Source organism: Pelosinus baikalensis (assembly GCF_020819555.1).
GTDB classification, from domain to species: Bacteria; Bacillota; Negativicutes; order DSM-13327; family DSM-13327; genus Pelosinus; species Pelosinus baikalensis.
On record NZ_JAJHJB010000009.1, the window covers coordinates 1 to 115,343 of the forward strand.

Here is a 115,343-nt window from a genome sequence, read left to right on the forward strand (position 1 = left end):
ATAATTATATGATAAATTCCGCTTTTACTTTTCTTTCTTGCTGTTCTTGGCATTATTTTCACCCCCAGCTTTATCTTATTGCGTAGTTATATGGTTGTCAATAACCCCGTCCCCCTGACATCTTCACTAACAGTCAACCTTAGTCAGTGAATTGGCTAAGGCTGGCTTAAGTTTTTTCTATATCATTAAACACATTCAAGTAATCAAGAACCGAAAATCAAATAAACAAACGTGATTTCAGAATCACCTTAAACCTTAGAAGCATCTAAAACAGCTAATTAGTACAAAACTATTGACATATTAAGCCTCTTTAAAAACTTTTTTCTTTTCAAAAACGCGTAGTTCGCTAATTAAGATACCAGCTATAATTAACATGCAGCCAACCATTTGTTTTTGTGTTAATATCTCTCCTAACATAAAATATGCTCCAATCCAAGCAAAGACCGGTTCTAATAAAAATATAATAGCAGTACGAGTTGTTGTAACATAACGCTGCATAGTATTTTGTATAAGGAAGCCGAGTGCAGTTCCTGGAATTGAGGTAATGGCCATTGCAACATACATATCATGTTCAAAACTAGTAGGCATAACTTCAAATACTAATCCACAAATCACTCCGAGAGCAGCTACTATACCAATTTGAAAAGTAGCTAATGCTACCGGATCTATGTTTGATACATAGTAGCCTATTAAAACAATATGAAATGAAAGTGCAATAGCACATAATAAAGTATAAATATCTCCAAAATTAAGTCTTAATTCAGCATTTAGAGCCAGCAAGGCTAACCCTACCATAGAACTAATAATCCCAAGCATAGTAGTAATATTCGGACGTTTTTGCCCCCACCACTGCCCTACTATAGGTACTAAAACTACTGATAGTCCAGTAATGAAACCCGAGTTAGAGGCTGTAGTATATTGCAATCCTATTGTTTGAAAGGCATAGCTAGCAAACAGTACGGTACCTATCAATGATGCTATCTTAAGTCCTGAAGTTGAATTTTTGCTAAACGTTTATTGTAGATTATTCCCCAAAAAACAAAAGCTATTGAAAATCGTATACCAATGAACCAAAATGGCCCAACACTAGCTAGCGCATTCTTTGTCAAAACAAACGAAATGCCCCAAATCACGGTTACGGCCACTAATAACACATTGGCAAGTATAGAATAATCTGGCACGATATTCGTTTTTTTCAACACTCTTCCTCCTCAACTAGAAATATTAGCAGTAGTTTGATTTTCAATAATACAATCAAATATATTTTAAAACTCTTTTTTATTAGCTTCAAATTCTAGATTAATCATATCTATTAATGATTGTGTACCATATAGATGAAAAAAGCGCCAATTTTTTATAACCTAAAGACTATTATAATACTTTTGATTGCCCATTCATTAAAGAGTGGGCAACTTTACATAGAATGGAATCTGTTGATCTAATTTATCGGATACTGTAATACCTAACTTATCTATAGCTCTGAAGGCAAGTTTTGGATTAACTCACTAATAATCTTACTTTTTTTTAAACTTTCAACAGTTCTCTTATTGGGATTCGCATAAATTATCAATCCGTCAGTTTCGCCCAATTCCTCTCTAATAGGAAAGGCCAATTTTTCACCTTCAATGCAAAATTGAGCATTAACACAGGGGTTATTTCCACGTGCGTCTATTCTTATCCACTTTTTTATATCCTTAAGATATACTGCACATAAGGCATGTAAGACAAGCCGCCTTGGAGTTTCAGCGTCATTCAGGATAAGTTTTTGATAACAGAAACCAGCAGGAATCTCTAAGTATCTTAAAATTGCCACCAGCAAATGGGATTTTGCATAACATATCCCTTGCCTTTGTATTAGAACTTCTGATGCTTTAGAAGTAACGATTTGCCCACTAATATCGAATGAATGAGGTATTTCATCACGTACATATTCATATACCCTTTTAACTATTTCCACTTCATCAAGAATTCCTGCTGACAGACTGTCTCCAATATGCATTATAAATTCATTTTCATAGTCGAGTATATCAGAGTTCTTAAGATATTCACTAATATTATCCATTTCCAATATTAATTCAATCTCGTGTTTTGCAATATTCAAGGATATTCCTCCCCGCAATAATTCCTTTCAACCAATGGGTGAATTGTACAGTCATTAGAAGGATTGCTATATAGGTATTAGACATTTCTCATTGTGTCCATATGGTTTTCAGGATTTTCATATTCACGTATTTTATAAGACTCTCTTCAATACAGTAGAGATTATTTGCAACATATCATCTATTTCTGTTGCTGAGACAATTAATGGTGGCATTAAACGTATAGTAGAAGGTTGAGGCGAATTAATGATCAAACCTTCTTTAAAACACTCAAAAGCAATTTCGCTTCCTTTAGCTGTTGGTAAATCAAAGGCGATTAGCAATCCTTTTCCACGAATATCTTTTAGATTAAATTCGGTTTTCAGTTTATTTAACTTTTTAAGAATATAATTACCTTGTACTTGAGCATTCGTCGCAAGGTCTTTTGCAATTACTTCCTTCACAACTGCCATCCCCACAGCCATGGCAAGGGGTTGACCCGAATAGGTTCCTCCTTGGTCCCCAGCTTCAAATATATTAAACTTCTCCTTGGTTAACAAAGCTGATAGAGGAAACCCTCCTCCAATTCCTTTTGCTAGCGTCATTATATCAGGCTTAATTCCGTAATGTTCATAGGCAAATAGTGTTCCAGTCCTGCCAATCCCCGTTTGAACTTCATCAAATATGAGTAGAATACTCTGCTCCTCGCATATTTTGCGAACTGCTTTAATGTAATTTTCTTCGACTTCAAAAACTCCACCTTCACCCTGAATTGGTTCCAGCATAATTGCACATGTATTAGGGTTTATGGCTTTAGATAGTGCAGCAATATCATTTAAAGGAACATGTTTAAATCCTGAAACTTTTGGCTCAAACAGACTTTCCCACTTTTTTTTGCCAGTAGCTGACATAGTTGCAAGGGTGCGTCCATGGAAACTATTGATTGTTGTAATAATCTCATAAGCGCCATTACGATATAAAGAACCATATTTTCGTGCCAGCTTAATAGCACCTTCATTCGCCTCAGCGCCGCTACTGCCAAAGAAAACTCTATCAAAACAGGAAGACTCTGTAAGTAGTTTTGCAAATTGAATCATGGGTTTGTTGTAAAATGAGGGACTTGCATTTACTAATTCACGACTTTGTTGTTCTAGTGCCTTTGTAATAACAAGGGGACAGTGACCTAAACATGTGACCGCCCAACCTCCAATAAAATCTAAGTACTGTTTACCATTTGTGTCCCATAAGAACATCCCATCCCCTCGTTCCATTATGACATCAGGTCTGGCAGTAGTAAATAAAATAGATTGTTCCCCTTCATTGAGAAACTCTTTTGTACTTGTAATTAAATCATTATCCATAAAAATCCCTCCTGGTAAAAAATTCTATTGCATAATTATACAATATTTCAGGATATAAATACAACAATGTTCTAGTTTTTTTTACTAATCCCAAGGAAGCGACTTTTTATTGACGTTGGTTTGCTATTTTTGATATCTCACTTGAACTAATTCTTTACCTCTTGTAATTAACTTCGAGTTAGGAAATCGATATGGTACAAATAATGAACAATCTTAAACCTGAAATAAGTGAGTTCTTAATGATGAAAGTAAAAATATAACTGCTTTATATTTCCTTAAATTAGTACTAGTTAAAAGCTCTTATATCTTTTTACACGGAAGTAAACATTCTGTTCATTTGTCTGTCCTATATTTTTCAAAGGTTTCGTCACTGATAGGCAAGAAGAATACAGGTACATCCACCTTTAATACGTCTGCGATAGCGAGAAGAAAGTCCAAATCCTTGACTGACCAAATACCAGTTGCTAAGTCTTTGTCCGCTACTGCGGTGTTGCCGGACAATTTTAGTCCATTGATTTAATCGGTTTAGTATGTACAAAAAAAGTATCAGTAATATCCTGATACTTTGGTTATTTTCTCTATTTATTTATGCCATTAATTCTTGTAATTTATCAAAAGCAAATCTAGCGTTCGGATAAGTAATAGAACCTCCAGCAATTACACCAATTTTGATAGCTTCAACAATTTCGCTGAAATTTGCTTTTGCATTTAAACAACCTTCCAAATGGTATAAAATACATTCATTACATCTAGTTGCAAGTGAGATGGCCAAACCCATAAGTTCTTTATGCTTCTTACTAATTGCTCCATCTGCATACACTTTATCATCCAGCTTACCAAATTCAGCAAAGAAAGAATCTGCTTCAACCATCACTTTATTATATTGCAGTCGATATTCTTTCATTTCTTCTACCGTCAACATAATCCCCCCCCAAAAAACCAATAATTCATTTATTATATTACTTAATTATTCAACATACGTAACTATATCCCTTTTTTAATGGCTTTATGGGGAAACCCAGAATTTTTTGTACAATTTGCCCATCTGTATATATAAAATCTTTCTTCAATATACCTCCACAATTTATAATAGTTTTTCTCGAAGCCTCATTGTCTTTATAGCAAACAAGCATGACTTTTTCTAAGCCCAGCTGTTTGCAATACTTCAACGCTAACTTGAGAATCTCTGTAGCATATCCTTTCTTTCTTTCAGAAGGTCACACACCATAACCTATATTTCCGCCATAGAGGTTCAGATACTCATTTAGTGTATGTCTGATATCAAGCATACCTACAATCTTACTATCGCGTTTGCGAAGAGCAAAAAACGTGGTTGAAACTACCCAATCGGGATTTACTGTCTGTTTGAATTATTTTTTACTCGCTCTAACCAATCATCATATGAATCTGTGTTGTCAAAAAGAGAGCTTCCATGCAGCTCATACTCTTGATTATCGAAATGTCTCTTTTATATTCAAGTGCTGCAAATTCAAGTTCTTTACTAGGCAGCAATAATTCAAGTTCATTCATAAAATCACCTTCTCATTGGATAGTTCCTAAATGGCATATCTGCCTATAAGTTCCCCATAACCATGCCAATCTTCATGCCATCAAAGAAGCCCTTGTTATAGTGCATATAGGTAGCCGATACGATTAACTCAGTAACGGCTTCACTTACTTTTTCCGACTGCCCTTCTAATAGTTGATCTACTTGCTCCATAAGCCTTGTGTATTCACTTAAGTCACCATCTTGCAACTTCTTTTCGATTTTCTCTTGGCGCATAAAAATGAATTCCTGCCAATCCCGTAACGCATCGCCTTTATCCATCCATTGCCCAGTGATCATACTTCTAATGGGTACATTGATCTCCATGCTCCCCTTTTGATTTTGAGGCAGAAGTTCTTCCCGTTGATCTGTCAAACTCCTTTGACAGCGCCGGCTTTTCCTCTTTCTCTGCACTTTTATTGCTACCATTTATATCCCCCCATATTCCTACTGCATGGGGCTTCCTCTATTCCTCTAGTTACATATAGGAATAGGGGAAGCCAGCACACAGCGAGTGTAATGGGAGAAATTAAAAAGCCCATGCGAGGTTTTTTAAACCTACACATGCGCTTTGCTTCGTCTTGATTGCATGCAGACGCTCAGCTTCTGCCAGAACTACAATCCTACTATCCCGAACATACCATCCCTTGTTTTCAGGGAAAGTTCACGGTATAATAAATTGTCGTCGTAGACAGGTAACTGTTACGTGTAGGTGCTTGTACCACCTGCTCGTGCCTGAGAGTGTTACAGCACTCTTAGGACACGGCGACTTTTTAATTTCCACCTATTTCTAATTATATTACTTTTCTTTGGGATTGCAAGCAAAAAGTACTGTGAAAAATCAGCTCTTACAGTAAGACTTATGCCTGCTACACCATGGAAGGGACACAGGGACAGGTTCCTTGTCCCAATTAAAAACGATCGTTCTAAATTGTCTTATTTTATCGGTATGTCAACTAAAAGAGAAGCTGCCCATAAATTTACTAACTAAGTTATTATGGGTAGCTTCTCTTTATAAATGCTAAATCCTTCTATATCTTCACATTATAAGTATTATTTTACCAGCAAGTTTCTTTTCTAGGTTTCTTGTCAATCTGCAGTTGCTTTTATCCCAATAAGAATTATAGTTTAGGACTCTTAATTCTTCCATCTCTCGGGGTAAACAACTGTCCCTTTTCCCATACATAAGTTACCTGCCTTAACACCTCTTAACTTTCCTTCATGACATGCCACGGTGTGTGCAAATAGATAATATAGATAATGATGTAAATAACCTTAACTAATGGTTATTTACATCATTATCTAACTTCGAAGCAAAATTCACTGGAATGCGCTAATTTTATAATCTTCCATGAATTTTTTTTAACAACCACCCCATATTTTCTCCAATATTTTTCATATTGGCCATTCCTTCTTGGTCTTGCTCCACTTCACCAATCGAATTGCCATAAACCATGTTCCAGTAAGTTGAGCCTACAAGAAACATTTCTTTACTATGCAAAAAATGATTTAAGGTATCAAAAGCGCTAATCGCGCCACCACGACGAGCAGTAATGACTGCAGCTCCAACCTTATATTTCAATAGCCCTTTATTAGCAGCTAGCACCATACTAGCCCGATCAATTAATGCCTTTATCTGTGAAGTTACTCCTGCAGAGTATACTGGAGAGCCAAGAATAATCCCATCTGCTGCGACCATTTTTCCCAAACAAACATTAAAAAAGTCATCCGTAAAAATACATTGCTTATTCTTTTGTTTCATACAAGCTCCACAAGCGGTACAGCCTCTTATATTTTGACCGGACAATGAAATCATTTCCGTATCAATTCCTTGCCGGTTCAGTTCATTAAACATGGTTTGAATTAATATTGCCGTATTGCCACCTTTACGAGGACTTCCGTTAATGCCAATCACTTTCATAACTTATTATCTCCCATTGTTTATCATTCTATCATTAAATCCATCATAAATCGCATTAAAACCTAACAAACTTATATTCTAATTAATCACTTACAGTTTTTGTTAACGTTTTGCATACTCATTCCAATAGACCAACATTGAGTAATAGGTTCTCCGAGCTTTCTAATTCTATATTCTTTATTACTTTTTTATTCCCTGATTAGAATAATGCCCTTTCCCTAAACTTATAGAAAGCGTAGTATAGTTAATTATTCCTACATTTGCAATCGTAATATATTTTGGTTTCCCATCTACTTCAGTGCCAATTATTACAATCGGATAAAAATATTCGTGTCATATACCAATAAGGAATTTATAATTTGTAGTAAGTATAAGGAAAAAGATATTGCTGCCTTTTTTAGTTGATGAACAATATGAAGCTAGCGAAGTAACTGTTCTTCACAATATTGTTCATTATCCCACTATAAACTTGACCGCATCTTCATAACATTTAACTTTCTTCACCGTAAAATACTTCATGAATTCTTTCGTCCACATGTCCATCTCTTCTTCTATTTCATTTACTTCATTCATGATAAATACAACATTTTTACAATCTGTATTTGACATAGCTGGAAGCAATACAGAAAATCCCCATTCTATATCTTCTTTTTCATCTTCAAATCCATTTTTTGCATCTACAACAAAATTACTATTCGGGTGTTTCTTAAGCAATTCCAAAGCAAATGTTGTTGGATCTCTATAGTCATCATAGCAGCAGAATTTTTTCCATGTAAGAAATACTATATTGTCTTCTGCCATATATTTTACATTACTAAATTCTGAATCATATTCATTCTTCTCTATATTCATGTATTTTCCCCTTTCTGTCTTGGATTAAGTTAATAACTTTTCATCACTAGCAATAAACATAGATAAGCTCATTGCCCTCCAATTAGAAAACTGCCTTAACTTTTTTACGATTCCGATGTAACTTTTAAATAAATTATACCACTATATTCCATATAATTACTACTTTTTGTAATAATTTTCAGTGCTGCTATTATTACTGCTCAGAAGAAGATATAGTGTAATATTCATCAATAGCAGTATTAAAATACTTTGTTTAACTGAGAGTAAATCCCTTGATATCGCAATGCTCTTTGTCACATATCGTTTAGAAGTAAACTTCCCAAATCATGTCGTAGCTGATTCCATCATAGTCATGAGTTACTATATTTAATTTAATCTGGTAAAAATCCAGTCTTGATTAGCATTTTTTCTACTTGATTATATTGATTATTAGCATTTATCTGGTAATCATTTTTCTCATCAACCTTGAAACATCCGCACCATTTTTCATAAAAACATTCCAGATAATGATTGTATCCTTTTTCTCTCCAATCATCAATTAATGATAGAAAGTGTTTATCTTGACTATCATATTCTAAAACTATATTTTCCACTCCTTGATCATTCAATCTCTCGTATTTATTAAAGTGTATTATCCCTGGTCCACTTAATCGTCCTTTCTTTGTTAATTTTGATTTTTTCTCATCTGAATAACCAAGTATTAATGCAATCAGGGGAAAACAATATTTTTCAGGCAAATTTAATAAATTATACATTCTATTAATATTTCCTCTGTGCACGCAATTACTAAAAAAAGAATCAATTCCAAGGGATCTCGCAGTGATAGCAGCAGTTTGTGCTGCAAGAATTGTATCAGTACTACCAGTGATAAAATCTACAATAGGTATCCCATGTTTATATTGAAATCCTAAATATTCAGCCATATCAATTACTCTATTAAAATCAACACAGAATACAAGCATTATGCCGCCAACATATCCGATTTCTTTCATGACCTCTTTGTCATCTACAACTATAATTGAATATGTTTGTCTGGCTGATGCTGTAGCTGCATTTACGCATGATTTTAATATAACTGATAAATATTCCTTTGGTATATTTCTATCAGAAAAATGTCTAACGGTTTTAAGATTTTCTATTATTCTTATAGTCTCATTCATTTTTAACATCTCCCTACTTTAATCTTTAGTTAGTTCGTCACCGAACTATTAGTATAAAAATTAAAGGGTAAAATTATGTATTACCCGATCTAATAATAAAAGTAATATTTCAATTTCTGCTTCAGTAAAATCTTTAAAGAACTCTTTAATTACATTTTGTGAAATCTCTTTAAAGTCTTTTTTTACGCTTAACCCCTTTTCAGTTAATACTATATATGAGTATCTCTTATCTTCTAAGTTTGATTCTTTAGTAACATATCCAGCTTTTAATAATCTATCCACTAACTGAGTAACTGTAGACTTAGAACGGTCAATTCCTTCACTTATTTCTTTCATAGTTAATTTTCCATTGTTCTCATAGAGTATATCTAAAATATTACCATGTGATACTACAAGCCCCTCAATACCACGTTTTCTTAGTTCACACTCAATGTAATCGGAAACTTCATTTCTAATTTTTGAGATTTTAGATATGGCTAAATATTTATTCATCATAAAGAATACTCTCACTTTTGTAATTTAATTGTTAATACAATTATAGTTCGTCACCGAACTAATATCAAGATTCTTTTTTTTATTTTTTAAAAAACCTTCAGAACAAAGGCAAACAGGGGAATAGTGGTTTTATTTTATTCGTTAACAAAGTATCTATCCTCGTTAGAGTGAGCGATCGAACTACAACCAATAACTTGTAAAGATTGCTGCGCAATATTTTGCAATTTGTGTACTTCATTTGGCTGAACTGAAAAACAATCTCCTTCATGAACATTTCTTTCCTCTTGCCAAATTAACTTTCCCTCAATAATATTTCCAATACTTATTTTGCCTTGTCCAGTCAAAATCTGGTAAGTTTCAATTCCCTGCTTATGATAATGTGCTGGTATTGATTGAGAATGATTAAGTTCAATAGCAAAAACAGTTAAATCTTTATTACCTGTCATAGCACGAAGTTTTATGCCAATACCTGAATCTGGCATTGCATTATTTAATAAGTCGTAAATGTTATTTATTATCATAAAGAAGATCCCCTTTTAATAGATGTTTAGGTTCTTGTATTTCACCAAAACCAAAAGACCAATTTTCTTTTCCAGAGTTCTCAATTAAGATAATTATAATATCACTCATAAGAATTTCCGTGGTTAATGATATATTTTTAGCGATTTGTGCATATAGTCTTCTTTTTTGTTCAAACGTCCTACCTTCTCCTGCGAAAATTTGGACAAAAATAATGTTTTCGGTATGAGTAATACCTAGGTAACTTTTAGGAAAAAATATTTGCGTTTTATCTAATTCTTCAACAATATGAAAATAATCATCTTCAGGAATATTAAATTCCTTTATTAAGGATTTGTGTACAGCTTCAGAAGTTGCTTTTTTAGTCCCCTGAGATAAGTGCTTGGGTAGGCTAATTCTGACGAAAGGCATAATCCCTTCCTCCTCTTTAATATGATATTTTTATTTTACAGCAAGAATTTTAATTTGTATAATTGAATATATTAATATTCTTTATCAATTTTACAGATATAGTTGGAGGGTTCTATGGATTTAAAAGAATTAATTACTTTTCGTACAATTATCCAAGAAGGTACATTTTCCAAAAGTGCTATGAAATTAAATTATGCTCAGTCTACTATAACCAATCAGATTCAACGTTTAGAAAGAGAATTAGGTATTTTACTTTTTAAAAGAGGATGGGATGCAGAATTAACTCCTGCTGGAAAAATATTTGCAGAGGAAGTAGATAAGCTAATTGCGCACTGGAATTTTGTATCCGATCAAGCAAAATCATTACAAAAAGAAGAAATAGGTCAATTAAATATTGGAATTATGTGCAGCTAACCTTAAATTTTATTATCTCCAATATAGTGACGTGGAAATGATAGCCACGCCAGTTTGTTAATGGAAATTTAATATTATTAACTATGTCAGCAGAACCGTCCCCTTCGACATTTAGAACCGTCCCCTTCGACATTTATTTTATCATATTTGTAGATTTATGTAATTCAATTTGGTTACTTTTCACACATTCTGCCGTCCCTTTCGACATTAAAACATTGAAAAATCGATAGTCATTAAGCTCATCAGTCACTGTGAAGACCGCAAATGGTCCCCGCAAAATTTAATAATTCAACCTCATTAAACAAAAATATATCTACACAATTGCTTATCTATTATTCCCCCAAATTCAAGCCTAATTATGCAGTTACATAGATATATCGACTATTTCGTATTCATACAATTGCATTGCTATTATGTAATATCTACCATAAATGTAGAACTCCTGCCAATTCCATACAGACTTTGACAGGAGCTTTTTGCAGTTGCTTTACCAAGACTATTGTTAATGAAAAATGTTACTTTTATGGACATGGCACCATTGTCACTTAAAACACTGTTTACAAGTTTTAAAAGTCCAGTAAAACCAAGCCCTGTAGGGCTCTATTGTCTGTTCCATGACATGCCATTTAGCATTCCATTACATGCCACTGAGAAAGCAAGCTCTTCGCGTACACTGAGCCCTTAATTTATCTACCTTTGCGCTGTTTCAATTCACTTCTATAACATATCACTAAAAAAGCAACTCTTAACCCTACCAAAATCTAGTCCATATTTTATCTGGCTTTACACCTCTTTACTTCCCTTTCATGACATTCCACGCTGTATAATCGAATCTCAAAGTAGCGTTAGTCAATAACTTGACCAATGTCAATTTAAACGTAAATCAGAATCACCTAGAACCCCTAGAAGCACTTGAAACAGTATGGTTAAATCATCACAAGTAAAGCCTAGTTCAAGGTAGTAGTACGCTGATGACATTCACGTCCGTAAAATCAATCCTAAACGCCTCCAACGTCTAGTACAAAAAGAAATTGAAAATGCTGGAATTAGCACGAAAGCCCAACAAGCTCTTAAACAAGATCAAGAAGCTCGTAAATTGCAACGTAAGTCATTATCTAAATTTAAAAAAGATGAAATCGCTGAAGCTAAGTTCCAGTTACGCCAAAAAAAGAAGAAAGAAAAGCAAAAAGGGCATTAGCCAAAGAAGCCAGAAATACTTCTCAGTTCGAGAATATTTCTGGCTTTCTTCATTTTTCGCCGTACCAATGATACTGTTCTCCCTAATTAATCTTAAATAAAAAACGTTACTTTTACGGACGTGCCACCAATGGCATGTAAATTAAAGTAACATCCTATCATTTATTTTAAGCACAGCTAAGAATAGCCTACGGACAAAAATACAGGCCGATTCTCACGCTGTTCTTTCTGAAACGCTTCTGCTCTCCATGGATACCAGTCTACTAGATTATTGGCATGTTGAAGTAAGTATGGGGATTTCTCATAGGTTATTATATCTTAGTTAAATAGACTTCACAATTTTATCCATATTCTGTCTGGTCTTGGATCTAGGATCTTCTTTCCGATAGCCAAAAGCTACCATACAAGCCACACCAAATTGATTTCTATCTAATGCCCCCTCCTGTTCTAGGAGGATTTCTACTTTTTCTTTATCGAACCCTTCCATGGGACAAGAGTCGATCTTAATCAAAGCTGCTGCTGTCATCATATTACCCAGAGCTATATAGGTTTGCTTGCAAGCCCAATCAAATAATGCCCGTTCACTGTCCAATAGTCTAAAGTCGTTTTCTTGAAATTTTTGATAATATTCTTGTTTTATTTTTACTACATCCGCAGGAAGCTCCTGAACCTCCTTCATAAAAGTTGATATATATTGTGAGTTAAAAATCATATCCTTTGGGGTGCGAGAAAGAATAATCACAAAATGGCTTGCTGTTGGAAGTTGCCCCTGCGCTCCCCAGCACAGCATTTTTAGTTTTTCCTTCAGTTCACTACTTTTGACAACCAAGAAATTCCAAGGCTCAAACCCAAAGGAACTTGGGGATAACCTTCCCGTCTCCAAAATAAAGTTAAAATCTTCCTCAGATATCTTTTTACTAGGATCAAACTCCTTACATGCATGTCGATAATTATAGGCCTCTAAAATCTGCTTTTTTAAATCCACGTTATAACAACTACCTTTCCTCGTTATTTTTTGATATGCTCTTATTATACATAGCCATTTATCTCGGCCCCATGTCAACGACAGTTAAATTTCGATCAAACACCGCTTCATAGAATGTCTTGCCTCTTTCCATGTCTACTACAGGAATCTCGAACCAAATGACCGGATTAATTTGGTTATCCATATTTTTTCCACACTCCTACTCAATTGCTTTTTTTCAGCAAGTTTCACTAGCCAGAAGCGATGTTCTTCTTTCTGCTGACACACCTAGTATAACCAACATTCCAGTGACTACACGATACTGCAAACAGATAGCATAAATAACCTTAGACGACAAATTGACTAAGGTTATTATCTACCTTCGAAGCAAAATTTATGGAAACATGTAACTAAATTATTAATTCCATCTGCGGCGATCATTTTTCCCCAAACAAAACGGCCCCACACTAGCTCCAACAAATGTGATGACCGCTGAACTAATGATTTGTCCAATAATCCCAGCCGCAAGAAATTCGGTTGTTATCCAAGTTGTTGCAACCATTCTCTTCTCACTAGAAAAAAATTCAAAAATATAAGCAATGCGGCTGGAGACTAGGTTTCCTTTCATGGTTGATGATCATAAAGCATCATACAAATACCAAACTGCTTTAAGTTGTTAAAAACTAAGCAGGAAAAATCCTTTTACCCTAGTATAAATATCACTAATAAGTTACTGCTGTAAGGAGGAAATTATAATGCCACAAATGATAATATACGACTTACATGAGAAGTCCGAAGCAAACCATAGTAAAATAACTCACGAGATTGAAATACTTCCTAAAGCTTGTAAATTAGCAGACTCATGTTGTATAGTCTCATCATCAGACACTTGCGAAACTCTGATTAGATGAACACATTATCTATATGTGTTTTTTAAAAGGCATTATTTTATAAATTTTACAAAACGCTTTTTCCCGATTTTCATGACATCATCGCAAATAATGACTCTATCTATATTATCTGGTGCTAACTTTGCACTGTTCATATAAACGCCCCCCTGATTTACCAATCGAATAAATTCGCTTTTGCTTTTTACAAAATGCATTTCCATTAACTGCGGAATAATATCCGTAATAGTTTCTTTTCCGATTTTAATTAAAAGTTCTGGAATATCATCGGGAATGGCTTTTTTTCTGAATGCTATGTCATAATATGCAACTGCTTTTTCTACATCCTCTAGCGTATGATAGAGCGACGTTATGATTTTAGCTAAACGATATTTAATATCTCTAGGGTTTGCATTACCATCCAATTCTGCTCTGATCTTGTCAATTTCATTGGGATGCTCGTCTGTAGCAAGCTCAAAATATTTGATTATAAGATCATCAGGAACCTCCATTACTTTTTTGAACATCACCTCGGCATGTTCACTGACACCGATATAGTTGCCGAGACTTTTGCTCATCTTTTCTACACCATCCAAACCTTCGAGGATAGGCATAAAGATGGCAATTTGCTGCTCCTGTTCCAGTGTTTTTTGAAGAGTTCTGCCCATCAGGATGTTAAATGTTTGGTCGGTTCCACCCAACTCAATATCCGCTTTAATTGCAATAGAATCATATGCTTGCATCAGTGGATAAAAAAATTCATGAGCTCCAATTGGAATTTGATTTTGATATCTATTTTGAAAATCATCTCGTTCCAAAATCCTGGCAATGTGGTGGTAGCAGCAAGTTTGATAACATCTTCAAAAGTAAGTTTAGAAAGCCATTCGCTATTAAACCGCACTTCGGTTTTTCTTATATCAAGTACCTTAAAGATCTGCTGGCAATAGGTTTTGGCGTTTTCTTTCACTTGTTCATCGGTCAGGGCAATTCTGCCCTTAGATTTTCCTGTGGGGTCACCGATTTTTCCAGTGAAATCACCAATTATAATCACCGCACGATGACCTAAATCCTGCATTTGTTTGATTTTACGCAGTACAACTGCATGACCAAGATGAATGTCTGGTGCTGAAGGGTCAAGCCCCAGTTTGATGGTCAACGGTTTATTCTGGTCGAAGGATTTTTTGAGCTTTGCAAACAACTCTTTCTCGTTTACAAGGTTGTGTACCCCTTTGCAGATAATTCGCAGCTGCTCCTTTGGTGTTAACATATTTAACATCTCCCTGAAATATTTTTTTCAATATTTGCAAGGTCTATAAGAAGGCAAAAGCAGACAATAAAAAACTCGTCCTCTTGTTTTCAAAAGGACGAGTTTATATCTCGTGTTACCACCTTAGTTTCATAAGCAACTCACATTGCTCACCTTTTCAAGTACATCACCATAAAATGAGATACTCTAGTACGATAACGGGTACGGGTTCCCGTCGCAGCCTACTGAATAAATTCGTTCGGTGCGAAGCTCCAAGATGTATTCACAATCACTATCCATGCACCTCTCATCACCCGGTAACTTTCTGTTTGGCATCCTGATTGCTACTAATTCTTATCACAGCTTTTATTTCTTATACTCCAAAATGCGGAATACCGCAAATCTTCGTTATGCAGATATTAAATTAATAAAATCATACCCTATAGATTATAACAAGTCAATAGGTTCTAAATCTAGTTTCTATATAAATCAATCGGTGCAAATGGTTTAGTTAATCACCCTATGCACACGGAAGATATTATTGCAGTCACTGATGAAGAAATATTGATATTATCCAGCTTGGCCTTTCCTAAGTTCTGCCACTCATATCCCAATATTGCGAACAAAATAATGCAAAACAAGAGAAATGTACTGACAACAACGCTAGATATAAATACCCATTAAAAAAATTAATTACCTATCACTTACCTTTAGCCAATGACAAATAAAATTGCCGCTACGCTTGATACGAATAATTGTACAAGTTGTAGCGGCAATTTATTTGATCCATGGTGCCAAATGTCAGCCCAATGAAATGTTAACATCTAAACTTTTTAGAGTAAAAAATCATTCTTGAATAATCGCCATAGTTACCATAATATGAGCGACATTTAAACTTGCAATTTTCAACATAGTTTAGTGGCAGAAATACAAAGGGACAAGGACAGGTTCACTGTCCCATCAAATTTTTATGCAACTAACTCCGCACTAACTGTTGCTTGATGACAGCAATTTTTCGCATAACCACTCGGTTGTCACTGTCAGCATTTCCGGTGTAACGTCATGTCCCAGATTAGGATAACTAACCATGTTTATCGTCTGCGGCGATTTTTTCGCTATAATATTATAGAATTTTTTTACTTCAGCTATGCTGACGTGCTTATCCTGCTCCCCATTTTGTATCATCAGATTTCTGCCATAAAATTTTTCCGGATAATAATTAGGGCTGTATTTCTGTGATAACTGTGTAAGATGATTCATAACTTCTTCATTTTGATCAATGGAAGTGGAATGCGGTACTTCCTGGGGAATATCTTGCCAAACAGGACTGCCGATCATGGGAGCTGCCGCCTTAATCCTGGGATCGATCATCATAGCCCTAAATGTCGTAAATCCCCCCATCGAAATTCCAGTCATCCCAATCTGATCCTTATCAATCAGGAAATTAGTTTCATAATAATCGATTAACGTGCTCACATCATCCGCACTTTCCTTGATTATCTTTCTGATTTCATAAATGTTTATTTTTGATTTGCTAATGACAATACTTGAAAATGTAGGTCCCTTTCTCTCTCCGTGACATCGATTATCCATAGCAACAATAAAGAATCCTTTATCCGCCAATCCTCTGACAAATTTCATGTCGTTAAAATAGTCGTTTTTACTGCCCGAAAATCCGTGGGAAAGTATTAACAGCGGCATTTTTTCTTGACCTTTTTTGCAATATTCAATAACCGGAATATCTTGTACGATTTTCGTATTCTTTACGTATTCATCGATATGTAGAGCCTCATCTGCTCCCACTGCACTTATTCCCGCAAACCAAAATATCCCATATAATCCAACCAGTAAACTTTTCTTCACCTTGAATAGCACCTCCAAAATAACTTTATAGTTATTATGATAAACTATAAAGTTATAGTCGAGTCAATCCTTTCCAGGATTCTTTATAATGGACCCAAATGTCAAGGGGACATGTACATTGACACTGAAGTAATCAAATGGCAAACTCTGTATATGAGGGTGGGAGCGGTATGCCAAGAGTGCTCGAATAACAATATCTAAATTTTGTTGTTTTCGAATATTTACAACACTAAACATAATGAATCGGCGGTAATTCCTATTATTTTAGTTTCAATGTTCTTTCCGTTTGCATATCTTTCTAAAAGTTCTTTAGCATATTGTAAGTATTCTTTTACATCAGTTCTACCGCTAAAAGAAAAAATGCACATTACTATTTCATTTACATCAGTTGTTATCATAGCTCTTTCTGAATCACTTGTAGGGCTTCCAAAACTGCCCATTGAATCCGTTAAAACCGGGAGATTTTCTATATTTATAAGTTCTTTGCCAATGCCTTTGTATTCTTGTCCCTCCTTACCTATCACTAAAGAAATAGGAGAATAAAGGTTTGCAATATTATATGAACCAATAGGAAACTTGGATTTTAACGATATTAAATTATTAATCTCTACAATATTGTTTATTTTATAAACTCCTTTTCCTTGCAATACTCTTCTTATTAATGCTTCCGAAGACAGCCTATATTTGCTAGGCACTTTACCTAGTTTTTTATATACTTCTCTTCCGTCTTTTATCCTAAGCAAGGACGCTAAATCTTCTATACGTATTTCACTTTTCAGGCCATCGCAACAACTGTTAATTTCTTGCCACAAATCATTACTACTGCTTTCTACCTTTACACGTGCTTGTATACATCCTAGTGCCATTCCAGGGCAAACTTTCTGAATTTCTTCGCCAATTATAATTTCTATCATAATATAAACACACCTCTAATAATCTATGATTCATTACAGCAATCGAGTTGGATTCGTGCGGGAGCAAGGCATATTGACCAAACATTTTCCACATACATCTCCCAACCCAAGTTCATTGTACATTTTTGCATTTTCCAAGCATTTAGTATAACATCTGTGCCGATCGAATGCTTCTATTGTAAGTGCCTCATTTACACAACTGTTGACACATTTCTTACATCCACCGCCATGTTTATATAAACAATTTTCTTTTTCTAAAGGTTTGCTAGGCTCAATGGGCACATTCATGACAATACTGCCCAATCTACCGCAACAGCCTTTTTTCGGTAATTAACATGTTATTTATACCAAAACTTCCCAGTCCTGCAATATAAGCAATGTGCCGATGAGACCAATCACTAATAAGCGTTTGGGTGTTAAAATTATGTGTCGCTGGAATAACAGTACCATTATACCCCATGGTGCATAGTTGATTCCGCAAGTAAGTGTTTAGATCGAAAATAAGCTTATTTGTCTCAATATAAGCGATAACCCATTCCTTGGAAGCCTCAGTACCTGCACTATTACTTTTTATTATATCTTCTGCAAAGGGAATAAAGTAAGAAATAACAGTACGAGCATCATTTAAAAAATCTTTGGGCATTGCGTGACTAGGACTGACCTTATCGCACAAACTCAGAAATCTTTCATCAGCGGCATCAGCAAAACCAATGAGCGGTTCTTGCCATCGACTTAAGGTATTAAGCATCTGCGGATAGGCACTTACATAGTCTTTAATCCATTTGCATATCAATTCTTGCATTACAATTCTCCTCTTTTAAACATGTACAGTATAAAAGCAACTTCTTTATGCTTTTCTATATACTATTATAGTGTTTTTATTAGATAAGTCTTTTCCTAAATCCAGTTAATTTTTAGCTTATTTTTGGCTTTTTCCTAAACTCTACAGGCGTTATTTTTTCTAAATCCTTAAATACTCTAGTAAATGATGAATTATGATTATATCCTACCATTTGAGCAATTTGCAAAATTGTAAAATTTGTATTTAAAAGGAGCTCTTTTGCTTTTTTCACTCTTAGATTTTGTATATATTCAATAGGTGACACCTTCATATTATTTTTAAACCATTCACTATAATAACTAATATTATAATGCTCAATATCCGCCAATTTTTTTAAATTTATATCTTCTGTATAATGTTCATTTATATAGTTTATAGAACGAGGTATATATTCATCAGCAATAAGATGATAGGCATAGAAAAACAAGTTATTGATAGAGCTAGAACTTGTTTGGTTGTCAGCTTCTTCTAGTAGTAAATATCTGATAGCTTTCCACCTATCATCAAACGAAAATTCCCTTCCACCTACCATTTTTCCCATATCATGCTTACTAAGCATATTATCAGCTATATCTAAAACCAAAAATTCATTACTTTTATCAGCATTAAAAGTATGGTAACAATCTGAACGGAAGAAAGAATAAACGTTCATCTTCTAGTATAAGTTTTTTACAAGTAGTTTCTATATATAGACTTCCATGAAGTGGTAAAATTAATTGGGCATATGCATGAGCATGTGTATTAAGTTTATAATCATATATCCTGCGTTCACACGTAATACTATTCAAAATGATTCACCTTTTTTCATATTATTCTACAACGCTAACATAGCTTTGAAGTTAATTATACTATTATGTTCTATAAACTACTATTCATTAGTGGGAAGTAAATTATAGAATATATATTCATTTATATCTTTGTGTATTGAGAGGGAAAGCATTGGCAACTTTGCAACAAGAAAAAGATTACTTTGTAATAAAAATGCATTTTTTATTGGATTCACATGGTTTTCTAGGCAAATAGAAAAACCCGTGAAACCTTATTATATAATGATTCACGGGCTGTATGTCGGTTTGAAGAGGTGGCACCAATAGCATGTGCATAATTGTAAGCTATACCCAATAGATAAGAAGACAGGCTTAGAGGCATATTAAATTTTTTATTCATTTTGTGACTTTTTAAATTCTACGCCTTCTTTAAATACCTGGCCTACTATCTGTCCCAAATTAAAGTAAGTTGGCCCCATCATAGTTATAGGGTTGACTTTTTGTCACACATATAGCGAGTTAAGCATCGTTCTTATCTTTGAACACAACTCCCCTGTTGAACAGCACCCTGTCAAGTACGCGGTGCTGTTTTTTATCTTTGTCGGTGCGTTTTGCCGCAGGATGGCTAAGAGTTCTAGGGAGTATCAAGAATTGTTTCAATTCCCTGCTTATATTGACTGTGGATGTCGTGATTATGGTTCAAGAAGACAATTAAAGCCCTTCAATTCATACAACTAGTCCTCTACATACGAATCGGTAATTTTTTTGCATAACTGTATAAAACAATCTAGCTCTTTTTCTGTCAACGTATGCTCAATTAAATTCATGATTTTATTTCTGAACTTCTCTGATCTTACAAGAAAATCTTTACCATCGGGAGTAATGAGGATGTCATAAGCTCTCCGGTCAGTCTCCTGCTGTTTTTGAATGATGTAGTTTTTCTCTAAAAGCCTTTTTATTAATTTAGACATTCCAGCTTGAGAAATCCCACGAATCTCTGCTAACTTCTTAGTGGTTTTAGAGCCTTGCTTATCTAAAATGTCTAATACATTATACTGTGCTGTTGTCACTCCCTGAATATTAAAGCGATTAATATTACTGATAATCATACATTGAAAAGGGATATAGTAATCTTCTAATTCCTTTTTTGCCAAAATATTCTCCTTACTTAATATATGTTTTTAAACATTGTCCTGTAATGGAGTAATTACAATTTATTAAATCCTTTGGTGACCCTTCAAAAATTACGTTACCGCCATTTTGTCCTGCAAAAGGTCCTAAATCAATAACCCAATCTGCTTGGCTGATAACATTTAAATTATGTTCTATCACAATTACTGTACTGCCTTTTTCAACAAGGTGGTCTAAAATCTTAAGAAGCTTTGATATGTCTGACATATGAAGTCCAGTTGTCGGCTCGTCCAGTACATAGATATTCCCTTTGCTTTCCAGTTCAACAGCAAGCTTCACTCTTTGTAATTCACCGCCAGATAAAGTATTTAATGGTTGTCCGAGTGTAATATAATTTATTCCTACATCTGCCAGCCTTTTTAAGGTTGCTGCTATTTCTTTTTCATAGAAAAAGTCTAAGCCTTCTTCAACTGTCATGTTTAAAACTTCGCTTATGCTTTTACCACGTAATTTGTAACTTAATACTTCATCTATAAATCTATTGCCTTGGCAAACCTCACATATATTTACCACCGTATCCATGAATGCCAAATCTGTATATATTACTCCCAACCCCTTACAGTTTGGGCATGCTCCTTGTGAATTAAAGCTGAATAAAGCAGGCTTTACACCATTTTCTTTTGAAAATAGTTCTCTTATTATATCAAATATTTCTGTAAAAGTAGCGATATTAGAACGCTTTGAGGTTTTGATTGGCTTCTGATCGATAAAAATTGTATCAGGGTAAAATTGGGGTAACACCTGATTGATTAATGTACTTTTTCCTGAGCCCGCAACCCCAGTTACTACCGTCATAACACCTTTAGGAATATTCACATCAATATTTTTAAGGTTATGCAAATGCGCATTTTTTAGTGATAACCATTCAACTGCGTTTCTTATTTTCTTTTTCAAATTTGTTTGATTGCATAAATATTTTCCTGTAAGTGTGTCTATTTGCGCCAAGCCATTTAAAGCACCTTGATATATAATTTTGCCACCATTTGTACCAGCTCTAGGCCCCATATCAATAATATAGTCTGCAATTTTAATAATGTCCGGATCATGCTCGACTATCAATACGGTATTCCCTTTATCACATAAGAGTTTTAATAGAGCATTAATTTTATTTACATCGTGAGGATGTAACCCAATGCTTGGTTCATCAAAAATATAAGTAATATCTGTTAAACTGCTTCCTAACTGTCGAACCATTTTTATTCGTTGTGATTCGCCGCCTGAAAGAGTTGAGGTTTCGCGATTTAAACTCAAATAGCCTAAGCCAATCGAAACTAGATGTTCTAGCCGATTAGCTATAGCCGTGACCATGGTTACTGCTTTTGGGATATTAATTGTACGAATGAAATCTACCAAATCAGTAATTTGCATTTCAACGCAATCCGCTATATTTTTATTGTTTATTTTGCACTGAAATACGGTTTGATTTAATCGAGCACCGCCGCACATAGGACACTTTTCTTTACCAACAATCCTAGCTATTTCTTTTTTATATTTGGTCGATTCTCCCTCCTCTTTTTTCAAAAAGCTTCTTGTAATTCTCGGTATAAGGCCTTCATAAAGTGAAGTCTTCGGCCATTCCGGATCAGAGGTAGTTACTTTAATATCTGATTTGTATAAAAGCAACTCTAATTCTTCCTCAGTAAAGTCTTGTATTTTCTTATCATTGTCAAAAAATCCTGAATGGATATATCTTTTTAATCTCCATCCGCCTGGCTCAAAGGTTGGAAATAAAATTGCTCCCTCATTGAGAGACTTATTTCCATCCAGCAACCGTTCAATACTTATCGTATCAATTTTACCTAATCCTTCACATTTCGGGCACATTCCTGAAATGTTATTAAATGAGAAAACATCAGAATATCCAACAAAGGGGTTCCCTATACGCGAAAACAATAATCTTAGCAACGAATATATATCTGTAATCGTTCCAACGGTTGACCTTGCATTTCCTCCAATTCGTTTTTGATCGATGATAATTGCAACAGATAAGTTTTCAATAGCGTCCACATTAGGCTGTCCATAGTGCGGCAAGCGATGACGAATAAAACTTGAATACGTTTCATTTAGCTGTCGTTGTGATTCTGCTGCTATTGTATCGAATACTAACGATGATTTTCCTGAGCCTGAAACACCGGTAAAGACAGTTATTTTTTTCTTTGGGATTTTCACATCAATATTTTTAAGATTTTTTTCTCTAGCTCCAATTACATGTATATATTCTTCATCATTTTTCTTATCCATAAAATCACCTTTCAAAGCTGCTATCTTAAAATAGATTACATTACCGCGTAAATGCATAACCGGGTTAAGTATATTTTACTACTTTTCTTTTTTGATTGCAAATTTATAGCACTCGCAATTTACAATAATTACAATAAATTAAAATGGCAACTATATCTTATTATCCACTTATAAAACTGAGTATCTATATATCATAACGTGGGTCATTTTCCAAAAAAGTCTTTAAAAACAGTAGCAGCCTACTACCCCATTAAGGTAGTAGGCTGCATTTTTTTATCTCGTTCGCGAATTGTTATGTTTTAATGACATGGCGTTTTTAACCCGAGGAAGCTATGAGTCTATAAGGTTAGCAGGCACGCTACAATTACCACACACCAGGGCGGCACACGCCAGAATTGAAGCAGTCCAAAACATATAATTGCAATTGTAAAGTCTGCTGTGCTACGGATTGCTGATGTCCATACCGGGTCATATAGGGCTGCAAGCAATATACCAACTACTGCCGCATTGATTGCCCACAATGCAGATTGTAGACAAGACTTTGTTCTTAGGGTATCCCAAAAAGGTATTACACCGATAACGAGCAGGAAAGAAGGCAAAAATATCGCAATGGTTGTGATTATGGCACCAGGCCACCCGCCCATGACTGCCCCAAGATATGAAGCGAAAGTGAATAACGGACCAGGCACCGCTTGCGTTAATCCATAACCTGTTAAAAATTGGCTCCGTTCTACCCATCCAACAGGAACAACCTCTTTTTCAAGCATTGGCAAAACAACATGCCCCCCACCGAATACCAGGGAGCCAATTCTATAGAAGCTATCGAATACACCTACCCATTCGTTAGTCGTTATTTGACGCAGTAACGGTAACCCAATAAGCAGCCCTATAAATAAGAAAAGCGCAATAGCACCGGTACGTTTCCTAAGGGGAAAGACCATATTGGGGTGTTGACTAGTTACTCTATGTCTCCCGAAAACCGTACCTGCCAAACCCGCTACCATGATGGTCAATATTTGCATATATGCGTTAGGCCATAGCAAAGTAATCGCTGCTCCCAAGAGAGCAATAGTAGCTCGCTCTTTATCAGGCGTTAATTTAGTACTCATACTCCATACAGCTTGGGCAACAACAGCGACCGCAACAATTTTTAGACCATGTATCCAGACCAATCTAGCTGGGTCGATCTCTCGTAAACCATAGAACGCAAACACCAGGATGAGGACGGACGGTACGGTAAAACCGAGCCAAGCTAAAAATCCGCCTAATATACCGCCCTGGTAAGTTCCAATAGCTATACCTACCTGGCTACTGGCAGGACCAGGCAAGAACTGGCATAAGGCGACTAAATCACTATATATTTCTTCCGTAATCCATTTTCTGTTCTTGACGTACTCAGTATGGAAATATCCAAGGTGTGCGATTGGTCCCCCGAAAGAGGTAAGACCCAAATAAAGTGAAACTAAGAAGATCTCTTGTAGCCGCCAGATATAGTTTTGTTTATTCTTTGGCATAATGTACCTCATATTTTTCTTTAAACATGTCTAATACTTTAAAAGAACTATTCCTGAGGTGATTAGAAAAGCCGCAACAACTTTATAAAATGTCACCTTTTCTCCCAAAAAAACGATACCTAAAAGCAGGGCAACTAGCGGAAACGCTGCAACAATCGGTGATACACGACCAACTTCACCGAATTTTAGTGCATAATAATAAGCCAGTTGCCCTAATAAAGCGGCGCAAATGCCTTCAAGCACAATGTATGTAGTATCTTTTGCTGTTACTTCGGCGATATTACCCCACTGCCCAGACACAGTCATCGTTATAAGAAGAATGACGCTAATAACCAGACTACGAATAGTGAGTGCGACTAACGGTTGCATTTCACCTAGCCCCAATTTCCCAAAGATCGGAGCAATACCCCAAAATACCATCGCTAGACCAGCCATTAGATAGGCATTGAACATTTTATCTCAACTCCCTGTCTCATTTATATTCAAACACTAGATGACTCTAAAAACCATTAGCTCCCGGACCAGTATTCTCAGCATCGTATTTTTCACCGTTAATGAAATTCACCAGTCTTCCTGATCTCCCATCCTCTTTCTCCGGGGAAGTGATTTATATACCAGCTCATAAGAATGATCAATTAAGCCTCTTATTTCTTTTTCTGGAATACTACCGTCGAGCAGTAACGTATTCCAGTGCCGTTTATTCAAATGGTATCCGGGTGTTATGCTTGGGCATTGTTGTCTTAATAGCTCAGAATAGTCAGGATCACATTTCAGCGAAAGAATATCCTGACCGTGCCTACGTGATAGTAGTGCAAATATCTTGGATGCTACTTTAATAACAATCACATCGGCGCCGAAAGGATAATCCTCAATTGATCCGGGTTTAGTTAGACAGTATAAATATAGGTCTCTTGAATTCAATTTAAGTCTCTCTTCTTCCATATATTCCTCACATCCAAAAAATTTCGTACATTACTTTACAAATATATTCTTTCATATCCACTTTTCTCCTGTTCTTAAATACAATAAAAATCCTGCATATCAAAAAGAGAGTCATGATTCGAACCGCAGTTCTTCCCACAACCTACTTAAAGCGGCCCACTGTTCAGCCGTGACATTGTACTGACTAATATTACGATTTAGTTCATTTTTCCAGCAACAACATTTATCCAAAAGCCGAGTGAATCATCTAATTTAAAATGCATATTTTCCTCCATATTATTGTCATGACAACAGTTATCATGACAATAATATATCTTAGACAAAACCACTGTCGAGATAATTGCTAAAAATTAAATAATAATATCATACTCCATACGCTTTGCAGTCATTCTCGCAACATTTTCACCCAATAGTCGCTTAATGATGTGAAATGACATATTTATTCCAGCAGAAATTCCGCCAGAAGTAAAATACAAACTCCTGCAAAGCTGAACTTTGCAGGAGTTTTCACTATTATAGATGATACAGCTCCCTGATTCATTAATTAGTTTTAAATTTTACACTAACAATGCGATAAATAAATATAGCAATCATCGCAATAAATACGAGTAAGCCGAGCCAATCGGCTGTGGGGCCAAAATCCTTACCTACGATTGCCAGCGGCGAATCACTGCCACCGCCTGTTACTGAAAGTACAATAATAATGGCAATGATGACTCCCATTATACTTTCGCCAACTATCAGCCCAGACGCAAACAATACACCATGGCGGTTGCACTTCTCCACATCTTCTTCTATGTTTTTCGGACTCCGCTCAATCGCCCGATTACGTAGATAACGATTCACAAAATAACCCATGACAGCACCTATGATAAGGGGCACTTCCAAAGTAGGCGGCAAATAAATACCCATTCCTACAGCTAACGGCGGCAGACAGTATTTTGCCGAGTTCTTTTTCAATAGTACATCTACAATAATGATTGAAATCCCAACTCCCACGCCGAAAAGAATATAATTCCAATCCAAATTATGACTGAAAATCCCTTGGGCGATCGTAGTCATCAAAGTCGCCTGCGGTGCAGATAGGACTTGGCTTTCGTCCATTCCAGTGCGCGGCATAGCCCCGACAAAACCATACGCCTCATATAATAAATTCAATACCGGTGCAATGGCAAATGCTCCGACGACGCAGCCCACCAACAGAGCTACTTGCTGTTTCCATGGCGTAGCGCCAACAAGATAACCAGTTTTTAAATCTTGCAGATTATCGTTCGAAATAGCAGCAATACTGACAATCACGCTCGTCATGAATATAGCTAAAGCAATGGCGAATTTACTTCCTATTTCTGTGTCAAAAAGATTGACTGCAGTACCTATTCCAAGTACCACAAGAGAAGATACAATAATTCCTAAGATGCCGATCCCCGAAATCGGGCTGGCTGATGTTCCAATTAGTCCGGCCATGTAACCACATGCAGCAGCTACAAAAAATCCCATGCAAATAGAGATAGCAACACCTGTAACAACAAAAATCCCTGTGGTACCTGCTGACAGGTTCGCATCTGCAATAAAGGAATAAAATGTTCCCAGCAACCCAATAACAATAATACTCAAAACCATGGCTGTCGTTTTCGGAGACAAATCCGTATCCATGCGGTGCAAACTTTTTCCGGTTTCTGAACGACTCATAGCTTGTATCGAAATGCGCATACCATCTATGATTGGTTTTATAAGCGTAATCAGTGTCCATATTGCAGCAATCCCTATGGTACCAGCACCGATAAGGCGCACCTTTTGTGCCCATATAGCAGATGCAAACGCACTGGCACTCTGCCCAGCTGCCGGAGACATGACAGATGTAAGATAGGGCACAAATACGCCCCATGACAAAATAGTCCCTGCTAACATTGCCATACCACTGGCAATACCTATTAAATAGCCAGCTCCCAATAAAGCAGAAGAAAATCCGAGAGGCAGCTGCGAAGTAACCTTGCCGAAACTGAACCAATAGTGCACTCCCGACGAAATAGCGTGAAAACCCTCTGCACATAAACTGACAATAGCCGAGAAAATACCACCAAACATAATATCTTTTATACCATTATCTTTGGATCCCGCAGCATTACCACTGCCTACTTTCAAAATTTCTGCAGCTGCGAGCCCCTCAGGATAAGGCAAATCACTATTGACAATCATAGCACGGCGCAGTGGGATTGTGAACAACACGCCAAGGCCGCCGCCGCAAGCACAAATCATCAAAGTTTGCCAGAAAGCAAATCCTTGCCAATACCCGAGCATCAGTAAGCCGGGAATAATAAATATAACTGCTGAAAGAGTGCCTGCTGCCGATGCCTGGGTCTGAACCATATTATTTTCCAAGACATTGGAATCTTTAAACATTTTCAAAATTGCCATAGAAATAACAGCTGCAGGAATAGACGACGAAAACGTGAGTCCTACTTTTAAGCCCAAATAAACATTAGATGCCGTAAAAATGACCGTAATTATCATTCCCAGCAATATTCCCCGAAGCGTAAGCTCAGGAACATTTAGTTCATGACTCATAAAATCTACTTGTTTCATACCTATACTCCTCATCTAATAAGTTTTTATCCATCTGGTTTGGTCACACTTTCCTATAAAAAATTCAAGGGCAATTCCCCCAATCTATTACTGCGTTATCATACAAGTTCCTTGTTGAGGGTCGCAGTAAATTACATTATATTCTCACAAGGCTTATTTTACTCATTTTCTATATTTTTCCACAAAATCCTTCATTATTTTTATGTAACCGCGGCAATTTGATATAAAAATATGTTTAAAATTCTTCAAATCTAAGCCGAGGGAACCTAAAACGCACCTAGTCATTACTATTTTCAACTTCTATCTATATATATTCGAAATCGAAAAAACTAGTATTACATATTAAAGACGAATCTAGAAAAAAAATTTCTTCCTTTGTTCGCGCACAAAAAAAGTATCAGCATTACACTAATACCTCAAAAGACTCAAATCACTGTGCATAATCACGAGACCGACAATGGCGCCAATAATAGCTAGCGGCAGTGATAACATGATAGAAAAGGGATAATATTTTTAACATAGTGTAGAAGATAGCCCCTGTCAAAATGGGGCATGGAACCATCACCTAACTCATTCTATTCCAGAACATTGTATACTCTCTAAATGTAGAATCTTCATTGACCTGCACTGTTTGAAATTCAAAGCCACACCGCTTATAAAAGTCAACTGCACCAATATTGTCTACATAAACGGCTAATTCTAATTTGGGATATAAAGATTTACAGTGATTGATTAGCTTTAAGCCTATCCCTTGGCCCTGATATTCTTTCGCAACAAATAACGCCCCAATAAAAGAGTCGTTAATGATACTGATAAATCCCTTAATGACACTATCCTCTTTATAAACAAAGGTTTCCGATATCGGCAGGTATTGCTCTTTAACAACCTTATAGTTATCTATCCAGTATTTCTCTGGCAAAAAATTGTGAGCATTAATATTAGTCACAAGCCAAATATTCATAACTTCATCTATTTCAGATTTCTCAAATTCTTTAATCATACTTTCTCCTTATATATCTTTACATGTCATGTTCGTATTTAGTATGTATAAAAATCAGTATCAGCATTACGCTGATACTGATTTAACAAATAATAAAATCTCTTTACTGGCTATAAGAAGTGACTTATTGTTATAGTTTTTCGAAAATTGGTCCGCAAAACCATGTTTACCAGATAACTTTTTGACGCTAATATTATTTATTTCACTTAGTTGCATAATCAAATCATCTACGTCAAAAGATTTTTCTTCAGTAGGGAAAAACAATAAAGTGGGACATTGGGGTACTATTGCAATATTCTCTCGTATTCTTGAACCGTAAAACCCAACAACCAAATCACATAATCCTGTCTGACTACACAACCAAGCAAGAGTAGCCCCTATGCTATACCCGAGGACGTATATTTTTTTATAATTTGATCTCACGCTATAAAGAATTTCCTCTATCTGTTTCATAGCAATTTCAAAGCCGATTTTATTAATAAAATAACTATATGCAATTTGTTCTTGGTCATAGCGAAACATAATCCTGTCATTCAACAAATTAGGAACAATAATATCATACTTACGTTTTGATAATTCTTTACATACCTGTTTGATATGTTTATTAATCCCATAAATCTCATGAAGAACAATGATAAGTGTATTTGAATTATTCTTATGAATCAACATCATCCTTTATTAAGTTCTGTTAATCTTTGCTGGATCTCTATTAGCTGTTCGGCTGGAACTCCGCCATCTAAGGCTGAGAGCAAACTTAAATAAAAGTCATCAGCTTGTTCCGTCATGTGCGAGATTAATTGTTCAAACTCATCTTCCATGACATGTCCATATAGAACCTGTATCCTTTTTTGTTCATTCTGCAAATACTCATCTGCTGCAGAGCTCAGCACACGATACATCTCATCACTCATTAATTTGCTTTCATTTTTTTCAAAAAATGATTTTGGATTTTTAAAATAAGCCATTGCTTTCGAAAACAGCCCATACTGAATATCTTTGAAAGCGACTTCAAAATCAATTTGTGCTTTATTCTCAAATTCAAAAAGGGAAAAGGATAAATCCTGATTCATCTCAAGAATCCTTTCGACAAGCACTATCTGATACTCTGCTGTTATTTTTTCAGCAAAGCGATCCAGTCTTACAGTCGTTGCTCTCATTTCTTGTGCAAAGTCAAATCCAATTTGTTCGAGTAATTCGTCCAGTGCACTGCGCAAAACTTTTTTCAGGTTACGGCCATCATCGCGTAATACAGTAGGATTGAATGCTTCTTTAAAGAAATCAGTAAAACGTAAAAATACCCGCTGCTTGATATAATAAATTAATTCTTCTGTTTCCTGATACAGGCGGTTTTTTAAATCTTGTGCCGTCTGCTTAACAAGAATTGCGTGTATACCCGCTTTCTCGGCTTCGATATTTGCCCGCTTTTGCTTTTTAACTGCAGCATCTTCTCTGGTACTATCAATGAGCTTTGCTACTAAACGAGAAACGCGGTTTAGTTCATTGTTGGATGCTCGAGCCGCCAAGTTAGCCAAATCATTGGTAATAAAATGATAAAAAGCCTCCTCAAAAGCTGACATTCCTGAGACGGGAAGGGTTGTCCTTTCCTCTTTTTCTTTCAGTGCCTGTAAGCTTGATAATGGATATAAGTGAGGATTTCTGACTCCATATTTTATTAGCTGCTCGTGGACATATAGAGTAACGGTTTCCTTTTCTTCCTCGTTATCGGCCAAATCAATGGCATTTATAATAAAAAACATTTTATCTAATTGAAATGAATCCTTTACACGCCCCAGCTGAATTAAAAACTCCCGATCTGCTTTTGAAAATGCATGATTATAGTAGGTTACAAACAAAATAGCATCCGAATTTTTTATAAAGTCAAAGGCCACTCCTGTGTGACGGGCGTTAATGGAATCCGCCCCCGGGGTATCGACTAGAGTAATTCCACTCCGGGTTAACGGACAATCATAATACAGATCAATCCATTCGACAAAGCAGGATTTTTCTTCTATTGCAACATAATCACTAAATTCAGTTATCGTTTTTTGGAGTACTGTACCTAGCTGTTCGCTAAAAGCAGCATACCCACGTGTAAATGCCTGCAAAAAAGCATAATTTGTCTTCTCGGCTGCACCCTGCTGGCCCAAATGCCCATTGAGCTTTTCTATTTTAGTCCTTGCATCGGCTAAGCTCTCCCCATGAAGATCAAATAGTTTCAAGGCATGATTGACCTCTTCGAGCATCGCACCTTCCTCTTTAAGCTTAATGAGAACAGTCCCATGTGAATATGACTCATTGATCGGCTTAATTTTGTTTATTGCCGCTGTCATTGGATTTGGTGAAACAGGTAATACTCTTTCTCCGATTAACGCGTTAGCAAAAGAAGATTTACCAGCACTAAATGCCCCGAATAAGGCAACCGTAAAACCTTTATGATCTAATCTTTCCGCTTTTTCCTTCAGTTCACCTGCAAGCTTCTTAAAGCCAGGCAAACCCTGAACAAGCTGTACCGTCTTCTTCAATTTTTCAGCTGTCTGTTTCATCCGGTCTGAGGCGTTAGCGGGTAATGGAGTTTTTTCTTTTGGGATTGGCTTGTTCATCAGGAGACTCGATTTTTTCTGCACCTGCGGAGCCTGCCCAGTTTGCCCATAAACTACCTCAAATTCCTCTTCTTTTAGATCAAACAAATGAAAACGGTCATCCGTTGCCTCATTTGTCTCGATAAGCAGCATTTCGAGCGACCTTTGCTCAATACTCTCAGCTAACTCATATTTTTTCACCTGCTCAAGTGCGGCGATATATCGTTCCAAGCTTGCTGATTTTTGGCTTAATCGTAATTGGATGGCAGTATTTTTATCATGCAGGGCATTGAGTATTTCGATCTTAAGCTCAGCTAAAACGCTTTTAGCCAAAAGTTTAATTTCGGTTGCAACATTATCCGTGTAATTTATAACATAAGTGTCGGATAAACGGGCCCCCGTTTTTACAGCGGCAGCTAATAATTCACTTGAAAAATGAACAGTAAAGCTCTGGATTTTGGCAAGCAATTCTTTATTGTCGACCCGTTTCTCCTTTAAAAATCGTAACAGAAAATCACGAAGATGCCACTCTACCTGTGATTTTGTTTTTTCGAGTATACCCTGGTAAAAGAGATCCAGTCTTTCCTGTCTTTCAGCTAACGTTTTTTGTTTTGTAAACAGCCATCCAACCTTAAACTCGCTCTGACATGATTCAAGATAGCCCTCCGCAAGCGCCCTGGTTTCAAACGGCATCAAATAGGCATTTGCCATGATTTTATTGACCTCGGAATCAAATTCCCTTTCAGCCTTTTCGGGCCCCTCGCCTAAAGCGTTTTTCTCTTCACTCAGCCTGTTGTAATTATCTGCTAAGTCTTCCTGCTCCTTAACGGATAATTCATTTAAGATATCCTTGAATGGCTCTAGCTCAAGTTCATTCTTCTTCTTTGTTATATCCAAATGGTCTTTGATGATTTTTTGCAGGGAATGAGAAATAGATTGAAGGAGTAAGCTATCTTTCTCCTTTAACCGCTCCGCTAAAAAAGCCTGTAACTCAGAAAATTGATTATATTCATGGTCATCTTTTTTTAAAGAAGTATAAAAAATATCAGCCGGTTTTACTCCCCATGATGAGAATGATTCAACCACACTTGTTTTAAATTCCGAAAAAGAAAGTTCCTGATTGGAATGCTTATCAACTTGGTTAATAACAAGATAAACCTCTTTGCCGGCTTCTGTTAACTCTTTTGTAAACATAAAATTCAACTCTGATTGAACATGATTATAATCCATTACATAAAAAATCAGATCAGCAAGGTGAATGGCGGATTCCGTGGCAATACGATGGGCGTCATCTGCAGAATCAATACCGGGCGTATCCATAATAACGGTTTGACTTGGCAGCTGGGAATCTGAATGGCTAATTTCAATTGCCTGGATTTGGTCCCCATCCTTGCAATAGTTTTTTACCATTTCATAATCATAGGGAGCGAGATATAAACGAGGTTTGTCCTTTTTAAAAAATACCTTTACATACTCTTCTCCCGCTTTGACTTTTACAAGATTAGCACTGGTTGGAATAGGGCTTGACGGCAGTAAATTTTCCCCCACCAAGCGATTAATTATCGTTGATTTTCCTGCAGAAAAATGTCCGCAAAATGCAATGGCAAATTCCTCATTTACTAATTTACCTGCTAATTGCTTAACTTTGACCGCATTTTCTTGATCATTGTGTTCTGCTAAATATTCATAAGCAGCTAAAAGCTTCCCCTTTAATGATCGAATTGTCACTTGAAGATTCGCAGTTTGAATCATAACTAATTCCCCTTACAACAAACTTTATAATACGTTCTATTTTATACGATACAGCTACTAATAGGCAACGTTATGTTCTCTACTACGCGCAGTGTCCTACATTAATTATAAAAATCAAGATCAAGAAACCCGCGAAATTCGTGGGTTTCTTAATGATATATAATGTAAAACTTTATTGACTTACTATAGAGTTTACTAGATCTACTGTGATATCCAAATCCTCTGTCGCTTCAAAATTGTCATTAACAATTACACTTGTATATTGAAGTGCAGTACAAATGCTTCATGTTTTGCCTGTTCTGACGGAGTTGCCCAATTTACATTTATATTTCCTTTTCGATGTCTGGGACAGATAACCTGTCCCATTATAATGCCTCAATATCCTTTATCAGCATTTCAACATTTTTCTTATTCGTAGCCCAGCTGGTACAAAATCTCACAGCACTGTGTGCAGCATCGACTTTTTCCCAGAAAGAATAAGAATACTTTTCGCTTAATTCCATTAAAACTTCATCCGGCAAAATTGGAAACTGCTGATTTGTTGTAGAGTCATATCGAAAAGAAAATCCTTTTTTAGCAAATGCCTCCCGAATCATAATCGCCATATCCACGGCGTGCTTAGAAATTTCATCGTATAAGCCATCTTCAAATAAGGTTTCAAACTGAATTCCCAATAACCTCCCCTTAGCCAGCATTCCTCCATTTTGCTTGATAAAATACCGAAAATCTTTTTTCAAAGCATCATTTATAATTACTACTGCCTCACCAAACAATGCTCCAACTTTCGTTCCCCCTATATAAAATACATCACATAGCTTTGCAATATCTGCCAAAGATAAATCACTGCCTTTAGAAGCCAGACCATATCCTAATCTGGCGCCATCCATAACCAGCGGCAAACTACATTCCCGGCAAACTTTACTTAAAGCTTCCAATTCGGATCTACTATAAGTGGTTCCATTCTCGGTAGGGTGAGAAATGTAAACCAAGCCGGGCTGTACCATATGCTCATGATTGACATCATTCCAGTGAGCATCATATAATTCTTTTACCTGTTCTGCCTGAATTTTCCCATCATCACTCGGCAAAGTAAGTACTTTATGACCAGTAGCTTCAATCGCCCCAGTTTCATGTACTGTGATATGTCCAGTAATTGCAGCAACTGCGCCTTGATGCGGGCGCAAAATGGAAGCGATAATAGTAGTATTCGTCTGTGTTCCTCCAACTAAAAAGTGTACATCTGCATTCTCTGCATGACACGCTTTTCTAATACAAGCTCTAGCTTTTTCACAGTGTTCATCCATACCATAACCGGGTGTCTGCTCTTCATTGGTTTCCAATAATCGTTTCATAATTCGCTCATGAGCGCCTTCTGTATAATCACTTTCAAATCGTATCATCTTATATCTTCTCCAATCTATCCAATTTCTTCTGAATTAACAACATAGAAGCATGTATTTCTTTAATTTCTTTTTGTGATAATCCTTGTACTAATCTCACTATTTGTTCATCAGATTTTTCATTCAGCTGTTTATATAGCGCAGTCCCTTTTGAGGTCAAACTAATCAGACTGGTTCTGTGATCCAACGTGATTTTTTTCTTTATAAGCAGTCCATCTTTGTAAAGCTTGGCAATTATTCTACTCATGTAGCTGCGATCAATTTCCAGATTATCGACCAAATTGTTTGCTATACACTGCTCCATAATACCGATTTCTATAATTACCCGTGCCTCTGTTAAAGAATATCCAGTATCCAATACATGCCTATCTAATACCCCAAGTCTATTCGTATAAAATCTATTGAATCGCCTTATATCCGCTATAATATTATCATTTACATTCATTATACCCCTTCTTTTTAGTGGACTTAGTCAACTATCACAATAACGGATTTAATGGATTTTGTCAACATATGTTTTGATCTATGGGGACACGGGGATAAGTTGATAATCCCTACTAGCGATTAAATTGCTCCTATTCACTACTAAATTAAAGAGAAGCTATCGATAATCTGTTAATAAGGTAGATTATCGATAGCTTCCCTTTAATATTTGCTAGATCTTTATATTATGAACTATTTTACCAAGATACACTTCTGCTTCCGCATTCCTGTCCAATATAGCATTCTCTTAATCCTATGATACGCATCCTATCCCCAAATTCTGGAATGGGATAAAATCTTTATACTAACTGGAAGGTGTTAAGCACCTGTATTTTCTAAAGTCCCGCATTCATCGTTTTGTTCCCGATAGATTTTAAGGTTCTCTATATCATGTTGATATTGGGGATGTGGTTCTTGTAATTTTCCTATCACTCGTCATCGGTTGCTATGATTCTTCAATAAATTAATCGCTTTACTAAAATTTATATGCTTTTGTACTAATAAAAAAATTCTATAAGTCTAATTTCATACAAATACTTGTTGCTGGACACAAGTTACTTAATGCAGAACTTAACATGAGATCCCCCGGTATTTCCAAACGCTGTATCTTATAGAATCCCCAACGAGAGGCAAACCTGACAGCCGTATTTGTCATAATATATACTTCTTTTACCCCTAATTGACGTGATATTTCTAAAGACCGCTCAATTAAGGCGGTTGCAATACCGCGTTTGCGTAATTCTTTAGAAATTGCCATGGACCTTAACATTGCTCCATTTCCAGCAAATTCAATCCCAATGACTCCTATAACACCTTGGTAATCAGCTACTAAGAAATTCGCTAAATTTTCCCGTACACCAGAAGTTGTTAAGCCATTTTCCATTAAAAGGGTATGGATTATAGGTAAATCAGCTTCTAATGCAGTACGAATAACATATTCTTTGCCCTCTACAAACACATCAATTGGCTTCTTAGCTCGGACAAAAGCACTTATTAAAGACCCATTTAAATCTTGTCTTTCAGCTTCTGTTAGATCAGGAAAAAATACTGCTGCCTGCTCATCGTCAAAATCATAGTTTCGTGTGTTTAAGATTTCTATATCCGTAAAGCCTGCTGCCATAAGTTTTTCTTGATATTCTCGTTCCAGCAATGCTCCAGCGATACATCCCGCCCAAGCAGTTATATTTTTTTGTATAGTTACTGGCAATTCCCGGGTTAATACAATATCTGAGATAGCAAATCTTCCACCAGGCTTTAGCACACGATATGCTTCCTGTAAAACCTTATCTTTATCAGCGGAAAGATTAATGACGCAGTTAGAGATAATTACGTCTATTATATTATCTGATAATGGTATGGATTCTATGTGACCTTTTAAAAACTCAACATTTAAAATTCCAGAACGTTCTTGGTTTTCTTTGGCTACTGCTAACATTTCATCTGTCATATCCAATCCATAAGCTTTACCATAGGGACCAACTCTCTTTGCCGAGAGAAGTACATCAAGTCCAGCACCACTACCTAGATCAAGAACTACTTCTCCTGCGTATAATTGTGCAAGAGCAGTTGGATTACCACATCCAAAAGATGCCTTAATGATGTCCTCTGGTAATCCTTCGATATCATTGGTTTCATATAAGTTTCCTGTTACCGGGTTGTTATATGTAGAACTGCCGCAGCAACTCCGCTTATTAATAATAGCCTGCGCATATTTCTTTCTTACACTTTCCCTAATATCTTGTGTCATATATAAACCTCCAATTGATTTATTTAATAAGAGAATATGACTAAAGAATTTAACAACGATTCTCTCTTTATGGGTAAAACATTAGATACATTTTATGTTTTTTAGCATCTCTGAGAAGATTTCTAACCCCTCTATTACCTGTTTTCTTTTCTCTTCGGGTATGGATTCCAGAGTCTCAGTAAAATATATATCCATTCGCTGCTCAATGTTTTTAAATAACTCTTCACCTTTTAAATCTAATCTTAACATGACGTAACGACGATCATCTGGGTCTGCTTCCCGAATCAAACTACCATTGTTAACTAATTGATCCACGGTTCTACTTACTGTACTTTTATCTAGATTCAGTAATTCAGCCAATTCATTAACAGATATTTTTTGCTTCCTACCCGTTTCAACAATTACATGACATTGAGTTAATGTTACACCACAACATACTGCCTCGTCTCTTTCTAAGAATCCAAGTTTCCGGGTTAATAGCCTCGTACTTTCTTTGAGACGTTGGCTAGGATTAGTAAAGCTCATATAATGCACCTCCTATAAAGATCTTATCATATATAAGTTGCAATTCGCAACTGTTTCTTTTTCAAACTAATATTTTGAAAAAATAGACATTAGTCAATAATTTGACTAATGTCTATTTCCTTTACCACGATAAGAAATATGTCTATAACCACCCAAAAGTGCTTTTAATGGAATTATCCATAAAAATATATTGTTCGATATTTTACATCAGTCACTTCTTTCACTGGGTAGCCTCACCCTTCCCTTTCTGCCTAGAAGTAATATAACCGAACTATATATTGGCCATGCAAATTATCTCTTTGACTTAATGCCTTCAAAAGCATAGTTTATTAATACCTCTATAAAAGGTTCATCTAATTTTTCACCTGTTACTAATAATCGATAAAAAAGCGGACCATAAATTAGGTCAATGCTCAATTCAATATCCAAGTCTTTCTTCAATTCTCCTCGATGTACCCCACGCTCTAAGATACGCCTTGAATCAAGTCGTCGAGGGTTAAAATATCTTGATCGATATTCCTCTGCCAATTTTAAATCAAATTGTCCTTCTGCAATTAGCTCATTGATTACTTTTCCTTCTCTGCTAGTTAAAAACCTAGCTAAATTGGTAACTTGAATTACTACATCATTGATAACTGAACCTGTATCCGGCACCGGAAGCCTAGACGTAGCAGCAGATAGAAAGCTGTCCATAACAACCGCAGCTTTGTTTGGCCACCATTTATAAATTGTCGCTTTACTAACCTTTGCTCGTTCAGCAATTTTTTCTACAGTTACAGCTCCAAAGCCATTCTCCAACAACAAATCATATGAGGCAGCAAGAATGGCTTTTTCTGTTTCGACGTTACGGGGACGCCCTTTTTTCTTTTCCAAGGAAATACCTCCCTGTGTATTTTGTGTCCATTAAAACTATACGTACATTATACTAAATATCTTCTCGTAAGAAAAGAAAATATATCTTTACAATACTAAACGTTCAGTTTATAATATATTTATAGAAACCGAACGTTTAGTATTGTATTTAATTACATAATACCATATAGACGTAAAAGAAAAAAATGAACTAAGGAAGGGATTGTCATATGAATAACGTACGAACAGAAACTAAGAAAGTTCCAAACTGGATCACATTCCTGCTAGCAATTGCATGTGGGGTTATTGTTGCAAATCTTTATTATGCACAACCTTTAGTTGGACCTATCAGTGCAGATACCCATCTTCCTCTGGCGTCAGCAGGATTAATCGTAACACTGACCCAAATTGGCTATGTTTTTGGGTTATTATTTATTGTTCCACTTAGCGATCTTATTGAAAATCGGCGATTAGTTGTGTCAGCATTAGCAGTCGTTATTTGTGCATTAGTTGCAGCACCCCTGGCAAATAACGCGCTGTTCTTTCTTGCGGCAGCAATGTTTATCGGGCTAGGTTCAGTGGCAGCTCAAATATTGGTACCATATGCAGCCCATATAGCAACAGAAGAGCGGCGAGGTCAAGTAGTAGGTAATGTAATGAGTGGACTACTGCTTGGAATAATGCTTGCCCGGCCTATCGCCAGCTTTATTACTGATCTTTGGGGATGGCGGGCAGTCTTTACTCTATCTGCTGCCATTACTGCAATATTGGCTGTACTGTTAGCTTTAGTTCTTCCTGAGCGTAAACCTTCACCTACCATGAATTATGGCGAATTGCTTAGCTCCTTGTGGTCACTTTTTAAAACAAAGCCTGTTTTACGCCGCCGTTCCTTATATCAAGCTTGTTTATTCGGCGCTTTTAGTCTGTTTTGGACAGTAATACCGTTATGGTTAGTTAGTGATTTCCATTTGTCACAGCAAGGAATTGCTTTATTCGCCCTTGCTGGTGTGGCCGGCGCCATAGCAGCTCCTATCTCGGGAAGATTGGCCGATAAGGGATGGACAAAAATATTGACGGGTGTGGCAATTGTAATTGCGGCTTTATCTTTTTTACTTACTCATATATTTGAAGATCATTCAACAATATCTTTAGCTATGCTAGTCGTTGCAGCTATTACGTTAGATATGGCTGTATCCGGCAATCTAGTTCTCAGTCAGCGTGCTATTTATTCACTAGGAAGTGAAATACGTGGGCGCGTAAACGGAATATTCATGGCTGTTTTCTTTATTGGTGGAGCGATCGGATCGGCATTAGGCGGCTGGGCCTATGCTTATGGCGGCTGGATGTTTGCATCAATTTTAGGACTAAGTATGCCAGTTGCGGCATTATTATACTATTTCACAGAAAAAAATATTTAATGTATATTGGCAGACATTCTTTTCAAATCCGATTTTTAAGTGAAAAGCCACAACCCCTCAATTTTCAAGGGTTGTGGCTTTTCACTATTTTCAACAATACGCTTCTCTCTCACAATCTTAAAAAGAATGACCGTATGAGTCCTTTATTTATCTATCTTTAACCGGTTTTTAATTCACTTCTATGACTAGCTTTGTGCCTCATGAATTTCCTTCCATGACATGACAAACTTCATAATCAATCTCCAAATAGACATTAGCCGATAATTTTTGACTAACGTCTATTTTTCACACCATTCTAGAATCGACTGCTACCTCTGACCTCGTTATATGCGAAATCTAGATATCAGTATATTAAGCAAGATCGCCCTCTGTATCATCCTTATAATGGCTCATATAACCAAACAACCTTCCTAAAAACAAACCTGTACACAAAGCACCCAAAATATAATACCTCTTTGATACAAAAGCTCTCTGTCAAAACCTCACTATCACTTACCAATGCTTCTCTAATTAAAAATCTCCACTATATTCATCCTCAATTATCTTTACTACTTGATCAGTGCAGACAACTTTGCAATACTCATTCTCTAAATTTGCCAGAGACATAGTATGAACTTCATCAGCGGTTCTGATTTTCCCTGTATAATCAGGCTTAGCAAAAGTAAATGTTGCATCTTCCACCAAATGAGTATTAAATCCTAGGTTGCCTGCCATTCTTACGGTAGTCTCCACTGAATTATTTGTAATGACTCCAAACACAACTAGATGTGAAATATTTGACTCGCGGAGAATCGCCTCTAGATCCGTTCCTATAAAAGCACTATTAACATGTTTAATAATAATTAATTCACCCTCTATGGGAGAAACACACTCCTTGAACTCGCATCCAATATCACCAGAACGATACGTTGAATTAGGTTCCTTTGATTCATGCTTTACGTGAATAATTTTACGCCCTGATTGTCGCCATTTACTTAGTAGTAATGACATATTTTCTTCAGCTTTAAGATTATTTCTACTTCCATACTTAGACCATTCTGGGTGATCTATAGCATTTTGCACGTCAATTATGATCAATGCAGTTTTTTTAGGTAGCATAATATTCATGAATCATCCTCCGGTTACGGTTTAAAGTTAGTTTTCACTATTTTCATATCAATTCGCCATTTTCCATATTTATCCTCCAAATAATTGCAGTAAAGACTCTGTTCAGTCCGATATAAGTACATCGGTAGTTAGTTCCTTCTATAGGATTCTTCACAAACCCCTATTCATCACACCAAGTATCTTTAAGTGTCAATCTTAAACTGTTTCCTCATAAGAAAATTAATTAGCATTTGACCTTTACGCTCAACAGTTTGTTGCTTATTACTCTGTAGCCATGTTTTATAAAAAAGGGCTTTGCAGTAATTGAAACTTCTGTTGTAATAATCAATAAAAGTACCCGCCCTAAACAGTGGGATAGGGGTATTTGGAGTGTAGATGATTGGTCATGATACTTTACAAAAAAGTAAAATTACCATTTTCATATAAGTAATATATTCCCATAAAATCAATAGAACTCCTGCAAATTGATACAAAATTGAGCAAGTTTTTTGTGGGTTCCCTTATTTATATGCTATTGAATTTTCTCCTATAGCCTTTGAATTTTTCTGTAATTTTTATACTACTGTATTATCGGCAAGTGTCCTATGTATGTTTTGGCTGCCGTTTTTTGTATTTTTTACTTGCCAAAAACACTATGTCAAATTTAAAGAGAGGCTACCCATAATCTACTTTATTTTTTTTAGCATTCGTAAAGATTATGATCTAAAAAATCCCGATTAATCAAATAATGATTTTAGTTCCAACAGGCTTGTGATTCTCAATTTTTCACCTGAAAAAATTACTTTATCATCTCTATTAATAAGCACTGAGTAAATACCCGCATTGTTAGCACCGATAATATCTTTCTCTTCGTTTCCGACATATATCATTTCATAAGGTTCGACCTTTAAAAATTTTGCCAACTCCAGATACCCCTTGGAACAAGGCTTTCTGCGCCCTACTTCTACTGACGTAAGGGCTACTTCAATATATTCAGAAATTAACTCAATATCACGATTAACATATTGTTTATTCATGCCATAAGGAACATCTGTTAGTATTCCAATTTTTAAATTCCTATTTTTTAGATAAGCTAAAATAGGAATAGTATCATCATAAAGACCGACTTTTTTTTGAAAGAATTCGAAAAATACTTCTTGAGACAATACTAAATTTTTTTCAACATTAAAATTCCATTTTAAAAGAATTTCTGTAAAAATTTTATTTGCATCAATTTCTTCTATTCTCGGATTCAACCTTGTGTTGTATTTTGCTAGTATGTGTTCTGCATCGAAAAGCATTTTTTCATTTATTACAAGGTTGCAACAATCTACAACCTTCAATAGTGCCTCTCTATATAATTTTTCCCAATTCAAAGGAACGTTTTTGTAATAGATTAATGTATCACCCAAGTCAAAACCTATCGCTTTCATCATATCCTCCAAACTAATGATAATTTACTAAAGTAATCAACATCTAGTCGTTTTAAAAACGACAATTTACCCTCAGGAGTGCGTCGACGTATCCACTCACCTCTCATCAAAACTCCGAATGGCTGAAATTATAGTAGCTATACTTTCAATATCTTTTTCCGAAATGCTGGAAATACATAACCTTAGATAATTTAAATCCCTTGAGCTGCTGCATTCTTGGACTAATTCTTTCATTAAAAAGAATTCCCTCGCGGATTTTATTATAATTCCTTGCTTCTCAAGCTTTATCTCCAATGCAGTCATATTTATATACTCTGGTAGTTGCATCCAAATGAATATCCCATGCTCAGGGACATGCCAGATAAGTTCTTCCGGACTCAGCGAACTAAGAATTTCTTTTGCTTTTCTCAGCTTAGCTTCATATGACTTTCGTACTTTTTTGATTTGTTTTTCATACATACCCGATTTTATGAAAATATCTAATGCTGCCTGTGGAAGCCTGGATGTATTAAGATCGCTAAGTTTTTTCAACTTTGTAACCGATTCAATCATAGATTCAGGAAGTACAGCTGCTCCCATTCTTATTCCAGGCATGAAGGTTTTGGAAAAGCTTCGAATATAAACCGTGCTTTTTCTTATATCATAATAATGAATAGGCATAGATCCCCTTTTATCTCCCACATCCGCCAGATAGTCATCTTCGATAACAAGCACATTATATCTACTGGAGAGATTAGCTATTTTCTCCTTATGATTCTCAGAAAGCGTATAGCCAGTCGGATTATGATGTCTCGGAATTACATAGAATGCACGGATATCACCTCTCCTAAATAATAGTTCCAATTCATTATAGTCAAATCCATTCCGTTTTCTTTCAATCCCTATAATATCGATCCCCAGATAATTCGCAAATTCTAGAGCAAGTCCATATGTAGGCACTTCAAGAAGCAATTTACCTTTATTCTTGGGAAAGACAGCCTGAAATACGAGACTTATGGCTTGCTGGGCTCCATGAGTAATAACTATCCTGTCAGCAGTTGTATAAATACCGTCTTTCTGGAGTATATTGTTGAAAGTTTCCCTTAAAGTTACCAATCCAGCTGTTGGCTCATACTCGAACAAACTATCTTTGTATAGGTCTACAGCTTTATTAATGACATGAGTAAACTCCCGATAAGGAATCAGTTTCTCCTCAGGTTTAATGGCCATATAATCAATTTTTTTATGGATAATTAGTCGCTTTGCTCCAGAATCGACCAGGTAAAATCCTCCACGGGGAATACTGAATACTTTATGTTCACTTTCAAGCTCACGATATGCTTTGTTAACCGTAATTTTATTTATGGACAGTTTTAAAGCTACTTCCCTACAACTGGGAAGATGATTCCCCTCCTTTATCTTTCCAGCTTCAACTTCACTAAAAATGTACTCTTTTACCATTTGAGTTTTGCTCATAATATACCTCAAAAATTTCTTTGTACTAGTACAGATTAAATATTCCACAATTGAACTACCACATTTCCTATTATATACTACTAATAATAAATTTGATAATGAGGTGAACAAAATGGAACTATTACAACAAGATAACTATGGAAAGATACTAGAGCAGCTATATGAAATTCCATACAACACTTTATTCGCAAGGGCGGTTTTGGAATTAAAAGCTAATGGCAATGTATGGGTTGATAACCAGGATAACCCTAATACTGTGTTTATTGCCCATTCATATGGTATGTCGCTACTTTTTGGCAATACTGACAATGAAACTTTTAACACCAGCCTCGTTGATTATATGTCAAATACAAATAGAAATCGTTCTAAATATGAGTGGCTACAGGTTTATCCCGAGGAATGGAATGATAAATTAAGAGAAATAACAAAAGCGAAGATAATAAACTATACAGCATTAGCAGTTGAATATTCACCGAAAGAACTTGAAATACTGATTGAAAACTATCGAAAAAATCATGTGATTCAATGGCGACGTGTGAACTTTAAATATAATTATAATAATAAAACTGTAACTATTTCTCCTAAATATAATATAAAATTAATAGATGCAGATACATGGGAGAAAATAGAAGGATCTGTAATACCCAATTATTTTTGGAAATCAAAAGAAGATTTTATGGCAGATGGGATAGGTTATGCCTTAATGAGCGGAAACGTTATCGTATCAATAGCATTTTCCTCATGCAAATTTGAAAACGTTTTAGAAATTGGTGTGGAAACATCAGAAAACTATCGGGGAATGGGATTCGCAAAACTGGTCTGTGAAAAATTGCTAGCTTATTGTCAAGAAAACAACTATATCCCCATTTGGGCTTGCAAAAAAGAAAATATTGGATCGTACAGATTAGCAAAGAGTCTCGGCTTTGAAGAATCACTTATCCTTCCATACTATGAATTAGTCATGCCGCCTACAAATACATGAAGGATGTACCCCATTTGCGAGGTACACCCTTCGTATATTTTTTTCTATTTTATTTGAGCTCCGGCCAGTAGTCTTTGTTGGCTTCAATGAGATCATCAAGAATAAGCTTTGCAACCTTGGCACTTGGTACTGTCTTGGACATTGTCAGTGCCTGCCAGAGTTTTAGGTATGAGCCTTCTGCCCACGCTTCAACAACAAGCTTTTCTACTGATACCTGCTGCTCCATAAGACCTTTCTGGAACTGCGGAATCTTGCCGACTGTCAGAGGTTCCGGTCCTTTGCAGCCTACGATACAAGGGATTTCCACCATAGCTGTCGGGTCAAAGTTAGAAATAGCACCGTTGTTTTCAACAATCAGGAGCATTCTTTCCTTTGTGTTATAGGCAATAGCTCTTGCAAGGTCTACGATGTAAGAAGCATGTTCATCCACTTCAAAACCACATTCCTTGGCTGTGCCTGCTGCTGCAATGCGGCGACATTCGCCGAATACGGTCTTTTCACGGCCATCCATGACTTCGTTGGCTCTTGTATATTCGCGGTTGGAATGTTCCACAACTTCGTCCTGGCAGAGATAATATTTGAGGTATGTGTTAGGCAATGTACTAGGATCAAGCTGATAAAATTCTTTGACCGTGTCGTAAGTAACCGTCCAGCTTGTATCTGCCTTGAATTCTGGTATATCAAGATTGTAGCCTTTTTTGCCAACATATTCACGGATTTTCGGCATAAGATCGTTGCCATGGTGATCCATAATACTAGTCCACCAGCCGAAATGATTCAGCCCATAATATCTGATTTCCATTTCCTTGCGGGATTTGAGCCCAGCAATGGCTGCCATGCGGCGTTCAATGCCAATCGGCATATCACAGATATTCAGAATCTTAGCATTTGGTCTGAGTTTACGGGTTGCTTCGGCTACAATCGCTGCTGGGTTGGAGTAGTTAAGCATCCATGCATTCGGCGAATACTTTTCCATATAATCAATAATTTCAATGATACCGCCGATAGAACGCATGCCATAGGAAATTCCACCAGGACCGCAGGTTTCCTGACCAAGTACATTGTACTTAAGCGGAATCTTTTCATCGAGTTCACGCATTGCATATTTGCCGACACGGATATGTGCCATGATGAAATCGATATCTGTGAACGCTTCCTGCGGATCTGTGGTTGCTTCAAATTCAATATCCGGTGCTTTTTCGCGCAGAATTATTTGGCAAGCCTTTGCTACAACTTCCTGACGTTTTGCATCATTATCATAGAATTTCAATTTACGAATTGGAAATCTATCCAAATTAGCTAAAAGCATCATTACAATTCCCGGCGTAAATGTGCTTCCCCCGCCTGCTACTACTACTGAAAATTTCTTGCTCATAATAAATTCCTCCCCCGAACCTTTTTAAATCTATATTCTTATTTATAGATCATCATTCTTGCCTTGCACTTTTCTAAATTTATCGTCAACTTGCCATTTTGTACAGAAGCCGTATAACTCTCGTCTAATGCATCTGTAAATACCGTGTCATCAACAAACTGCGGTACATCCAGTGTTATTTCCATCGCATCGCCTCTGTTCATGGCAACTACAGCGTCTTCATCGCCCCAAGAACGTCCGTATACATAGATATCGCCTTCTGCCTTAAGTGTAAATACATCGCCGTAGGCAAAGAGTTTCTTGTTATCGTTTCTTACCTTGATGACCTTTTTGTAATAAGCAAGCAACTCCTGGTCTTCATTGCCCCACGGATAGGTTTTGCGGCAGTCAGGATCCGCACTGCCGTACACGCCGGCTTCGTCGCCATAGTAGATAGTCGGTGCGCCTGGATAGCCCATGAGGAAGGCAGTCGCAAGTTTCAATCTTTCCTTGCCCTGTTCATAGTTAAAGTCCTTCAATGTAGCCTGTGCCACGCTTTCCTTGCCGCCCCCAAGCTTGTAAATTGCCCTTACAGTATCATGGGAGTCTACGATATTCATCAAGGCATACAGAGCTTCCTTCGGATAGTTCTGCATCAATACCTTCAGTTCAACATCAGCGGCTGCTGCATCGCCCTTGTTCAGGAAGAGATCGCTGACAGCAAAGCTGAGCTTGTAATTCATCACAGAGTCAAACTGATCACCCGTGAGAAACTGGGAACCATCCTGCCAGATTTCGCCTAAAAGAAGCGGTTCTTGCCCCTGCAATGTCTTGAAGGATTTCACCTGCTTTCTTACAGCTTCCCAAAATTCCGGAGAAACTTCTTTCGCTACATCAATTCTCCAGCCGGCCAGGCCTTTCTTGAGCCATTTTGTGAGAATTGCATTATCATCATAGATTAAATAGTTATCCAAATCTATGTTGTTGAGCTGGTTCGGGACGTTCTTGAACGGAACCAAGCTCGTGTAGCCCTGCCAGTCATGATAAGCATATTTTGTCCCCATATCATCCTTGGTAATTTCATTTCTGATATCAAACCAATTTTGCCAATTATACGCGCTGAATTTCTGTCCTTCTGCAATCAAAGAGGCTTTTACTGCAGCTTCAGCCTTGGCCATGCTCATATGCTTCTTGTTCATCAAATCATAAACTCTGGACCAGTATTCATAAGCGCCAACCCATTCATATTTGCCATAACGGTCAACATAGATAGAGTCATCACCTACATGATTAAATACACCATCCATGATAAGCTGCATGCCACGTTTGTTCATTTCCTGGATAAGCTTGTCAAAGTCTGCCTGCGTACCAAGGAACGGATCAATGCGTTCATAGTTCACAGTATCATAACGATGATTGGAAGCTGCCTCCATGATTGGATTTACATAGATCGCCGTAACACCGAGATCTTTCAGATAGTCTAGCTTCTGCGTAATCCCGGCCAAATCGCCGCCGAAAAAGTCGTTGCATTCGTACGCATCGCCGTCGGCTGCTGGCGTCTTGCTTGCATTAGCAGGGAGCTGGTTCCAACTTCTATGCTGTACAGGCTGCTTGCCTCTAGCCAGAGATTTTGCATTGTCATTGCTCTTGTCACCATTGAAAAAGCGATCGGGCAAAATCTGATAAATTACAGCTTCCTTTGTCCAGTCCGGCGTCTTGTAGTCCGCACTGTAAACCGTAAGCTGGAAAGGCTTGCCGCCGTGAAGCGTTACCATTCCCGTTTGACCAGGCTTAGCATCTTCGCCGTATTCCTTTATGCCATTAAGGAGGAACTTATAACCATAGACACCATTTTCATTAATTTTAATGGTCTTTGTCCAGACATCCTCGTCGCCTTTTGTACCAGAAAAGCTCATGTCATAAACCGTCTTTATGCCAGCGTTGTAATCAATATTATATTCATCACCGCCACCAGTTGTAATCTTTGACTTCAAAAGAATGAGCTGAGCCTTCTTGATGTCGTCCTTCTGCCCGCGAATCGAAAGTGTAACTTCGCTGCCGGTCTTTATAGCCTCGAAAGGCTTGCGGCAGTCAATATCCCAGGTATTGTGATAGATCTTGTCTTCATGGATGCTGCCATCATCCACAATGAGTTTCTTTTCATTCGGGTCAAGATAAAAATTTACCTTACCGTCTTTCGTGAATATAACCTCCTGCGTAACAGGATTTTTGCCCTTCTGGTCAATGATTATTTTATAAGTACCTGCTCTCACATCAAGACTTGTCGTATAGAATTCATCAAGCATCGTATCACGCATGATAAACTCACCGTTTGCCGTTTTTGTCAGATTGCCCGTAATTTTTGGCAATTCGTTGTTATTCAGCATCTTGTAGCTGCTACTATCCGTAATTTTATGAGTTGCATCATTATAGTAAAAGGTAATCTGCTGCGGCTTCAGTAAGTTCAGCTGTACATTGGCACCATCGAAATTGCCGTTCAATCCGTAGTTCTCGGTCCAGCTGCCATTTATAGCAATCTTATAGAAATAAGCGCCTGCCGGCAAATTTGCCGTGTAGCTGTAAAAGCCATTACCGAGGTCGGTCATTTGCGTCTTCATATCGGACGGGTCCCAGTCCTTAGCCGCGCCAAGCTGATGCTGTAGATTGCCAACTAGCACAATATTTCTCTGTTGCAGCTCTTTTTCAGCCACAGCCTGTACCGCCTGCACCTCAGTCATTGCCAGCACAGCAAACACCATGAGCACGGCAAATATTCTAGTGAAAATACTCTTTCTTAGCATCTTTCTCCCTCCCCTTAAAATTCTTGTAAAATCTCCAAGGCATTCCTTATACATTATTTTCAGAAATGAAAATCAAGCTGTGTACGGAACAGGGTTCTATCATCGTTTGTACTGTTAACATTTACTTTCTGTTTAGAATAGAGTGTTTCCCATTCTACATTTTCCCAAGGCACATATTTAGCACCTAAAATCCAGCCCTTCATATTGCTTGGTAAAGATCCCCATTCATCATCATGCCCGATATCGCCGACTGCACCATAATTTACATAGCGTGTATAAGCGCCAAATGAGCCTACATTTTTAAGATTAGTTCCTTTATAATCAAGACGAACTGCTTTATCTGTATTGTATTCATCTGCACCCGTCCAAGCATAAGTACCTGTCAACTTCACTGTCGGTGTAAGTTGTGTACGTAAATCAACAGAACCGTATTTGTCACCAAACCATTTTTCTTTATTTGATTCACCATAGGCAACATTTAGTTCCAGATTGTTGGCAATCTTGCCGAAGACATTAGCACCATAAAGCGTATAATCCGCCCCGTCCCATGTAGGAGCAAAGCACCAGCCGCTGACCATCAAATCTTTAGAAATTGGATGCCAGAACTGAATACCATCTGTTTCGCCGCCCTGAAGCATATTCTGATACCCGATACCGCTCCACTTTCTACCGATATTGACATACCAATTATTTGCTATTGTCCCATCAACCCAAATACGTGAAATCGTGCCGGAATGATCTTTATCGATTTCATTGGTATCCCTGCCACTGTGATTATGTTTATTCCCTTGAGCATCCGTAGTAAATGCCGACGTATAATGCGCGTTCTTTTCAAGCTGGAACTTCGCTTTCCAATTATTAGAAATTTTCATTTCACCTTCTAAATCCAGATAAAAACGCTTGTTGTCGTTGTTATATCCTTTGCCATCTGTTTTATCGCTGTCCCACTGTGTACGGACGAATCCAGTGATTTTTACATTGTCGATACGGGCATTGACTGCCTCGATTTTCTTATCAAGTGCATCTAGTTCACTGCCGTATTCTTTTTCGAGCTTTTCTACCAGTGCCTGATCGCCGAGCGAACCGGATTTTACTTTGTCCATTGCTTTGGCAACAATGGTCGCCATTTCATAGCGGCTCATCATGCGATTCCCCTGGAATTTACCATCTTCATACCCTTCAATGATGCCGTCCTTAGCCAATTCGTCAAGTGCTGCATAGCTCCAATGATCCTTCGGTACATCGTTAAAGCTGTCTGCAGCTGCCGCAAACGCCGTCGTCGATGCTCCCAATGCCAAAGTGATTGCCAATGCAGATAAACTTTTTTTCACTTTCATTCTATGTCAACTTCCTTTACTTTTTATTTTTTTGTTAAGAATCACAATTTTAATATTTTTAATTTTCTATAAATACTCTCGCAACATACTTCCAACTGAGACAAAACTTTTCTTTGCTTCCCTTCGGATAATTGCTCTTGCTGACTCTATAGCATAGCCGTCAAACCTGTGTATCATCGGCAAATCATTGATTTCATCGCCAATGACATGCACCTCTGAATTTTGCCATGATTTCAACACCAACAGTTTCTCAATACCTTTGCTCTTGTCGATGCCAAGCGGTGTAATATCCACGCTGCCGCGATTCTGGCAGGCATACACCGTATCGCCAAACAGCAGGTTGACTTGCCGGGCAGCTTCCGCCGCCCCGTCCAAGCTCGCAAACCCTAGTGCAATCTGATGCACTCGGCTAAGTTCATTAATCTCCGCCATTTCTATCATCTCAAGCAGAAAATCCCATTGCTTTGCCTCGCGGGCAATCCAGGAACCTTCCCTTTCTCGGTACACACAGCTCCGCTGTGCCTGCGAAAACGCCACATGCAAGCTCTCTACAACACATGGATGTGTTGCTACTACATAAAGCATCTGCTCAGGTATCTCCGCCTGATAGAGTACCCTGCCGTCCTCATCAAAGATGATCGCGCCGTTGTTGCATATTGCAAAATCATAGCCTATGTCGAAATGCTCCAGCTGCGGAACCAGCATGCCGTAGTCACGTCCTGTGACTACGCCAAACTTGTTGCCAGCCCCACGCCACAGTTGAACCCCCTCCGCATTTTCCGGACAAATTCCATTATCGACAAACAGCGTTCCGTCAAAATCACTTGCTGCAACCTTCAATCGTCGTCCTCCCTTCACAGAGATAGACCCTTGCTTCATAGGCACGCAGAATCTGATCTGGCGCATCTGCATAATTGCCGAGCAATAGTTTCCCATTGCCTGAAAGCTTTGGCAGGCTGTATTCTTTCTCTTTTCCAGAAAAATTACAAAGAACTATCACTTTTTTTTCTTTCATTACACGCATATAAGCATATATCTGTTCATCTGCCTCCAGTAGCTCTTCATAGCTGCCCTTGAGCAATATATCATATTCCTGACGAAGCTTTGCCAAACGATGATAATACCGCAGTACGGAATCTTCATCCTGCATCTGCCATCCTGCATTTACTTCGTTATAATTTTCATTCAGTGACAACCACGGCTTGCCGCTCGTAAAACCGGCGTTTTTCGCACTCGTCCACTGCATCGGTGTCCGCGCATTATCACGACTGTATTTCCAGACAAATTCCAGCGCCTGCTGCTTTGAGAATCCCTCCTGCAATGCAATTGCATATTGCCCCTTGGAGGCGATATCATCATAACATTCAATGGAAGGCCACTTTGTATTTGTCATGCCAAGCTCCTGGCCTTCATAGATAAACGGTGTTCCCTTCAAGGTAAACAATACTGTTGCCATTACCTTTGCCGCTAGCTTTTTATCCACATTCTTCGGGAAAAATTGATTCACCGAACGCGGCTGATCATGATTTTCAAAAAACGCCGGATACCAGCCGTTTTCTGTCGTTGCCTTCTGGCTGTCGCTAAGTGCCTTTTTGAGCTGTGTTAACTTCCAGGGAACCGGTCGGCACCATAGGCTTGACTTTTCCATATCTAGGTTCATATGGTTAAACTCAAGTAACATATCAAATGCACCATTCTTGCCTACCCACCGTGGCAACTCCTCAGCTGATACACCGTTGGCCTCTGCCACTGTGAAAATATCCTTCCCCGCAAAGACTTCCCGCTTAAACTCATGCAGGTATTTCAGTATGCCCGGCTGATTCGCTGTTGCCATATGCACATTGCTCATACCATCCGGACCATCAATTGGCAGGTCCTTTAACACTACGGGCTTCTTTATATATGTAATTGCATCAATGCGAAACCCACCTACACCCTTATCCAGCCAGAAATTTGCTATATCATACAGGACTCTGCGCACCTCAGGATTTTCCCAATTTAAATCCGGCTGCTCCTTAGCAAATGTATGTAGATAATACTGGCCTGTAGCTTCATCAAACGTCCAGGCAGAGCCACCGAATATACCGCGCCAGTTTGTTGGCGCAGCTCCGTTCGGTTTGGCATCACGCCATATATACCAGTCACGCTTGCTGTTTTTATAGTCAGAGCGCGACTCCTTGAACCAGCTGTGCTGATCTGAGGTATGGTTGAACACCAGATCCATTACAATGCGGATGCCGCGCTTCTTTGCCTCGACAATAAGATTCTCCATATCCGCCATTGTGCCGTACTCCGGTGCAATATTCTTGTAGTCGGCAATATCATAGCCGTTATCTACCATTGGTGATACATACACCGGCGTCAGCCAGACAGCGCCTACTCCTAGATTACGAATATAGTCCAGTTTTTCCGTTATACCGTTTAAATCCCCGATACCATCGCCGCTACTATCACAGAAGCTCTTCGGATAAATCTGATACACCAGCGTCTTTTGCCACCATTTCAAACTGTCCATCTTGATTTCCCCTTTTTAGAAAGTTGCAATTACCGTTTCATTAGCCTTTGCTGTCATACCAGAATGTAGCTTCATAAACGGGTATTCTGAAAAGTTTGTAATAGCTAATATAATAATAGAAGAATATCCTTCCTTTTCAATAAGTTTCTTATCAAAACTCACAAGCCCTTGGCCTGCTTTTACCTTCTGTCCCTGTTTTACAAGTACATGGAAACCACGGCCTTCCATTTTCACCGTATCAATGCCAATATGGATGAGGATTTCCACGCCGCTTGCCAAACGCATACCTACAGCATGACCGGATTCTTCCATGACCATAGTGATTTCACCGTCTGCCGGAGCTGTCATCGTTTCATTCTGCGGATAGATAGCTATACCGTCACCCATCATCTTCTGCGCAAACATTTCATCTTTAACTTCCGTTATAGGGATGACCTTACCGTTGACAAATGCCTTGAGTGTTGTTGATTTTTCCGTGCCGGATGCAGTTTCTACACCTGATATATCCTGCAGCAATGCTTCAAAACGTTCTCTTACCTGCGGTACAGATAAGCCGACAATAACCTGAACTGCATGACCGTTCTTTACAAGACCATGAGCACCTGCTTTTGTAAACGTACTTACGCCTTTGACAAGCGTATCATCTACGACCGTTACTCGGAGACGTGTTGCACAATTTGTTACATCCTTGATATTCTTTTTACCGCCGAGAGCTTCAAGGAATACGGCTGCTTTAAGATCGCGTTCATCTATCTTTATGTTTACGCCTACCTTGCTTTCCATGGCTTTCTTTGCTTTATATTCAGCTTTGGAATAAAGTTTATCTTCTTCAACATCATCCGTACGACCCGGGGTCTTATAGTCATTCTTCAGAATGAGATAACGGAACACGAAGAAATAAATAGCCGTAAAACAAAGACCGATGATAATCTGCGTAATATAAATTGCAGAATGATATTTAAATAGAGGAATCCAATTCTGCACAATAGCGTCTATAAGTCCACCGCCGAAAGAACCGACTACACCAAATAGAAATGATGTTGCAGCAAGCGTTGCAGCAAGGAATGCATGTACTGCAAAAAGCACAGGAGCTATAAACAGGAATGTAAATTCAAGCGGTTCTGTAATCCCGCATATAACTGCCGTAATCGTTGCTGGAATCAAAAGACCGGCAACAGCTTTCTTTTTAGCTGGTTTTGCCGTAGCATAAATAGCAAGCGCAATCCCCGGAATACCGAACAGTTTTGAAGAACCGTGCAGTGAGAAACCAGCACCTGGGAACACTTCTTTCAAAGAATGAGATGAAGTTGCAAAATCTTGCAAATGCTGTAACCAGTACTGCTGAATACCACCTTCAACAATAGCTGGACCGAAAATAAACGGTGTGTAAATGAAGTGATGAAGACCTGTAGGAATCAAAATTCTTTCACAGAAGGTATAGAGCCATACGCCAAGCGCATCACTGGCCTTTAAGAAATCCTGAAAAGCTCCGATTGTGTGCTGTATACTAGGCCATACAAGGCAGAAAAAGTACGCCACCGGCAACATTAGAAAAAATCCGGCTGCTACAACGAGAGACGACCCTTTGAAGATACCAAGGTAATCCGGAAGATCTACATCAAAGAGACGATTATGCAGCCATACTGTAATTGCCGAAATCAAGATAGCACCCAGCATACCGAGGTCAAGCGTCTTGATATTGCTAATCATTGCAAGACCTGTGCCGCCGCCTGCTTTCAAGCTGTAGTCCACGCCGAACGACGGACCTGCCAGTGTGAGTATTCCCGAAATAAAATAGTTAAACACAACATAGATCACAAACGATTCCATGCAGGCTCTTGCCTGATTTTTCTTTGCCAGACCAATTGGTAGAGAGATTGCAAATAAAAGCGGCATTTGCGCAAAGACTGTCCATGATCCCTGTTCAATTACATACCAAAGGTTATACCAGAATGTACCCTTTATCGCTATACTGCCAACAATATCCGGGTTCTTAAAGATAATGGATAATGACACCATGATACCAAAGAAGGAAAACAGTATAACTGGCGTAAACATTGCTCCGCCGAAACGCTGTACATTTTGCATGACAATGTCCTTGTTGATCGACATAACCCCACCCCCATCAAATAGTTCCTTTAGCCGCAACTTTTCACTTACAATTTTGAATTTTGAGAATTTTCTTTGCAGATACATAAAACTGATTCTCCTTATTGCAGGAATCTTGTCGTACCTAGTTTTTTGTCATGACAAATAGTTTTTAGCTCAATTTGAAATCTTCTATTTCAAATTGCTTTATAAGATATCTTGTGTTTTATCATAGCCCCTTATCACCACACATTCAATAGATTCAAAGCATTACGGCCTTATGACACAAATGCGTACCAAAGTACATTTTATGTACTTTGGTACATGTATATAAAAATATAAAAACTGCCCCAAACTTTCGTCGAAGACAGTCTCATTTTTCCTACTTTATTTTATTCTTGCGGTACAACTTATACTTTACATACCATATCTCTATCAGCAGGAAATATGGCAGCATTGACTGATACGGCGTCTTGTCCTCATCTGCCTCATAGAGCTGAAACGTCGCCGGTGTAACATATAGATTCTCTGTACTCAGGCCCGCCAGTGTATTATCATGTAATCGGGTAATCGATATAAGCGGTACATCCTTGAGCTGCAGCTTCTGCGCAAACTCCACCGCCATCGGCGTCTCACCGCTCAATGAAACAATAATAACCAGATCATCCGTCTTCATCATCTTGGCCAACGAATGGAACTCCTCCTGCCCTCGCACCTCGTAGATCAATACATCATCAAAAAAGAAAAGTCTCTTTATCTCCTGTACAACATTACTCTGTACGTACCCCGAGGCATAAGCAAATACCCGCTTGGCACCATACATGAGCCTGCTGGCACCATCATAATTGCGCTTAACGATTTCCTTCCAGCTATGCTGATAAAAGCTTGTTATAGCTCCAAGCACATCCTGCTCATCACCAATGTTTCGTTCCTCTTCCATCTTCAATACAGCCTTCAGTTCGCCGAATCCGTCAAGCGAAAGTTTCTTGGCAAACCGTACCACGGTTGTACTTGATACGCAGCATTCCTTTGCTAAATCATGGATCGACATATGCCGGCATTTTTGTTTATGATTAAAAATATACTTCCATATCCCCATATCAGTCTGGTTCAAAGACGCTTTACGCTTATTAATTATTTCTTCTAATTTCATCTTCAAGCTCCTAATTTTTGAACAAATCGCAAGGACGATTCTTTTGAGTCACTCCCATCTTCTTGTCCCATGTCATCAATATCTATTCATAAACCTGAAAAACAGTATTCTATATTTCTATTCTATTTACCATTAATATACAAAACTCCTGCAAGGCTAGGTTGCTTTGCAGGAGTTTGTCGTATATATTGTTTTTTGATCAGATCCTCTTCTAAAGGAGTCTACAATGACTCCTTTAGAAGAAAAAGAAGTTTTAAGGCTGAGTCTGCTATCGGCTTTTGTTGCAAAGCATCCATTAGCTTTGATACCTGTCAAAGACCAAGATCATAAATCCTATTGGCGTTGTCAAAAAACACTTTGTCATGATGCTTTGCTGGAATAATATGGGCAACAAACTCAATATAATTGGAGATGTTAGCCAGCGGCCAATCTGTCCCATACAGCAGGCGGTCATAGTTGTCCAGGTATTCCAGCCATACTTTTAAAAAATTAATATAGCCTTTCTTTCTTTCAAAAAAATCCGGCATACTATCGATCCGGCCTTCCAAAATTCCTGAAAGGTCGGCAGCTACATTTTCATTTTTCTCAATAACCGCAATAGCATCTACTAACCATGGATTACCAATATGGCACATAACAAACTGGACCTGGGGATATCGCACCGCTACTTCATCCAAGGTCAAAGGATGACTGTATTTCAACAGGGCATTGCTGGAAGCAGTCAATCCGGTATGAATAGCCACTGGTTTTTTATACTGCATTGCCAGCTGATAAAACGGGTCAACCACCGAATCGTAAATATAAAAGTGATTGTAGCCTGGATATAGCTTAATGCCCACACAGTTCTTTCTTTGCAAATGTTTTTCTACTAAATAAGCTTGCTGCACCACCTCATCCACGTTAAAGCAGGTGCTATCCAGCCCGATGCAATAGCTAAGATAGTCAGGGTAATCGTGTTCGCGGAGCTCCAGGCTCCGGTTGCCCATGACCACACCATGAACAATGTTATGCGCAGCATATTGATCTTTCAGATGCGCACTAGTATTTTTATGGCCCGCCACTTCTGCAATCTGGTCAAAGTAAGGCTCCTGACAAAAATGGATGTGGGCATCAATAATCTTCATTGGGCATTAGTCCTTCCTCAAATGTTTTCTTTTGCGTATATTCCTATCCTACATTATCTGCAGCCTATCTTTTAAAGAGTAACCCATATATATTCTTATCATACCATCGTATGCTGCTAATGAGAAGTAGTATCATACAGCATTTTTTACAGGTACATTGCTTTTTCCTGCCCCTTGTCTTATCCTGCACTTATATACTGGAGGCAATTGGATTTTATTATCAGTCCCTGTTGCCAAATAAATATTCTCGCGTCGTTCCTAAGAAAGATTGAAGGATTGGTGATATCCATTTATCTTTGTGATACAACATCTGTACTTTGTAATTGGGAATAGGCCCATCCCAGCAGATAGCATGAATTCGACCTTCAGCTAATTCTTTTTCAACTGTAAACCTAGGCAGCATGGAAATTCCTAGACCAAGCATGATCAATTGTTTTATTGTTTCAATACTGCTCGCTTCTAAGAAGGACTGCGGTGACACCCTACAGTCCTTTAGGATTCTTTCTACGGAAGAGCGATAGCTGCAGCCTGGTTCGGTAAGAATGACGCATGTTTCAGCTAGGTTATGGGGTGTAATTATCTTCTTCAGAGCCAAAGGGTGATCTGGGGCTGTTAGGAATAACATTTGTTCATCAGATATATTCTCCACAATAAGATCATCCCCTATAATCTTATCATTAATGATAATCCCAACATCGATTTCGTTGTTACGAATACGATCGCAAATGGTAGTACAACTTGCAAACTTTAAAATCATTTCTACTTTGGGATAAGCTCTTCGGTAAGTCTGGAACACCCCTGGCAAACGATAGGTTCCCAATGACTCGCCAGTGCCAATTGTCAACTTACCTTGGAGATCATCAGTATTTGCTGTAATCGTTAACGCCTCAGAAGTAAGCTTAATGACTTGTTCAGCATAGGGCAGCAAGGATTTACCCTGATTCGTTAACATGACTCGATGCCCAAGCCGTTCAAATAACCTAACTCCCATCTCATTTTCTAAGATTTGAATATGGTTTGTTATTGTTGACTGAGCATATCCTAACCGATCTGCCGCCTGCACAAAGCTACCCAGTTTTGCAATGAGCGCAAAGGTTTTGAGTTGACGAAGTTCCATAAGCCACCTTCTTTAATTCAGTAATATCGAATCTTAGATTCTAAACATTCAATTTTATATTTACTTACGTCTATGATACGATAAAGCATAAGAAAATACAATTAAGGCGGCGATCTTAATGAAAGCAAAAAAAGTATTACTCTTACTATCCAACGGTTTTGAATCTTATGAAGCCAGTGTTTTTACTGATGTGCTGGGCTGGAATAAGCTAGAAGGAGATGGTTCTACTGAAGTAATAACCTGTGGCCTACGAAAAGAGTTGAAGTGTACCTGGAATTTTACCATAATTCCCGAAATACAGCTATCCGAGGTTGATGTAACGATGTTTGATTCCTTGGCTATCCCAGGTGGCTTTGAAGAGGCAGGTTTTTACGTCGATGCTTTTAGCGAGGAATTTCTTTCTGTCATCCGGAAATTTGATCAGGAGAAAAAAATCATCGCCTCCGTATGCGTTGGAGCTTTACCATTAGGCAAAAGCGGCGTATTGAAAGGTCGCAAAGGTACAACCTATCATTTAAATAATGGCTTGCGTCAACAACAATTAGCTAATTTCGGAGTACAAGTAATGAATCAACCTATCGTCGTTGATAGAAATATAATAACATCATCGTGTCCATCTACTGCCTTGGGGGTGGCCTTTACTTTACTTGAAATGCTAACATCTGCGGATAACTGCCGTAGTGTCAAAAATCTAATGGGCTTTTACCCACCGTATAGTAATACAAATTAGCATAAGTTGAATTGCGGATAAAAATAGGCATTAGTCAATATTTTGACCAATGCCTATTATGACTTATTTAAATACAGGCTTTAAAAAACTGCGTTCATAACTCAAAATACAGCGAGTTGTTTCTGCATAATCAAAAGCAATCTTGCATGCATCATCAGTTTTAATGATTTCTCTATATCGCTCATATTCAGCAAGACTTGGGAAGCTAAATAAAGCATAAGCAACATTGTTTGCTCCTTCATGGGGCAAAAAGTATCCATGATGAACACCACCTAGTTTATTTACAAGTGGTATCCACATCTTTCCGTATTCTTCAAACTCTGCGACTTTATAAGGATCAATAATATATCGCAAATAACAAGTAACCATTAATTAATCCTCCTTTTTAATTTGAGAATGCCTGGGATTCATTATAAAACAGTATCAATAACAAAGGTTGTTGATGTTTCTATTATCCCATCAAATTTCCAAACACGATCTAATATCTTTGTCGTATCTTCCGGTGATGAAATTCTCGTTTTTATTAGCACACACCATTCTCCTGCCAGACGGTGACACTCCTCTATGACTACTCCGTCCATGTCCATGCCAGCTATTTCATCCGCAATTTTGGCAAAATAGCTTCCGTTGATTTTTAGAAATATTAAGCATCGGATACATGGTGTAACTTTTCGCCAATCAATTAATGCCTTATACCCAGTTATTATCCCCTCCTGTTCTAAATTTTCAATCCGTTTATGTATAGCTGGTCTAGACAGGTGTAATCTTTTAGCAATTTCTTCGTGACTAACTCTACCATTTTGTTCTAGAATTTTAATAATCTCGTTATCAATTTGATCCATAAGTATCCTCCTCGTATTAATTGTATCACATTTCATCTTATTGCAAACTATAAGTAATTATTTATAGAAAATATTCTACTAATAGTAATCAAATCCCTCTAATAATCTATTTTCATTTCATTAAAGTAGTAAAATGGCAATAAAATAGTTAATCTTCATTACGATTCGTAAAAAAACCTCAGAAATTATTACGTTCTTTAAACCAAAATCCAGGATTTCGCAAAAATGCTTGAAATCCTGGATTTTTTAGTCATATTATACTCATACATGCGGGTTGAGTTTTAATGACAGCCTACCTTTGAATGATATCGTCTAACGTCTTTAAATCCATTACCTTAATAATGCAGCTTAGTTTCATCGTTCAACCGTTAAAATTTTTACCCCCAAAAGCAAATAAATTCCCCCGCATACTTTGTTCATCATATGAGTCGCTCGACTTCTTTGCCGAAGGAAATTTGTCATACCAGATGAGAAAAAAACGAGTAGTAAGCACCAAAGAGTACCGGTTGTTACGAAAGTTACTCCAAGGAGTATAAAAGGTAAAATACCATAGCTATTCTCTAAGACAATAAACTGGGGAAGAAAGGACAGAAAAAACAGGGCAACCTTGGGATTGAGTACACTGGTTAGAAGCCCCTGCAAATATAGATCTTGATTAGACATGACTTCTCCATTAGGTGAAACCAGCGTACTATTTTTTGCAAGTAAAGTAGTGATACCTAAATAAGCAAGATAGAAAGCACCGGCTATTTTGACAATGGTAAATACAAAATAAGATTGAGCTAGGATGACAGATAATCCCAATGCTGCAAGTAAGGTATGAACTAAACCTCCTGAACTAATACCTAATGCAGAATAAATACCCGCCCTACGACCTTGTGATATACTGCGACTTAAAACATATATAGTATCCGGTCCAGGAGTTAGATTCAGTATGATACCCGCAAGTAAGAACATCTCATAGTGAACGATTCCAAACATGGTCATTCCTCCTTTATCACTTCTTTATTCGTTAGGACATTCGAATTATTACATTAACAACAGTATGCTATCACAAATAATTCTTCCAATGCCACTGCTAATAGTTGCAAACCTTTAGCTGAAAACCCTTTTTGGTAAATTTCAGTCTTTACCGTTGCATCTGAAGCAAACAACATGATGTCCAATATATCCCACTAATTCATTTTAAAACTTCTGATTCGTATGGACATTGTAGCCAAGTCTTTTCTGGTTATAACACCCAGGGAAATTAGGACAGATTATTGGAATAATATTATCAAACAATCTTGGCGGGGTGATATATTTGTTGCTTGATCAATTTCTTAGTCATCAAAAGTTACCAAGAATCCTAATCCTTCGTTTAAGTTCTATTGGTGATGTCCTGCAGGCTTCACCCGTCGCTCGTGAACTCCGAAAGGCTTTCCCTTCTGCATATATATCTTGGCTGGTAGAGTCGAAATCACAAGAAGTCATTCAAGATAATAGTAATCTTGACAGCATTTTTGTGTGGCCTCGCAAGGAGTGGAACGACGAGGCAAAAAAAACAGGCGACTATCATGCTTTAGTCAGAAAAAATCTGGCCTTCGTTAAGCAAATACGAAAGGAGAAGTTTCAGGTCAGTATTGATCTGCACGGAATGCTTAGAAGTGGGTTACTAGGCTATCTCAGCGGTGCTAAATACCGACTATGTTTACCCAACCCTCCGGAGCATGCCGAATACTTTGCTAATGTTAAAGTGAAGACTGAAAATTTTCCTACCGTGTTCTCACGGTATTTGAGTGTTCTAAAAGAATTCGGCATTCATAGGACTGAGCCCGAAATGGAAATGCAGATTTCATTATGCGACGAACGATTTGCTATGGAATTTATGGCGAATCACGGTCTTAAGGAGAGAGGTTTCTTTATACTTAATCCTGCGACAAGTCAACCAGATAAATGCTGGCCTACAGATAAATTCGCAAGGTTAGGAGATATGCTGGTAGACACATACCAGTTGCCAATACTAATCTTTGGTGCTAAAAGCGATCGCCCTCTTACTAAAAAGATAATAGCTGGAATGAGACACAAACCCATCGATGTTACCGGATTAGTCAATCTAAAGCAACTAGGAGCCATAACAAAACAAGCACGTACATTTATCTCCGGTGATACAGGCCCCCTCTATATTGCTCAAGCAGTGGGAACGCCTACTGTTGCTATATTTGGGCCGACTAATGCCAACTACTATAGCTTAGGAAAGAAAAATCATATTTTCATTCAGGGAAGGGATGCACGCACGAATAACGTAACTACTATTGAACTTTATCGTGCCGTAAGACAGTTAACGCTTTAAAAGTATTTACTAACTCACTTTCGCTGAGAAAAAGGAGACGACATTTCATCGATGCTTAAGGACCTGTTTGACAAAACCCTGCAAAAAATGGTGGAAGCCGAGATGGATACAAATTACTCACCGTCACCGCCAAGGAAACTGCCCAGACCACCAAGTATGGTGCCTCCTAGAACAGCCTTGCCAAGCACACTTCCTTCCTCTCTACTTCCGCCTCTCTGCGGCGCTGCTGCCAACATCCGCCCAGCCAATCGAGAAAAGGGCAGTGATTGCAGCCAAATTTTCCCTGGGCCTTGTAAAACGGCAAAGAACAATCCTTCGCCACCAAATAAAGCACTCTTGATATTTCCCGCTTGTTGAATATCGAACTGAACACTAGGCTCAAAAGCTACAATACATCCAGTATCAACGTGTAATACTTCACCCGACTGAAGTTGACGCTCGACAATAGTACCACCAGCATGCATAAACGCGAGACCATCGCCCTCAAGTTTCTGCATGATAAACCCTTCACCGCCGAACAATCCTGTCATGATTTTACGTTGAAAATAAATCCCTACTGAAACACCTTTTGCTGCACATAAAAAACTGTCTTTCTGACAAATTATAGAACCGCCAATTTGCGCTAGATGCATCGGTATGATGTTGCCGGGATAGGGCGCGCCGAAAGCGACTTTAGCTTTGTTATAACCACGGTGAGTAAAAACAGTCATAAACAGACTCTCGCCTGTCAGCAATCGTTTACCAGCACCCACTAGCTTATCAAACAAGCCTCCTTGGCTGCTTTTAGCCGATCCATCGCCAAAAATAGTATCCATTTCTACGGCGCTGTCTTTGTACATCATGGCTCCAGCTTCCGCTATCACGCTTTCACCAGGATCAAGTTCCACTTCGACAAACTGCATCTCAGTGCCAAATATTTTATAGTCCACTTCATCAGAAGTGCGAGTACGTATAGTCGGAGGAAGCACACTGCGTGCTGGCGGACCAGATGCATTAGATGATGCTGCCGCTAATTCAGCTATTTTTCCAATGGGAATCCACTCAGGAAATCCTTCCCTCCAAGCTAGACCATTAGAATTCGCTTTTGCATAGCTCCTTGCTTGAGTCGCGGTCAGCGGGCCAAATTGCTTACCGTCATAATCTAAGAACCACTCCATTTTTATTCCCTCCTATTTTCCTATTTTCCTATTTTCCTATTTTCCTATTTTCCTATTTTCCTACTATTATATGGCAAAAAACATACGGGAGCAAATTCCCCATACATTTCACCTTCCCTAGAATTATTCCTTTTAATACCGACATCATGAGTATCTCTAAATTCGTTTCCATAGACACCAAAATTAGGCATCTAACGAATAGAACATGAAATTATTGATAGTAAGAAATTGTATCTATATAGAAGAGGTCGTATAAAAATCAATTTAAATTAATTCTTTTTCATGGCACAAATGGCAGATACAACGGCATCACCAACTTCATTCGTCTTAGCTTTTCCGTCCAAATCCGGCGTCAAGCATTCATTCTTAACTAATACTTGTTCAATCGCTGTTAAAACGATTTTTCCCCATTCTTCCTGTCCAAAAAAGTCAAGCATTTGACTAACTGACCAAATGGAAGCTATAGGATTGGCAATGGCTTTTCCAGCAATATCAGGCGCAGAGCCATGAATGGGTTCAAACATAGAAGGATATTTACGTTCTGGGTTCAAATTTGCACCGGCTGCCAGACCCATACCACCAGTAATGGCGGCTCCTAAATCGGTAAGTATATCGCCAAAAAGATTAGAGGTCACGACAATCTGAAAGCGCCCAGGATCTTTTACAAAAAACATGCTGGCTGCATCAACCAGATAGGAATAGGTTTTTACATCCGGATATTCTTTGCTAACTTCTACAAATACCTGATCCCAAAAGACCATGGAATAATTTAAAGCATTGGCTTTACTAATGCTCGTGAGTGTTTTTCCTGTTTTCCGGGCTAACTCATAAGCATAACGGATAACACGTTCTGTTCCTTTACGCGAGAAAACCCCAGTTTGTAAAACTACTTCCTCAGGTTTGCCCTTAAATAACCAATCGCCTGCCCCTGCATATTCTCCTTCACTGTTTTCGCGAACGACAAGCATATCGATTTGGCCTGGCTGGACACCATTTAAAGGACAAGGCGCACCTTTTAACAATTGAATCGGCCGCAAATTGATATACTGATCAAAGCCTTTTCTGATCCTTAACAACAAATCCCACAGAGAAATATGATCTGGAACGCCGGGGTAACCAACAGCCCCTAAATAGATGGCGTCAAATTCCTGCAAACACTCCATGCCAGCATCGTCCATCATTTTCCCATGTTTAAGGTAGTACTCGCAGCCCCAGGGAAAGGTTACAAAATCAAATGAAAATGTTCCGTCTAGTTTTGCCACTTCTTTCAATACTTTTATACCTTCGGCCAATACTTCTGGCCCAATTCCATCACCAGGAATAACGGCAACTTTATACGTCTTCATGATAATTCCCCCTATTTAGTAAGTTTTAGCCTATTAGAAGTATCACTACGTAAATCAACAATTTTCAAAGCTATTCCCCCAATTGAATATTGTATATACCATCTTTATTCTCGTTCTTCTTTGAAATTCTTTAGTTCTTTCCAATCCTGTTCAATATTTTCACGCATTTTCTTTAACAATTGAAATACGGCTTCTTTTTCCTCTAAATTAAATCCATTAAAGCAGCTTTCAATATTCTGATTCTCTTCTTGAATGATATAGGAGTAAGCCTCCTTAGCTTTTGCTGACGGAAAAAGATGCCACATCCGTTTATCATCATTACCACGTTCTCTTCGCACATAGTTCTCATCCATCAGCTTTTGAACCGCCTTGGTTGTTGTTGCTTTGTCCACTTTCAATATATTAGAAAGTTCAACCAGATTAACACCAGGGCACTCGCAAATACGAGTCAGGAAAATAAATTGCCCTCTTTGTAATTTTATTTCTCGGAATTTTATATCACTAATAGACTGAATGCAGCGTGCAAGCATTCCAACTTCCCGTAAGACCTCATTTTTCAATTTGTTAATAAATAATTCCCCCATTACTAAATTGAGTTATTATTTCACTAATTATAACTATATAATTCTTTAGTTGAAATATCAACTTTTATTGCAATCCATTTACATTCTTCTCAATTCTATGGCAGTTTCTTATAAAAATAAATAAAGCCCCCTTCCCCTCCTAAGCAAAAACTAGCCTGAATCCTAATTACTATGGATTCAGGCTAGTTACCAGTGATACGCTCTAAGCTAGACTATTTCTTGGGAACAATTTTTTCAAGATTGTTCATATACGGTCTAAGTACTTTTGGAATGTTTACACTACCATCCTCGTTCTGATTCACTTCAAGTAGCGGTATCAATATCCTTGGCGAAGCAACGCCCGTATTATTAAGAGTATAGGCAAACCGAAGCATACCATCTTTATCTCGGTACTTGATATTTGAACGTCTTGCCTGAAAGTCGTTAAGCGTCGAACAAGAATGTGTTTCACAGTAGGCATTTCTACTAGGCATCCACGTCTCGACCTCGTGTTTTCTCACTTGACCAATCCCGATTTCCCCCGTACAAGCCAAAGCCACCCTATAGGGAAGTTCAAGAGCTTGGAGTATCTCTTCAGTATTGTTCAGTATCTCATAGTGAAGACGTTCGGCTTGCGCATCGTCAGCCCTGCAAAGTATAACCTGCTCTACCTTTTGAAACTGGTGTACCCTGTATAAGCCTCTTGTGTCTTTACCATATGTTCCAGCTTCACGTCGAAAGCACGTCGAATATCCAGCATACTTTTTGGGCAGCTCATCATAGTTTAATATTTCGTTCTGGTGGTAAGAAACAAGAGCAACCTCAGACGTACCAATAAGAAACAATTCATCTTCCTGGAGCTTATACGCCTGCTCATAACCAATAGGAAAATATCCCGTTCCCCGCATTGCACTTTCTTTAACCATCAAAGGTACAGTCATTGGAGTAAACCCTTTTGCTACAAGTCGATCTATCACAAATCGACATATAGCCATTTCCAACAATACCCCCTCATTCTTTAAGAAGTACGCTCTGCTGCCTGCAAACTTAACTGCCCTGGGTATATCCACCAAATCAAGAGCTTCTGTCAATTGAATATGATCCTTTGGAATAAAATCAAATTTAGGCATTTCCCCCCACTTTCTAATTTCAACATTATCTGCCTCATCCTTACCGATAGGCACTTCAATTGCTGGAACACTGGGGACGGTCAGCATTATATCATCAAATTCTTTTTTCATTACAGAAAGATTGCCTTCTAGACCCAATAATTTTCCTTTGACCGCCTTGACCTTTTCAACGATGGCACACTCTTCATTTTCCGTTATATCGCGAATTTGCTTTGACAAACTGTTCCTTTCAGCTCGTAAAGAATCCACTAATGTAGTTAGCTCCCTAATTTGAATGTCCAACTCCAAAAGCCGGTCAATGTCCGTGTTCATTAACTTATCGGTTACAGCCTTTTTAACATGGTCGGAATTATTTCTTATATAGTTAATATCCAGCATATTACCTCTCCTCCTGTTTAATATCATTCAAAAAAACAAAAAACCCTTCATCCTCAAAAACAATCAAGGACGAAAGGTAATCTTCCGTGGTACCACCTAGTTTAGTTAGAAATACTCTAACTCACTTTTATGCACGATAACCAATGCAACCGGTTTAGTTCCTCACTAACGTCTCAAGGGTGGATTTCATAATATCCTCTGGTTGATTTGCACCAAACATCAACTCTCTTATTCAGAGCATTTATTACATTTCCTATCATTGACTTATCATGTTAAAATTTCCAAATGTAATTTAATACATTTTATACTATTCTGCAAAATAATTCAAGAATATATTCACTGAATTTTTGAGAATTATCTAATATACTTACTGCAAGAAAAATGTTAATTTTCGTGAATACCACTATCGTAAAAGATATCGAAACTATATATGATAGAATTACTATACTTGAAAATTCTTAATAGAATCGTCCTAGCTATTCACCTCATTTTATAAATCTGCCCACTCCCTAACGCTATTTAATATTTCCAAAAGCCTATTATCAAATAGCTCTTGCTTATCTACTTTATATTTATTCCGGATAAAACTAAACAGCTTGCCTCCATCGATCTTATCGTTTGTACAGATATCTTCAGATGGAAAATCCAGCATCCACTTATACCTTGGAAATAAGTGAAAGTGGAAATGACTAGTTTCTTCACCTAAACTAAGTATGTAAACCCTATCAATGTCTTTTTGTTTAATAAGAACTTCAATTATTGCCTTAGAAAGGTTTGCTATTTGAGATAGCTCTTCTGGTTCTAATTGTTCCAACCCCTCCACATGCCTTACTGGTGACAGAATGAAATACCCGCCTATATTTATATCCAAACAATGGTGTAGGATAACAAAATTGTTCTTGTAGATAATCCCTCCTGGTGGTATTACTTCTTTATTTATAATCCGGCATGTAATACAAATAGTGTCCACCCCTAATCCCTTACTTTTAGTAACCTAACTCTACCTGGCTTAGATAAGTATAGTTTTAATTTACCAATTTTCATAATGGATTATTTGCTCAACTTTATAGTGCCCCCCAAGATCAAAACACGAGCTACTGGTAATAAAGAGGGGGCCAAGCGAATAGCAAATACCGTATTACCCTATAACATTTATATATACAATTTACATACAAAAAATCCTGCAATCATTTATATCTCGCAGGATTTTTCGCCATTACTAGTGATTCCGTTATAGCTGCGTTATCTTACTGGAACCCGATTAAGACATCGAAGTTACAATACGGGTAAGATCATCTCCTGAAATGACTTCCTTCTCTTTTAAAAACGTTGCAACCTCATGTAATACAGCAATGTGTTCGGTGAGAATCTGCTTAGCTGTATTTTGTGCTTCATCCAGCAACCGATGAATTTCTTGATCGATATGTAAAATGGTAGCAGGACTTAAATCCTCTCGTCCTGAAATCCCACTTCTTAGATAGGTCCCTGTAGTATTCGCATAGCGAACCGGTCCTAGCTTTAGGGACATTCCGAACTCAGTAATCATACGCCGTGCCATTTCTGTAGCACGTTCAAGGTCATTGGAAGCACCAGTAGAGGCTTCCTGAAAAATAATGAGTTCTGCCGCCCTTCCGCCAAGCATTACGGCGATGCGTGCCTTAAGTTCATTCTCTCCGATAAGATAGCGATCTTCTTCCGGCATCTGCATGGTATAGCCCAGCGCACCTTTTGCAGTTGGGATAATGCTGATTTTGTGAACCGGATCGGTTCCAGGAAGATAATAAGCAGTAAGTGCGTGGCCGACCTCATGATAAGAAACCTTAGACCGAATCGCATCGGAAAGGGGCGTTTTTCGCTGCAGCCCGGCTACAACCCGCTCAATAGCTAAATCAAAATCAGCCATAGAAATTGTCTTAGTCCCTTGCCGGATGGCTAACAAGGCAGCTTCATTGGCAAGATTGGCTAATTCCGCTCCTGAAAAACCAGCTGTTATCTTAGCGAGACGTTCGAGATTTACATCACCGCCAAGGGGCATGCTGCGAGTATGAATGGTTAGAATTTCAAGACGACCTGGCTCAGTAGGTAAATTTACTTGAATCTGTCGGTCAAAACGACCTGGTCGTATCAATGCAGCATCCAGGATTTCCGGTCGATTGGTAGCTGCCATGATGACCACACCAGAATTAGCCGCAAATCCGTCCATTTCCGCCAACAACTGATTCAGAGTATTTTCCTGTTCGCTGTTTCCGCCTATCCCTGCTACACTCGTCCGTGCTTGTCCAATGGCATCAATTTCGTCAATAAAGATAATACAGGGAGCCTTCTTTTGTGCCTGTTCGAAAAGATCTCGTACCCTTGCAGCTCCTACCCCGACAAACATTTCAACAAAACTTGAACCGGTAAGAAAGAAAAATGGAACTTCCGCCTCTCCCGCTGTCGCCTTAGCAAGAAGCGTTTTTCCTGTTCCAGGTGAACCGGCAAGAAGCACCCCTTTGGGCAGCTTCGCTCCCATTTTGCTAAACTTCTCTGGATATTTCAGGTATTCAATGATTTCCCGCAACTCAACTTCTGCTTCGCCGACCCCACCGACATCACTGAATTTAATACCAATCATTTCACCGTTAATCTCATGCGCTTTACTTTTTCCCAGAGACATGGCGTTAGGCCCACCGCCTCCCATCCGCTTAAAAATGAAGTACCAGATTAAGAATAAAGGTAGTAGGGGCAGAATAAATCCAAATAGGGTTGAAAATAAACTTTTCGTTGGAGCTTGAGCCGAAAAAGCTACTCCCGATGCAATCAGGCGATCCACCAAGTCTGGATCAGTGACTGCCACAACATTAGCGGCAGTTTCTTTTTGATTTTCCGTGGCTTTCAACGTAAAAACAATACGGTCGCCACTCAAAATAACCTCATTAATCTTGTTCTCCTTTAAATCCTGGAGGAAAACATTGTAGCTGACCTCTGTTTCGCGGATAATGAATGGTTTATAAACAAGATCGTTAAAGAGCCAAGTTGCCAGCATGGCGATAATAAGATACCCTGCGGAAAAACTTCGTTGTTTGTTATCCATATGATCCTCCTTTTGGACTTTTCTTATTATCATGTACATGATCGGGAGAAATTATGATTTATTGGAAAAGATTAAAAACCCGCAAAATTCGCGGGTTTAATCAGATTCAACTTGTAATTGTATGAGTCACTGCCAGCCCAGACTATCTATTGGCACAGATATTAGCATGATTGGTCCGTTAAAATAAGTGGTCCATTACTCGTAATAGCAATCGTATGTTCATATTGAGCGGAAAGCTTACCATCAACCGTTCTGGCAGTCCACTCATTCTCATCAATTTTACATTGCCACACCCCAGCATTAACCATTGGCTCTATTGTTATCACCATACCTTCTTCTAATCGAATACCTTTACCAGCTTTACCGTAATGAGGGATAGAAGGCTCTTCATGTATATGCGGTCCGACACCATGCCCTGTAAAATCTCTCACAACAGAAAACCCTTCCTCTTCAACAAAGGTTTGAATTGCGTATCCAATATCTCCCACCCGGTTACCAATCTGTGCTTGCTCAATACCTTTATACAAAGACTCTTTAGTGACTTTAAGCAGATGCAGTGCTTTATCTGAGATCGTACCGACTGCATAGCTCCAAGCGGAATCAGCAAGCGCACCATTATAATTAACCACCATATCAATTGTTATAATATCGCCATTTCTAAGTGGTTTCTTATTCGGAAACCCATGGCAAATCTCATCATTAACAGAAGCACAAATCGCATAGGGATATCCGCGATATCCTCTTTGCTCAGGTGTAGCTCTCCGTGCAGCTAAATAATCTTCAACGAAGGTATTGATTTCTAAGGTACGAATACCAGGTCTAATGATTTTCTGAATCTCTTTATGACAAGAAGCCAAAATTTCACCTGCTTCCTGCATCATTTTAATTTCTCGTTCACTCTTTAGCACAATCATGTGTAAACCCCCAGTTCTTTACTGCGATTAAAAACTTTATTATGCCTTTCTTCAACCACAAAAATACAAACTCCTGCAAAATTCCACACAAGTATCCATAATAAGATAGATTGTCAACTATCTTATTATGGATACTTTGCTGGAGTGGCGTATACTTCATAGTTTTTTGTAGGGATATTCTCTTACATATAAAGGGAATAACAAAGCTTTGGCGTAACTATATATTAGTTAAGCCAAGTCTATTTGTGAGTATTCTATAATAAGTTATGCTAAATAGAGAAAGGATGATACTTGATGTCCAGTAACCTAAGTTGGAAAACGGCCTTTCTAGTGGCATCCATGCGATTGATTGAACAGTACCAGCCAAAAGAAACGCAACTGTTTCATGATCCTGTTATTAAACACTTTTTCAGTAAAATCATTCTTTTCCAGATGAAATTCAAATTCATCAGGGATATGGAAATTCTATTTTCTGAACTCATGACAAAAGGTGCTTTTGGTGCATTAATCTGTAGAACTAAATATATTGATGATTTACTTAAAACAGCAATGACAAATGACATTGACCAGATCGTTATATTGGGAGCCGGCTTAGACACACGACCATATCGAATCCCAGGCATCGACAAGATGAAGGTAATTGAAGTTGATTTACCGATTATGCAAAATATAAAGAAGGAAAAGATACAAAAATTTCTTGGTGCAATACCTCCCCATGTCACCTTTACCTCCATTGACTTTAATCATCAAACTCTAGATGAAGTATTGAACGTTCAACAACTAGACTTCTCAAAACCGATTTTCTTTATCTGGGAAGGAGTTACTCCCTATCTTTCTAAAGAAGGTGTAGTAAGTACGCTCGAATTTATTTCAAAAGCCTCATCGGGAAGTGTAGTAGTCTTTTCATACATTTTGAAGAGTATCATCGATCAGACCTCCGATATACCGGGAGCAGATAACGTGTTGAACTATTTCGAGTCAAAATCTCACCCTTGGATTTTTGGACTTGATCCATTAGGTTTAACTGATTTTCTAACGCCATTTCATCTTACACTAGTCGAGGATATTGGAGCTTCCTATTATCAAGAAAACTATTTAAAGCCTCTAAATAGAAAATTGGCTGTATCAAAAATCGAGAGGATCGCCTATGCAAAAAGAATTTAACCTCTGTCACATCATTGGCAGAGGTTAAATTCGGTCAAATATTAGTTTCATCAAGCTATTTCAGTTTTTCCCTTCTACACTTACCTGATCCAGAAGCTAATGAACATTACAAAGATGGTAGGTTCTAGAAAGGTCTCTTTATTTTTCACTTCCCAATCCATAAGATCAAAGAATCTCGTATTATGAAAAAAGAATATACAAATGATTCCTAGTATCCTCAGCCAATCGACATAATAACATCGATCTCGCTCAATGGACTTTTCCATATTTCTCACAACCTTTATAGCTACATTGTAGTTTTCTTCGCAATGATTAGCTATTATAAATTCGTTTTAGATACCTATTAAATTGAGGTACTGTAAAATCGACTTCCCCATAGCTTGTCGCATAGATAAAACCTTTATAGATTAACTGTGCTCGAAGGGGTGAAATGCTTTTCACATTGGTATTCATTTTATTAGCGACTTGCGTAATCGTACATGGCACTTCACCACACGCAACCATTGCCAGCATGAATTCTTTTTCTTTCGGTGCAGCTCGATCATAGCGCACTTTGAAAAAACTATCATCCAGGCTTTTCTCAAATACGGGATACGCTTCCTGCACAGACGTAATATCGATATTTTTATTTTTTATGAAAGCCCAAACTTGTTTGCCATACTCCTGTAGAAAATAGGGATACCCTTCTGTAATGTTTAAAATCTCATGAATCGCCTCATCTGTAAATGTTACACCTATTTTTTTTGCTGGTTCCACCAGTGCCAACTTAGCTGCTTTAGGTTCTAGAGAGCCTATAGAAATAAAATTAAACAGTCGTTCCGCATAGGATTTTATATCTCCAGCAATTTTTGCAACTTTAGGCAATCCTGCCGCAAACAAGGTAACAGGCAGTCCTTTTTGGTTTACTCTATGTATAGCAGTAATTAATGCTTCAAATTCATCGTCTTTTAAATATTGTATTTCATCAATAAATAAGCACACTGAACTTTCACTATTTTTTGCAAGAGTCCCCATCGACACAAATAATTCCGTAAGATCATTTGCGAAATTTCCTGTATCCGATACACCTACCGCTGCAACCACATCTTCATTGAAACCGACACTTACCTCACCCTCTGGAGAATACGTAATCTTAAAAGCTTTTAGAACTGACATTGCTTTTTGAACATAACTTTTAGCTTTTTCCTTAACGCTCATTTGCTTAATTAATTTTTGTATATGTAATGAAATCGAAATTTTAAAAGAAGAACGTTCTGATACTTCAATATGCTCATATAAAACATCATTTTCTTCTGCGATATCTTCAATTTTATTTAATAGTACCGTTTTTCCAACACCACGTAAGCCATAGTAAATAACGGAACGAGTAGGATATCCATGGGCAACATAAGAAATCACTTCTTTTGCTTCCTCAATCGTATTATCACGACCCGCTAAATAATTGGGGACTAATCCAGCTCCAGGTGTGTAGGGATTTATAATCATACAATCACCTTCTTAACATGATTATTACCGCAATTATATCTTCATATTCGTAAAATAACAACTGCACCGTCAGAAATTACTTATATCTTCATTTTAAAATACTTTCCCTGTGGCTTAATATCTCAAGCAAAAAAGTATTGCGGGAGAACAGTTAACCATACTGATTATTTTCATAGAACTTCCTCAAAAAATCCATAAAAATAGGTCGAGGTAGCCGTAGAATACACGGCTACCTCTATTCATTTTATTAGGTCAAGATCAGAGCTTTGACGTTAATAAAATCATATTTACTTTCTCCCAATGGCTATAAACAATGAATATTGAAACTCGGCTCCATCGATGTTTTTTACATCATTGTAAAAGGTATGTGATTCTACTTCTTTATATCCGATTTGTCCCAAAACTTCTTTTAGCTGATTTTGATTAAAGCCATGATGCCCACTAAAATCCGCCTCTAATTTGTGAAAGCTACCATCATCTTCATCTAAATCGACAATACACAGATGTCCATCTGTCTTTAACAATTTATATAAGTTTGCTAAGGTTGTATCAATGTCAATGATATGATGCAATGCCATGGATGTATAAACTAAATCATATTTAGGCGTTAACAGATGGCCATCATCAATATTGTGTTGATAGGCTGCCATATTAGCTACTTTATTCTGTTGAATTTTTGAGTTTAAGTTTTCGATCATACCTTGGGATGTATCAATACAGGTTATATCTTTTAGCTTGTCATAAAGTTGAAAGCTAATAAGACCCGTTCCGCAACCAAATTCTAGGGCACTATACGACTTTTTAAGCTTAGCTGTATGAGCAATCTGCTCTGCAATGATCTTTGCCCTTTTTATTCTCTTTTCAGTATCCCAGCTTATAGACTGCATATTAAAATTCATCTTTTCCCTCTACTTTAATGATTTTTTTTTTACTACTGGTATCTTTGGTTTCAAAACCAGTATCTTTCAACTCAATAGCAAATTGCTACTTTCTTTCATTCATTTCCGAAGTTAGGATCACTTTTGTCGATTTACTTTTTATAACGAATCATTTTTTCTGTTTTTGAAATACAGCAGTCAATTCTGTTTGAGATATATTCAGTTTATGTTAACAAAAATTCTAATAAATTTATATCTCTACTAATCATCTTTCCACCTCATACTCAGTATAAAAGTAACGATATGCAAAAAAGTAGAACTTTTTTTCAATTTTTTTTGAAAATTCCTGCACTTATATATAAAACTAAAAATGAGAATGCACATATTACTCCATTGACTTCTTCTATAGCAAAAAATAAAATCCTGCTAAAATGAGATGCTCAACTAGCAGGATTTACATCAAATTTATATTTTTGTCATGATCATCGGAGCAGTAACCGAGGCACTTTCAATGATACTTGTTTCACCGCTGCATTATATCCAGAATGTAAAGAATAACTTTAATTTGTATTTATAGCAGCTCTTTCTTCCATTTACTAAAGAAGGATTTTAAAGTTTAGGGGCAGAATAGACAAAATGTGTAATAATTTGTAAATTAACTTTTACTAGGAGTAACTATGGATTATATTCAGTTATCAGTAATCGGTTCATCAATTGGTACGATTTCCATAATTCTAATTTACATATATCTATATGTACTGTACCGCGAACGCTACATGGGAATATGGGCAGTCGGCTGGCTCCTCCTACTCTCACGATATATGTTATTCGATTCAGGGCTACTCCCTTGGAAACAGTCTATTTTAGGTATGGCTACATATCAATCATTAATTATAGTCAGTGTTCTACTCTTTGTATGGGCAACTCATAGCTTTATAAACAAACCACTTAATAAATGGTGGGTATATGGATCTGCCATCACCTTTATCGTTAGTTTAACGATGGGCTTCCTTTGCTCATCATTAACTTATAAATTGCTGTTCCCTATCTATTTTGGCTGTTTTGTATGCATATGGATTGGTATAACTTTTATACGCCATTTACACTTGCAGGGAATTGGCAACTTAATTGCTGGCTATTCTTACATTTTGTGGAGCCTTCTTAATCTAGCTGCACCTATTGTACTTAATGATTCATGGTTTCTTCCTTGGGCTCACGCCATTGGCGGGTTACTACGCCTGTTCATAGCCATTGGTACTTTAATGGTATACTTTGAGAATACAAGAATCGATTTGGTAAATAAGGAAACTCAATATCGTTTGCTAGCAGAAAATGCTGCTGACATAATTTATTCCTATCAGATTTTCCCTAAAACAAAAATTAAGTATATCAGTCCATCCGTTCTGATACTCACTGGCTATTCCCCTGAAGAATATTACGCTGACAATCATTTAGTTTTCAATTTGATACATCCTGATGATCATTACTTGCTTAAAGGTTTCATCCGTAATCTTCCTAAGTCTATTGAATCACCATTAACATTGCGTCTGGTCCGAAAAGATAAAACGACCTTATGGCTTGAACAGAAGTGTACCCCTATTTATAATAAAAATAATAATCTCATCGCACTACTAGGTATTATTCGTGATATTACAACACGAAAATTAGAACAAGCCGCCGCATTGAATATGGTAGGAAATATGGCTGTTACGGTAGCTCATGAAATTAGGAATCCACTGACTACCATACGAGGATATCTACAACTTTTGGAAAAGAAGAACAAATATCAAAGCGACAAAGATACGTTTGATTTAATGATTGAAGAAATAGACAAAGCCAATACCATTATTCGAGAATATCTTGCTTTGTCAGGAGAAAAACTAGCCCATTTAGAGTTATGCTCTTTAAATTCTGTTATTGAGTCAGTGTTTTCTTTGCTAAAAGCGGATGCCATCGCCTCAAAGGTATCCATAGCTCTTGATCTGACTGACATACCAAATTTATTATTGGATAAAAACGAAATCCGTCAGCTGCTACTAAATCTAGTGCTAAATAGTATCGAAGCGATGCCCTTGGGAGGTAAACTATTTATAAAAACATTTCAAGAAAATAATACTGTTAATCTATCTATCATTGATCAAGGCCCTGGAATACCCCCATATATACTTAATAAATTGGGAACGCCTTTCATTACTACTAAAGACACTGGCACTGGCTTAGGTCTTCCAATATGTTACCAAATTGCACATAGGCATGATGCTTCAATTGATATCAAAACAAGTGAGCAAGGAACTTCCTTTTCGATCTATTTTAAAATTCCTGACATCTAGAATAGAACCTCTTTCTGGAGAGTAAATTTCTCCTGGAAAGAGGTTTTGTTTGGTGTCCCCATATATTAAACATTAATTATTTTTTTACTACTGGTATCCATACTTCGCATTTATAATCCTGTGCTGATGGATCTCCAGGGAAATATACTTCAATTTCAGGTGCATCCCCATGTTTAAAGTCTGTTGCAGGCAACCATTCCTGGAAGATTCTTTGCCACACAGTTTGTATTGCATGTGGCATGGGTCCTACTGATGTAAATACAGCCCAAGTACTCGCTGGGATTTCTCTGGTTTCAAGACCAGTATCTTTCAAATCATTCACATCTTCTATTGCAATCATGTAAGAAAATTGTTTTTTGTCATGTTCAAAATCCATACATATGCCCAATATATGTTGTCTGCTATCGATTGAACAAATTTTTTCATAAGTTCCGTCGGAATTACATGTATTCCACAATTCAGGAATTTGTTGTAGTTCTTGTCCCTCTTTCGTTGATACTTTGAATACTTTGCCGATAACCTTAAATGCTTCTTTTAGGACAATACGATGATCCATATTTTGCTCTCCTCTTACTATCATTTTTCACTGAAAACAATATAAATCTTTGGTATTATGTTTCCTCTCCACTGTGCCTTTATCATCTAATCATTCTCTTATCTTCTCTACAAGTTTTAAAGGGTTCAGCCAAAATCCAGCAATGCATGTTTTACCATCTTCTTGGGTAAAGACACTTCTAATCAATACAGGTTCTTGCCCTTGAGAAAACGTACCTTTATAAGAAACCGTAATGTAGTTTTCTCTAATTTCAATGCTCATAAATTCCTTGGAAAGATAAGTACCATATGTACCTTTAATCGTGGCATCAATTTCTCTAAATTTAGACTCTGGAACAGCTGCTTTCATTTGTGGACTAAAATTCCTACTATATTGATTATAATTACCTTCATTAAGCATTAAAAGCATATTTTCTGTAGCTGGATCGGCAATTTTCCGTATTTCCTCACCATAGCTCCATATTTCCTGACTTTCTCTGTTTTGTTTTGCCGCAAAGCAAGGAGTCGCCACACACACTAGTATGATCAATACAAATAAACATATCCTTTTCACAATTGCAATTTCGCCCCTTTCCCTCGTTCATATGTTAAGATTGCTTCAGTAGGTTCACTTTTTATATACAATATTCTTTTATATAGGCATACCACAGTCCTGCCATTGACTATTGCACATCAAAAGTAATATCCATTTCATAACGCATCAATATCTACAGCATATTCGATTTTATTGGCAACCTCTTTGGCGAGAACACTACCAAAAAGAATTTTAAGAATATAAAAGCCGAGTTCTAAGCCTGAGGTCACTCCTGCAGACGTAATTATGTTACCATCACGTACAACTTTGGCTTTTTCTACAGTAATTGTATTATAAGCTTGTAATTCTGCAAATGCAGAGTGATAAGTAGTCGCTTTTTTACCATCAAGCAATCCCATCTCCGCTAAAATAAATGCACCTGTGCAAACTGATGCAATATATTGAATCTGTTTTGACTGATGCAGGATAAATTTTTGAATCTCAGTATTATACATAGCTTCCAGACGCCCTTTACCACCAGGTACAACTAGAATATCTAAATTCGGACAAGTAGCAAATGAATGGTCGGGAAAAATCTTCATTCCATTATGTGCTTGTATTCGTTCCAACTTTTCAGCAATAAGAAATACCTGAGAGCTATCTTCCTTAATTTTATTGATATAACTTAATACCTCAAATGGCGCTACAAAATCCATCTCCTCTACTTGAGGGAAAATAAGAATACCGATTTTAATCATATATAACGCTCCTCCAGTCCTTAGCTGCTTGTCTTTATAAGGCAAAATATTGACTACTATACTCATGGAAAGCTAGGTATTTTCTTTTTCTCAGTTCCTTATATTATATTTCATCACGCATATTTTACCAAGTCCTGTAATTTTGATTTATTCATTTTTTAAAGAAATGATAAATTTTGTTAGATATTTACCGTTTTAAAAAGGAAAAATTCAACTTTTGTGGTATAATTCAACTGCAAATAATTGTATCTATAAATTAGGAGAAGTTATGGATTATTTTCGCATTATGATAATCGGCACAATCGCAGGAACACTTTCAATGATACTTGTTTATATTTATTTATATTTTATGTATCGCGAACGCTATATTGCGATTTGGACAATTGCTTGGTTTATGCTCTTACTGAGAAACATCTTTTTTGACTCTGGGATATTTGATTGGAAACACTCCCTCTTCCCCTTTATGATCTATCAAATATTATTTATTGGATGTAGCTTAACATTTGTATGGGGTACCTCTATCTTTGTTGGTCGAACTTTCAAGAAATGGTGGGTGTATGGAGCCGTCAGCGCTTCACTATTAAGCATTTTATCTTTTTTATTGGAATTTCCTATCCTCTATAAATTAATACCGCCTACTTGGTTTGCAGGCATAGTATTAGCATGGATAGCCATAGCTTTCATCCGTTATGTGGACTTAATCGGAATTGGTAGAATCATAATTGGCATAGCCTTCGCCTTATGGAGCATTCTTACTATAATTATGCCATTTTTCTTTGAAACCTTTTCTTATTTGATCGCTATCACCGGCGGTATTTTAAGGCTACTTATTACCATTAGTACTGTAATGGTCTTTTTAGAAAGAAGTAGCAGAAATTTAATTAATAAGGAAGCTCGTTATCGCTTCTTGATGGAAAACGCCATTGATGTCATTTATTATTACCGTCTACTGCCAATCGCAAAACTTGATTACATCAGTCCAGCGATTTTTCCTATTACGGGCTATACTTCCGAGGAGTATTATGCAGACGAAAAATTAGTTTTCAAATTAATATATCCCGATGACCGTGACGTATTTGATAATTTTATGAATACCCCTTCCCAAGCTAATAAGTTACCTATCACATTGCGCCTCGTTCGAAAAGATAATACCATATTATGGATAGAACAACAATGTATCTTAATTTATGATAAAACGGGTAATCTGGCAGCAGTGGAAGGTGTTATTCGCGATATTACCTCTCGAAGAACATTGGAACAAGTCGCCGCAAGTCTTGATCGTATGAATATGGTAGGAAATATGGCCGTTACTGTAGCTCATGAAATTAGAAATCCAATGACTACCATACGAGGATATCTGCAATATCTGGAAAAGAAGAAAGAATATCAAGGCGACAAAGGTACATTTAATTTGATGATTGAAGAAATAGATAGAGCCAATGCTATTATCCGTGAATATCTTGCATTGTCGCGAGAAAAACTAGCCAATTTAGAACTATGTTCTTTAAATTATGCTATTGAATCATTGTTCCCTTTAATAGAAGCGGATGCTATTGCTTCGAAAGTATCCGTAACTCTTAATCTTACTAACATACCAAAATTATTATTAGATAAAAATGAAATACGTCAGCTTTTACTAAACCTTGTAAGAAATAGTATCGAAGCGATGCCCCTGGGAGGTAAACTAGTTATAAAAACATTCCAAGAGAATAATAATGTTATTCTGTCTATATGTGATCAAGGTTGTGGAATCCCCTCACATATACTCGATAAATTGGGAACGCCGTTTATTACGACTAAAGATACTGGCACTGGTCTAGGCCTTCCAATATGTTACCAAATTGCACATAGGCATAATGCTTTAATTGATATCAAAACCAGTATGCAGGGAACTATAATTTCTATCTATTTTAAAATTCATACTACCTAGAATAAAAACCCCTTTCCAGAGTAATTTACTCCTGGAAGGGGTTTTTAGCATTTATTCCAGAGAAATCCTTAATTATCTATAAATTAATACATTTTTTTTGCAAGGGTTAATTACTGTTTCTCCGTATCCCCCTAATTAGGGGGTGATAGTTATGAAAACGTAACGCTATTTTACAAATCGTCTTACGCTAATGGCTATTATTAAAAGGGAGAGACAAATTATGACAATTAATCATTCAGAAACAGTATCTCACGTAAAGGAAGATTCAAAAACAGTAACTCTGGGTATTGCCACGACTCCAGAGGAAAAACTAGAAATTTATCGTTTACGTTATCAAATTTATGCTGAAGAAATGTCCAAGAAATTCCCTAATATGGATCATAGTAATAAATTATTATTTGATGAGCTAGATGATTGGGGCGTACTTCTATACGCTAAGTCTGGATCAGAAATGATCGGCACATTAAGAATCAATATAGGATTACTTTCAGATTTCTCCCCATTTTGGGTACAAGTTCTTTCCTTAAAAAGGTTTACACAATTTAGCAAAAACAATCAAAAATTTGCATACACCTCAAAATTTATGGTATCACAATCTTATCGAAACTCAACTGTATCTTATTTGCTTTCATCAAAGAGTTATGAACTTTGCTGCAAAGAGCAAGTACCATTTAATTTTGGTGTTTGCACGTTCCATTTATTGCGGCTCTACGAACAATTTGGCTTCCGCCGTTTTGGAAGAAATTTCGTTGATGATGGTTATGGCTTGCTAGCTCCTTATGTCTTATTGGTAGATGACATTGAACATTTACGAACGGTACGCTCGCCTTTTTTTCGTCAAGCACGGAAAAGAAATTGCTTGGACAATCAAGCCCTAAAATGGTTCAATACAGAATTTATCGAAACTTCAAATATAATAAACAGTCAACTAGTCAGCCAAGAAGATTTATGGATGTTTTTACATGCTCGTTTTGGAGCTTCACCTAATCAAACGATCCCTCTATTACAAGGATTATCTGAAGAGGAGGCAATAAAGTTCATACATTGCTGCGGCATAGTCGTGCAATGTCTTCCAGGCGACCATCTTACTTTTCAAGGTGATACAAGTTATGCACTCAATATCTTGATTTCCGGCAATCTAAAGTCAATACATGCATCACAGTCAGATAGTCATGTCATCTTACCCGGACAATCTTTCGGCGCAAACGGTTTAGTTCATCATCCAATGCACACAGAAGATATTATTGCAGTCACAGATACAGAATTATTGGTACTATCCAGCTTGGCTTTCCCAAAATTCCTCCACTCTTATCCCGAAATTGCAAATAAAATAATACAAAACCAAAAGAAGAAGTTGACAATAAAGCTAGATATAAAAAACGTTAAATAACTAATTTTATCTAATCACTTCTCTTTAGCCAATCACAAATAAAATTACCGCTACGCTTGATACGAGGAATAGTACAAGTCGTAGCGGTAATTTACTAATATCAAGTAATAGTAGGCTGTTAGACTGACTCATAATCAGCCCTCGTCTATAAGTAAAATCCTTGCTCCACTCATGTATTAAAAAACAAAATTAACTTCACCTAAGCGCTCTGCTATCTCACTAATGATCTTTTTCTCTTCCTCTTCATTCTTTGCTTCAAAAGTAACGGAAAGTCGAATATATGCTCCTGCGTCATCCCATGGAACTGTCGAAATTAGTTTTTCCCGAATTAAAAAATCCGAAAAATCCGCTGCTGATACAAAACATCTTCCATCTTTAGTACGTTGGGGAATGGCAACATACAGGTAAAATGATGCTTTAGGCTTGCTGACTGAAAAACCAATACGTTTTAATGCATTTACTAATAATGTATGTCGGCGGGAATATTTCAAAGCTGTTTTTTCCGTTATTTCAGGATGCTGCAAACAATAAACACCTGCCTTTTGGATTGCAGCGAACTGACCGGAGTCATTATCATCTTTGATCGTTGCAAAACCTTTAATCACGACTGGATTGCCACATACAAAAGCCAGTCGCCATCCAGTCATATTGAACGCCTTGGATAAGGAATGAATTTCTATTCCCACATCTTTAGCACCTTCCACAGACAAAAAGCTAAGCGGGCGCTCTCCTTCAAAAGTAAGTGCTGCATAGGCAGCATCGGATACAACAATAATCTTGTTTGCTTTAGCAAACTGTACGACTTTTTCAAAGAACTCTTTAGTCGCTGTAGCTCCGGTTGGATTGTTCGGATAGTTAATATAGAGCAATTTCGCTCTATGGCGTTGTTCTAAGGTCAAGGAATCTAAATCAGGCAAATAATTGTTTTCAGCTAAGAGTCGTAAATTGACCACCTCTCCCCCTAAGCCTTTCGTCATCGTTCCCATAACAGGATATCCAGGCACCGTCATAATCGTAATATCACCAGGATTAATAAAAGCTAGCGGCAAAAGTGCCAAAATCGACTTGGAACCAATTCCATGATTCACTTCATTAGCTGAATTAAGACCATGCACTTGATAAACATTCTCCATATACTGAACAGCAGCATCCTTAAATTCTTGGATGCCATTATCAGTATACCCTCTATTTTCTCTCAACTTAGCTTGATTGTATAGGACTTCTACAACGTCATCCTCTGCCATCCAATCTGGTTCACCCACTCCAAGATCAATCAATCTCACATTAGGATTGTTTTTACACGCCTCTCTTTTGGCTCGTTTTATTTTTTCAAATTTGTATAGCACTGCATCGTTGCCGAAATTACTTCCACCGATTCGCTCCGCGAATAATTTCTGAATAAAATTTTCCATCACACTCAATCCCTTCCTTTTATTTAATTGATTGACTCCTGTGTCATTTACTTCATTTCCTATAGATGTCTACTATTTGTATAATACAAATATCCTACCAAACCTCTCTAATACATTCTTTGACTATTAATACTTGGCTTTTTCTAAAGCGGTTACAAGCAATTCTACCGCCCCCATGACTTCGCGAACATGACCACGCGGCAGGTTCGATATGATATCTTTATAATAATTTTCAATGCTTTTCTGCAGTTGCAGCGCAATCTCTTTACCTTTCTCCGTAAGAACTGCCTCTACAACTCGTTTATCAGATACCCCTCTTTTACGAAGGATAAGATCATCCCGAACTAAATTGTTCATAATTCTAGTAATTGTACTAATTTCAAGGTGCATTTTTTTACTAATTTCATTAATGGAAAGACTCTGGTGTTTATATATTTCTAGTAATATATAACATTGAGAGCTGGTAAAACCAGATATTTTAATCTGTTCTCTCTCAAAAATTTGAAACGTTCGTACCGTCTTTTGCAGCAACTCACCTATGTCTTCTACACAACGATTGTATTTTTCTTCTTCACTAACTATTTCTTTTCACTCCCCATCGTCTTATAGTTATTTGTATCATACAAATAACTATTTGTCAATTCCAGGATATACTGTTCACAGGCTGGAATTATCGTTATTTTTAAAACGTCATTTTTAAATAGTTGCACAAAATATAATTCTAACAGCGAAGTTCATCATTAGTTTTTACACTAACTTGAACCTCGCTGTCTCTTTTGAACTTACATTATTTATTTTTAGATACACTTCATTTACTTCTTTTCTATTCTCGCCGCTACTCTGTGCCACAAATGTTTCTCTAGGAAACTTCCTTCTATATTTTCTTCCAGGTCCAGAAACATCTTATATGGAACAGAAAATGACAGCATATCAGCTTCGACCATGGGGCGCACTGTAATATCAGTCAAGCCCACTACCCCTCTTGGATTTTCCTTCTCTGCTTCCGCGTAGGGTACAAGAAAAATAGACTGACACCCTGAGCTAAAAGGTATCATTACATTTTCAATTCCCGGTCTATAATAGTTTGCAAGTACCGTAAGTGCCGATAGCTGATCTGTATTCACATAAAATATAATTAACTCAGGTACTTCGTTCGTCACCTCAACTTGTGACAAAGGCTTAAAGATGACATACTGATAGGGAATATCAGTTATTGGTAAGCACTCAACGAAATTTCCCCCTAGCTCTGGATCTTTTAAATATCCTTCTCCCTCAAATAGTCCACTTTTACCAACTGACAAAAAATATTCAATCCCATCTGGATAATTAGGAATTTGACCAAATCCTAATCCTGCTTTGCCCCCAGGACATCCTGTGGTTTTACGTTCAAAAACAGATGTTTTCCCTTTGGCTGCTGCAATCAATAACGGAATGGTACAGCTCCACAGCCCTTCTTTACTCTGAAGTGCCCCTTCTGGTTTTTCATTACTTAGCAAAACAGCTACTGGTTCATAACGCAAACTCAATTCTTTCACTAAACGACTCTCCATGTTCTTTACCTCACTTTATTTTATATTTCTATAATGAAATTCTAAAAGTAGTACTGTCCTCTACTAGAATATCTATATAAGTGTGGTTTTAAACAGTCTTTATGTCCTTTCAGTAAGCTGCGTTTCTAATGAGCAGGAATGATTCCCATGATTATCAATTTAGTTGTCACAGCAACTAAATTGATAAAAAATAACTACGTGAGATTATCATATATTTGATTTAACAGTTTTTTCATTTCTAGGACTTTATGTTTTTCGATTCCTATTGCTGCCGTCTCTAGTAATTGCATAACTTTAGGAATTAATTCCTTCTTTAATGCCCAGCCTCGATCCGTCAAAAAGATTTGATAAGCTCTTTTATCGATTGGATGAAGTCTTCGTACAATCAATTCTTTCATTTGCAACTTTTCAAGAATACGGTTAGTATTTGGCTTATCTTTAAAGATACGATCTGCTAACTCTTTAGGAGTAACACCTTCTTGTTCCCATAAACAGTTGAGAACAGCCCATTGCTCTGGCGTAACATCATATTCTTTGAATCGCTGAAATAATTCATTCTTAAGTTTTGTATTCGTCTTATTTAGAATAAATCCCAATGAATCATCTAATTTAAAATTCAATTTATATCACCACTCTAGTTGTCTTGACAACTTTATTATACTCACAGAAGAATGATAGGTCAATACGTAATTTCCAGGAAATAATCAGAATTGACAGTTTGAAAATCTACTTTTTTCGTTTGGAATCGTTAGTTTTAAAGAAGTGCCACTCTATCCCGATAGGGTGGCACTTCTTGCTTCTACTAGAATTCTTATAGTTAAGATAATTTGCCTCCTGCTTCCTCCTTAGACATTATCAATATCCAGCACTTTCTCCTACAACGACTACCGTTATATCTGTCACCATCGGTTTTTTTCTCATTACCGAGTATACTCTGCAAATTCTAGTTTTAGCTTGACAGTTCATACAGGAGCCTGTTCTCGTACAGGGATTTGGCATGTCAAGCCTTTTATTATTCATGGGTGCAGCGATACTTTCTAATCTTTCAAAAGCAGCTTTTTCATCTCTGCATATTTTATCTGTGCTAACGACTATCACTACTTTTTTAGGACCAAAAGTCATTGCACTTACCCGATTTCCCATTCCGTCTATATTGACTAGCAAACCATCTAAGGTAATTGCATTGCTGCTGCATAAGAATAAGTCACTTACCAATTCTTCTCGTGCAGTAGCGATCCTCTCTTCCACAGTCAGACCTGCTGCACCATGATCAATCACCTTTCCGCCAGCAGCCTTCACTTGATCTTGAATTGCCATGCTGTCGATTGTCATTGATCCACCAAACCCTACTGTAGTTCCCGGTTTTACATGCTCCATAATAAAAGCCGCTGCCTCTTTTGTCGTCGCAAAATATACGGCGTCGAATTCATTTTTGGTTAAAGCATCCACCGCCTTATTCCCGATTGTTTCGTTATGCCAATTTTTCACTGCCAATTCCGATTCCCCCTAAAATTAGTTTATTGCTGAGTGATTTTATTTTCTCTTTAAATATACTCTTACATTTATAATAATAGATACTAAAGTTTAAATCAGCAAGTAGGCACTTAATTGTTTTATAGTATCCAATTTTATACCAAAGTATCATTCCTAATATATTCCATAATGGTACATATTTCTCCCTAATCGGTTGCAATATTTTTACTTCCCACCACGTTGTGTAAAACTGCTATGAAAGCGAAAAAAGCTTTACGAAAACCTCGTAAAGCTAAGAATAGACATAACGTAAAACAAATATATCGTTTTTTCAAGTGAAACACCATCCTTTCATTCTTGTACTAGGTACAAATCGTATTTCTTCGCACAAACAATGCCAATATCAAACCAATAACAGACAGAATCAGAAAAACCATGAAATTCTGCTGGGTTCCAAAGGCAATCGACTGAGCGATACCATCTGTCGTCATATTGGAAAACTCTTGGGAGTATTTTACACTGTTCATCGTTAAAATACTTGAGGCAAGTGCGGTTCCCACTGCGCCGGCCACTTGCTGCAATGTACCTATAATGGCAGCTCCATCTGCATAGTATTGCTGGGGAAGCTGATTGAGACTATTGGTCTGCGCCGGCATTGCCAGCATAGAAGCGCCAAGCATGAAAACGGTATAGATAATGGTTAATTCGACGAAGCTAATCGACACAAGTGAAAAAAGAAGCAGGGTAATACTAAGCAGCAAAAACCCTGTAGTAAGTAAAAGCCTAGGACCATGTGTATCGTAAAACTTGCCGGTAACCGGAGACATGATTCCATTTACGACCGCACCGGGCAACATTGCCAACGCTGCTGCGATGCTGGAATATCCTAATGATTTTTGTATATACAATGGCAGCACAAAGCCTGCCGCTAAGACACTCATCATACTGATCATGACAATACATGCACCTATGGTAAACATGGAATTGGAAAATACACGCACCTGAATCAACGGCTTAGCCAATCGTAGCTGCCTATACGCAAATGCAGCCAGACTAAACCCTCCCATCATAATATAGCCAAATACGGCAGGACTGCTCCAGCCTAAGTCAGCGGATATACTCACTCCATAGACAATACCCACAAAAGCAATGGTGGACAAAAGAACAGATAGAAAATCAACCGCTATTCTTTCTTTCGAATGAATGTCAGGAATATAGTTGCTGCCCATCATAAAGGAGACCACAAGTATTGGCAGCATACTGATAAAAATCCAATGCCAGTTTATCCATTCAATAACGAACCCGCCAAAAGTAGGACCCAATGCAGGTGCAAAACTAGTGACAAGCCCAACGATTCCCATACATTTGCCTCGCTTAGCAATCGGAATTTTTTCTAAAATGATGTTCATCATTAATGGGAAAGAAATACTGGTTCCTATTGCCTGAACAATTCTTCCGAGGAACAGCATTTCAAAATTCAGTGTAAAGGCGCAAAGAAGTGTTCCAAATGTAAAAATGGTGACTGCTGCCTGAAATAATGCTTTTGTCCGAAAATGCTTCACAAATAGTGGAGAAAGCGGCAGCAGGATGGATAACGTTAGCAGATACCCTGTGGTTAGCCATTGAATGACAACTGCTGATACGCCAAATTCATTCATTAACAAAGCATAGGCAATATTTAATGCTGTTTCTGAGAGAATGCCAATAAAGGTAACAATCGCAATGGATACAACAGCGATCATTGTATTACGTTCAGACACATGAGATTGTGTTGGCATCTCAATATCTTTACTTTTACAATTCATCATTTTTTCTAGATACCTCTTTCATAGACTGATAGATGAATTCTACAGTCTCTATCATTGACAGATATTTTCCTTGCTCCATTTCTGAAAAATATTCCGCCAGCTTTGCATGATAATCTAAAACATACTTTTGTACACATTCTTTACCAAAGGAGGTAGGTTCCACCAGTACAATTCTTTTATCATCATCAGCCACTGTTTTTTTCACCGTTCCTATATCAACCAATTCGTTTATCAGCTTTGTAATGCTAGGCTTGGTAATCTGCATAGCTGTACTTACATCGGTGACCCGAACGCTCCCGTTTTGATTGTACTTTTTATAAATCACATCCAGTACGCGAATATGACTAGGTTTCATATCCTTAGGTAGTTCTGGCATACACTCTAGTGCTTTTTTCGCAAGCCACAACGCTTCTAATATTGGAATGACCATATCATCCTTACCCATGCTATCCCTCTTTTCCTAATACTATAATAGTTACTTATAGTAATTATTATATATAACTAAAGGCAATTTATCAAGTACTTATTGCGATATCGGGCCTTTGTGGTTCATACATCTTATTATTTTTCTTCAAAAAAAATAAGCAACCTCCCATCCAGTAAAGGACAGAAAGTTACCTTTTTAAATGCGAGCCTGACCGCTTCGACGCATTAGTCATACTCCAAACTGCAAATGCATCTATTAACTTACGAATTAATAAGGCTTGAGTCTATTCCGGTGAATTAGAATGGGAAACAACCGTTTTCTTCTGAATGAACAGTGCTATGATGCCACCAAGGTTATCTTCACAATAAGACTTTCATTAAGGGTGAAGGCATCTGTATAACATCCACTAGTAATTATTTAAAGCCCCGTCTTATAAAATTTTGTATCCACTTTCATAATCGGAAATGCATCTGGCAATACCTCTTTTGCTACTTGAACAAAATTATTTTTTTCATAAAAACGATGTGCAGCTACGAATTTCTCGGTGGTTCCCAGGTATATTTCACGTATGTTATGCTCACTAGCCCATGACGTTAACTGTAATAGCAGCAGCTTGGCTATGTTATGCCCTTTTCCTCGATAATCAGCTTTCACAAACATTTTTCTTAATGCACCTTGCTGATTTCCAATATCAATCAGCGCAATCGTTCCTACAATCTGTTGATCATAAATAGCAATCCAAAAATTCCCCCGTCCAGATTGGTAGAAGTTAGGTATGTCACTTAAATCCGGCTGATCTTCTTTGCTGATCGGAATGTTAAACTCACTTCGCTGAATGGTAAGAATTAAATCAATGACTTCATCTTGATATTCTTCAGAAAATTTCTGTACAATAACTTTTTCCAATTTATATTCACCTCTCTATAGAATGACCTCTTTACAGTTTAAATTCCCGTACTTCTTATCACGAATCGACTGAATACAGTAAGCATGCTCACTTCTCAAAGAATTCGATATTTTAATTTGGCATGCAAAGTTCATTTAAGTAGTTGATATTTCAACTACTTAAATTTTAATGCCAACTAGTTGAAATGTCAACCAGTTGGCATTAAAATAATTTTCATAAAATAATCTTATACATCAATGCTATAGACAGTAACAATGTCATCATTTCAGCAATGGGCACTGTAAGCCAAATGCCCTTAATACCAAGTAAAATCGGTAATATAAGAATTCCTACGCCAATCCATAGAATGCCTTTACTCAAAGCAATTAAGGCAGAGCTTTTGGGCTTAGAAATCGCAGTAAAGTAACCTGATGCAACGATATTGAAACCATTTACGAGAAATGCAAATGCATACAGTCGCGCACCATATACAGCAAAATTAAGAATATGTTCACTGTTAACATCTAAGAATATGGCAATAATCTCTCTAGCAAAGATGGAAATCACAGCAAAAAATCCTACACCAATCGTTAATGCCGACAAGGCGGCAAGCTTCACTGTCTTTTTTACCCGCTCCATTTCACCGCTGCCATAATTATAACTAATGATCGCGCCGACACCGTCTGATAATCCGATCAGTACATTATTGCCAATAAAGGACAGATAACTAATGGCTGTAAAGGCGGCTACACCGACCTCGCCGACATAGCGCATAAGCGTAATATTAAATAGAAAGGTGGTAACACCAGTTCCAATCTCCGATAGCCCTTCGGCTGACCCATTATAAATGATCGTAGCGGCTGATGTTTTCTTAAAGCTGCCTTTGCACAGCTTCAACGTAGTTCTTCCCGTTATAAAAGGAAATATCGCTAATAAAAATGCGATACTATAGCCTAGTCCTGTCGCAAAAGCAGCGCCTTTAATCCCTAAGGCCAGCTGTACAATGAATAAATAATTAAACAGCATATGGCTTGTAACAGAAATAACTAAAATCACCATTGCATATATGGGTTTTCCCATGACTTTTAATACATAATCCAAAACAAACATAACCCCGAAAAAAGGCAGAAATAAACCGATATAACTAATATAGGTTGTTACCATAGGCATTAATTGCTCATTTGCCCCCAAGAAACCGGCGATCTGTGTTGTAGCTCCAATAGCCATTATGGATAACAAGAGTGACACCCCCACGATTAAAATAAGCGCTGTTTTGAAGGTATCATTCGCCTCTTTTATATTGCCCTGTCCTAACATTTGACCAATATGACTCTGCGTCCCAATCCCGATTATCACACCAACGGCAAGCATTAAACTCGAAAATGGCATAGCAATATTTACACTTGCTAACGCATTGGCCCCAATATAATTACCGACGAAGAAACCATCCACAATTGTATTGAGCCCTAAAAATAGCATCCCCGAAATCGTAGGAATACTGTATTTTAGAAATAATGTAGTAATTTTTTCTTTTCCTAATATGCTTTCACCCATATTATCACCCCTTATAAGAGGATAAACCTTAGAGTTACTCCAATGTCAAGAATTATCGATTGTTCTGACGCTTCACTTCTTCAACAATCGTCTTAACTCCCTCATCGATTTGCTCCAGCTGCGCTCGTGAAATGCTGATCCGTAAAAACTTCTCCTGCTTCAGGTAATCAGACAAATAAAATCCTTTTCCAGGTACGACGCTAACATTCCTGGCCGCAAGCCGCTTCATAAGACCATCTATATTCACTTTTTCCGGCAGTTTAAACTGCATATAGACGCCAGAACTGCCCTTCGACACTTCTAGCAATTCGTCCTTAATATTATACCGTTCTACTGCCTCATTCAACGCATGAATTCGCGCTGTATACAAGCTGCCTATTTTGTGTTTATGATGCTCGTACATGCCATTTTTGATATATACTTCAAGCGCCGCCTGAGACAAAAGTGAGGTATCCGCGTATCTTTTGTAAGCAAGGAAGGTTTTTAGCAGCCCTTCCGGCAAAACGGCCACTCCCAGCCTCAATCCTGGAAAAATGATTTTTGAGAAGCTTTTCAGGTAAACAACATGAGAGGTCTGGTCGTAGGCGAAAATCGGTTCAAAATCTTGTTCTGCTCCCAAATCCGCCATATAATCATCTTCCACAATATACACATCATATTTATCAGCCAACTTGGCAATCGCCTTTCTTTCCTCCCTAGTATAAGAGGTACCCAAGGGATTGTGGTATCGCGGCATGGTGTAAAAAAATTTAATCTTGCCATTTTTGAATTTCTCCTCTAATTCTTGCAAATCAATCCCCTGTGCCCTACGAGTAATCCCACAAACACGTACTCCTTCCGCTTCCAAAAAACGTAAATAAAGATCGTAGCTGGGTTGTTCAACTAAAACCACCATTTTCTCGTTGGGAAACGGCATCTTCGCCAAAATTTCCAATGCCTGCTGGACACCAGAAGTAACAATGATCTGTTCCCTTTTTGCAAACACTTGGGCATTAGCCAAATGAGATACAATCGTTTGCCGCAATGTCTCCAGCCCTTGGGAATCACCGTAGGTAAACAAGTGATACTTGTATTTGTCGATCGCTTTATTCAAGCAATGCTGGAAATCCAAATACGGGAATACATTTAAATCCGGCGAGGCTGAAGCAAAATCGATGGTTCCTCCCTTGGTACTATTATGTAAATCTCCAGGCTTAGCAACAACGTAAAAGCCACTTTGTGGAATTGAATAAATAGCATGACGCTTTTCCAGCTCTACATATGTCCGCATAATTGTGCTAATACTACACCTATACAACTCTGCAGCGCTGCGAAGAGATGGCAGCCTTTGACCAGAACGATACTGCCCTCCTCTGATTTTATCCTCGATATCGGATAGGATCGAAAAATATTTTTTCACACCACTTTCCCCCTGCTTAGAATCCTCGGAAATCAATATGGCATTTGCGTTGTAATCAATCTTTTTGGTATTCTTTATTATACCTCAGGAAACTGTTACGATACAGTTTCACTAAAAAAGCATTGTTAGAATCAGCATTTTATAATACCGTTAAGATAACGGGTGAGACATTCGCCACTACTCCCCGATTGTTTAGGAAGGTGATATACAATGAAGCAAAAAGAACTACGACTTGCTTATTTATTTGCCGTACTTAATGCGGTGATTATTGGGTTTTCATTTTTATTTACCAAGATAGCCCTCGAATATGCACATCCCCTCGACACGCTGACCTACCGCTTTGCTGCCTCTTTTTTCGTCATGTCAGTTCCAGTTGTCTTCGGTTGGGTCAAAATTACGTACCGCGGCAAACCCTTGTATAAAGCACTACTGCTAGCAGCTATTTATCCCCTGGGATTCTTCATGTTTCAATCCTTCGGACTGCAGCATGCTACCTCTGCCGAAGGAGGCATTATGTACGCATTCACACCAGTCGTGACAATGGTATTCGCCTCTATATTTTTGAAGGAAGCAACAACTCTCTTGCAGAAGCTATCCATCTTCCTGTCAGTGTTCGGCGTTATATTTATCTTTATTCTGACGGGAAGCAGCATCGATTTGTCGAACCTGATGGGGCTCTTCCTATTGTTCTTAACATGCGTAACTTTTGCCGGTTACAGCGTCTTGGCCCGTTCTCTTTCGAAGCATTTTAGCCCAGCAGAACTTTCCTATTTTATGCTGGCAATTGGCTTTGTCGCTTTTGGAGCGGTTTCTCTCGCCCACCATGGAATGGCCGGGACATTGGATCTCTTTTTTGCTCCTCTTGCCAGCGGTACTTTTATCACCTCTATCCTCTATCTGGGCATCCTGTCTTCCCTCGTCACAGCATTGACAGCAAACTATATCTTATCCAAAATAGAAGCTTCAAAAATGAGTGTATTCACCAATCTATCAACAGTTGTCTCCATTGCCGCCGGGTCACTATTTCTCGGTGAAAAAGTGACCATCTATCATCTGATCGGCTCGCTGATGATTATAACCGGGGTTATTGGAGCGAATCATTTTGGACAGAAAAAGACGGTGGAATAAGTCAATCCCCATGCTATACAAGCTAGCATGGGGATTTCGCCTTACGATCTTAGGCAACAAATTAGTATTACGCTATTACTTCAATCATTCCATCAGTACGTCTAACATTTTTTTACGATTATTTATAAATTCTTTCATTACGATATAATGCTCTGTTTCTTCGTATGCAATCGCTTCAATCCTATTATTTGCTATTTGTAAAATTGTTGCACCCGGGTATCCCATTATGATAGGCGAATGAGTTGCAATAATGAATTGCGATTGTTGATCCGCCAAGTCATACATTCTTAAAATCATTGCCATTTGCCTCATGGGAGATAAGGCGGCTTCTGGCTCATCTAATAGGTATAGTCCTTTACCCTTAAATTTATTCATGAAAGTCGCAAAGAAAGCTTCTCCATGAGACTGCTCATGCAATGACTTTCCTCCATAGAAATGACTCACTTGAAGCTCATCAATTTGCGTTGCCAGATTATAAAAGGTTTCTGCACGTAAGAAAAATTCATTCTTAGGTTTTCTTATACCTCGAATTAAACGAATGCATTCATGTAACTGAGAATGGGAATTTCTCGTAGAAAAATTAAAGTTGCGAGTTCCGCCCTCAGGATTAAATCCCCAGGCAATCGCAATTGCCTCTAGCAGTGTAGATTTTCCCGTACCGTTTTCCCCCACAATAAATGTCACCTGTGGGTGAAACTCCAACTCATCTAAATCACGAAAAATTGGCAAGGAAAAGGGATACTGATCGAAGCTTTCTACTTGATCTCGCAATAATTTTATGGAACGCAAATAATGTTCTGTGCTTAATTCATCCATACGATTCTCCTACTAATTCATTGATTACTTAACTACTATATTACTGCAGCGAGCTGCCAAAATACAACTACATTTAATATCAAACATACCCTAGTACCTCATCTGCATTAAAAATCCTCGCTAAATTATCTATAGTTTTAAAGCAGATGAGGTACTAGAGACTTGGTGATGTCATCGAATCATCACGGGTGTACCAACCCTGACCATTGCAAATAATTCTTCAACATGATGGTTATGCATGCGAACACTATAGTCGTCCTCCATATAACAATTCTTATCATGAACCATTATATGCTTGGACAAGTATTTCTGGTATTTTTTAAGAATGATCGTTCTTAATACTTTTGGCACTATTTTCTCGAAGACGATCTACTATTAATGGGAGTGATAGCGATAAAAATGGCTATAATAATAGTAGATAATATCATCTTCGGATAATGTTGTTGATGACAAAATAATAATAATAATAATAATAGGGGTGAAGAACTATGCCTGTAATGAATCGTATTATATGTCCAAGCTGTAATGATGACCATCTTGTATTAAAATATGTAGCTACATATGAATATTCATATATGCTAGATTCAGATGCTCCTGGGCTTAAAAATACGAATGAGCTTCTTCCCCATATGTATGATAAACGTGAACAAAAAGATACGCAGCAGTATATAGAATGCAGAACCTGTGGTATCAGCTATCCCTGCTATTTTGATAGATGGAGTGAGAGAATGAATAAGAAAGCGATCCAAGACGCTGTCAACTCAGCCTACTTGGCAAAGCAGCATCTTGATAACGCCTAATACCCCCATTGACAAGCTCAGTGTTGTTTTAGCAACAATCATTGCCGTGGCATTTCTCGAAGAAAAGATAAGTTTATTAAATGGATTTGGCGTAGCGCTCATCGCAATTGGGGCTACATTAGTTGCTATCGGTTAATCTAAGAATTATTATTGCTCTTAGTTATAAAACCAGCTAGCGGTCTACAACTGGGTGTTTACGGATAAAATTATCGAGTTCTTCCTGCGTTGGATATCCTTCTATATCAACAAGGACGGTTACCGCTAGCCCTCCTACAGCATTAGCGATCTCTCCAGATTTATAATCATTCAAACCTCGAAGCTGCCCAACCAAAAAACCAGCTACAAACCCATCTCCTGCTCCGATAGAATCAACACACCTCATCTCAAAGGCTGGTATATCTTGAATACCTTGGGTTGAATAAATCCGACACCCTTTGTCGCCATTTTTGAATTACTAGTTGATTTTACGATCGGACTAGTCTCCATAAATCCTACAACTCCTAAATTTTAGTAAATCTTGGGATTAGACTGTAAATAGGTATTGAATATCTTGGGTGCTGATCGATGCGTTGTTATTGTTAAATTGGACTATTTTTATGTTTTCCCACAAACATTGTTTTTCTTGTACTGATTTTATGTAAACGTCCCAATTATCCAGTTTCCATTGGTCTCTGTCGACAGATCTTTCTATCATTCTAGACTTCAATATAGGAAAGTCAACATGGACTTGAAGCACAATGGCCGTCACATTCTTCCAATCATAGGTTTCTTTTAGCTGCTCAACATAACGAACATTTGAAAAATAGCTAATAAACGGTGCATCAAGAACAACTGATTTTCCAATTTGAATGTTATCATTTGCAATATCTAATAGTGTTTTATATTCTAGATCCATTATAACATCGCTGTAGAACGCACACTCCCGATCATTAGGGGAATGCCCTTTTAGTTCTAGCAACTGTTTTGTAAATGTATTGCAAACAACATCTTTATCTAAGTAACAGAAATTGAATTGCGATGCTATAATCTTTCCAATAGTAGATTTCCCTGATGCAGGCAAACCTATAAGAAATAATATAGTTGGTTTCAAAAGAAGCTTCTCCTCAGATTTAATATTTATAGGACCAGGTTTTATTTCTTACTCCAATACGCCAATCTGTTCAAACTTGATTAATACTCCATTACTACTTTTGAAAATCCTTTTGCCCGTTCTGTAAATGTTTCAAACTCTCCTGTGGTGATAAGTTTTCGATCTGTAAGTCTTCCACCTATCCCGGCACCTGCAAAACCAAGTTTTAAGTACTCTGGAAGTATTTCTTCCGTAACTCCTCCTGTAGCAATAAGCTTCACATGGCTGATAGGAGCCATAATGTTTTTTATGTAGTCAAATCCAAGGTTTCCTGCTGGGAACAGTTTTACAAAATCCGCTCCTGTGTTATGAGCTGTTAAGATTTCTGATGGTGTCATTGCTCCAGGAATTGAAACAAGTCCTAATTCCTTTGTGTACTTTATAATCTCAACATCAACATTTGGAGAAATAATGTAACTTCCTCCTGCATCTTTTGTCGCTCTTACCTGTTCTTTTGTAAGAACTGTTCCTGCACCGATTTTCATAGAGCTTCCGAAATTTTCAACTAACATGCGGATCGCCTCAGCTGTCTTATTAATGCAGTCCGGATCACTTTGGTCAAAGGTCACTTCGACCATGTTAATTCCACCTTGATGCAAAGCCCTAACTAAATTAAGCAAATCCTGTCCGTAAAGTCTACGACATATCGTAATTACCTTATGTTTTTGAATAAAATCTACAATTTCTATACTCATTTCCTATTCCTCCTCATATTTATATTAACTTTTTTGTTGTACCCCTATGAATCATTTCTAATTCAAATTTTTTATGCCTTACAAGATTGTTTGGATCAAGATTTTCTTGAACTAATAGCTCCATCGCACTATATGCCATTTCCTCTACCGGCAAATTTACTGTTGATAATTTAGGAATCGTAAAATTTGAAAAGCTTTGATTGTCAAAACCAAAAACCTCACATTCATCCGGTACACGAATGCCGCGGTCATGTAAAGCTGAAAGAGCCCCCATAGCAGTTTGATCACATACACAAATCAATCCTGTTGGTACATCACCAGCCTCGATAAGCTTAGCAACTGCATCATATCCACTCTCTTCTGTAAAGGAGCAGTGTCTTATGAGATATTCCTTTCCATCCAGCGCTTCAATTAAACCCGCAAGTTTTTGATCCAATGCTTGCGATGAAAGATTTGATGCCAAAATAACGATTCGTCGATGCTTATTTTCAATAAAATGCTCTGCTACTTTTTTGGCTGTCTCAAAATAACTCGCCCAAACATATGGATAGGTTGGAGAGGTTCTACTAAAAAGCACAATCGGAACACTTGGCGGAACTTTATGAATATACGCCTCGTCTTCTACTGACGCATTCGCCAAAATTGCACCATTAAATAGGTTTGGGTCATATAATTCTTTTACACCTTGAATACCATTTTCGTTCATCGTCTTTACTAGAAGGTTGATTGTAATCGTTTCAAGGGAAGAAGTAAAATGATGAATCCCGGTTAAAATTCTTCCAATCAACCCAACACGCGCATCGATAGGCCACAAAACAGCTAATGTCAAACTTGTATTTCCACTCTCACTTTGGCGCAAATTGCGCGCAGACATATTGGGCACATACCCTAACGAAAGAGAAGTTTCACGTACCCTTCGAATGGTGTCTTCAGAAAACCGAATTGCTCCTTCTTTTTGGTTAAGAATCAGCGAAGCCGTGGTAATCGACACATTTGCCGCTTTAGCGATACTTTTAAGGGTGATTGCCATAAAAATCTCCTTTTCTGTTTCCTTTTAAATAGCTTAATTAAATATACTAACGCAATACTGCCCATGAAATGCTCAAACCCACACGTTAAAGATTAGCATTAACATTTTAGCATAATACGTCAGCATAGGCTATATCATCACGATTCGTGTATATATCCTTATTGGTAAAGCTATTTAAATAGTATGCACCTCCCCATTCGTTAAAAGGTTTCACGTTAAACGTTTTACTAATACAATATATCATCACCATTCCATAAATTCAATCCTTTTTTGTAAATTCATTCTATTTTGATAAATCCATTCTTTTCTTTACAGTATCACAGCAGTATGCGCAGAGAAAACTGAGAAAAGATAATTAGGGTTAAAAAACTCTGTGCTTTTGTGGTTCATAAATTCTATAAAAAAAGAGCCCTCAGGCTCTTATTGATCGATTTAGTATTTTTCGAGTGCCCCACGAACAAAATTTAAGACAGAGCATTTCGAAGTATTTTTATTTTCATTAGGATGCTCAGAACCGCTTATTACAAGGCCACATTGAGGACAGCGGGTAAAAAATTTTTTATCCATCATTCCAACGGGCGTAATGTCCACCTTCTCAAACATAGTACTACCACAATAGCACTTGTTCTTGCCCAATTTACCACCTTCTTTATCTTTTTTTTCATGGTATCATGACCACGCCTTCATTGCAAAATCCCTATTGCTCCAAATATACCGTGACAATCAACTATAGCTTATCCTATCTGCTTTTCCCTCGTTTTATGTCTAATATTAGCAGTATATGCATTCTGTTCCTTCCATACTCCTCTTCCTTCTCTTTTATTTTTCTTTATTAAAAAAAAGCAGACTCTGGTATAGAACCTGAATTCTCTTAAGCAGCGGCTCTATTTTTTTTTCCTCTTGCAGTAAATCTCCCACCAATCTATGCATACGATGTAAATCATCACAATTTATCACAGAAAGACGCCCTTCACTTTGAAAGATTACTTGTATCTTGGGCCATATGCTTTTTATGACAACGAAGGTTAACGTTAAACTCCCTATGGCGTATAAAAAACCGCCAAATGCCCTAATAAAAAGATATGGTCTAATGAATTCGTTAGTTTCTCCAATACCGAGCCCAATCACGCGCCAGAAATAAACTTGTAGTCCGCCAGCGATTAATAACCCAATCCCCATCGTTAATAATCCGGCATTTAAAGAAATGATCGCACCCCAGCACCAGCGATACATTTCCTTGACAAGTATGATTTCTGTAAATAGGATATGAAAACAGAGCGCTAAAACTAAAAAACCAAATACACCAAATAATGCAAGATGGGAATGAGCCGATGTAATATAGGTCCCATGTACATATCGGTTTAATGGTGGATAAGCCATGAGAAACCCTAAAAATCCAGCACCAAATATATGGTAAAACATACTGGAACCGATGAGAGACAGCGTTATTTTATCCCGATTGGACAAATCAAAAATCCCCTTGAATGTCATCGATTTCACCGTCGTATACAATAATACAATCGCGGGCAGTACTTGCATTGCGCTAAAAGTGCCACCAATCCAAAGCCAATATGATGGTACCCCGATCCAATAATAATGATGCCCTGTTGCCAAAATCCCAGCTAAGATTGCGAATGTAATGTCTAAATATATGGCTGTTTCTACAGCCTGCCGCTTAACCTTTGTCACCTGAATCAGCAAGGCAGCTAATACTCCCGTACCGATAAGCTCCAAAGACATTTCTTCCCATATATGTACCACCATAAATTTAGCGATTTCATCGACTGTCGGGTGAGCATAGGATACGATATTCGGCACATAAAAAATGATTAATGTGACACTTCCTGTTACCATGCTAATTAATGTTGCCCTACTCCTAGGCATATCGGAAGCCAGATAGGTCGTAAGCAGATTAAAGCACAGTAGAATCGTACAAGCTGCCGTTGCTAGTTTCAAGGGCCAGATTGCTTCTAGATATTCTCTCCCTTCATTGAAACCGAGCAATAACGATCCTAAGATTAGGCCTAGTGTGCTAGCCAGAATCCAAAAGTTAATCGTTATTAGTTTCAAACTGTAAAATTCCCGCTCCGCCTCTTGGCAAAAAAAGAAATACATGGCGCCAATCATTCCAATCAACGGCCAATAGATACTAACATTCAAATGAAAAGCTCTTCCGGATACAAACGGAATCGGGTTACCAAGGTCGGGAAAGAGAAGATCAATTGCTCCACCCGATGCTACTAACCCTTGTAAGCCAAAAAGGAAGTAGGCAAATAAAGCATATTTATAACTCAGGTGCTGAGATCGAAACAACTTTTCTAACCCCTTTTCATTACTTTACTCCAGCTTCCTCTTTTTTAGGTCTTGGCGGCCAATCCATATTAGGAATTGATTGTAGGAAACGAAAATATGCGGTAATTTCCTCTGCTTCTTCATTACTTAAGTAAATATGCCGTTTTTTCTTTGCTCCACTAAGCAATGGAGGCTGGGTTAAATATTCTCTTAATCCATTGCTTCCAAACTTTTCATATACCTTAGTAAGATCGCCTCCGTAATATCCCCCGTTACCAAATACGGTATGACATTCAATACAAGCTCTTTTCTGAAATACCATTTTACCTTTGACTGCCTCAGAAGGTACATTTTGCAAATTATTACCTGCCATCGAGTCATATATAACAAAAAAGAATAAAGCGATGGAAAGAAATACGGTTGCTAAAAAGATTTTCAAGGGCAACTGCATTGCCGAACTCCTTACAAAACATTTCTTCTTATTATCAATTATGTTGAATGTTTCTATGCATGTTTTACTAATAAAATCCAGAAAACAACTTAATGAGTTTGCTTAAAAGCTAGAGGTGGAGGGAGTACGCTCCCTGCCACCTCTAGCTTTTCTACGTTAGCTTCGCTTCTTACCTGTAATATGTTCTACATCAATACGTATCACTGAACATTTATCTTTAAAAGCATCAATTACTTTCAGCCCTTTATCATAATATTCAGGACTAAATTTTCTCACTAATCCCTTTAGCATATTGATTTTTTCAGATCCTTCTACCAAAGTCCCTTTTCCAAAAACAATAACACTTTCATAGTTTGCAGTAAAGGAACTAGGCAGCACCTGTGTATATCCAACAACAGTAAAGCACACTTTATCATTGTAAGAAAGATTATCCAGTATATGCCCTTCCAAGTCACAATGCAGATAAATAGCATCATCTAAAATGATATAATGTAATGGCAATCCATAAGGATATCCATCTTTATCCATTGTAGAAAGCACTCCATACTCGCCTTGTCCCAACATCTCCATAGCTTCATCATGAGTTACCTGTTTGTGAATATCACGAATACTTCTCATCGTTTTACCTCCTATATGATCGAAACCTTACATCCTTTGCTATCTTACATTTAAAAAATTTTAACCTGCAGAACCACTAGATTACCTGTACTTTTATTAAAAAAGCCATGTCCTTCTCCCCGCGGAGATAAGATGATATCCTTTTCTTTGAGAGTAAATTCTTTACCGTTAATCGTGAGTACGCCTTCACCTTCAACAATATAAAAGACTTCGTCCATATCTTTATGGGTATGCTCAGGCGTACTCTGCCCAGGGGCATACAATAAAAGTCCTGTATCGAGCTTACTGCCTTCATGGGTAAGAGCTTTACGCACCGATTTTTCATTTGAAAAGTCTAATAACGAATTAACATTTATTTTTTCCATTACAAATCCTCCTAATTTTTTTCATCATCGTTTTACTGCGATTATACTTTTAGAAATCTTCCGTAATTCGTGCGATCCCTCGCTTAATAATCGGGGGAATAAATGTTGCAATGGGAACAGCTAAACTAAGAGCAATCATCCACTCTTTTATCCAATGCACGAGAAAATCTTCAGTTCCACTATTCGCAAGTGTTAAAACAGCGGAAATAATACATGATGTGAAACCTCCCATTAGAAATCCAAATACTATCGTTGTATATTTTTTATTGATCTTCATAATGCCATCCTTTCTTTTTCAACCATAATGTAATTGGCACTACGTATTGCCTACAAGTACATTTGTTACTATAATAAGAGCGAAAGTTACTTTTTGCAATAAGGCACTATTTCGTTCAATACAAACGGGATGGTAAGTATTATTGAATTTACTGGAGGCTGACACTTTGAATATTAAAGTCTGTCCTATCGAAGAAGCAATCAATTTAATAGGACATAAATGGAAAGTACTTATTATAAGAAACTTACTAACTACAGATCATCAACGCTTTGGCTGCCTTCAGAAAGGAATAAACGGAATCAGTCAAAAAATGCTTACACAACAACTTCGGCAGCTGGAGCAAGATGGACTGATTTCCCGCAAGGTCTTTGCTGAAGTTCCCCCCAAGGTTGAATATTCTTTGACTGATCTTGGAAGAAGTCTTCAGCCAATCTTAGAATCCATAAGTACTTGGGGAAAAGGATATTTAGAAACCAAAGGAACGGATTCGAAAGATTTTATTGATGACTAAATTATTATTCCTTCCAGCTATTTAATCACTAGAAGAGACATATAAAATCTTTATTAACGTCTTTAAAGCATTTAGAACGGATCGAACCACAAAGACGCAAAGTACACAAAGGGATTATTTATATTTTTGTGTTCTCTTTTGTGGTTCATAAAATCTTATATACCTACAAAACTTATACCTTCTAGTATTAGTAAAAAAGTATCAGCGTAATCATGCTGATACTTTTTTATGATGTATTTTATTGTTTATTCAGCTCAGCATGATTTGCAAAATTCAGTATCTGGGTTAAAAGACCATCGGATAAGAGTCCTTGATTTCTATGATGGTCCATCGTGGCGCCAATGCGCAGCTCCAGCTTTCCTTTTCGGATCACCAGCCATCATTGAAATATAAAACTCCTGCACTATTATAAAAAAGCAGTTCTCCCACAGGGCTTTTCTGCCGGGTTTTCCGGATCAAAGCTGCGGAGAACTGCTTTAAAAAAAAATCCTTAGCTAGCATGAAATTTGCATCACAAATATTTTGCAACATCCATCTTATAGGTAAGTACTGCGGGAATCAGTCCAGAGGATACCAAATAAAGTACCGCCAATGATGATGTATATTTCTTCAAGAGTAACTCCCGATGCCAGTACAATCGCTGTTTTACTTTCCATAACCTTCACCAATGCCAAATAGATTCCATGTCCTGTTAGTATGCCAATCACGACGCCAAGAATCGTCAGCAGGGCACTTTCAGCCAGGATGACAGAAAAATATCCCTAGCACTGGCTCCTAATGCCCGTAATACAGCCCGGTCCCGAGTACGTCCAAGAGCCGACCAATATACAGACAAGGTCATAATCATTAATCCCATCACAATAATGACATAGGCGATGCTCCTTAGCATCTGTTCCCCCTGCCCTAAAATACTAAATAACTGAACAATAACCTGAGCAGGAAAAATCATCTGGGCTCCCTTTTCCTGCTGAAACTGCTGGTACAGGCGCATCGCTTCACTGTAGCCCTTGGGTTTTACCAGAATGGCAGTGACTTCATGTTCATGCTCATGACTGTCCTCAATAGCATGGTCATGTTCATGACTGTCTTCAATAGCCTCTCCCTCAACCTTAGATTCATGCTTCTCATGGGCTAGCCAGATACTTTCAATCGGAACTAAAACAGCCTGATCATAAGGACCATTCACTGGCTGCAGTATACCCACAACCTGATAGGCATGGTCATGTGTATGGCCTCCAGGTATAAAACCATGAGCTGATTTAAACTCATCTCCTAGCCTTAGCCCTAGCTCCTGAGCAGCTTTTGCTCCGACAACAGCTTCAAATGGCACAGAAAAGGGGCGTCCTGCCGCTAATTGCAGCCATTCCCCTTGATTAACCTTGGGTTGATGGATAAGATATCACTCCCGCTGCCTACTATGGTATATCCTTTATAGTTATCACCAAAGGCCAGTGGAATAGCCGAAGCCACTAGTGGATTCTCTGACAATTTTTCATAAATCTCATGACTCACATTGCCAATGGGCACATCCTTTAAAAAAACCGTATTTAAGACAAGCTGATTTGGGCTGCCTTTGGCCCCGACAATGAGGTCAAAAGGTTCCGTAGCTCTAACCAAGCCAGCATGGCGATAGTAGCAGCTACGATAAGTACAGTCAAGCCACTTTGAACCGGCTTTGCCAGTAAATTACGCCAGGCGATTAGAAGTCGCACTTCCAATCACCTCCTCTGACTGTTTCCTTAGGGAACAAATTCGCTCAAATTGATTCATTATTTGTCTGTCATGAGTAGATACCACTAAGATGCTGCCTGATTCTTTGGCAAACTGCCGCAGCCAGCCAGCATCAGCATAAATGCGAACTGCTTCACGGCCGGTTTTACCGTCTTTTTCATGGTAAGTGCCGGTAATGCTGGCGCCATGAGCATGATCCGCTACGACAATAATCAGCGTATCGCCATTCTTTTTGGCAAACTCTTTAGCAATGCCTACCGCTTTATCCATTTCGATCGTATCATAGGTAGCTCGCTGCCAGTCAGTCCATGGCATGAAGTTGTTTGTCAATCGAAGCGCCTTCTACCATGAGGAAAAAGCCCTTCTGATTCTTACTTAATACGTTAATGGCAGTCTTCGTCATGTCCATAAGAGTAGGCTGATCCGTGTATCCTTGCTCTTTAAATTCTTCTATTATATTGCGCTCATCGCTCCGTTTGGAACCTGGTACACTCTTCGGTAAAAAGTGACGAGAACCGCCGCCTAAAATAACATCCGGCCGATGCAATGGATTCAGCATTTCCTGCGCAATGAAATTCTGTTCACTTCGTTTGCGAGTATGAGCTAACATGTTTGACAGGCTCGGCCCTTGCTCTCATTATGGCACTAAATTAGGTACAAAGGATTAATAATTTGTTAACGTTGTGTTAAAGTATTCCATTTCAATATTTTTGCAAATTAGTGTATTTGAAAGAATGATCCAATAGCTATATCTAGAAAATATTTACAGTAACTGCCTAAATACGATACAATAACTATGTTACTTAAGAATGGAGGTGGATTCATGTTTAATATTGAAGAGATTCAAAGTTTGAATGAGCTTGAATTGTCTTTATATGACTATATCAGCAAAAGTAAAGATAAGGTTATATACATGAGAATTCGAGATCTTGCTAATGAAGCACATGTTTCCACCACCACGATTTTAAGGTTTTGCCGCAAGATGCACTGTGTTGGGTTCTCTGAGTTCAAAGTTAAACTGAAGATATATCTTCAAGATCAAAGACCCAAAAAAATAATTGATGATAAGACTATCTTTTTGGAGTTTATGGATAGGGTTTCAACCCCGATCTTCCAAACGAGTATAAATAAAGCATGCCAAATGATATATAATGCTAGTAATGTGATCTTTGTTGGGATCGGTAGTTCAGGTATATTAGCGTCATATGGCGCACGTTACTTTTCTGCTTTAGATAAATTCTCTGTATATATAGACGATCCATTCTACCCGATTGTCGGGAGAGACCTTGAGACAATATCCTAAAGTTGCGGTTGTTGTAGCAGGCAAGGGTGCAAAAGAGTTTAAAGTAGTCAATACTGCTACTAATGAGATTGTCTATAAAGGAAATTTGTCAGCGCCGCGTATCGATATCTCTTCCAACGATACCGTAAGACAAGCGGATTTCTCGGCAGTAACTACCCCCGGTACCTATATGGTGACAGTAGATGGAATTGGTAGTTCTTATAACTTTAAAATTGCAGATAATGTCTATAATATCCCCTTCATACATACATTGCGGTCTTTTACGCTGGCACGAAGCAATACCCCAATCAATGACCCGATAACCGGTCTAACGAATGCAGCAGGACATGAAAAAGATAAGACTGCAAAAGTATTTTTTACTGACGAAGTCAGCACGACTGGCCAGATTTTGGATGTAAGCGGCGGCTGGTATGATGCAGGTGATTTCGGCAAGTATACCCCGACAGCCGGAGTTACAGTAGCCAATATTTTACTGGCATATGAAGCTCAGCCAGAAAAATTTAATAAAGGTCAAATGTTTTTCCCTGAAAGTCTATCAACTGTAGATACAGCCTCGAATATGCCTGATGTACTAGTAGAAATGAAGGTTGAGCTGGATTGGATGCTAAAAATGCAGCGTCCCGATGGTGGTGTCTATCTTAAAACATCAGGGAAATATTGGCCTGAATTAAAAATTAAACCTGTTGAAGATGTACAGAATCGGTATATCTATGGTCTTTCTACCTATGGTACGGCTATCTTTGGCGCTACTAATGCTATGGCTGCCCGAATCTACGAACAGTATGACCCCCAATATGCAGCGACACTATTGACTTCCGCTCAAAAAGCCTTTGCCTTTCTAGAAAGCCATCCTGAGCCCATCTTTCGCGTTGATGCAAATCAGAACACAGGTTCAGGTCCTTATGACAAAACAAATGAGAACGGACAACGTAGCTGGCTTCAAGCTATAGGAAAAGAGTACTCTAATGTTAAAATGACAGCTGATGCTGATGATCGTATATGGGTTGCTGCAGAATTATTTAAGACAACAGGCAATGCAACATATGAACAATTCTTACAGCAAAAATATTCCGATATACTTACAGTCAAACCTGACGCCTTTTCTTGGATGAATACACTAGCCTTCGGACAATGGGCTTATCTTACCAATAAGCATGCAGATGAAACGTTAAAAATCAAGGTAAAGGAAGCCTTTCTTAGTTACGCGGATGCTACAGTAAAACAAATTGCTGCAGATGGTTATGCTTGTTCCTTACGAAATGATGAATACACCTGGGCATCTAGCCGAATTGCGATAGCAAAGGGCAATATGCTGGTGCTGGCTTATCAGATCGAACCTAAAATAGAGTATTTATATGGCGCAATGGATCAGGTACATTATATATTGGGCAGAAATACTAATGGGACCAGTTACTTAACGGGTGCTGGCACCAAGACACCACAGAACGTGCATAATAGAATCCATGAAAGTACGGGTATTACAGTTCCAGGGCAACTTGTCGGTGGACCGAATAACTGGCCAGGCGGAGATCCGATCCAGGTAAAAGCAATCTCAACCAGTAAGATGCCTCCTGCTAAAGTGTATTTTGATGTAAGCGGCTCTTATTCCACGAACGAATATGCAATTGATTATACTGCACCAGTAACGTATATATTATCTTATTTCTCCAGAATTGATGACAAATTAACGCAAGAAGATCTCAAACTCAAACCTGAGAATTAAGGTGATAGGCAACGCATTAAAGAAGGATCATCTATTGATTCGTTCTTTCGTGTTCTCTATAAAAAGCAAGGAGGAAAAACAATGAGAAAAAATTTAGTATTCACTTTCGTGATGGCATTTCTGGTTAGCATCTTCAGTACTGCTTTTGCCGGGGAAGCTATCACCGTAAAAGGTTCAGGCAGTGCAGACAAAAACTATATTAACTGCTTCGCAGCTCAGAAGCCATTTTCAGACGGAGCATCTGTAATCAAGCCAGTGGTCGACTCCAAAGGTGTATTGACTATAAAGTATGAATTACAAAAAGGCGGCTGGTTAGGAGCGACTTGTGAACAATTCCAAGAAGATTGGTCCAATTTTACTGGCTTACAATTTAATATTGCAGGTGGGACTGGCAACAAAATCAGACTCGAATTATCCGACGGAAATGGTGTTTCATACGAATTCATCTTCGTAGATGATTCCGCGAAGGGCAAGCTAGTTACCGTTCCGTTCAAAGACTTCAAAGTTAGAACTGATTATCAACCGGCTGAAGCAGATACAGATAATCCATTTTCATTAACTCCTGTACGAACTCTAAATATTTCACCTCTCAGCGGTAAAGGCACACTGATCTTCTCTAACATGAAACTCTATAAATAGCTCTAATATAAGAGGCTGTTCTTTGCAGAACAGCCTCTTATATTGTCAGATTTACTTGCCCTCTATAAGGAATTGATTAAATCACTTCAGTATTCTCCAATCCCTATATTTATGATAATCTCATGCTAATGTCAGCTGTCTTTACCGAATGAGTCAGCTCACCGCTTGAAATAATATCCACTCCAGCAGCAGCCAGCTCCGCTATTCTTTCTAAAACCACATTTCCTGAAACCTCAACTAAAGCTTTTCCATCAATCATCTTTACAGCCTGCTCGATCATCTGAATGTTCATATTATCCAGCATAATAATGTCTACACCCACTGATAAAGCTTCTTGCACTTGCTTTAAATCTTCAACTTCTACTTCTATTTTTCTAAAAGACGCACCTTGACTGCGCACACGTTGTACTGCTGTAGAAATACCTCCTGCAGCCTGAATATGATTATCCTTTATTAATACCATAGAGTCCAACCCATAACGGTGATTTTTCCCACCACCAACCGTTACAGCATATTTCTCCAACATACGTAAGCCAGGCGTAGTTTTACGTGTGTCCACGATAACTGCAGGAAAGTCATTTACAGCCTCGACATAACGCCTAGTATGAGTTGCTATCCCTGACATTCGCTGCAGCAAATTAAGAGCAACTCGTTCTCCCGCTAATAAGGAGCGAGTATTTCCTGCTATACTTGCTATTTTCTCTCCTGCCGGAACTGCTGTACCGTCGGCATAATAGGGATTAATCTGAATCTGAGAATCCAGTAAGGCAAAAACTTGTGCAAATACTTGCATTCCTGCTAAAATGAGATTTTGCTTCGCCAGAAGAAATCCTTGGGATATATGGTCCTCAGCGAAAATAGCTTCGCTGGTAATATCGCCAAAGCCGATATCTTCCAATAAAGATCTGCGCAGCAGATCATCTAATGCTAACTTGTTCATGTAAGACACTCCCTTTCCCCCATTGCTGAACCACATGCTTAGAGAAATCAGCATCTTTTTTTTCAGGGTAATCCTCGCGGTAATGTGTCCCTCTGCTCTCACACCTCAGCAACGCTGCTTTTAGTACTAATTCCGCCAACTGACAAGCATTATACCCATGATACCCCTGAATACTACTAACATAAGAACTATCGTTATTCTCTTCTTGCTGCAACTCTATCAGCACCGAACGCATAGAATCACCCTTGCGTACCACTCCTGCTACTCTATCTAAAGTGATTCCTAACTTCTTAGTATCACACCGATGATGCAAGATTGTGCCATCAATCACCGCTTTCCTGCTAATTAGGGAATGGACAGGAAATCCTTGATTAATAGTCTGAGCCACTCTCCGCCCAAAGACAACACCCTCCAGCAATGAATTGCTGGCAAGTCGGTTCGCACCATGCAAACCTGTAGCTGCCACTTCCCCACAGGCAAATAAATATGGCAATGTCGTCTGCCCCCAAAGATTCGTAGCGATACCGCCAATGGTATAGTGAGCTGCTGGTGCTATGGGTATTAAATCCTTTTCCATATAATAACCATTTCCTAGTAATTCCCCATGGATCTGCCGAAAGCGATCCATTAAAAATTCTTTTCCAAGATGCCGAGCATCTAGGAAAACAACCTCTTGCTTAGCAGACTGCAGCTCCGTAACAATGGCGCGAGAAACTTCATCCCGGGGAGCCAGTTCACCGTCCCCATGATACGAAAACATAAATCGTTCCCCTGCTGCATTACGCAGTATGGCTCCTTCCCCTCGAAGCGCTTCTGTTAATAAAAATATTTCCCCTGATAATGTAGCAAAGGACGTTGGATGAAACTGAACAAATTCCATATCCGCAATGGCAGCTCCAGCTCGATATGCCGCAGCAATTCCATCACCATTTGCCGCAATGCTATTGGTAGATCGGGCAAATAAGCCGCTATAGCCACCAGTAGCCATTATAACAGCATGGGCACGAAGTGTTACTAACTTTCCAGAATGTAGAACAATACAACCATAACACTGATCATTCTGCGTCAAAAGATCGACGACAAAACAATGATCAAGCATATTTATATTTTCCAGCATTTGAATTTGTTTTGCCATCGTCTCTGCAATATGTCGCCCTGTTGAATCATAGTAATGTACAATTCGATGGTGCGAATGACCTGCTTCTTTACCCAAATATAGCCCGTCTTCCCCCCGGTTGAAATCAGTACCTAAAGACTGTAAGAAATCTAGTGCATTCGGCGATTCTCTAATCGTGGTCTCCACTGCTGGCTCATGGCATAGGCCTCTGCCTACTCGCATTGTATCAGCAATGTGTTCTTCTAAGCTATCATCAGCCCCTAAAGAAATCGCCATCCCTCCTTGGGCTTTATAAGTACTGCTTTCCTCAAGATGCTCCTTACTAACAAGGGCTACCTTAAGCTTAGGATCTAAAGACAGGGCAACTGTCATGCCTGCAATTCCTGCACCAATGATGATAACATCATAATGCCTGTCATCTAACTCAGCAATATTTATCTTGGGTGATACAATATAGCTTCGTTCTGCCATCACACTACCTCCAACATTCTTTGCAAGGTGAGCTGTGCGCGTAAAGCATATTCTGACTCCACATGAATTTCATATTGCTGATCTTGCAATGCTCGATAGACACTTTCTAGTCTAGTCTTTTTCATATTGGGACATACCAGCCCTGGATGCAGTAAGAAAAATTGTTTATTAGGCATAGTCTCTTTCAGCGTACATACAACTCCCATTTCTGTGCCAATCACAAATGTGCTTTCCTCAGAGAGTTGTGCATAACGAATAATCTCGGATGTACTGCCAACAAAGTCAGCTAAAGCAGCTACTGCCGGATTGCACTCCGGATGAATTAAAATTTTTGCTGTAGGATATAACTCTCGAACCTGATTCACATCCTTGGGTTGTACTTTGGCATGGGTAACACAGTGACCTTTCCAAAGAATTAACTCCTTGTCCGACACTTGCTTGGCAACATAATCACCCAAATTCTCATCGGGAACGAAAATGACCTTTCGATCAGGCAGAGAGGCAACAATTTTAACTGCATTAGCCGAAGTACAGCATATATCACTCTCAGCCTTTACCTCTGCTGATGAATTAATATAGCAGACGACTGGTACACCAGGATGCTGAGATTTTAAAATGCGCAATCCTTGCCCTGTAATCATTTCTGCTAATGGACAGCCAGCATCCTTTTCTGGTAATAATACGATTTTTGTTGGTGATACTATTTTGGCTGTTTCCGCCATAAAGCGAACACCACAAAATACAATTACATCATGTTGGCTATTGGCTGCCAATTTACTTAAATAAAAAGAATCTCCGACATAGTCTGCAACCTTTTGCACCTCTTCTAATTGATAATTATGTGCTAAAATCACCGCATTACGTTCTTGTTTCAAACGCTGAATCTCCCTTGTTAACTCCAGCAATATTTTCACTCCCCTTATTCCCTAATTTATAATCTTCCTTCTGTACTTCTTTCCATATTAAAGCTAGATTCATCCTTACTATACCTACTATTTACTCAGTGACTGAATTTCAGGTAAAATCAGTCAGTCGTCCAGTTTAAGTCTTCTTCATCTCATTGTAATCTATCGTCTTCATTTATGTCAATACAGGTGTAAAGACACTAATGCAAAAAAAAGATATCTAGATACTCTAAAAAAAAGCCCCATACATCTAGAATCGTTTCTAATCGATTTTAAATGCATGGGGGCTTTTGAATTGTATCTTATTAAATAAAAGGTATATGATATTGGAAGTCTATAAGCAAATTTCTCTATGCAGTAAAATATACTATTTATCTTACAGATTTACATTTCCGTCTCACAATCACATAAAAATTTAAGTCGTTCCATCTTAAAATTTGCATTTGCCAAGATTTCCGGCCAAATCGTTACCATTTGGTAAATTTTATATTGATTCTCCTTAGGCAGGCTGTTCCAATTGACAAGGGTTGGATCTGTTTTTTTCGTCTTGTCTTTCACATTTCCCTTTTTCCAGCCAGCCCCTTTACGATAGCGGCACCAATGAGTATGTTCATATGCAACAAGCATATCCAATTCTCTTTGTGTAAACTCTACAATAGGCGGAGTTTCTTTTACAGAAATAACATCATAGTTAATCATCAGCAAAGCATTGGGAATATTTCTTGCCTGATTGCGAGCAGATTCTTTAAGTTCTTCGTCAAGATCTTCCCACTTTTTTAGTAATTCAGAATCTACATTTGTATTATGCTTATTGAGTTCTCTATATTTTTCATGAATGGCAATTGCTAGACTTTCAATTTTCTCACTAAAAAAAGTGTCATGCATCAAGTGGCGTAGAAATTCCTCTTCATCAACATGTAATTTCAGCTGCTCTTGGGACGGCAAGTATGATTGTTCCCATTTTTTTGCATTGGTGAGCAGACTCATTTCCAGTATGGCTTCCATAGACCTTGATTCATGTTTATATCTTGGAATTTTAAGCATTGCCCGCAATACTCCATTATCAATTTGGGCTTCGCCTTTATCTTTGATAAGGTGAGGTACTTTTCTCTCTAACAGGGCACGCAGCAACATCGCCCGGCGAATAATGAACAATTGATCGGTATGCTGATTGGTCTGATTGGGCCCCAATATATTGACATAACCTCTTAAGCGGCTTAAGAAATCCGGCCCCTTTGCCCCTTTGAAATCTAGCAAAAAGCGTTTACGTTCCTGTTCATCTTCAATGTCTTCGCCACAAAAGTCTTGCAGGGTACTGCTTGTGCCGCCAGCAAATACAAAGATCGCTTTACCAATCGAATGAAGAGAGTCCCCTTCCCTAAACACACCATCCTGCATAGGTGCTAAAAAGTATTTTAGCCAACCCAGTTTTTCTCCAAAAGGAGAATCAAATTCATCAAAAAATACGAGGGGAAGCTTTCCTTCCAAACACACATCTCTTACCTTGTGAAAGGCATTAATTAACTCTAGGGGAGTACTTAGTTGGGATAGATTAAAATTCAGTTTCTTAATGAGCCTAGGTGCAATACTGGAGGCGATTTCTGTTACGCCAAAGGACTTTCCTGACCCGGGAGTTCCAAAGACTGCCATACACAACGGACGAGGCGCATTGGCTGTAGAAATATACTCCGTCATTAGGTTCTTAATACTCCTGTAACTTTCGATTTCTCCCCTATCCACAGTTTGTAAATTTCCAAACTGGGCAATCGGTATAAATTTAAGCGCATGTTGTACACCATTTTTGACAATGTTATATGCAATTTCCGCCAAGTTGGTTGAGCTGTTATCTTTGAGTATATACCAGCAAGATTGGCAGCTGACATTGTCTGCAAGCCGTATGACTACATCTTGTACATGTTCTTTATAAATAAAGTCATGTTCGCCTTCTAAGAAGATGTCAGGATTAGGAAAGGGAGCAACTCCGATATTTTTACCGAACCCTTCGATAAAGTATTTCTGGGCAGCAACAATTCCTTCCCGTATCCCTTCACCTATTGATGCCGCTAGATCTTCGCTATTCTCATGTCCCATAACAATACTGCGCGCAATTCCAGATACAAAGCATGAAGTAAAACCAGACATTTTTCCTTGACTATCCGTAATAAATTCTCCTTCAAACTCGTAAGGCAAAAAATATAAACACGATTCAGGTACACCCTCATTTTTATAATAAATGGCACCTTCGAGCCCAAAAAGAACGACAAGGTGACGACATTGCGTCAGAAAAGCAAGGTTTGGACTATTGTTAATCTGCCACACGAAATCCTGTGCAGTCCTTTCCCAGGAAAGGCTTCTGCTAATGTTAACCCCTTTTGAGCGTAAATCATCACTATTGATAATAACGATCGTTTTATCCATATGATTCTTCTCGAGATTTTTCCAAAGAAGAGTTGTATTGATAGGATTACTCATTTTATATAAAATAATTGGTGTCTTATCAGACATTTTTAAGGCTAGTGGCCAAAATTCTTCATTCGAATGATATCCGTTATTTTCATCATCAATGATAACCATCTCAGCATTTGCGTCATCATTTGCAATTGGCAGCAATTTAGGTACGCCAGAAACCGGTCCTGCAAAACCAAGGAGACGTTTTACTCTGTACACTTTATCATTATTCTTTTTATTACCAAACATAGGAAACAGTTCTACTTCTGCCATTGCTCTAAGATATTCCTTTGATGCAATCGATTCAAGATCTTGTATGTGAGGAGATAATACACAAGATCCTGTTGCTAACGTTACTAACTTTGCTAATAACAGTGCTTCGCCTGGCATTAAAACACTATGTACGTTTAAACTATTTTGCCAATTCAGCCCTTTATTATTTTGAGGATCTGTGGTCCAATAAAGAGAGTTTATGCATATATCTCCAGATATAACAATTTTAAAATTATTACATTGCATAGTCAATTACTCCTTGCAAGGTTATTTTTCTACCCTTAGCAGGGCACAAATAGCGTATAGAAGGACTTATACATCCGATAAACACATTATATGTTAATTATTATAGAGTATCCACTTATTTCGCTTACATAAAAGACACTATTTGCTCACAATCAGCAAATAGTGTCTTTTATCGTATACGATATAATTCATGTCCAAATCACATACGCAGCATTCAACATCCATATCTTTTCTTCCTTCAAACATGCTTCAGGTTTTACTTATTCTTCTTACCGCTTATAATGCTATTTATTTCTAACAGGAAGTGTACTTAGAAAATAGCAGGTTTCAGAATCAGGCACTTCTACCCTCAGACTGATTGCAGCATAATCTACGATACTTTTTAATTGCTGAAAATCTGTCTGTCTCTCGCTTTTAATCTGTTCACTCCAATCCGGAGGCTGCAATGCTTCACCAGCATGAATACGGTCAAACATGCAGGCAGCATGCAAATAAATACGGACAATGGCATCTTGTGATATTTTTCCATTGAAAAAGTAATGTTCAATTTTTTCAACTAACTCTTCACAACAAACTTTGACTTGATCTACCGGTAATGTCTTTACAAATTTATTAAGTTGTCCAGCAACTAATGCATATGCCTCGCCCTTTGCATATTCATCTAGACTTATCTGATTTTCTTCTATTAAGTCCAACTTTAGCAAGGCACAGATACGATTAATGCCATCTTGTGAAAATAATTCACTGACATGAACAAAAGGTATCGCTTCTAACCTTGGATCAATACTGCCAATAGCAATTCGCAGATTCTCTCCAACCTCTGCAGCCATCCCTTGTATGTCACTCATGGCCCCCGCCGTAATAAAATTCATATTGTGAGTTTCCGGAATATTGTCAAGCAATATTTCTTTAATTTTTTTGGCTACTCCTTCACCGCTAGAGCAAGTAACTAAAATAATTCCTTTACCGTCTTTGCCATCAACTTTAGACTGTCTTTTCTGCCTTAAGGTCAAAGTATATTCATCATATGAGGTATAAATATTAGATACTGCCTGCTCTAGATTATCATCGGTTGTTAATACTCTCCTTCCCGCTTCCAAGACCAATGCAGTAGTAACATTGGGAATAATTCTTAGGGGAACACGAGTCGCTTTGGCAAGCATATTCTCCATTGTAACTAAGAAACCCATGTCCACCAGAATAATAACTCCACGACCTTCATTGGCCTTTAATACAACCTCTTGTAATTCTTCCACCGTTTTTGCATTACTTTTATTTAAGGGAATATCATAGGATTTCACGTGATCTGTACCTAATAAATTATTGGCTACTTCCGCCATATTTTGCGC

At 37.8% G+C, this 115,343-nt stretch carries 108 protein-coding genes, 3 pseudogenes and 2 other annotated features (1 of these 113 running past the window's edge); of the genes and pseudogenes, 17 read left to right on the forward strand and 94 right to left on the reverse strand.

Annotated elements, in window-relative coordinates; genetic code table 11:
• Window positions 1-300 precede the first annotated feature (300 nt).
• The 14 genes and pseudogenes from LMF89_RS25735 to LMF89_RS08480 all read right to left on the reverse strand — a co-directional run bounded on the left by LMF89_RS25735 (window position 301) and on the right by LMF89_RS08480 (window position 10,343).
• Window positions 301-972: a DMT family transporter gene (locus LMF89_RS25735; protein WP_255711112.1), complete on the reverse strand. Its 672-nt coding sequence runs from the start codon at window positions 970-972 to the stop codon at window positions 301-303.
• 5 nt (window positions 973-977) lie between these two features.
• Window positions 978-1,199, reverse strand: a complete 222-nt coding sequence (locus LMF89_RS25740) for an EamA family transporter (protein WP_255711113.1) — start codon at window positions 1,197-1,199, stop codon at window positions 978-980.
• Between the two features lie 272 nt (window positions 1,200-1,471).
• Window positions 1,472-2,101 (reverse strand): transglutaminase-like domain-containing protein, encoded by a 630-nt coding sequence (locus tag LMF89_RS08430; RefSeq protein WP_229534652.1) that lies wholly within the window; start codon window positions 2,099-2,101, stop codon window positions 1,472-1,474.
• Between the two features lie 132 nt (window positions 2,102-2,233).
• Window positions 2,234-3,439 (reverse strand): aspartate aminotransferase family protein, encoded by a 1,206-nt coding sequence (locus LMF89_RS08435; protein ID WP_229534653.1) that lies wholly within the window; start codon window positions 3,437-3,439, stop codon window positions 2,234-2,236.
• A 586-nt stretch (window positions 3,440-4,025) separates the two neighbouring features.
• Window positions 4,026-4,361 (reverse strand): carboxymuconolactone decarboxylase family protein, encoded by a 336-nt coding sequence (locus LMF89_RS08440; RefSeq protein WP_229534654.1) that lies wholly within the window; start codon window positions 4,359-4,361, stop codon window positions 4,026-4,028.
• A gap of 49 nt (window positions 4,362-4,410) precedes the next feature.
• Window positions 4,411-4,644, reverse strand: a pseudogene (locus LMF89_RS26185) (GNAT family N-acetyltransferase); the annotation flags it as partial.
• Window positions 4,645-4,825: 181 nt separating this feature from the next.
• A complete protein-coding gene (locus LMF89_RS08445; protein WP_229534655.1) occupies window positions 4,826-4,969 on the reverse strand; it encodes a hypothetical protein in 144 nt (47 codons plus the stop codon).
• A 43-nt stretch (window positions 4,970-5,012) separates the two neighbouring features.
• A complete protein-coding gene (locus LMF89_RS08450; protein ID WP_229534656.1) occupies window positions 5,013-5,414 on the reverse strand; it encodes a hypothetical protein in 402 nt (133 codons plus the stop codon).
• A 910-nt stretch (window positions 5,415-6,324) separates the two neighbouring features.
• Window positions 6,325-6,906 (reverse strand): flavodoxin family protein, encoded by a 582-nt coding sequence (locus LMF89_RS08455; protein ID WP_229534657.1) that lies wholly within the window; start codon window positions 6,904-6,906, stop codon window positions 6,325-6,327.
• Between the two features lie 453 nt (window positions 6,907-7,359).
• Window positions 7,360-7,758 (reverse strand): hypothetical protein, encoded by a 399-nt coding sequence (locus tag LMF89_RS08460; RefSeq protein WP_229534658.1) that lies wholly within the window; start codon window positions 7,756-7,758, stop codon window positions 7,360-7,362.
• Between the two features lie 371 nt (window positions 7,759-8,129).
• Window positions 8,130-8,918, reverse strand: coding sequence for a nitroreductase family protein (locus LMF89_RS08465; RefSeq protein ID WP_229534659.1), 789 nt, complete (start codon window positions 8,916-8,918; stop codon window positions 8,130-8,132).
• Between the two features lie 60 nt (window positions 8,919-8,978).
• Window positions 8,979-9,413 carry a MarR family winged helix-turn-helix transcriptional regulator gene (locus LMF89_RS08470; protein WP_229534660.1) on the reverse strand — a complete coding sequence of 145 codons (435 nt, stop codon included), beginning with the start codon at window positions 9,411-9,413 and terminating at the stop codon, window positions 8,979-8,981.
• A gap of 134 nt (window positions 9,414-9,547) precedes the next feature.
• Window positions 9,548-9,934, reverse strand: a complete 387-nt coding sequence (locus tag LMF89_RS08475) for a cupin domain-containing protein (RefSeq protein ID WP_229534661.1) — start codon at window positions 9,932-9,934, stop codon at window positions 9,548-9,550.
• Window positions 9,921-10,343, reverse strand: a complete 423-nt coding sequence (locus tag LMF89_RS08480; protein WP_229534662.1) for a tautomerase family protein — start codon at window positions 10,341-10,343, stop codon at window positions 9,921-9,923. The genes LMF89_RS08475 and LMF89_RS08480 overlap by 14 nt, the downstream gene beginning before the upstream one ends.
• Before the next feature lie 114 nt (window positions 10,344-10,457).
• On the opposite strand from LMF89_RS08480, the gene LMF89_RS08485 reads away from it, so the two are divergent.
• Both LMF89_RS08485 and LMF89_RS26190 read left to right on the forward strand, forming a co-directional pair.
• Window positions 10,458-10,757 carry a LysR family transcriptional regulator gene (locus tag LMF89_RS08485; RefSeq protein WP_229534663.1) on the forward strand — a complete coding sequence of 100 codons (300 nt, stop codon included), beginning with the start codon at window positions 10,458-10,460 and terminating at the stop codon, window positions 10,755-10,757.
• Between the two features lie 991 nt (window positions 10,758-11,748).
• Window positions 11,749-11,955, forward strand: coding sequence for a DUF2992 family protein (locus tag LMF89_RS26190; RefSeq protein WP_369412568.1), 207 nt, complete (start codon window positions 11,749-11,751; stop codon window positions 11,953-11,955).
• A 176-nt stretch (window positions 11,956-12,131) separates the two neighbouring features.
• On the opposite strand, the gene LMF89_RS08490 is transcribed toward LMF89_RS26190, so the two are convergent.
• From LMF89_RS08490 to LMF89_RS08595, 22 genes and pseudogenes are all read right to left on the reverse strand, one after another.
• A complete protein-coding gene (locus LMF89_RS08490) occupies window positions 12,132-12,269 on the reverse strand; it encodes a DUF255 domain-containing protein (protein ID WP_369412569.1) in 138 nt (45 codons plus the stop codon).
• A gap of 7 nt (window positions 12,270-12,276) precedes the next feature.
• Entirely contained in the window at window positions 12,277-12,939 is a 663-nt protein-coding gene (locus tag LMF89_RS08495; RefSeq protein WP_229534664.1) for an NAD(P)H-dependent oxidoreductase, read from the reverse strand.
• 397 nt (window positions 12,940-13,336) lie between these two features.
• On the reverse strand, window positions 13,337-13,546 hold the full coding sequence (locus tag LMF89_RS08500; protein WP_229534665.1) for a hypothetical protein: 210 nt from the start codon (window positions 13,544-13,546) through the stop codon (window positions 13,337-13,339).
• Between the two features lie 315 nt (window positions 13,547-13,861).
• A pseudogene (gene tyrS, locus LMF89_RS26195) lies at window positions 13,862-15,081 on the reverse strand (tyrosine--tRNA ligase).
• An 81-nt stretch (window positions 15,082-15,162) separates the two neighbouring features.
• Window positions 15,163-15,421 (reverse strand) — a binding site (T-box leader).
• A gap of 617 nt (window positions 15,422-16,038) precedes the next feature.
• Window positions 16,039-16,914, reverse strand: a complete 876-nt coding sequence (locus LMF89_RS08510; protein ID WP_229534666.1) for an alpha/beta hydrolase family protein — start codon at window positions 16,912-16,914, stop codon at window positions 16,039-16,041.
• A 221-nt stretch (window positions 16,915-17,135) separates the two neighbouring features.
• Window positions 17,136-17,828, reverse strand: coding sequence for a B3/B4 domain-containing protein (locus tag LMF89_RS08515; RefSeq protein ID WP_229534667.1), 693 nt, complete (start codon window positions 17,826-17,828; stop codon window positions 17,136-17,138).
• Between the two features lie 304 nt (window positions 17,829-18,132).
• Complete coding sequence (locus tag LMF89_RS08520) at window positions 18,133-18,630, reverse strand: hypothetical protein (protein WP_229534668.1); 498 nt, start codon at window positions 18,628-18,630, stop codon at window positions 18,133-18,135.
• Between the two features lie 112 nt (window positions 18,631-18,742).
• Window positions 18,743-19,252: a helix-turn-helix transcriptional regulator gene (locus tag LMF89_RS08525; protein ID WP_229534669.1), complete on the reverse strand. Its 510-nt coding sequence runs from the start codon at window positions 19,250-19,252 to the stop codon at window positions 18,743-18,745.
• Window positions 19,253-20,170: 918 nt separating this feature from the next.
• A complete protein-coding gene (locus tag LMF89_RS08530; RefSeq protein WP_229534670.1) occupies window positions 20,171-20,590 on the reverse strand; it encodes a MarR family winged helix-turn-helix transcriptional regulator in 420 nt (139 codons plus the stop codon).
• Window positions 20,591-20,600: 10 nt separating this feature from the next.
• A complete protein-coding gene (locus LMF89_RS08535; protein ID WP_229534671.1) occupies window positions 20,601-22,868 on the reverse strand; it encodes an ATP-binding cassette domain-containing protein in 2,268 nt (755 codons plus the stop codon).
• 338 nt (window positions 22,869-23,206) lie between these two features.
• Window positions 23,207-24,382, reverse strand: a complete 1,176-nt coding sequence (locus tag LMF89_RS08540; RefSeq protein WP_229534672.1) for a chromate transporter — start codon at window positions 24,380-24,382, stop codon at window positions 23,207-23,209.
• 30 nt (window positions 24,383-24,412) lie between these two features.
• A complete protein-coding gene (locus tag LMF89_RS08545; RefSeq protein WP_229534673.1) occupies window positions 24,413-24,835 on the reverse strand; it encodes an EamA family transporter in 423 nt (140 codons plus the stop codon).
• A 108-nt stretch (window positions 24,836-24,943) separates the two neighbouring features.
• Window positions 24,944-25,324: an MmcQ/YjbR family DNA-binding protein gene (locus LMF89_RS08550; RefSeq protein WP_229534674.1), complete on the reverse strand. Its 381-nt coding sequence runs from the start codon at window positions 25,322-25,324 to the stop codon at window positions 24,944-24,946.
• Between the two features lie 540 nt (window positions 25,325-25,864).
• Window positions 25,865-27,907: an OPT family oligopeptide transporter gene (locus LMF89_RS08555; RefSeq protein WP_229534675.1), complete on the reverse strand. Its 2,043-nt coding sequence runs from the start codon at window positions 27,905-27,907 to the stop codon at window positions 25,865-25,867.
• A gap of 565 nt (window positions 27,908-28,472) precedes the next feature.
• Window positions 28,473-28,907, reverse strand: a complete 435-nt coding sequence (locus LMF89_RS08560; protein ID WP_229534676.1) for an N-acetyltransferase — start codon at window positions 28,905-28,907, stop codon at window positions 28,473-28,475.
• Between the two features lie 66 nt (window positions 28,908-28,973).
• Window positions 28,974-29,579 carry a dienelactone hydrolase family protein gene (locus LMF89_RS08565; protein WP_229534677.1) on the reverse strand — a complete coding sequence of 202 codons (606 nt, stop codon included), beginning with the start codon at window positions 29,577-29,579 and terminating at the stop codon, window positions 28,974-28,976.
• On the reverse strand, window positions 29,576-33,238 hold the full coding sequence (locus LMF89_RS08570; protein ID WP_255711118.1) for a dynamin family protein: 3,663 nt from the start codon (window positions 33,236-33,238) through the stop codon (window positions 29,576-29,578). Before LMF89_RS08570 ends, LMF89_RS08565 begins: the two co-directional genes overlap by 4 nt.
• Window positions 33,239-33,603: 365 nt before the next feature.
• Window positions 33,604-34,638, reverse strand: a complete 1,035-nt coding sequence (locus LMF89_RS08575) for a threonine aldolase family protein (protein WP_229534679.1) — start codon at window positions 34,636-34,638, stop codon at window positions 33,604-33,606.
• Window position 34,639: 1 nt separating this feature from the next.
• Window positions 34,640-35,083 (reverse strand): MarR family winged helix-turn-helix transcriptional regulator, encoded by a 444-nt coding sequence (locus LMF89_RS08580; protein WP_229534680.1) that lies wholly within the window; start codon window positions 35,081-35,083, stop codon window positions 34,640-34,642.
• Between the two features lie 549 nt (window positions 35,084-35,632).
• On the reverse strand, window positions 35,633-36,868 hold the full coding sequence (gene arsM / locus LMF89_RS08585) for an arsenite methyltransferase (protein WP_229534681.1): 1,236 nt from the start codon (window positions 36,866-36,868) through the stop codon (window positions 35,633-35,635).
• An 81-nt stretch (window positions 36,869-36,949) separates the two neighbouring features.
• On the reverse strand, window positions 36,950-37,393 hold the full coding sequence (locus LMF89_RS08590; protein ID WP_229534682.1) for a MarR family winged helix-turn-helix transcriptional regulator: 444 nt from the start codon (window positions 37,391-37,393) through the stop codon (window positions 36,950-36,952).
• Between the two features lie 291 nt (window positions 37,394-37,684).
• A complete protein-coding gene (locus tag LMF89_RS08595; RefSeq protein ID WP_229534683.1) occupies window positions 37,685-38,266 on the reverse strand; it encodes a TetR/AcrR family transcriptional regulator in 582 nt (193 codons plus the stop codon).
• Window positions 38,267-38,475: 209 nt separating this feature from the next.
• Here LMF89_RS08595 and LMF89_RS08600 point away from each other — a divergent pair, with 209 nt between their 5' ends.
• Window positions 38,476-39,663 (forward strand): MFS transporter, encoded by a 1,188-nt coding sequence (locus LMF89_RS08600; RefSeq protein WP_229534684.1) that lies wholly within the window; start codon window positions 38,476-38,478, stop codon window positions 39,661-39,663.
• Window positions 39,664-40,173: 510 nt separating this feature from the next.
• Here the strand turns inward: LMF89_RS08600 and LMF89_RS08605 are convergent.
• The 3 genes from LMF89_RS08605 to LMF89_RS08615 form a co-directional block, all read right to left on the reverse strand.
• Window positions 40,174-40,770 (reverse strand): cysteine hydrolase family protein, encoded by a 597-nt coding sequence (locus LMF89_RS08605; RefSeq protein WP_229534685.1) that lies wholly within the window; start codon window positions 40,768-40,770, stop codon window positions 40,174-40,176.
• 716 nt (window positions 40,771-41,486) lie between these two features.
• A complete protein-coding gene (locus tag LMF89_RS08610; protein ID WP_229534686.1) occupies window positions 41,487-42,185 on the reverse strand; it encodes an HAD family hydrolase in 699 nt (232 codons plus the stop codon).
• A 93-nt stretch (window positions 42,186-42,278) separates the two neighbouring features.
• Window positions 42,279-43,622 carry an aminotransferase-like domain-containing protein gene (locus LMF89_RS08615; RefSeq protein ID WP_229534687.1) on the reverse strand — a complete coding sequence of 448 codons (1,344 nt, stop codon included), beginning with the start codon at window positions 43,620-43,622 and terminating at the stop codon, window positions 42,279-42,281.
• A gap of 127 nt (window positions 43,623-43,749) precedes the next feature.
• Between LMF89_RS08615 and LMF89_RS08620 the strand changes: the two genes are divergently transcribed.
• On the forward strand, window positions 43,750-44,619 hold the full coding sequence (locus LMF89_RS08620; RefSeq protein WP_229534688.1) for a GNAT family N-acetyltransferase: 870 nt from the start codon (window positions 43,750-43,752) through the stop codon (window positions 44,617-44,619).
• Between the two features lie 49 nt (window positions 44,620-44,668).
• Here the strand turns inward: LMF89_RS08620 and LMF89_RS08625 are convergent, their stop codons facing one another.
• The 9 genes from LMF89_RS08625 to LMF89_RS08665 form a co-directional block, all read right to left on the reverse strand.
• Window positions 44,669-45,997, reverse strand: a complete 1,329-nt coding sequence (locus tag LMF89_RS08625) for a 6-phospho-alpha-glucosidase (protein WP_229534769.1) — start codon at window positions 45,995-45,997, stop codon at window positions 44,669-44,671.
• A gap of 35 nt (window positions 45,998-46,032) precedes the next feature.
• A complete protein-coding gene (locus tag LMF89_RS08630; RefSeq protein ID WP_229534689.1) occupies window positions 46,033-48,774 on the reverse strand; it encodes an alpha-amylase family glycosyl hydrolase in 2,742 nt (913 codons plus the stop codon).
• Between the two features lie 59 nt (window positions 48,775-48,833).
• On the reverse strand, window positions 48,834-50,111 hold the full coding sequence (locus LMF89_RS08635) for an S-layer homology domain-containing protein (RefSeq protein WP_229534690.1): 1,278 nt from the start codon (window positions 50,109-50,111) through the stop codon (window positions 48,834-48,836).
• Window positions 50,112-50,177: 66 nt separating this feature from the next.
• Entirely contained in the window at window positions 50,178-50,951 is a 774-nt protein-coding gene (locus LMF89_RS08640; protein ID WP_229534691.1) for an HAD-IIB family hydrolase, read from the reverse strand.
• Window positions 50,932-52,626, reverse strand: a complete 1,695-nt coding sequence (locus tag LMF89_RS08645) for a glycoside hydrolase family 13 protein (protein ID WP_229534692.1) — start codon at window positions 52,624-52,626, stop codon at window positions 50,932-50,934. The genes LMF89_RS08640 and LMF89_RS08645 overlap by 20 nt, the downstream gene beginning before the upstream one ends.
• A 15-nt stretch (window positions 52,627-52,641) precedes the next feature.
• The gene (locus LMF89_RS08650; protein WP_229534770.1) at window positions 52,642-54,738 is read right to left on the reverse strand and encodes an alpha-glucoside-specific PTS transporter subunit IIBC; all 2,097 of its coding nucleotides are present in this window, start codon (window positions 54,736-54,738) and stop codon (window positions 52,642-52,644) included.
• Window positions 54,739-55,096: 358 nt separating this feature from the next.
• Entirely contained in the window at window positions 55,097-55,867 is a 771-nt protein-coding gene (locus LMF89_RS08655; protein WP_229534771.1) for a MurR/RpiR family transcriptional regulator, read from the reverse strand.
• A gap of 311 nt (window positions 55,868-56,178) precedes the next feature.
• A complete protein-coding gene (locus LMF89_RS08660) occupies window positions 56,179-56,991 on the reverse strand; it encodes an amidohydrolase family protein (protein ID WP_229534693.1) in 813 nt (270 codons plus the stop codon).
• Window positions 56,992-57,211: 220 nt separating this feature from the next.
• Window positions 57,212-58,108 carry a LysR family transcriptional regulator gene (locus LMF89_RS08665; protein WP_229534694.1) on the reverse strand — a complete coding sequence of 299 codons (897 nt, stop codon included), beginning with the start codon at window positions 58,106-58,108 and terminating at the stop codon, window positions 57,212-57,214.
• A gap of 118 nt (window positions 58,109-58,226) precedes the next feature.
• Here LMF89_RS08665 and LMF89_RS08670 point away from each other — a divergent pair, with 118 nt between their 5' ends.
• Window positions 58,227-58,838: a DJ-1/PfpI family protein gene (locus tag LMF89_RS08670; RefSeq protein WP_229534695.1), complete on the forward strand. Its 612-nt coding sequence runs from the start codon at window positions 58,227-58,229 to the stop codon at window positions 58,836-58,838.
• 63 nt (window positions 58,839-58,901) lie between these two features.
• On the opposite strand, the gene LMF89_RS08675 is transcribed toward LMF89_RS08670, so the two are convergent.
• The 3 genes from LMF89_RS08675 to LMF89_RS08685 all read right to left on the reverse strand — a co-directional run bounded on the left by LMF89_RS08675 (window position 58,902) and on the right by LMF89_RS08685 (window position 60,661).
• Window positions 58,902-59,207 carry an NIPSNAP family protein gene (locus tag LMF89_RS08675; RefSeq protein ID WP_229534696.1) on the reverse strand — a complete coding sequence of 102 codons (306 nt, stop codon included), beginning with the start codon at window positions 59,205-59,207 and terminating at the stop codon, window positions 58,902-58,904.
• Window positions 59,208-59,248: 41 nt separating this feature from the next.
• Window positions 59,249-59,680, reverse strand: coding sequence for an Lrp/AsnC family transcriptional regulator (locus LMF89_RS08680; protein ID WP_229534697.1), 432 nt, complete (start codon window positions 59,678-59,680; stop codon window positions 59,249-59,251).
• 354 nt (window positions 59,681-60,034) lie between these two features.
• On the reverse strand, window positions 60,035-60,661 hold the full coding sequence (locus LMF89_RS08685; RefSeq protein WP_229534698.1) for a LysE family translocator: 627 nt from the start codon (window positions 60,659-60,661) through the stop codon (window positions 60,035-60,037).
• Between the two features lie 313 nt (window positions 60,662-60,974).
• Between LMF89_RS08685 and LMF89_RS08690 the strand changes: the two genes are divergently transcribed.
• Window positions 60,975-62,012 carry a glycosyltransferase family 9 protein gene (locus LMF89_RS08690; protein WP_229534699.1) on the forward strand — a complete coding sequence of 346 codons (1,038 nt, stop codon included), beginning with the start codon at window positions 60,975-60,977 and terminating at the stop codon, window positions 62,010-62,012.
• A gap of 113 nt (window positions 62,013-62,125) precedes the next feature.
• Here LMF89_RS08690 and LMF89_RS08695 read toward each other — a convergent pair whose 3' ends face one another.
• From LMF89_RS08695 to map, 7 genes are all read right to left on the reverse strand, one after another.
• Entirely contained in the window at window positions 62,126-63,169 is a 1,044-nt protein-coding gene (locus LMF89_RS08695) for a TIGR00266 family protein (protein WP_229534700.1), read from the reverse strand.
• Window positions 63,170-63,438: 269 nt separating this feature from the next.
• Window positions 63,439-64,515 (reverse strand): tartrate dehydrogenase, encoded by a 1,077-nt coding sequence (locus LMF89_RS08700; protein WP_255711121.1) that lies wholly within the window; start codon window positions 64,513-64,515, stop codon window positions 63,439-63,441.
• A 104-nt stretch (window positions 64,516-64,619) separates the two neighbouring features.
• Complete coding sequence (locus LMF89_RS08705; protein WP_229534701.1) at window positions 64,620-65,045, reverse strand: MarR family winged helix-turn-helix transcriptional regulator; 426 nt, start codon at window positions 65,043-65,045, stop codon at window positions 64,620-64,622.
• A gap of 266 nt (window positions 65,046-65,311) precedes the next feature.
• Window positions 65,312-66,586 carry a serine--tRNA ligase gene (gene serS / locus LMF89_RS08710; protein WP_229534702.1) on the reverse strand — a complete coding sequence of 425 codons (1,275 nt, stop codon included), beginning with the start codon at window positions 66,584-66,586 and terminating at the stop codon, window positions 65,312-65,314.
• A 62-nt stretch (window positions 66,587-66,648) separates the two neighbouring features.
• Window positions 66,649-66,855, reverse strand: a binding site (T-box leader).
• A 221-nt stretch (window positions 66,856-67,076) separates the two neighbouring features.
• A complete protein-coding gene (locus tag LMF89_RS08715) occupies window positions 67,077-67,556 on the reverse strand; it encodes an HIT family protein (RefSeq protein WP_229534703.1) in 480 nt (159 codons plus the stop codon).
• Between the two features lie 291 nt (window positions 67,557-67,847).
• Window positions 67,848-69,659, reverse strand: coding sequence for an ATP-dependent zinc metalloprotease FtsH (gene ftsH / locus LMF89_RS08720; RefSeq protein WP_229534704.1), 1,812 nt, complete (start codon window positions 69,657-69,659; stop codon window positions 67,848-67,850).
• A 161-nt stretch (window positions 69,660-69,820) separates the two neighbouring features.
• Window positions 69,821-70,573: a type I methionyl aminopeptidase gene (map, locus tag LMF89_RS08725; RefSeq protein WP_229534705.1), complete on the reverse strand. Its 753-nt coding sequence runs from the start codon at window positions 70,571-70,573 to the stop codon at window positions 69,821-69,823.
• Between the two features lie 294 nt (window positions 70,574-70,867).
• Here map and LMF89_RS08730 point away from each other — a divergent pair, with 294 nt between their 5' ends.
• The gene (locus LMF89_RS08730) at window positions 70,868-71,737 is read left to right on the forward strand and encodes a class I SAM-dependent methyltransferase (protein ID WP_229534706.1); all 870 of its coding nucleotides are present in this window, start codon (window positions 70,868-70,870) and stop codon (window positions 71,735-71,737) included.
• Window positions 71,738-72,049: 312 nt separating this feature from the next.
• Here the strand turns inward: LMF89_RS08730 and LMF89_RS08735 are convergent, their stop codons facing one another.
• Window positions 72,050-73,222, reverse strand: coding sequence for an ATP-binding protein (locus LMF89_RS08735; protein ID WP_229534707.1), 1,173 nt, complete (start codon window positions 73,220-73,222; stop codon window positions 72,050-72,052).
• Between the two features lie 287 nt (window positions 73,223-73,509).
• On the reverse strand, window positions 73,510-74,121 hold the full coding sequence (locus LMF89_RS08740) for a class I SAM-dependent DNA methyltransferase (protein WP_229534708.1): 612 nt from the start codon (window positions 74,119-74,121) through the stop codon (window positions 73,510-73,512).
• A gap of 656 nt (window positions 74,122-74,777) precedes the next feature.
• Here LMF89_RS08740 and LMF89_RS08745 point away from each other — a divergent pair.
• Complete coding sequence (locus tag LMF89_RS08745; protein ID WP_229534709.1) at window positions 74,778-76,430, forward strand: ATP-binding protein; 1,653 nt, start codon at window positions 74,778-74,780, stop codon at window positions 76,428-76,430.
• Between the two features lie 76 nt (window positions 76,431-76,506).
• Here LMF89_RS08745 and LMF89_RS08750 read toward each other — a convergent pair whose 3' ends face one another.
• From LMF89_RS08750 to LMF89_RS08760, 3 genes are all read right to left on the reverse strand, one after another.
• Window positions 76,507-76,986, reverse strand: a complete 480-nt coding sequence (locus LMF89_RS08750) for a GyrI-like domain-containing protein (protein WP_229534710.1) — start codon at window positions 76,984-76,986, stop codon at window positions 76,507-76,509.
• Between the two features lie 90 nt (window positions 76,987-77,076).
• On the reverse strand, window positions 77,077-77,538 hold the full coding sequence (locus tag LMF89_RS08755; RefSeq protein ID WP_229534711.1) for a DUF3887 domain-containing protein: 462 nt from the start codon (window positions 77,536-77,538) through the stop codon (window positions 77,077-77,079).
• Window positions 77,539-77,675: 137 nt separating this feature from the next.
• Window positions 77,676-78,257: a DJ-1/PfpI family protein gene (locus tag LMF89_RS08760; RefSeq protein WP_229534712.1), complete on the reverse strand. Its 582-nt coding sequence runs from the start codon at window positions 78,255-78,257 to the stop codon at window positions 77,676-77,678.
• Window positions 78,258-78,525: 268 nt separating this feature from the next.
• Between LMF89_RS08760 and LMF89_RS08765 the strand changes: the two genes are divergently transcribed.
• Complete coding sequence (locus LMF89_RS08765; protein ID WP_229534713.1) at window positions 78,526-80,187, forward strand: ATP-binding protein; 1,662 nt, start codon at window positions 78,526-78,528, stop codon at window positions 80,185-80,187.
• A 220-nt stretch (window positions 80,188-80,407) separates the two neighbouring features.
• Entirely contained in the window at window positions 80,408-81,577 is a 1,170-nt protein-coding gene (locus LMF89_RS08770) for a cyclic nucleotide-binding domain-containing protein (RefSeq protein WP_229534714.1), read from the forward strand.
• Window positions 81,578-81,753: 176 nt separating this feature from the next.
• Here the strand turns inward: LMF89_RS08770 and LMF89_RS08775 are convergent, their stop codons facing one another.
• The 10 genes from LMF89_RS08775 to LMF89_RS08820 all read right to left on the reverse strand — a co-directional run bounded on the left by LMF89_RS08775 (window position 81,754) and on the right by LMF89_RS08820 (window position 92,086).
• A complete protein-coding gene (locus tag LMF89_RS08775; RefSeq protein WP_229534773.1) occupies window positions 81,754-82,989 on the reverse strand; it encodes an LL-diaminopimelate aminotransferase in 1,236 nt (411 codons plus the stop codon).
• A gap of 126 nt (window positions 82,990-83,115) precedes the next feature.
• Complete coding sequence (locus tag LMF89_RS08780; protein WP_229534715.1) at window positions 83,116-83,520, reverse strand: MarR family winged helix-turn-helix transcriptional regulator; 405 nt, start codon at window positions 83,518-83,520, stop codon at window positions 83,116-83,118.
• A gap of 281 nt (window positions 83,521-83,801) precedes the next feature.
• Window positions 83,802-84,539, reverse strand: coding sequence for a DUF169 domain-containing protein (locus LMF89_RS08785; RefSeq protein ID WP_229534716.1), 738 nt, complete (start codon window positions 84,537-84,539; stop codon window positions 83,802-83,804).
• 194 nt (window positions 84,540-84,733) lie between these two features.
• On the reverse strand, window positions 84,734-85,159 hold the full coding sequence (locus LMF89_RS08790; protein ID WP_229534717.1) for a MarR family winged helix-turn-helix transcriptional regulator: 426 nt from the start codon (window positions 85,157-85,159) through the stop codon (window positions 84,734-84,736).
• A 235-nt stretch (window positions 85,160-85,394) separates the two neighbouring features.
• The gene (locus tag LMF89_RS08795) at window positions 85,395-86,027 is read right to left on the reverse strand and encodes a lactate utilization protein (RefSeq protein WP_229534774.1); all 633 of its coding nucleotides are present in this window, start codon (window positions 86,025-86,027) and stop codon (window positions 85,395-85,397) included.
• 347 nt (window positions 86,028-86,374) lie between these two features.
• Window positions 86,375-87,820, reverse strand: coding sequence for a DHA2 family efflux MFS transporter permease subunit (locus LMF89_RS08800; RefSeq protein ID WP_229534718.1), 1,446 nt, complete (start codon window positions 87,818-87,820; stop codon window positions 86,375-86,377).
• Window positions 87,807-88,265 carry a MarR family winged helix-turn-helix transcriptional regulator gene (locus LMF89_RS08805; protein ID WP_229534719.1) on the reverse strand — a complete coding sequence of 153 codons (459 nt, stop codon included), beginning with the start codon at window positions 88,263-88,265 and terminating at the stop codon, window positions 87,807-87,809. The genes LMF89_RS08800 and LMF89_RS08805 overlap by 14 nt, the downstream gene beginning before the upstream one ends.
• Window positions 88,266-88,664: 399 nt before the next feature.
• Entirely contained in the window at window positions 88,665-89,153 is a 489-nt protein-coding gene (locus LMF89_RS08810; RefSeq protein ID WP_229534720.1) for a GNAT family N-acetyltransferase, read from the reverse strand.
• Window positions 89,154-89,367: 214 nt separating this feature from the next.
• Window positions 89,368-90,687 carry an MATE family efflux transporter gene (locus LMF89_RS08815; RefSeq protein ID WP_229534721.1) on the reverse strand — a complete coding sequence of 440 codons (1,320 nt, stop codon included), beginning with the start codon at window positions 90,685-90,687 and terminating at the stop codon, window positions 89,368-89,370.
• A 52-nt stretch (window positions 90,688-90,739) separates the two neighbouring features.
• Window positions 90,740-92,086 (reverse strand): aminotransferase-like domain-containing protein, encoded by a 1,347-nt coding sequence (locus LMF89_RS08820; protein ID WP_229534722.1) that lies wholly within the window; start codon window positions 92,084-92,086, stop codon window positions 90,740-90,742.
• A gap of 210 nt (window positions 92,087-92,296) precedes the next feature.
• Between LMF89_RS08820 and LMF89_RS08825 the strand changes: the two genes are divergently transcribed.
• Complete coding sequence (locus tag LMF89_RS08825) at window positions 92,297-93,214, forward strand: DMT family transporter (protein WP_229534723.1); 918 nt, start codon at window positions 92,297-92,299, stop codon at window positions 93,212-93,214.
• 84 nt (window positions 93,215-93,298) lie between these two features.
• On the opposite strand, the gene LMF89_RS08830 is transcribed toward LMF89_RS08825, so the two are convergent.
• A complete protein-coding gene (locus LMF89_RS08830; protein ID WP_229534724.1) occupies window positions 93,299-94,030 on the reverse strand; it encodes an AAA family ATPase in 732 nt (243 codons plus the stop codon).
• Window positions 94,031-94,518: 488 nt separating this feature from the next.
• On the opposite strand from LMF89_RS08830, the gene LMF89_RS08835 reads away from it, so the two are divergent.
• On the forward strand, window positions 94,519-94,830 hold the full coding sequence (locus tag LMF89_RS08835) for a hypothetical protein (RefSeq protein ID WP_229534725.1): 312 nt from the start codon (window positions 94,519-94,521) through the stop codon (window positions 94,828-94,830).
• Complete coding sequence (locus LMF89_RS08840) at window positions 94,817-94,966, forward strand: DMT family transporter (RefSeq protein ID WP_229534726.1); 150 nt, start codon at window positions 94,817-94,819, stop codon at window positions 94,964-94,966. The genes LMF89_RS08835 and LMF89_RS08840 overlap by 14 nt, the downstream gene beginning before the upstream one ends.
• A gap of 36 nt (window positions 94,967-95,002) precedes the next feature.
• Here LMF89_RS08840 and LMF89_RS08845 read toward each other — a convergent pair.
• The 9 genes and pseudogenes from LMF89_RS08845 to LMF89_RS08885 all read right to left on the reverse strand — a co-directional run.
• Window positions 95,003-95,266: pseudogene (locus LMF89_RS08845) on the reverse strand (carbohydrate kinase family protein); the annotation flags it as partial.
• An 87-nt stretch (window positions 95,267-95,353) separates the two neighbouring features.
• Window positions 95,354-95,920 carry a P-loop nucleotide/nucleoside kinase family protein gene (locus LMF89_RS08850; RefSeq protein WP_229534727.1) on the reverse strand — a complete coding sequence of 189 codons (567 nt, stop codon included), beginning with the start codon at window positions 95,918-95,920 and terminating at the stop codon, window positions 95,354-95,356.
• Window positions 95,921-96,000: 80 nt separating this feature from the next.
• Window positions 96,001-96,654, reverse strand: coding sequence for a bifunctional 4-hydroxy-2-oxoglutarate aldolase/2-dehydro-3-deoxy-phosphogluconate aldolase (locus LMF89_RS08855; RefSeq protein WP_229534728.1), 654 nt, complete (start codon window positions 96,652-96,654; stop codon window positions 96,001-96,003).
• Between the two features lie 19 nt (window positions 96,655-96,673).
• The gene (locus LMF89_RS08860) at window positions 96,674-97,684 is read right to left on the reverse strand and encodes a LacI family DNA-binding transcriptional regulator (RefSeq protein ID WP_229534729.1); all 1,011 of its coding nucleotides are present in this window, start codon (window positions 97,682-97,684) and stop codon (window positions 96,674-96,676) included.
• 819 nt (window positions 97,685-98,503) lie between these two features.
• Entirely contained in the window at window positions 98,504-99,997 is a 1,494-nt protein-coding gene (locus LMF89_RS08865; RefSeq protein ID WP_229534730.1) for a cbb3-type cytochrome c oxidase subunit I, read from the reverse strand.
• A gap of 19 nt (window positions 99,998-100,016) precedes the next feature.
• Window positions 100,017-100,427: a c-type cytochrome gene (locus LMF89_RS08870; RefSeq protein ID WP_229534731.1), complete on the reverse strand. Its 411-nt coding sequence runs from the start codon at window positions 100,425-100,427 to the stop codon at window positions 100,017-100,019.
• A 156-nt stretch (window positions 100,428-100,583) separates the two neighbouring features.
• A complete protein-coding gene (locus tag LMF89_RS08875) occupies window positions 100,584-101,045 on the reverse strand; it encodes a pyridoxamine 5'-phosphate oxidase family protein (RefSeq protein ID WP_229534732.1) in 462 nt (153 codons plus the stop codon).
• A 50-nt stretch (window positions 101,046-101,095) separates the two neighbouring features.
• Window positions 101,096-101,410: a cupin domain-containing protein gene (locus tag LMF89_RS08880; RefSeq protein ID WP_229534733.1), complete on the reverse strand. Its 315-nt coding sequence runs from the start codon at window positions 101,408-101,410 to the stop codon at window positions 101,096-101,098.
• A gap of 49 nt (window positions 101,411-101,459) precedes the next feature.
• On the reverse strand, window positions 101,460-101,687 hold the full coding sequence (locus LMF89_RS08885; RefSeq protein WP_229534734.1) for a DUF2798 domain-containing protein: 228 nt from the start codon (window positions 101,685-101,687) through the stop codon (window positions 101,460-101,462).
• A gap of 166 nt (window positions 101,688-101,853) precedes the next feature.
• Between LMF89_RS08885 and LMF89_RS08890 the strand changes: the two genes are divergently transcribed.
• A complete protein-coding gene (locus LMF89_RS08890; protein WP_229534735.1) occupies window positions 101,854-102,198 on the forward strand; it encodes a winged helix-turn-helix transcriptional regulator in 345 nt (114 codons plus the stop codon).
• A 536-nt stretch (window positions 102,199-102,734) separates the two neighbouring features.
• Here the strand turns inward: LMF89_RS08890 and LMF89_RS08895 are convergent.
• From LMF89_RS08895 to LMF89_RS25765, 6 genes are read right to left on the reverse strand one after another with little or no spacing between them, the layout of a single operon-like run.
• Window positions 102,735-102,905, reverse strand: coding sequence for a hypothetical protein (locus LMF89_RS08895; RefSeq protein ID WP_229534736.1), 171 nt, complete (start codon window positions 102,903-102,905; stop codon window positions 102,735-102,737).
• A gap of 14 nt (window positions 102,906-102,919) precedes the next feature.
• Window positions 102,920-103,528, reverse strand: a complete 609-nt coding sequence (locus LMF89_RS08900; protein ID WP_229534737.1) for an ABC transporter permease — start codon at window positions 103,526-103,528, stop codon at window positions 102,920-102,922.
• Window positions 103,529-103,548: 20 nt separating this feature from the next.
• Window positions 103,549-103,710 carry a hypothetical protein gene (locus LMF89_RS08905; protein WP_229534738.1) on the reverse strand — a complete coding sequence of 54 codons (162 nt, stop codon included), beginning with the start codon at window positions 103,708-103,710 and terminating at the stop codon, window positions 103,549-103,551.
• A 35-nt stretch (window positions 103,711-103,745) separates the two neighbouring features.
• Window positions 103,746-103,910 (reverse strand): hypothetical protein, encoded by a 165-nt coding sequence (locus LMF89_RS08910; protein ID WP_229534739.1) that lies wholly within the window; start codon window positions 103,908-103,910, stop codon window positions 103,746-103,748.
• A complete protein-coding gene (locus LMF89_RS25760; protein ID WP_255711127.1) occupies window positions 103,885-104,259 on the reverse strand; it encodes an alkaline phosphatase in 375 nt (124 codons plus the stop codon). The genes LMF89_RS08910 and LMF89_RS25760 overlap by 26 nt, the downstream gene beginning before the upstream one ends.
• On the reverse strand, window positions 104,231-104,539 hold the full coding sequence (locus LMF89_RS25765) for an alkaline phosphatase (RefSeq protein WP_255711128.1): 309 nt from the start codon (window positions 104,537-104,539) through the stop codon (window positions 104,231-104,233). Before LMF89_RS25765 ends, LMF89_RS25760 begins: the two co-directional genes overlap by 29 nt.
• A 213-nt stretch (window positions 104,540-104,752) precedes the next feature.
• Between LMF89_RS25765 and LMF89_RS08920 the strand changes: the two genes are divergently transcribed.
• The 3 genes from LMF89_RS08920 to LMF89_RS08930 all read left to right on the forward strand — a co-directional run bounded on the left by LMF89_RS08920 (window position 104,753) and on the right by LMF89_RS08930 (window position 107,594).
• Window positions 104,753-105,232, forward strand: coding sequence for a MurR/RpiR family transcriptional regulator (locus tag LMF89_RS08920; protein ID WP_229534740.1), 480 nt, complete (start codon window positions 104,753-104,755; stop codon window positions 105,230-105,232).
• Entirely contained in the window at window positions 105,216-106,955 is a 1,740-nt protein-coding gene (locus tag LMF89_RS08925; RefSeq protein ID WP_229534741.1) for a glycoside hydrolase family 9 protein, read from the forward strand. Before LMF89_RS08920 ends, LMF89_RS08925 begins: the two co-directional genes overlap by 17 nt.
• 81 nt (window positions 106,956-107,036) lie before the next feature.
• Window positions 107,037-107,594, forward strand: coding sequence for a carbohydrate binding domain-containing protein (locus LMF89_RS08930; protein WP_229534742.1), 558 nt, complete (start codon window positions 107,037-107,039; stop codon window positions 107,592-107,594).
• A gap of 109 nt (window positions 107,595-107,703) precedes the next feature.
• On the opposite strand, the gene nadC is transcribed toward LMF89_RS08930, so the two are convergent.
• The 5 genes from nadC to LMF89_RS08955 all read right to left on the reverse strand — a co-directional run.
• Entirely contained in the window at window positions 107,704-108,534 is an 831-nt protein-coding gene (gene nadC / locus LMF89_RS08935) for a carboxylating nicotinate-nucleotide diphosphorylase (RefSeq protein WP_229534743.1), read from the reverse strand.
• Window positions 108,512-110,122 (reverse strand): L-aspartate oxidase, encoded by a 1,611-nt coding sequence (gene nadB / locus LMF89_RS08940; RefSeq protein ID WP_229534744.1) that lies wholly within the window; start codon window positions 110,120-110,122, stop codon window positions 108,512-108,514. The genes nadC and nadB overlap by 23 nt, the downstream gene beginning before the upstream one ends.
• Window positions 110,122-111,027 (reverse strand): quinolinate synthase NadA, encoded by a 906-nt coding sequence (gene nadA, locus LMF89_RS08945; protein WP_229534745.1) that lies wholly within the window; start codon window positions 111,025-111,027, stop codon window positions 110,122-110,124. The genes nadB and nadA overlap by 1 nt, the downstream gene beginning before the upstream one ends.
• Window positions 111,028-111,411: 384 nt before the next feature.
• Window positions 111,412-113,994 carry a RyR domain-containing protein gene (locus LMF89_RS08950; protein ID WP_229534746.1) on the reverse strand — a complete coding sequence of 861 codons (2,583 nt, stop codon included), beginning with the start codon at window positions 113,992-113,994 and terminating at the stop codon, window positions 111,412-111,414.
• Between the two features lie 284 nt (window positions 113,995-114,278).
• Window positions 114,279-115,343 carry the 3' end of a PRD domain-containing protein gene (locus LMF89_RS08955; RefSeq protein WP_229534747.1) on the reverse strand. The gene runs 1,134 nt beyond the window's last position, so only the last 1,065 of its 2,199 coding nucleotides appear in the window; the start codon falls outside the window, past its right edge — the gene reads right to left on this strand; the stop codon is at window positions 114,279-114,281.

What these genes read in the sequence shown, in the direction of transcription:
- arsM (WP_229534681.1), bottom strand. Translation starts at nt 36,868, where the DNA reads ATGACACAAGATATTAGGGAAAGTGTAAGAAAGAAATATGCGCAGGCT.
- LMF89_RS08605 (WP_229534685.1), bottom strand. Translation starts at nt 40,770, where the DNA reads ATGAATATTATGCTACCTAAAAAAACTGCATTGATCATAATTGACGTG.
- LMF89_RS08590 (WP_229534682.1), bottom strand. Translation starts at nt 37,393, where the DNA reads ATGAGCTTTACTAATCCTAGCCAACGTCTCAAAGAAAGTACGAGGCTA.
- LMF89_RS08835 (WP_229534725.1), top strand. Translation starts at nt 94,519, where the DNA reads ATGCCTGTAATGAATCGTATTATATGTCCAAGCTGTAATGATGACCAT.
- LMF89_RS08470 (WP_229534660.1), bottom strand. Translation starts at nt 9,413, where the DNA reads ATGATGAATAAATATTTAGCCATATCTAAAATCTCAAAAATTAGAAAT.
- LMF89_RS08800 (WP_229534718.1), bottom strand. Translation starts at nt 87,820, where the DNA reads ATGATGAATTGTAAAAGTAAAGATATTGAGATGCCAACACAATCTCAT.
- LMF89_RS08885 (WP_229534734.1), bottom strand. Translation starts at nt 101,687, where the DNA reads ATGAAGATCAATAAAAAATATACAACGATAGTATTTGGATTTCTAATG.
- LMF89_RS08635 (WP_229534690.1), bottom strand. Translation starts at nt 50,111, where the DNA reads ATGAAAGTGAAAAAAAGTTTATCTGCATTGGCAATCACTTTGGCATTG.
- LMF89_RS08600 (WP_229534684.1), top strand. Translation starts at nt 38,476, where the DNA reads ATGAATAACGTACGAACAGAAACTAAGAAAGTTCCAAACTGGATCACA.
- LMF89_RS08760 (WP_229534712.1), bottom strand. Translation starts at nt 78,257, where the DNA reads ATGATTAAAATCGGTATTCTTATTTTCCCTCAAGTAGAGGAGATGGAT.
- nadB (WP_229534744.1), bottom strand. Translation starts at nt 110,122, where the DNA reads ATGGCAGAACGAAGCTATATTGTATCACCCAAGATAAATATTGCTGAG.
- serS (WP_229534702.1), bottom strand. Translation starts at nt 66,586, where the DNA reads ATGCTGGATATTAACTATATAAGAAATAATTCCGACCATGTTAAAAAG.
- LMF89_RS08565 (WP_229534677.1), bottom strand. Translation starts at nt 29,579, where the DNA reads ATGATGTTGATTCATAAGAATAATTCAAATACACTTATCATTGTTCTT.
- LMF89_RS08545 (WP_229534673.1), bottom strand. Translation starts at nt 24,835, where the DNA reads ATGTTCAATGCCTATCTAATGGCTGGTCTAGCGATGGTATTTTGGGGT.
- LMF89_RS08650 (WP_229534770.1), bottom strand. Translation starts at nt 54,738, where the DNA reads ATGTCGATCAACAAGGACATTGTCATGCAAAATGTACAGCGTTTCGGC.
- LMF89_RS08580 (WP_229534680.1), bottom strand. Translation starts at nt 35,083, where the DNA reads ATGAATGTAAATGATAATATTATAGCGGATATAAGGCGATTCAATAGA.
- LMF89_RS08770 (WP_229534714.1), top strand. Translation starts at nt 80,408, where the DNA reads ATGACAATTAATCATTCAGAAACAGTATCTCACGTAAAGGAAGATTCA.
- LMF89_RS08475 (WP_229534661.1), bottom strand. Translation starts at nt 9,934, where the DNA reads ATGATAATAAATAACATTTACGACTTATTAAATAATGCAATGCCAGAT.
- LMF89_RS08920 (WP_229534740.1), top strand. Translation starts at nt 104,753, where the DNA reads ATGTTTAATATTGAAGAGATTCAAAGTTTGAATGAGCTTGAATTGTCT.
- LMF89_RS08950 (WP_229534746.1), bottom strand. Translation starts at nt 113,994, where the DNA reads ATGCAATGTAATAATTTTAAAATTGTTATATCTGGAGATATATGCATA.
- LMF89_RS08655 (WP_229534771.1), bottom strand. Translation starts at nt 55,867, where the DNA reads ATGAAATTAGAAGAAATAATTAATAAGCGTAAAGCGTCTTTGAACCAG.
- LMF89_RS08695 (WP_229534700.1), bottom strand. Translation starts at nt 63,169, where the DNA reads ATGGAGTGGTTCTTAGATTATGACGGTAAGCAATTTGGCCCGCTGACC.
- LMF89_RS08830 (WP_229534724.1), bottom strand. Translation starts at nt 94,030, where the DNA reads ATGGATGAATTAAGCACAGAACATTATTTGCGTTCCATAAAATTATTG.
- LMF89_RS08465 (WP_229534659.1), bottom strand. Translation starts at nt 8,918, where the DNA reads ATGAATGAGACTATAAGAATAATAGAAAATCTTAAAACCGTTAGACAT.
- LMF89_RS08705 (WP_229534701.1), bottom strand. Translation starts at nt 65,045, where the DNA reads ATGCTTGCACGCTGCATTCAGTCTATTAGTGATATAAAATTCCGAGAA.
- LMF89_RS08860 (WP_229534729.1), bottom strand. Translation starts at nt 97,684, where the DNA reads ATGGCAATCACCCTTAAAAGTATCGCTAAAGCGGCAAATGTGTCGATT.
- LMF89_RS08610 (WP_229534686.1), bottom strand. Translation starts at nt 42,185, where the DNA reads ATGATGAAAGCGATAGGTTTTGACTTGGGTGATACATTAATCTATTAC.
- LMF89_RS08500 (WP_229534665.1), bottom strand. Translation starts at nt 13,546, where the DNA reads ATGAAAGGAAACCTAGTCTCCAGCCGCATTGCTTATATTTTTGAATTT.
- LMF89_RS08855 (WP_229534728.1), bottom strand. Translation starts at nt 96,654, where the DNA reads ATGAGTATAGAAATTGTAGATTTTATTCAAAAACATAAGGTAATTACG.
- LMF89_RS08560 (WP_229534676.1), bottom strand. Translation starts at nt 28,907, where the DNA reads ATGATTAAAGAATTTGAGAAATCTGAAATAGATGAAGTTATGAATATT.
- map (WP_229534705.1), bottom strand. Translation starts at nt 70,573, where the DNA reads ATGATTGTGCTAAAGAGTGAACGAGAAATTAAAATGATGCAGGAAGCA.
- LMF89_RS08450 (WP_229534656.1), bottom strand. Translation starts at nt 5,414, where the DNA reads ATGGTAGCAATAAAAGTGCAGAGAAAGAGGAAAAGCCGGCGCTGTCAA.
- nadC (WP_229534743.1), bottom strand. Translation starts at nt 108,534, where the DNA reads ATGAACAAGTTAGCATTAGATGATCTGCTGCGCAGATCTTTATTGGAA.
- LMF89_RS08520 (WP_229534668.1), bottom strand. Translation starts at nt 18,630, where the DNA reads ATGCAAGAATTGATATGCAAATGGATTAAAGACTATGTAAGTGCCTAT.
- LMF89_RS08745 (WP_229534709.1), top strand. Translation starts at nt 74,778, where the DNA reads ATGGATTATATTCAGTTATCAGTAATCGGTTCATCAATTGGTACGATT.
- LMF89_RS08880 (WP_229534733.1), bottom strand. Translation starts at nt 101,410, where the DNA reads ATGGAAAAAATAAATGTTAATTCGTTATTAGACTTTTCAAATGAAAAA.
- LMF89_RS08930 (WP_229534742.1), top strand. Translation starts at nt 107,037, where the DNA reads ATGAGAAAAAATTTAGTATTCACTTTCGTGATGGCATTTCTGGTTAGC.
- LMF89_RS08630 (WP_229534689.1), bottom strand. Translation starts at nt 48,774, where the DNA reads ATGCTAAGAAAGAGTATTTTCACTAGAATATTTGCCGTGCTCATGGTG.
- LMF89_RS08875 (WP_229534732.1), bottom strand. Translation starts at nt 101,045, where the DNA reads ATGAGAAGTATTCGTGATATTCACAAACAGGTAACTCATGATGAAGCT.
- LMF89_RS08480 (WP_229534662.1), bottom strand. Translation starts at nt 10,343, where the DNA reads ATGCCTTTCGTCAGAATTAGCCTACCCAAGCACTTATCTCAGGGGACT.
- LMF89_RS08550 (WP_229534674.1), bottom strand. Translation starts at nt 25,324, where the DNA reads ATGGAAGAAGAGAGACTTAAATTGAATTCAAGAGACCTATATTTATAC.
- LMF89_RS08665 (WP_229534694.1), bottom strand. Translation starts at nt 58,108, where the DNA reads ATGGAACTTCGTCAACTCAAAACCTTTGCGCTCATTGCAAAACTGGGT.
- LMF89_RS08515 (WP_229534667.1), bottom strand. Translation starts at nt 17,828, where the DNA reads ATGATAGAAATTATAATTGGCGAAGAAATTCAGAAAGTTTGCCCTGGA.
- LMF89_RS08555 (WP_229534675.1), bottom strand. Translation starts at nt 27,907, where the DNA reads ATGAAACAAGTAGATTTTATGAGTCATGAACTAAATGTTCCTGAGCTT.
- LMF89_RS08460 (WP_229534658.1), bottom strand. Translation starts at nt 7,758, where the DNA reads ATGAATATAGAGAAGAATGAATATGATTCAGAATTTAGTAATGTAAAA.
- LMF89_RS08435 (WP_229534653.1), bottom strand. Translation starts at nt 3,439, where the DNA reads ATGGATAATGATTTAATTACAAGTACAAAAGAGTTTCTCAATGAAGGG.
- LMF89_RS25765 (WP_255711128.1), bottom strand. Translation starts at nt 104,539, where the DNA reads ATGTTAGCTCATACTCGCAAACGAAGTGAACAGAATTTCATTGCGCAG.
- LMF89_RS08870 (WP_229534731.1), bottom strand. Translation starts at nt 100,427, where the DNA reads ATGCAGTTGCCCTTGAAAATCTTTTTAGCAACCGTATTTCTTTCCATC.
- LMF89_RS08455 (WP_229534657.1), bottom strand. Translation starts at nt 6,906, where the DNA reads ATGAAAGTGATTGGCATTAACGGAAGTCCTCGTAAAGGTGGCAATACG.
- LMF89_RS08750 (WP_229534710.1), bottom strand. Translation starts at nt 76,986, where the DNA reads ATGGATCATCGTATTGTCCTAAAAGAAGCATTTAAGGTTATCGGCAAA.
- LMF89_RS08735 (WP_229534707.1), bottom strand. Translation starts at nt 73,222, where the DNA reads ATGATTATAAATCCCTACACACCTGGAGCTGGATTAGTCCCCAATTAT.
- LMF89_RS08805 (WP_229534719.1), bottom strand. Translation starts at nt 88,265, where the DNA reads ATGGGTAAGGATGATATGGTCATTCCAATATTAGAAGCGTTGTGGCTT.
- LMF89_RS08645 (WP_229534692.1), bottom strand. Translation starts at nt 52,626, where the DNA reads ATGGACAGTTTGAAATGGTGGCAAAAGACGCTGGTGTATCAGATTTAT.
- ftsH (WP_229534704.1), bottom strand. Translation starts at nt 69,659, where the DNA reads ATGGATAACAAACAACGAAGTTTTTCCGCAGGGTATCTTATTATCGCC.
- LMF89_RS08730 (WP_229534706.1), top strand. Translation starts at nt 70,868, where the DNA reads ATGTCCAGTAACCTAAGTTGGAAAACGGCCTTTCTAGTGGCATCCATG.
- LMF89_RS08775 (WP_229534773.1), bottom strand. Translation starts at nt 82,989, where the DNA reads ATGGAAAATTTTATTCAGAAATTATTCGCGGAGCGAATCGGTGGAAGT.
- LMF89_RS08670 (WP_229534695.1), top strand. Translation starts at nt 58,227, where the DNA reads ATGAAAGCAAAAAAAGTATTACTCTTACTATCCAACGGTTTTGAATCT.
- LMF89_RS08440 (WP_229534654.1), bottom strand. Translation starts at nt 4,361, where the DNA reads ATGTTGACGGTAGAAGAAATGAAAGAATATCGACTGCAATATAATAAA.
- LMF89_RS08785 (WP_229534716.1), bottom strand. Translation starts at nt 84,539, where the DNA reads ATGGAGAGTCGTTTAGTGAAAGAATTGAGTTTGCGTTATGAACCAGTA.
- LMF89_RS08680 (WP_229534697.1), bottom strand. Translation starts at nt 59,680, where the DNA reads ATGGATCAAATTGATAACGAGATTATTAAAATTCTAGAACAAAATGGT.
- LMF89_RS08445 (WP_229534655.1), bottom strand. Translation starts at nt 4,969, where the DNA reads ATGAATGAACTTGAATTATTGCTGCCTAGTAAAGAACTTGAATTTGCA.
- LMF89_RS08570 (WP_255711118.1), bottom strand. Translation starts at nt 33,238, where the DNA reads ATGATTCAAACTGCGAATCTTCAAGTGACAATTCGATCATTAAAGGGG.
- LMF89_RS08540 (WP_229534672.1), bottom strand. Translation starts at nt 24,382, where the DNA reads ATGCCAAAGAATAAACAAAACTATATCTGGCGGCTACAAGAGATCTTC.
- LMF89_RS08700 (WP_255711121.1), bottom strand. Translation starts at nt 64,515, where the DNA reads ATGAAGACGTATAAAGTTGCCGTTATTCCTGGTGATGGAATTGGGCCA.
- LMF89_RS08620 (WP_229534688.1), top strand. Translation starts at nt 43,750, where the DNA reads ATGGAACTATTACAACAAGATAACTATGGAAAGATACTAGAGCAGCTA.
- LMF89_RS08685 (WP_229534698.1), bottom strand. Translation starts at nt 60,661, where the DNA reads ATGTTTGGAATCGTTCACTATGAGATGTTCTTACTTGCGGGTATCATA.
- LMF89_RS08740 (WP_229534708.1), bottom strand. Translation starts at nt 74,121, where the DNA reads ATGAATTTTAATATGCAGTCTATAAGCTGGGATACTGAAAAGAGAATA.
- LMF89_RS08815 (WP_229534721.1), bottom strand. Translation starts at nt 90,687, where the DNA reads ATGGGTGAAAGCATATTAGGAAAAGAAAAAATTACTACATTATTTCTA.
- LMF89_RS08615 (WP_229534687.1), bottom strand. Translation starts at nt 43,622, where the DNA reads ATGGTAAAAGAGTACATTTTTAGTGAAGTTGAAGCTGGAAAGATAAAG.
- LMF89_RS08660 (WP_229534693.1), bottom strand. Translation starts at nt 56,991, where the DNA reads ATGAAGATTATTGATGCCCACATCCATTTTTGTCAGGAGCCTTACTTT.
- LMF89_RS08575 (WP_229534679.1), bottom strand. Translation starts at nt 34,638, where the DNA reads ATGATACGATTTGAAAGTGATTATACAGAAGGCGCTCATGAGCGAATT.
- LMF89_RS08535 (WP_229534671.1), bottom strand. Translation starts at nt 22,868, where the DNA reads ATGGATAAGAAAAATGATGAAGAATATATACATGTAATTGGAGCTAGA.
- LMF89_RS08765 (WP_229534713.1), top strand. Translation starts at nt 78,526, where the DNA reads ATGGATTATTTTCGCATTATGATAATCGGCACAATCGCAGGAACACTT.
- LMF89_RS08675 (WP_229534696.1), bottom strand. Translation starts at nt 59,207, where the DNA reads ATGGTTACTTGTTATTTGCGATATATTATTGATCCTTATAAAGTCGCA.
- LMF89_RS08825 (WP_229534723.1), top strand. Translation starts at nt 92,297, where the DNA reads ATGAAGCAAAAAGAACTACGACTTGCTTATTTATTTGCCGTACTTAAT.
- LMF89_RS08485 (WP_229534663.1), top strand. Translation starts at nt 10,458, where the DNA reads ATGGATTTAAAAGAATTAATTACTTTTCGTACAATTATCCAAGAAGGT.